This is a genomic window from Streptomyces sp. NPDC002133, from assembly GCF_040296405.1.
In the GTDB taxonomy this organism is placed as follows: domain Bacteria; phylum Actinomycetota; class Actinomycetes; order Streptomycetales; family Streptomycetaceae; genus Streptomyces.
This window is the reverse complement of record NZ_JBEOXF010000005.1, coordinates 55,235-168,642: the sequence shown is the minus strand read 5'-3', so window position 1 is coordinate 168,642 and position 113,408 is coordinate 55,235. Positions and strand designations below refer to the sequence as shown.

Annotated in this window: 106 protein-coding genes, 1 pseudogene and 1 riboswitch (2 of these 108 running past the window's edge); of the genes and pseudogenes, 63 read left to right on the top strand and 44 right to left on the bottom strand. The window is 71.2% G+C overall.

What is annotated here, in order from left to right; genetic code table 11:
• The 3 genes from ABT078_RS08915 to ABT078_RS08905 form a co-directional block, all read right to left on the bottom strand.
• Positions 1-739, bottom strand: partial view of an MFS transporter gene (locus ABT078_RS08915; protein WP_351225385.1) — the 5' portion only. 542 nt of this gene lie to the left of the window's left edge; 739 of the gene's 1,281 nt are visible here — the first part of the coding sequence; the start codon lies at positions 737-739; the stop codon falls past the left edge of the window.
• Positions 740-958: 219 nt separating this feature from the next.
• Positions 959-1,615, bottom strand: coding sequence for an MBL fold metallo-hydrolase (locus ABT078_RS08910; protein ID WP_351225383.1), 657 nt, complete (start codon positions 1,613-1,615; stop codon positions 959-961).
• 21 nt (positions 1,616-1,636) lie between these two features.
• Positions 1,637-2,326 carry a maleylpyruvate isomerase family mycothiol-dependent enzyme gene (locus ABT078_RS08905; protein WP_351225381.1) on the bottom strand — a complete coding sequence of 230 codons (690 nt, stop codon included), beginning with the start codon at positions 2,324-2,326 and terminating at the stop codon, positions 1,637-1,639.
• A gap of 229 nt (positions 2,327-2,555) precedes the next feature.
• On the opposite strand from ABT078_RS08905, the gene uvrA reads away from it, so the two are divergent.
• Positions 2,556-5,570, top strand: coding sequence for an excinuclease ABC subunit UvrA (uvrA, locus tag ABT078_RS08900; RefSeq protein ID WP_351225379.1), 3,015 nt, complete (start codon positions 2,556-2,558; stop codon positions 5,568-5,570).
• Between the two features lie 151 nt (positions 5,571-5,721).
• Here the strand turns inward: uvrA and ABT078_RS08895 are convergent, their stop codons facing one another.
• Positions 5,722-6,639: a carbohydrate kinase family protein gene (locus ABT078_RS08895; protein ID WP_351225377.1), complete on the bottom strand. Its 918-nt coding sequence runs from the start codon at positions 6,637-6,639 to the stop codon at positions 5,722-5,724.
• A gap of 210 nt (positions 6,640-6,849) precedes the next feature.
• Here ABT078_RS08895 and ABT078_RS08890 point away from each other — a divergent pair, with 210 nt between their 5' ends.
• From ABT078_RS08890 to ABT078_RS08840, 11 genes are all read left to right on the top strand, one after another.
• Positions 6,850-7,278, top strand: coding sequence for a Rieske (2Fe-2S) protein (locus ABT078_RS08890; RefSeq protein ID WP_351225375.1), 429 nt, complete (start codon positions 6,850-6,852; stop codon positions 7,276-7,278).
• Between the two features lie 122 nt (positions 7,279-7,400).
• Positions 7,401-9,446, top strand: coding sequence for an excinuclease ABC subunit UvrC (uvrC, locus tag ABT078_RS08885; protein WP_351225373.1), 2,046 nt, complete (start codon positions 7,401-7,403; stop codon positions 9,444-9,446).
• A 152-nt stretch (positions 9,447-9,598) separates the two neighbouring features.
• A complete protein-coding gene (gene rapZ / locus ABT078_RS08880) occupies positions 9,599-10,501 on the top strand; it encodes an RNase adapter RapZ (RefSeq protein WP_351225371.1) in 903 nt (300 codons plus the stop codon).
• A complete protein-coding gene (locus ABT078_RS08875) occupies positions 10,498-11,532 on the top strand; it encodes a gluconeogenesis factor YvcK family protein (RefSeq protein ID WP_351225369.1) in 1,035 nt (344 codons plus the stop codon). Before rapZ ends, ABT078_RS08875 begins: the two co-directional genes overlap by 4 nt.
• Complete coding sequence (whiA, locus tag ABT078_RS08870) at positions 11,523-12,512, top strand: DNA-binding protein WhiA (protein ID WP_093653140.1); 990 nt, start codon at positions 11,523-11,525, stop codon at positions 12,510-12,512. Before ABT078_RS08875 ends, whiA begins: the two co-directional genes overlap by 10 nt.
• 215 nt (positions 12,513-12,727) lie before the next feature.
• Positions 12,728-15,667 carry a M14 family metallopeptidase gene (locus ABT078_RS08865; protein ID WP_351225366.1) on the top strand — a complete coding sequence of 980 codons (2,940 nt, stop codon included), beginning with the start codon at positions 12,728-12,730 and terminating at the stop codon, positions 15,665-15,667.
• Between the two features lie 189 nt (positions 15,668-15,856).
• Positions 15,857-16,861 (top strand): type I glyceraldehyde-3-phosphate dehydrogenase, encoded by a 1,005-nt coding sequence (gene gap, locus ABT078_RS08860; RefSeq protein ID WP_351225364.1) that lies wholly within the window; start codon positions 15,857-15,859, stop codon positions 16,859-16,861.
• 106 nt (positions 16,862-16,967) lie between these two features.
• Complete coding sequence (locus tag ABT078_RS08855) at positions 16,968-18,179, top strand: phosphoglycerate kinase (protein ID WP_351225362.1); 1,212 nt, start codon at positions 16,968-16,970, stop codon at positions 18,177-18,179.
• A gap of 7 nt (positions 18,180-18,186) precedes the next feature.
• Positions 18,187-18,963 carry a triose-phosphate isomerase gene (gene tpiA / locus ABT078_RS08850; protein WP_351225360.1) on the top strand — a complete coding sequence of 259 codons (777 nt, stop codon included), beginning with the start codon at positions 18,187-18,189 and terminating at the stop codon, positions 18,961-18,963.
• 126 nt (positions 18,964-19,089) lie between these two features.
• Positions 19,090-19,326 (top strand): preprotein translocase subunit SecG, encoded by a 237-nt coding sequence (gene secG / locus ABT078_RS08845; protein ID WP_351225358.1) that lies wholly within the window; start codon positions 19,090-19,092, stop codon positions 19,324-19,326.
• Between the two features lie 110 nt (positions 19,327-19,436).
• Positions 19,437-19,772, top strand: a complete 336-nt coding sequence (locus tag ABT078_RS08840; RefSeq protein ID WP_351225356.1) for an RNA polymerase-binding protein RbpA — start codon at positions 19,437-19,439, stop codon at positions 19,770-19,772.
• A 93-nt stretch (positions 19,773-19,865) separates the two neighbouring features.
• On the opposite strand, the gene ABT078_RS08835 is transcribed toward ABT078_RS08840, so the two are convergent.
• A complete protein-coding gene (locus ABT078_RS08835; protein ID WP_351225354.1) occupies positions 19,866-20,726 on the bottom strand; it encodes a MurR/RpiR family transcriptional regulator in 861 nt (286 codons plus the stop codon).
• A 71-nt stretch (positions 20,727-20,797) separates the two neighbouring features.
• Here ABT078_RS08835 and ABT078_RS08830 point away from each other — a divergent pair, with 71 nt between their 5' ends.
• The 6 genes from ABT078_RS08830 to ABT078_RS08805 all read left to right on the top strand — a co-directional run bounded on the left by ABT078_RS08830 (position 20,798) and on the right by ABT078_RS08805 (position 27,788).
• Entirely contained in the window at positions 20,798-21,769 is a 972-nt protein-coding gene (locus ABT078_RS08830; protein WP_351225352.1) for an N-acetylglucosamine kinase, read from the top strand.
• Positions 21,770-21,926: 157 nt separating this feature from the next.
• Positions 21,927-22,709, top strand: coding sequence for a sugar isomerase domain-containing protein (locus ABT078_RS08825; RefSeq protein ID WP_351225350.1), 783 nt, complete (start codon positions 21,927-21,929; stop codon positions 22,707-22,709).
• Positions 22,710-22,781: 72 nt separating this feature from the next.
• Positions 22,782-23,999 (top strand): MFS transporter, encoded by a 1,218-nt coding sequence (locus ABT078_RS08820; RefSeq protein ID WP_351225348.1) that lies wholly within the window; start codon positions 22,782-22,784, stop codon positions 23,997-23,999.
• Positions 24,000-24,137: 138 nt separating this feature from the next.
• On the top strand, positions 24,138-25,790 hold the full coding sequence (gene pgi / locus ABT078_RS08815; protein WP_351225346.1) for a glucose-6-phosphate isomerase: 1,653 nt from the start codon (positions 24,138-24,140) through the stop codon (positions 25,788-25,790).
• A gap of 4 nt (positions 25,791-25,794) precedes the next feature.
• Positions 25,795-26,295, top strand: coding sequence for a PH domain-containing protein (locus ABT078_RS08810; protein WP_351225344.1), 501 nt, complete (start codon positions 25,795-25,797; stop codon positions 26,293-26,295).
• Positions 26,292-27,788: a PH domain-containing protein gene (locus tag ABT078_RS08805; protein WP_351225342.1), complete on the top strand. Its 1,497-nt coding sequence runs from the start codon at positions 26,292-26,294 to the stop codon at positions 27,786-27,788. The genes ABT078_RS08810 and ABT078_RS08805 overlap by 4 nt, the downstream gene beginning before the upstream one ends.
• A gap of 139 nt (positions 27,789-27,927) precedes the next feature.
• Here the strand turns inward: ABT078_RS08805 and pgl are convergent, their stop codons facing one another.
• From pgl to tkt, 5 genes are read right to left on the bottom strand one after another with little or no spacing between them, the layout of a single operon-like run.
• Positions 27,928-28,734, bottom strand: a complete 807-nt coding sequence (gene pgl, locus ABT078_RS08800; RefSeq protein WP_351225340.1) for a 6-phosphogluconolactonase — start codon at positions 28,732-28,734, stop codon at positions 27,928-27,930.
• Positions 28,731-29,753, bottom strand: a complete 1,023-nt coding sequence (gene opcA, locus ABT078_RS08795) for a glucose-6-phosphate dehydrogenase assembly protein OpcA (protein WP_351225338.1) — start codon at positions 29,751-29,753, stop codon at positions 28,731-28,733. The genes pgl and opcA overlap by 4 nt, the downstream gene beginning before the upstream one ends.
• Positions 29,750-31,282, bottom strand: a complete 1,533-nt coding sequence (zwf, locus tag ABT078_RS08790; RefSeq protein ID WP_351225336.1) for a glucose-6-phosphate dehydrogenase — start codon at positions 31,280-31,282, stop codon at positions 29,750-29,752. The genes opcA and zwf overlap by 4 nt, the downstream gene beginning before the upstream one ends.
• A 6-nt stretch (positions 31,283-31,288) precedes the next feature.
• The gene (tal, locus tag ABT078_RS08785; protein ID WP_351225334.1) at positions 31,289-32,407 is read right to left on the bottom strand and encodes a transaldolase; all 1,119 of its coding nucleotides are present in this window, start codon (positions 32,405-32,407) and stop codon (positions 31,289-31,291) included.
• A gap of 34 nt (positions 32,408-32,441) precedes the next feature.
• A complete protein-coding gene (gene tkt / locus ABT078_RS08780; protein WP_351225330.1) occupies positions 32,442-34,544 on the bottom strand; it encodes a transketolase in 2,103 nt (700 codons plus the stop codon).
• A gap of 364 nt (positions 34,545-34,908) precedes the next feature.
• Between tkt and ABT078_RS08775 the strand changes: the two genes are divergently transcribed.
• From ABT078_RS08775 to ABT078_RS08765, 3 genes are all read left to right on the top strand, one after another.
• Positions 34,909-35,856, top strand: coding sequence for a heme o synthase (locus ABT078_RS08775; protein WP_351225328.1), 948 nt, complete (start codon positions 34,909-34,911; stop codon positions 35,854-35,856).
• Between the two features lie 70 nt (positions 35,857-35,926).
• Complete coding sequence (locus ABT078_RS08770) at positions 35,927-36,289, top strand: hypothetical protein (protein WP_351225326.1); 363 nt, start codon at positions 35,927-35,929, stop codon at positions 36,287-36,289.
• Positions 36,290-36,598: 309 nt separating this feature from the next.
• The gene (locus ABT078_RS08765) at positions 36,599-37,681 is read left to right on the top strand and encodes an amidohydrolase family protein (protein WP_351225324.1); all 1,083 of its coding nucleotides are present in this window, start codon (positions 36,599-36,601) and stop codon (positions 37,679-37,681) included.
• A gap of 33 nt (positions 37,682-37,714) precedes the next feature.
• Here the strand turns inward: ABT078_RS08765 and ABT078_RS08760 are convergent, their stop codons facing one another.
• The 3 genes from ABT078_RS08760 to ABT078_RS08750 form a co-directional block, all read right to left on the bottom strand.
• The gene (locus tag ABT078_RS08760; protein WP_351225606.1) at positions 37,715-38,683 is read right to left on the bottom strand and encodes a COX15/CtaA family protein; all 969 of its coding nucleotides are present in this window, start codon (positions 38,681-38,683) and stop codon (positions 37,715-37,717) included.
• A gap of 277 nt (positions 38,684-38,960) precedes the next feature.
• Complete coding sequence (locus ABT078_RS08755) at positions 38,961-39,758, bottom strand: ABC transporter permease (protein WP_351225604.1); 798 nt, start codon at positions 39,756-39,758, stop codon at positions 38,961-38,963.
• 192 nt (positions 39,759-39,950) lie between these two features.
• A complete protein-coding gene (locus tag ABT078_RS08750; RefSeq protein WP_351225322.1) occupies positions 39,951-40,877 on the bottom strand; it encodes an ABC transporter ATP-binding protein in 927 nt (308 codons plus the stop codon).
• Between the two features lie 128 nt (positions 40,878-41,005).
• Here ABT078_RS08750 and ABT078_RS08745 point away from each other — a divergent pair, with 128 nt between their 5' ends.
• The 11 genes from ABT078_RS08745 (at position 41,006) to ABT078_RS08695 (ending at position 49,525) form a co-directional block, all read left to right on the top strand.
• Positions 41,006-41,800: a DUF72 domain-containing protein gene (locus ABT078_RS08745; RefSeq protein WP_351225320.1), complete on the top strand. Its 795-nt coding sequence runs from the start codon at positions 41,006-41,008 to the stop codon at positions 41,798-41,800.
• A 70-nt stretch (positions 41,801-41,870) separates the two neighbouring features.
• Complete coding sequence (locus ABT078_RS08740) at positions 41,871-42,236, top strand: YidB family protein (RefSeq protein WP_351225318.1); 366 nt, start codon at positions 41,871-41,873, stop codon at positions 42,234-42,236.
• A 268-nt stretch (positions 42,237-42,504) separates the two neighbouring features.
• On the top strand, positions 42,505-43,281 hold the full coding sequence (locus ABT078_RS08735) for a helix-turn-helix transcriptional regulator (RefSeq protein WP_351225316.1): 777 nt from the start codon (positions 42,505-42,507) through the stop codon (positions 43,279-43,281).
• Complete coding sequence (gene sufB / locus ABT078_RS08730) at positions 43,278-44,699, top strand: Fe-S cluster assembly protein SufB (protein WP_351225314.1); 1,422 nt, start codon at positions 43,278-43,280, stop codon at positions 44,697-44,699. The genes ABT078_RS08735 and sufB overlap by 4 nt, the downstream gene beginning before the upstream one ends.
• Positions 44,700-44,758: 59 nt before the next feature.
• Complete coding sequence (gene sufD / locus ABT078_RS08725) at positions 44,759-45,940, top strand: Fe-S cluster assembly protein SufD (RefSeq protein ID WP_351225312.1); 1,182 nt, start codon at positions 44,759-44,761, stop codon at positions 45,938-45,940.
• The gene (locus ABT078_RS08720; protein WP_351225310.1) at positions 45,940-46,257 is read left to right on the top strand and encodes a non-heme iron oxygenase ferredoxin subunit; all 318 of its coding nucleotides are present in this window, start codon (positions 45,940-45,942) and stop codon (positions 46,255-46,257) included. The genes sufD and ABT078_RS08720 overlap by 1 nt, the downstream gene beginning before the upstream one ends.
• Before the next feature lie 7 nt (positions 46,258-46,264).
• Positions 46,265-47,029 carry a Fe-S cluster assembly ATPase SufC gene (sufC, locus tag ABT078_RS08715; protein WP_351225308.1) on the top strand — a complete coding sequence of 255 codons (765 nt, stop codon included), beginning with the start codon at positions 46,265-46,267 and terminating at the stop codon, positions 47,027-47,029.
• Positions 47,026-48,282, top strand: coding sequence for a cysteine desulfurase (locus ABT078_RS08710; RefSeq protein ID WP_351225306.1), 1,257 nt, complete (start codon positions 47,026-47,028; stop codon positions 48,280-48,282). Before sufC ends, ABT078_RS08710 begins: the two co-directional genes overlap by 4 nt.
• 25 nt (positions 48,283-48,307) lie before the next feature.
• Positions 48,308-48,763 carry a Fe-S cluster assembly sulfur transfer protein SufU gene (sufU, locus tag ABT078_RS08705; RefSeq protein ID WP_351225304.1) on the top strand — a complete coding sequence of 152 codons (456 nt, stop codon included), beginning with the start codon at positions 48,308-48,310 and terminating at the stop codon, positions 48,761-48,763.
• On the top strand, positions 48,760-49,098 hold the full coding sequence (locus ABT078_RS08700) for a metal-sulfur cluster assembly factor (protein WP_351225302.1): 339 nt from the start codon (positions 48,760-48,762) through the stop codon (positions 49,096-49,098). Before sufU ends, ABT078_RS08700 begins: the two co-directional genes overlap by 4 nt.
• Before the next feature lie 61 nt (positions 49,099-49,159).
• Positions 49,160-49,525 carry a VOC family protein gene (locus ABT078_RS08695; RefSeq protein WP_351225300.1) on the top strand — a complete coding sequence of 122 codons (366 nt, stop codon included), beginning with the start codon at positions 49,160-49,162 and terminating at the stop codon, positions 49,523-49,525.
• On the opposite strand, the gene ABT078_RS08690 is transcribed toward ABT078_RS08695, so the two are convergent.
• The gene (locus ABT078_RS08690) at positions 49,515-50,747 is read right to left on the bottom strand and encodes a DUF7847 domain-containing protein (RefSeq protein WP_351225298.1); all 1,233 of its coding nucleotides are present in this window, start codon (positions 50,745-50,747) and stop codon (positions 49,515-49,517) included. The genes ABT078_RS08695 and ABT078_RS08690 overlap by 11 nt on opposite strands.
• Before the next feature lie 124 nt (positions 50,748-50,871).
• Here ABT078_RS08690 and ABT078_RS08685 point away from each other — a divergent pair, with 124 nt between their 5' ends.
• The 3 genes from ABT078_RS08685 to dapD all read left to right on the top strand — a co-directional run bounded on the left by ABT078_RS08685 (position 50,872) and on the right by dapD (position 52,866).
• The gene (locus ABT078_RS08685; protein WP_351225296.1) at positions 50,872-51,192 is read left to right on the top strand and encodes a DMT family transporter; all 321 of its coding nucleotides are present in this window, start codon (positions 50,872-50,874) and stop codon (positions 51,190-51,192) included.
• Positions 51,192-51,734: a TetR/AcrR family transcriptional regulator gene (locus tag ABT078_RS08680; protein WP_351225294.1), complete on the top strand. Its 543-nt coding sequence runs from the start codon at positions 51,192-51,194 to the stop codon at positions 51,732-51,734. Before ABT078_RS08685 ends, ABT078_RS08680 begins: the two co-directional genes overlap by 1 nt.
• A 142-nt stretch (positions 51,735-51,876) precedes the next feature.
• Entirely contained in the window at positions 51,877-52,866 is a 990-nt protein-coding gene (gene dapD, locus ABT078_RS08675) for a 2,3,4,5-tetrahydropyridine-2,6-dicarboxylate N-succinyltransferase (RefSeq protein WP_351225292.1), read from the top strand.
• Positions 52,867-53,593: 727 nt separating this feature from the next.
• Here dapD and ABT078_RS08670 read toward each other — a convergent pair.
• Positions 53,594-54,349: a GbsR/MarR family transcriptional regulator gene (locus ABT078_RS08670; RefSeq protein ID WP_351225290.1), complete on the bottom strand. Its 756-nt coding sequence runs from the start codon at positions 54,347-54,349 to the stop codon at positions 53,594-53,596.
• Positions 54,350-54,592: 243 nt separating this feature from the next.
• Between ABT078_RS08670 and ABT078_RS08665 the strand changes: the two are divergent.
• The 5 genes and pseudogenes from ABT078_RS08665 to ABT078_RS08645 all read left to right on the top strand — a co-directional run bounded on the left by ABT078_RS08665 (position 54,593) and on the right by ABT078_RS08645 (position 58,682).
• Positions 54,593-55,257 (top strand): annotated as a pseudogene (locus tag ABT078_RS08665) (DUF4097 family beta strand repeat-containing protein).
• A 27-nt stretch (positions 55,258-55,284) separates the two neighbouring features.
• Positions 55,285-56,253 (top strand): ATP-binding cassette domain-containing protein, encoded by a 969-nt coding sequence (locus ABT078_RS08660; RefSeq protein WP_351225288.1) that lies wholly within the window; start codon positions 55,285-55,287, stop codon positions 56,251-56,253.
• Positions 56,250-57,041, top strand: a complete 792-nt coding sequence (locus tag ABT078_RS08655) for an ABC transporter permease (protein WP_351225286.1) — start codon at positions 56,250-56,252, stop codon at positions 57,039-57,041. Before ABT078_RS08660 ends, ABT078_RS08655 begins: the two co-directional genes overlap by 4 nt.
• Before the next feature lie 411 nt (positions 57,042-57,452).
• On the top strand, positions 57,453-58,220 hold the full coding sequence (locus tag ABT078_RS08650; protein WP_351225284.1) for a hypothetical protein: 768 nt from the start codon (positions 57,453-57,455) through the stop codon (positions 58,218-58,220).
• A gap of 300 nt (positions 58,221-58,520) precedes the next feature.
• A complete protein-coding gene (locus tag ABT078_RS08645) occupies positions 58,521-58,682 on the top strand; it encodes a hypothetical protein (RefSeq protein WP_351225282.1) in 162 nt (53 codons plus the stop codon).
• Between the two features lie 18 nt (positions 58,683-58,700).
• Here the strand turns inward: ABT078_RS08645 and dapA are convergent, their stop codons facing one another.
• Both dapA and ABT078_RS08635 read right to left on the bottom strand, forming a co-directional pair.
• Positions 58,701-59,618: a 4-hydroxy-tetrahydrodipicolinate synthase gene (gene dapA / locus ABT078_RS08640; RefSeq protein ID WP_351225280.1), complete on the bottom strand. Its 918-nt coding sequence runs from the start codon at positions 59,616-59,618 to the stop codon at positions 58,701-58,703.
• Positions 59,619-59,742: 124 nt separating this feature from the next.
• The gene (locus ABT078_RS08635; RefSeq protein ID WP_502981177.1) at positions 59,743-59,934 is read right to left on the bottom strand and encodes a GNAT family N-acetyltransferase; all 192 of its coding nucleotides are present in this window, start codon (positions 59,932-59,934) and stop codon (positions 59,743-59,745) included.
• A gap of 46 nt (positions 59,935-59,980) precedes the next feature.
• Between ABT078_RS08635 and ABT078_RS08630 the strand changes: the two genes are divergently transcribed.
• Positions 59,981-60,610, top strand: coding sequence for an antibiotic biosynthesis monooxygenase (locus tag ABT078_RS08630; protein WP_351225278.1), 630 nt, complete (start codon positions 59,981-59,983; stop codon positions 60,608-60,610).
• A gap of 17 nt (positions 60,611-60,627) precedes the next feature.
• On the opposite strand, the gene ABT078_RS08625 is transcribed toward ABT078_RS08630, so the two are convergent.
• Complete coding sequence (locus ABT078_RS08625; protein ID WP_351225276.1) at positions 60,628-62,478, bottom strand: DUF8508 domain-containing protein; 1,851 nt, start codon at positions 62,476-62,478, stop codon at positions 60,628-60,630.
• Positions 62,479-62,674: 196 nt separating this feature from the next.
• Here ABT078_RS08625 and ABT078_RS08620 point away from each other — a divergent pair, with 196 nt between their 5' ends.
• From ABT078_RS08620 to ABT078_RS08605, 4 genes are all read left to right on the top strand, one after another.
• A complete protein-coding gene (locus ABT078_RS08620; RefSeq protein WP_351225274.1) occupies positions 62,675-64,168 on the top strand; it encodes a hypothetical protein in 1,494 nt (497 codons plus the stop codon).
• 642 nt (positions 64,169-64,810) lie between these two features.
• On the top strand, positions 64,811-66,286 hold the full coding sequence (locus ABT078_RS08615; RefSeq protein WP_351225272.1) for an alkaline phosphatase PhoX: 1,476 nt from the start codon (positions 64,811-64,813) through the stop codon (positions 66,284-66,286).
• 75 nt (positions 66,287-66,361) lie between these two features.
• Complete coding sequence (locus ABT078_RS08610) at positions 66,362-66,583, top strand: HNH endonuclease (protein WP_351225602.1); 222 nt, start codon at positions 66,362-66,364, stop codon at positions 66,581-66,583.
• A 111-nt stretch (positions 66,584-66,694) separates the two neighbouring features.
• A complete protein-coding gene (locus tag ABT078_RS08605) occupies positions 66,695-66,922 on the top strand; it encodes a hypothetical protein (RefSeq protein WP_351225270.1) in 228 nt (75 codons plus the stop codon).
• A gap of 90 nt (positions 66,923-67,012) precedes the next feature.
• Here ABT078_RS08605 and ABT078_RS08600 read toward each other — a convergent pair whose 3' ends face one another.
• From ABT078_RS08600 to ABT078_RS08590, 3 genes are read right to left on the bottom strand one after another with little or no spacing between them, the layout of a single operon-like run.
• Entirely contained in the window at positions 67,013-68,242 is a 1,230-nt protein-coding gene (locus tag ABT078_RS08600) for a TerD family protein (RefSeq protein ID WP_351225268.1), read from the bottom strand.
• A gap of 36 nt (positions 68,243-68,278) precedes the next feature.
• Positions 68,279-68,515: a hypothetical protein gene (locus ABT078_RS08595; RefSeq protein WP_351225266.1), complete on the bottom strand. Its 237-nt coding sequence runs from the start codon at positions 68,513-68,515 to the stop codon at positions 68,279-68,281.
• Between the two features lie 48 nt (positions 68,516-68,563).
• On the bottom strand, positions 68,564-69,388 hold the full coding sequence (locus tag ABT078_RS08590; protein WP_351225264.1) for an NAD-dependent epimerase/dehydratase family protein: 825 nt from the start codon (positions 69,386-69,388) through the stop codon (positions 68,564-68,566).
• Positions 69,389-69,674: 286 nt separating this feature from the next.
• On the opposite strand from ABT078_RS08590, the gene ABT078_RS08585 reads away from it, so the two are divergent.
• Together ABT078_RS08585 and ABT078_RS08580 are read left to right on the top strand one after the other, a co-directional pair.
• Complete coding sequence (locus ABT078_RS08585) at positions 69,675-70,640, top strand: 5-dehydro-4-deoxyglucarate dehydratase (protein ID WP_351225262.1); 966 nt, start codon at positions 69,675-69,677, stop codon at positions 70,638-70,640.
• Entirely contained in the window at positions 70,637-71,800 is a 1,164-nt protein-coding gene (locus ABT078_RS08580; protein WP_351225260.1) for a hypothetical protein, read from the top strand. The genes ABT078_RS08585 and ABT078_RS08580 overlap by 4 nt, the downstream gene beginning before the upstream one ends.
• Here ABT078_RS08580 and ABT078_RS08575 read toward each other — a convergent pair.
• Positions 71,772-72,962, bottom strand: a complete 1,191-nt coding sequence (locus tag ABT078_RS08575) for an MFS transporter (RefSeq protein WP_351225258.1) — start codon at positions 72,960-72,962, stop codon at positions 71,772-71,774. The genes ABT078_RS08580 and ABT078_RS08575 overlap by 29 nt on opposite strands.
• Before the next feature lie 237 nt (positions 72,963-73,199).
• Between ABT078_RS08575 and ABT078_RS08570 the strand changes: the two genes are divergently transcribed.
• Complete coding sequence (locus tag ABT078_RS08570) at positions 73,200-74,612, top strand: NCS2 family permease (RefSeq protein WP_351225256.1); 1,413 nt, start codon at positions 73,200-73,202, stop codon at positions 74,610-74,612.
• A gap of 205 nt (positions 74,613-74,817) precedes the next feature.
• Here ABT078_RS08570 and ABT078_RS08565 read toward each other — a convergent pair whose 3' ends face one another.
• From ABT078_RS08565 to ABT078_RS08555, 3 genes are all read right to left on the bottom strand, one after another.
• A complete protein-coding gene (locus tag ABT078_RS08565; protein WP_351225600.1) occupies positions 74,818-75,204 on the bottom strand; it encodes a hypothetical protein in 387 nt (128 codons plus the stop codon).
• A 129-nt stretch (positions 75,205-75,333) separates the two neighbouring features.
• A complete protein-coding gene (locus tag ABT078_RS08560; RefSeq protein ID WP_351225254.1) occupies positions 75,334-76,782 on the bottom strand; it encodes a peptidoglycan D,D-transpeptidase FtsI family protein in 1,449 nt (482 codons plus the stop codon).
• 186 nt (positions 76,783-76,968) lie between these two features.
• On the bottom strand, positions 76,969-77,739 hold the full coding sequence (locus ABT078_RS08555) for an IclR family transcriptional regulator (RefSeq protein ID WP_351225252.1): 771 nt from the start codon (positions 77,737-77,739) through the stop codon (positions 76,969-76,971).
• A gap of 109 nt (positions 77,740-77,848) precedes the next feature.
• Between ABT078_RS08555 and ABT078_RS08550 the strand changes: the two genes are divergently transcribed.
• The 4 genes from ABT078_RS08550 (at position 77,849) to ABT078_RS08535 (ending at position 82,012) form a co-directional block, all read left to right on the top strand.
• On the top strand, positions 77,849-79,375 hold the full coding sequence (locus ABT078_RS08550) for an aldehyde dehydrogenase (NADP(+)) (RefSeq protein WP_351225250.1): 1,527 nt from the start codon (positions 77,849-77,851) through the stop codon (positions 79,373-79,375).
• 4 nt (positions 79,376-79,379) lie between these two features.
• Positions 79,380-79,994 carry a DUF1349 domain-containing protein gene (locus tag ABT078_RS08545; RefSeq protein ID WP_351225248.1) on the top strand — a complete coding sequence of 205 codons (615 nt, stop codon included), beginning with the start codon at positions 79,380-79,382 and terminating at the stop codon, positions 79,992-79,994.
• 176 nt (positions 79,995-80,170) lie between these two features.
• Positions 80,171-80,896 (top strand): DsbA family oxidoreductase, encoded by a 726-nt coding sequence (locus ABT078_RS08540; RefSeq protein WP_351225246.1) that lies wholly within the window; start codon positions 80,171-80,173, stop codon positions 80,894-80,896.
• Between the two features lie 69 nt (positions 80,897-80,965).
• The gene (locus ABT078_RS08535; RefSeq protein ID WP_351225244.1) at positions 80,966-82,012 is read left to right on the top strand and encodes an aminotransferase class V-fold PLP-dependent enzyme; all 1,047 of its coding nucleotides are present in this window, start codon (positions 80,966-80,968) and stop codon (positions 82,010-82,012) included.
• On the opposite strand, the gene ABT078_RS08530 is transcribed toward ABT078_RS08535, so the two are convergent.
• Positions 81,961-82,521, bottom strand: coding sequence for a MarR family winged helix-turn-helix transcriptional regulator (locus ABT078_RS08530; RefSeq protein WP_351225242.1), 561 nt, complete (start codon positions 82,519-82,521; stop codon positions 81,961-81,963). The genes ABT078_RS08535 and ABT078_RS08530 overlap by 52 nt on opposite strands.
• Positions 82,522-82,674: 153 nt before the next feature.
• Here ABT078_RS08530 and ABT078_RS08525 point away from each other — a divergent pair, with 153 nt between their 5' ends.
• Positions 82,675-83,751 (top strand): alkene reductase, encoded by a 1,077-nt coding sequence (locus ABT078_RS08525; protein WP_351225240.1) that lies wholly within the window; start codon positions 82,675-82,677, stop codon positions 83,749-83,751.
• A gap of 221 nt (positions 83,752-83,972) precedes the next feature.
• Here ABT078_RS08525 and thpD read toward each other — a convergent pair whose 3' ends face one another.
• The 5 genes from thpD to ABT078_RS08500 all read right to left on the bottom strand — a co-directional run bounded on the left by thpD (position 83,973) and on the right by ABT078_RS08500 (position 88,629).
• A complete protein-coding gene (gene thpD / locus ABT078_RS08520; protein WP_351225239.1) occupies positions 83,973-84,863 on the bottom strand; it encodes an ectoine hydroxylase in 891 nt (296 codons plus the stop codon).
• Positions 84,864-84,865: 2 nt separating this feature from the next.
• The gene (locus ABT078_RS08515) at positions 84,866-85,264 is read right to left on the bottom strand and encodes an ectoine synthase (protein ID WP_351225237.1); all 399 of its coding nucleotides are present in this window, start codon (positions 85,262-85,264) and stop codon (positions 84,866-84,868) included.
• 34 nt (positions 85,265-85,298) lie between these two features.
• Positions 85,299-86,549: a diaminobutyrate--2-oxoglutarate transaminase gene (gene ectB, locus ABT078_RS08510; RefSeq protein ID WP_351225598.1), complete on the bottom strand. Its 1,251-nt coding sequence runs from the start codon at positions 86,547-86,549 to the stop codon at positions 85,299-85,301.
• 98 nt (positions 86,550-86,647) lie between these two features.
• A complete protein-coding gene (gene ectA, locus ABT078_RS08505; protein WP_351225235.1) occupies positions 86,648-87,160 on the bottom strand; it encodes a diaminobutyrate acetyltransferase in 513 nt (170 codons plus the stop codon).
• A gap of 344 nt (positions 87,161-87,504) precedes the next feature.
• Positions 87,505-88,629 (bottom strand): pyridoxal-phosphate-dependent aminotransferase family protein, encoded by a 1,125-nt coding sequence (locus tag ABT078_RS08500; RefSeq protein WP_351225233.1) that lies wholly within the window; start codon positions 88,627-88,629, stop codon positions 87,505-87,507.
• Positions 88,630-88,715: 86 nt separating this feature from the next.
• Here ABT078_RS08500 and ABT078_RS08495 point away from each other — a divergent pair, with 86 nt between their 5' ends.
• Together ABT078_RS08495 and ABT078_RS08490 are read left to right on the top strand one after the other, a co-directional pair.
• Positions 88,716-89,807, top strand: coding sequence for an amidohydrolase family protein (locus ABT078_RS08495; protein WP_351225231.1), 1,092 nt, complete (start codon positions 88,716-88,718; stop codon positions 89,805-89,807).
• 269 nt (positions 89,808-90,076) lie between these two features.
• Positions 90,077-91,012 carry an SCO1860 family LAETG-anchored protein gene (locus ABT078_RS08490; RefSeq protein WP_351225229.1) on the top strand — a complete coding sequence of 312 codons (936 nt, stop codon included), beginning with the start codon at positions 90,077-90,079 and terminating at the stop codon, positions 91,010-91,012.
• A gap of 672 nt (positions 91,013-91,684) precedes the next feature.
• Here ABT078_RS08490 and cobC read toward each other — a convergent pair.
• The 3 genes from cobC to ABT078_RS08475 form a co-directional block, all read right to left on the bottom strand.
• Positions 91,685-92,743 (bottom strand): Rv2231c family histidinol phosphate aminotransferase CobC, encoded by a 1,059-nt coding sequence (gene cobC, locus ABT078_RS08485; protein WP_351225227.1) that lies wholly within the window; start codon positions 92,741-92,743, stop codon positions 91,685-91,687.
• Entirely contained in the window at positions 92,727-93,563 is an 837-nt protein-coding gene (locus tag ABT078_RS08480; RefSeq protein ID WP_351225225.1) for a sirohydrochlorin chelatase, read from the bottom strand. Before ABT078_RS08480 ends, cobC begins: the two co-directional genes overlap by 17 nt.
• A gap of 113 nt (positions 93,564-93,676) precedes the next feature.
• The gene (locus ABT078_RS08475) at positions 93,677-94,117 is read right to left on the bottom strand and encodes a cobalamin biosynthesis protein (RefSeq protein WP_502981176.1); all 441 of its coding nucleotides are present in this window, start codon (positions 94,115-94,117) and stop codon (positions 93,677-93,679) included.
• Between the two features lie 47 nt (positions 94,118-94,164).
• Here ABT078_RS08475 and ABT078_RS08470 point away from each other — a divergent pair, with 47 nt between their 5' ends.
• Entirely contained in the window at positions 94,165-94,902 is a 738-nt protein-coding gene (locus ABT078_RS08470; RefSeq protein WP_351225223.1) for a ZIP family metal transporter, read from the top strand.
• Between the two features lie 14 nt (positions 94,903-94,916).
• Here the strand turns inward: ABT078_RS08470 and ABT078_RS08465 are convergent, their stop codons facing one another.
• The 7 genes from ABT078_RS08465 to ABT078_RS08435 all read right to left on the bottom strand — a co-directional run bounded on the left by ABT078_RS08465 (position 94,917) and on the right by ABT078_RS08435 (position 103,431).
• Positions 94,917-96,272 carry a cobyrinic acid a,c-diamide synthase CobB gene (locus ABT078_RS08465; RefSeq protein ID WP_351225221.1) on the bottom strand — a complete coding sequence of 452 codons (1,356 nt, stop codon included), beginning with the start codon at positions 96,270-96,272 and terminating at the stop codon, positions 94,917-94,919.
• 21 nt (positions 96,273-96,293) lie between these two features.
• On the bottom strand, positions 96,294-96,902 hold the full coding sequence (gene cobO / locus ABT078_RS08460) for a cob(I)yrinic acid a,c-diamide adenosyltransferase (protein ID WP_351225219.1): 609 nt from the start codon (positions 96,900-96,902) through the stop codon (positions 96,294-96,296).
• Positions 96,902-98,959, bottom strand: a complete 2,058-nt coding sequence (locus tag ABT078_RS08455) for a putative cobaltochelatase (RefSeq protein WP_351225217.1) — start codon at positions 98,957-98,959, stop codon at positions 96,902-96,904. The genes cobO and ABT078_RS08455 overlap by 1 nt, the downstream gene beginning before the upstream one ends.
• A 229-nt stretch (positions 98,960-99,188) precedes the next feature.
• The gene (locus ABT078_RS08450; protein WP_351225215.1) at positions 99,189-100,697 is read right to left on the bottom strand and encodes a cobyric acid synthase; all 1,509 of its coding nucleotides are present in this window, start codon (positions 100,695-100,697) and stop codon (positions 99,189-99,191) included.
• Positions 100,694-101,653, bottom strand: coding sequence for a cobalamin biosynthesis protein (locus ABT078_RS08445; protein ID WP_351225213.1), 960 nt, complete (start codon positions 101,651-101,653; stop codon positions 100,694-100,696). Before ABT078_RS08445 ends, ABT078_RS08450 begins: the two co-directional genes overlap by 4 nt.
• Before the next feature lie 31 nt (positions 101,654-101,684).
• A riboswitch (cobalamin riboswitch) is annotated at positions 101,685-101,824 on the bottom strand.
• Positions 101,825-101,960: 136 nt separating this feature from the next.
• Positions 101,961-102,191 (bottom strand): hypothetical protein, encoded by a 231-nt coding sequence (locus tag ABT078_RS08440; protein ID WP_351225211.1) that lies wholly within the window; start codon positions 102,189-102,191, stop codon positions 101,961-101,963.
• A gap of 16 nt (positions 102,192-102,207) precedes the next feature.
• On the bottom strand, positions 102,208-103,431 hold the full coding sequence (locus ABT078_RS08435) for an inorganic phosphate transporter (protein WP_351225209.1): 1,224 nt from the start codon (positions 103,429-103,431) through the stop codon (positions 102,208-102,210).
• Between the two features lie 266 nt (positions 103,432-103,697).
• Here ABT078_RS08435 and ABT078_RS08430 point away from each other — a divergent pair, with 266 nt between their 5' ends.
• The 3 genes from ABT078_RS08430 (at position 103,698) to ABT078_RS08420 (ending at position 107,254) form a co-directional block, all read left to right on the top strand.
• The gene (locus tag ABT078_RS08430) at positions 103,698-104,432 is read left to right on the top strand and encodes a class II aldolase/adducin family protein (protein ID WP_351225207.1); all 735 of its coding nucleotides are present in this window, start codon (positions 103,698-103,700) and stop codon (positions 104,430-104,432) included.
• Positions 104,433-104,618: 186 nt separating this feature from the next.
• Complete coding sequence (locus ABT078_RS08425) at positions 104,619-105,746, top strand: alpha/beta hydrolase (protein WP_351225205.1); 1,128 nt, start codon at positions 104,619-104,621, stop codon at positions 105,744-105,746.
• Positions 105,747-105,880: 134 nt separating this feature from the next.
• Positions 105,881-107,254, top strand: a complete 1,374-nt coding sequence (locus ABT078_RS08420; protein WP_351225203.1) for a hypothetical protein — start codon at positions 105,881-105,883, stop codon at positions 107,252-107,254.
• A 56-nt stretch (positions 107,255-107,310) separates the two neighbouring features.
• On the opposite strand, the gene ABT078_RS08415 is transcribed toward ABT078_RS08420, so the two are convergent.
• The gene (locus tag ABT078_RS08415; RefSeq protein WP_351225596.1) at positions 107,311-107,715 is read right to left on the bottom strand and encodes a VOC family protein; all 405 of its coding nucleotides are present in this window, start codon (positions 107,713-107,715) and stop codon (positions 107,311-107,313) included.
• Positions 107,716-107,814: 99 nt separating this feature from the next.
• Positions 107,815-108,705, bottom strand: coding sequence for a KPN_02809 family neutral zinc metallopeptidase (ypfJ, locus tag ABT078_RS08410; RefSeq protein WP_351225594.1), 891 nt, complete (start codon positions 108,703-108,705; stop codon positions 107,815-107,817).
• A gap of 217 nt (positions 108,706-108,922) precedes the next feature.
• Between ypfJ and ABT078_RS08405 the strand changes: the two genes are divergently transcribed.
• The 3 genes from ABT078_RS08405 (at position 108,923) to ABT078_RS08395 (ending at position 112,166) form a co-directional block, all read left to right on the top strand.
• Entirely contained in the window at positions 108,923-110,521 is a 1,599-nt protein-coding gene (locus ABT078_RS08405; protein WP_351225201.1) for an ABC-F family ATP-binding cassette domain-containing protein, read from the top strand.
• A 466-nt stretch (positions 110,522-110,987) separates the two neighbouring features.
• Entirely contained in the window at positions 110,988-111,209 is a 222-nt protein-coding gene (locus ABT078_RS08400; protein ID WP_006123601.1) for a helix-turn-helix domain-containing protein, read from the top strand.
• A 156-nt stretch (positions 111,210-111,365) separates the two neighbouring features.
• Positions 111,366-112,166, top strand: coding sequence for an enoyl-CoA hydratase/isomerase family protein (locus ABT078_RS08395; protein WP_351225199.1), 801 nt, complete (start codon positions 111,366-111,368; stop codon positions 112,164-112,166).
• 79 nt (positions 112,167-112,245) lie between these two features.
• Here ABT078_RS08395 and ABT078_RS08390 read toward each other — a convergent pair whose 3' ends face one another.
• Positions 112,246-112,932, bottom strand: coding sequence for a hypothetical protein (locus ABT078_RS08390; protein ID WP_351225197.1), 687 nt, complete (start codon positions 112,930-112,932; stop codon positions 112,246-112,248).
• A 146-nt stretch (positions 112,933-113,078) separates the two neighbouring features.
• On the opposite strand from ABT078_RS08390, the gene ABT078_RS08385 reads away from it, so the two are divergent.
• On the top strand, positions 113,079-113,408 hold the 5' portion of the coding sequence (locus ABT078_RS08385; protein WP_351225195.1) for an Asp23/Gls24 family envelope stress response protein. It continues 135 nt past the right edge of the window; the window shows 330 of its 465 coding nt (coding positions 1-330); its start codon is at positions 113,079-113,081; its stop codon lies beyond the right edge, outside the window.

Here is a 113,408-nt window from a genome sequence, read left to right as displayed (position 1 = left end):
TGGACACGGCGTAGAAGACGGCGTATCCCACGGCCAGCGCCCCGGCGGTCAGCAGCACCAGCCGCCAGTGCCCGCGCAGCACCTCGGCCAGCGGCAGCCGGGCGGGCTCGGTGATCCGCCGGAACTGCGGGGTCTCCGCCAGCGAACTGCGCAGCAGCAGTCCGCCCGCCGCCAGCAGCCCCGCCGCCCAGAACGGCACGCGCCAGCCCCACTCCCTGAACCGGTCGTCGCCGAGCCCCGCGGACAGTGCCAGCATCACCCCGTTGGCCAGCAGGAATCCGACCGCCGGCCCGATCTGCGGGAAGCTCGCCCACAGTCCGCGCCGTTCGGCCGGCGCGTGCTCGGCGGTGAGCAGTACGGCGCCGCCCCACTCGCCGCCGAGCCCGAGCCCCTGCAGAAAGCGCAGCACCAGCAGCAGTACGGGAGCGGTGGCGCCGAGGGTCGCGTACGACGGCACACAGCCGACCAGGACCGTGGCCAGCCCGGTCAGCAGCAGCGAGGCGAACATGACCGGCCGTCGCCCGTACCGGTCGCCGACGTGGCCGAAGAGCACGGAACCGAGCGGACGCGCGACAAAGCCGACCGCGAAGGTGCCGAAGGCGGCCAGCGTCCCCGCGAGCGGCGAGAACGTCGGAAAGAACAGCGGCCCGAGCACGAGCGCCGCAGCCGTGCCGTACACGAAGAAGTCGTAGAACTCCACGGCCGTCCCGACCAGGGAGGCCGCGGCGAGCCGCGTCATGGAAACAGTGGGAGCGGATGTGTCGGGACGGGAAGTGCCGGGATCAGAAGCGTCTGGCTCGGAGGCCGAGGAGGAGCCGGCGGAGGAACCAGAGGCCGAGCGATCAGTCGGCGACGGAGCGTGACCTTTGCGCATGTCGCGCCAACTACCCGTGATCGCCCCTGGTTACGGGGGCGTACGGGAGCGCGACATGGATCCGCATCAGCGCCCGGCGGGGACTCACCAGCCGCGAGTGCGCCACTCCGGAAGGTGGGGCCGCTCGGCGCCCAGGGTCGTGTCGTTGCCGTGCCCCGGGTAGACCCAGGTCTCGTCGGCGAGCTCGTCGAAGAGCTTCGTCTCCACGTCGTGGATCAGGCTCGCGAACGCCTTGGGGTCCTTGTGCGTGTTGCCGACGCCGCCGGGGAAGAGGCAGTCACCGGTGAAGACGTGAGGGTGGCCGTGCGGGTCGTCGTAGACCAGGGCGATGGAGCCCGGGGTGTGTCCGACGAGGTGGCGGGCGGTGAGCTCCACCCGGCCGACCCGGATCGTGTCGCCGTCGTCGACCAGCACGTCGGTGGGCACCGGGATGCCCTCGGCGTCGTGACGGCCCGCGTACGTACGGGCCCCGGTGGCGTCCACCACCTCGGCCAGCGCCTGCCAGTGGTCCCCGTGCCGGTGCGTGGTGACGACGGACGTGATGCCGTCGTCACCGATCAACGTGAGCAGGGTCTCGGGCTCGTTGGCCGCGTCGATCAGCAGCTGCTCGCCGGTCGTCCGGCAGCGCAGCAGATAGGCGTTGTTGTCCATCGGTCCGACCGCGACCTTGGAGATCATCAGGTCCGTGAGCTCGTGCACATCCGCCGGACCGCCGACCTTGACCGCTCCGCTGTATGTCATGGGGTCAGCGTACTCAGCCGACTACAGCGGCGGCAGCAGGGGAAGCAATCCGTCCGTGACTTCCAGGGCCGAGCCGTCGCGGCGGCCGGCCAGCCAGCCGAGCAGGTCGGGCGCCGGGCCCTCGACGGTGACCGGCCCGCCGTCGGCGCTGCCGCCCGTGCTCCACACCCGGCCGTCGTCGGCGACTACCGAGGTGGGCGGTACGTCCCTGTGGCCGGCGAACCGCTCGGTGAGGAAGTCGATCTCGCGCTCCACGAAATCCGCCGGGAGGTCCTCCAGCCCGTAGCCGACGCCGAGGTCGACGTGGTGCAGCTCGACCTCGACGAGGCGCCGGAAGGGGATGCGGGCCGCCGCGTCCTTCACCCCGTTGCGCAGCTCGACGGTGCGGGACCAGTCGGCGTCCGCGGCGCCTGCGGTCCGGAAGCGCTCGGCACTCTCGCGTACGTCGTCGAGCTGGACGGAGAGCGGTCTCGGCGCGTCCCGTTCGATGTCGGCGTCGCGGGCCTCGCCGCTGACGTACATGGGACGGCCTTCGAGAACGTTGACGAGCGCGTCCGCGTTACGGGCGAGATGGGCGAGGACATGGCCGCGGCTCCAGCCGGTGAGCCGTGACGGCGCGGCGACCGCCGCGTTGTCCAGTCCGGCGGCTGAGCGCAGCAACCGGTCGGTCGCCTCACGCACGGCGGTCAGGTCGCGCACAGGATCGATCATGGGGAAGACGATAGCCCCGCCACACGTTCGGGTGAAGGTGGCGGAGCCCGCCCGAAAATCGAATGCGCGTGCTATAGGCTCGGTAGAGGCATCCTTGGTAGTCAGGCATTCGTCCGTCCGGCCGTCATCGATCTGGCGGCGCCCCTAGCCTGGAGCAGTCCGGGACCGGGGGCGGTGCCCCCGCTTCTTCACGACCTCTCGCAAGACTCAAGAAAGGTGCGGACCCGGCGTGGCCGACCGTCTCATCGTCCGTGGCGCTCGCGAGCACAACCTCAAGAACGTCTCGCTCGACCTCCCGCGTGACTCACTCATCGTCTTCACCGGGCTCTCGGGGTCGGGCAAGTCGTCGCTCGCGTTCGACACGATCTTCGCCGAGGGACAGCGTCGGTACGTCGAGTCGCTGTCCTCGTACGCCCGTCAGTTCCTCGGGCAGATGGACAAGCCGGACGTCGACTTCATCGAGGGCCTCTCCCCGGCCGTCTCGATCGACCAGAAGTCCACCTCGCGCAACCCGCGCTCCACCGTCGGCACGATCACCGAGGTCTACGACTACCTCCGGCTGCTCTTCGCCCGGATCGGCAAGCCGCACTGCCCCGAGTGCGGCCGTCCCATCTCGCGCCAGTCGCCGCAGGCCATCGTGGACAAGGTGCTGGAGCTGCCCGAGGGCAGCCGCTTCCAGGTGCTCTCGCCGCTCGTGCGCGAGCGCAAGGGGGAGTTCGTCGACCTCTTCGCCGACCTCCAGACCAAGGGCTATGCGCGGGCCAGGGTCGACGGCGGGACCATCCAGCTCACCGAGCCGCCGAAGCTGAAGAAGCAGGAGAAGCACACCATCGAGGTGGTCGTCGACCGCCTCACCGTCAAGGAGAGCGCCAAGCGCCGGCTCACCGACTCGGTCGAGACCGCGCTCGGTCTGTCGGGCGGCATGGTCGTGCTCGACTTCGTCGACCTCCCCGAGGACGACCCCGAGCGCGAGCGGATGTACTCGGAGCATCTGTACTGCCCGTACGACGACCTGTCGTTCGAGGAGCTGGAGCCCCGCTCCTTCTCCTTCAACTCGCCCTTCGGCGCCTGCCCGGACTGCACCGGCATCGGTACGCGCATGGAGGTCGACCCCGACCTGCTCGTCCCCGACGAGGAGCGGTCGCTCGACGAGGGCGCGATCCACCCGTGGTCCCACGGCCACACCAGGGAGTACTTCGGACGGCTGATCGGCGGGCTCGCCCAGGCGCTCGGCTTCAGCACGGACATGCCGTGGGCCGGCCTGCCCCAGCGTGCCAAGAAGGCCCTGCTGTACGGGCACAAGACCCAGGTGGAGGTCCGCTACCGGAACCGGTACGGACGGGAGCGGGCGTACACCACCCCGGCCTTCGAGGGCGCGGTCGAGTTCGTCCGGCGGCGGCACAGCGAGGCCGAGAGCGACGCCAGCCGTGAGCGCTTCGAGGGCTACATGCGCGAGGTGCCCTGCCCCACCTGCCAGGGCACGCGGCTCAAGCCGATCGTCCTCGCGGTCACGGTCATGGAGAAGTCCATCGCCGAGGTCTCCGCGATGTCGATCAGCGAGTGCGCCGAGTTCCTCGGCGAGCTCAGGCTCAACGCCCGGGACAAGAAGATCGCCGAGCGGGTGCTGAAGGAGGTCAACGAGCGGCTGCGCTTTCTGGTCGACGTCGGCCTCGACTACCTCTCGCTGAACCGCGCGGCGGGCACGCTCTCCGGCGGCGAGGCGCAGCGCATCCGGCTCGCCACGCAGATCGGCTCGGGACTGGTGGGCGTGCTGTACGTGCTGGACGAGCCGTCCATCGGACTCCACCAGCGCGACAACCACCGGCTCATCGAGACCCTCGTCCGGCTGCGGGACATGGGCAACACGCTGATCGTCGTCGAGCACGACGAGGACACCATCAAGACCGCCGACTGGGTCGTCGACATCGGCCCGGGCGCCGGTGAGCACGGCGGCAAGGTCGTCCACTCCGGACCACTGAAGGCGCTCCTGGGCAACAAGGAGTCGTTGACCGGGCTGTATCTGTCGGGGAAGAAGTCCATCCCGACGCCGGACGTCCGGCGCCCCATGGACCCGACCCGCCGGCTGACGGTGCACGGCGCCCGGGAGAACAACCTCCGCGACATCGATGTGTCGTTCCCGCTCGGTGTCTTCACGGCTGTCACCGGAGTCTCCGGCTCCGGAAAGTCGACCCTGGTCAACGACATCCTGTACACCCACCTGGCGCGCGAGCTGAACGGGGCCAAGTCGGTGCCCGGGCGGCACACGCGCGTGGACGGCGACGATCTCGTCGACAAGGTCGTGCACGTCGACCAGTCGCCGATCGGCCGTACGCCCCGCTCCAACCCGGCGACGTACACCGGCGTCTTCGACCACGTCCGCAAGCTCTTCGCCGAGACGATGGAGGCGAAGGTGCGCGGCTATCTGCCCGGCCGCTTCTCCTTCAACGTCAAGGGCGGGCGGTGCGAGAACTGCTCGGGTGACGGCACCATCAAGATCGAGATGAACTTCCTGCCGGATGTGTACGTCCCGTGCGAGGTCTGCCACGGCGCGCGCTACAACCGGGAGACCCTGGAGGTCCACTACAAGGGCAAGTCGATCGCCGAGGTCCTGGACATGCCGATCGAGGAGGCCCTGCACTTCTTCGAGGCCGTCCCGACGATCGCCCGCCATCTCAAGACGCTGAACGAGGTGGGTCTCGGGTACGTCAGGCTCGGGCAGTCCGCACCGACGCTGTCGGGTGGTGAGGCGCAGCGCGTCAAGCTGGCGAGCGAGCTCCAGAAGCGGTCCACGGGTCGCACGGTCTACGTGCTCGACGAGCCGACCACCGGTCTGCACTTCGAGGACATCTCGAAGCTGATCAAGGTGCTGTCCAACCTGGTCGACAAGGGCAACACGGTGATCGTCATCGAGCACAACCTGGACGTCATCAAGACCGCGGACTGGGTCGTCGACATGGGCCCCGAGGGTGGCAGCGGCGGTGGCCTCGTCATCGCCGAGGGGACTCCGGAGGAGGTCGCGGGTGTCCCCGCGAGCCACACCGGCAAGTTCCTGCGCGACATCCTCAGCGCGGAGCGCATCAGTGACGCGGTGCCGCCGCAGTCCCGCAAGACGGCGGCGAAGAAGGCCGCGGTCAGGAAGACGGTCTCGGCCAACTCCACCGCGGTGAGCAAGAAGACGGTGACGGCGAACGCGACCCCGGTGAAGAAGCCGGCCACCTCGCGCGCCCGAGCGCGCAAGGCCTGACCTCCGGCCCGTCGCCGGACCTGTCCCTCACCCCGGGGTGGCAGGTCCGGTGACGGGCCGGCGGGGTCCGGGGGCGAGCCCGCGGGCCCCGTGGCTTCTGGGGCCCGTCAGGAAGCGGGCCGGCTCGGGCGTTCCTGGGCTCGCCCGAGGATCACCCCAGCTCCGACGCATAGGGGGGCTCCGCTCCCGTGCGGGAGCACGTCACCGCCGCGGCGCGGGCCGCGAAGGTGAGGACCGTGGACCAGGCGGCGGCGTCGAGGGCACGCACGGCCCCGGGGGAGAGAGCGTCGCGCCGCCCCAGGACATGCAGCAGAGCCGCGTTCACCGTGTCGCCCGCCCCTATCGTGTCGGCGACGGTCACCGCCGCCGCGGGGACGGAGGCTTCCACGCCGTCCCGGGTGAACACCGTGAGCCCTCGCTCACCGCGGGTGAGCACCACCGCGGCGGGGCCCTTCGCCAGCCACTCTTCCGGGGAGCCCCCCAGCCACTTCGCGTCGTCCTCGGAGAGCTTCAGCAGCGACACCGAGGGGAGCCAGCCGTCGAAGCGGGCCCGGTACGCGTCCGGATCGGCGATCAGCCCCGGGCGGATGTTCGGATCGAGCAGGGTGAAGACCCCGCGCGCCGCCTCGCGCCGCAGGAGCGCCTCGTACGCACTCGCGCCCGGCTCCAGCACCAGTGAGCACGTCCCCAGCGCCAACGCCCGCACCCCTGCCGGGAGTCCGGGTGGCAACTCGAAGAGCCGGTCCGCGCTCCCGGCGGCGTAGAAGCCGTACCCCGCGGAGCCGCCCGCCCCGATCGCCGCGACCGCGAGTGTCGTCGGCTCCGGCCCGCGCTGCACCAGCGACGTCCCGGCGCCCGCCGCACGCAGCCCGCCCAGCAGGGCTTCCCCGAAGCCGTCCGTGGAGATGCGGGAGCAGAAGGTGACGGGCGTGCCCAGCCGCGCGAGGGCCACGGCCGTGTTGTACGGGCCACCGCCGAGCCGTGGCAGCAACGGGGGCAACGGCCCACCGTCGACGGCTGCCCGCTGCGGGACCAGGTCGATCAGGGACTCACCGGCGACGACGATCACGGCTGAAAACGTAACCCATGGTTCCGGTCGGACGACAATGCGCCGAGGGCTCCCGGCCCGCCGGGACCGAGCCGGGACCGACCCTGCACGGCCCGACCTTCCGGGCCCCGCCCCGGGCACCCCGACCCGGCCGCAGGTGCCGTGATCTGCGCCGGTATCGTCGGGTCTGTCGCCGTCGCCGACGCACCCGCCCCGACCAGTGGAGACTTCATGTTTGGCCAGCCCGCAGCCCGCCGTACCGTGCTGAAAGGCGCTGCCCTCGCCGGGGCCGCCGGGCTGGGGGTTGCCGCCTGTTCCACCGAGTCCAAGCTCGGCCACGCCCAGGTCCCGACCCCGACCGCACCCGTCGACCTCGGGGCCGCGGACGCGGTCCCGGTCGGCGGCGCCAAGCTCTACCGCGAGCAGCGGCTCGTCGTGCACTGTCCGGCCAAGGGCGAGTACAAGGCGTTCAGCGCCCAGTGCACCCACGCCGGCTGCCTCCTGGACAAGGTCGAGGGCACCGAGGGCAACTGCCCCTGCCACGGCAGCCGCTTCGACGTCACCACCGGCGAGGCCCTCCGGGGCCCGGCGACCGTACCGCTGCCGGAGGTCCCGGTCGCCGTGCGGGACGGAAGGCTCGTCGCGGGCCCGGACGCGTAACCAGCCGTACACGATCACCGGCGCGAAGCGCGCTCCGCCTGCTCCCGCACCGCCTTCCCCGGCGGGTCACGGCCTCCCACGGCGGGCCCCGGTTGTCGTTGGCCGCCAGTAGGGTGGGCGGCATGGCAGACCCCTCCAGCTACCGTCCCCAGCCGGGGCAGATCCCCGACACGCCAGGGGTCTACAAGTTCCGTGACGAGCACCGCCGGGTGATCTACGTCGGCAAGGCGAAGAGTCTGCGGCAGCGTCTCGCCAACTACTTCCAGGACCTGGCGGGTCTGCACCCGCGCACGCGCACGATGGTCACGACCGCCGCCTCCGTGGAGTGGACGGTCGTCTCCACCGAGGTGGAGGCGCTGCAGCTGGAGTACTCCTGGATCAAGGAGTTCGACCCCCGCTTCAACGTCAAGTACCGCGACGACAAGAGCTATCCCTATCTCGCGGTGACGATGAACGAGAAGTTCCCGCGCGTCCAGGTCATGCGCGGGGCCAAGCGGAAGGGCGTTCGCTACTTCGGTCCGTACGGGCATGCGTGGGCGATCCGCGAGACCGTCGACCTGATGCTCCGGGTGTTTCCCGTGCGGACCTGCTCCGCCGGGGTCTTCAAGAACGCCACCCGGACCGGCCGCCCCTGCCTGCTCGGGTACATCGGCAAGTGCTCGGCGCCCTGTGTGGAACGGGTCACCCCGGAGGAGCACCGCGAACTGGCCGAGCAGTTCTGCGACTTCATGGCCGGCCGCACCGGCACGTACATCCGCCGCCTCGAGAAGGACATGATGGCGGCGGCCGAGGAGATGGAGTACGAACGGGCGGCCCGGCTCCGCGACGACATAGAGGCCCTGAAGCGGGCCATGGAGAAGAACGCCGTCGTGCTGGCCGACGCCACCGACGCCGACCTGATCGCGGTCGCCGAGGACGAGCTGGAGGCCGCCGTCCAGATCTTCCACGTCCGCGGCGGGCGCGTGCGCGGCCAGCGCGGCTGGGTCACCGACAAGGTCGAGGCGGTCGACACCGCGGGGCTGGTCGAGCACGCACTGCAGCAGCTCTACGGGGAGGAGAGCGGCGACTCCGTCCCCAAGGAGGTCCTCGTCCCGGCCCTCCCCGAGGATTTCGACGCGGTCACCCAGTGGCTGAGCGGCCGGCGCGGGGCGAACGTCTCGCTGCGCATCCCGCAGCGCGGCGACAAGAAGGACCTGATGGCGACGGTCGAGCGCAACGCGCAGCAGGCCCTCGTCCTGCACAAGACCAAGCGTGCCAGCGATCTGACCACCCGCTCCCGCGCCCTGGAGGAGATCGCGGAGGCGCTGGACCTGGACTCGGCGCCGCTGCGGATCGAGTGCTTCGACATCTCGCACCTGCAGGGCGAGGACGTCGTCGCGTCCATGGTCGTCTTCGAGGACGGGCTTCCCCGCAAGAGCGAGTACCGGCGCTTCCAGATCAAGGGCTTCGAGGGCCAGGACGACGTCCGCTCGATGCACGAGGTGATCAGCAGGCGCTTCAAGCGCTATCTGGCCGAGAAGGAGAAGACGGGGGAATGGGGTCTCCCCGCCGAAGGCAGGGGACGGTCGGCCGAGGACGGCGAGGTGGCGGCGGACGAGGGCAACGGCAAGCCGAAGCGGTTCGCCTACCCTCCCCAGCTCGTGCTCGTCGACGGCGGCCGGCCGCAGGTCGCGGCGGCTCAGCGGGCCCTGGACGAGCTGGGCATCGACGATGTCGCCGTGTGCGGCATCGCGAAGCGGATGGAGGAGGTCTGGCTGCCGGACGAGAGCGACCCGGTCGTGCTCCCGCGCTCCAGCGAGGGGCTCTACCTCATCCAGCGCGTCCGTGACACGGCTCACGACTTCGCGATCCGCTACCAGCGCTCCAAGCGCACCAAGCGGCTGCGCACCAGCCCGCTGGACGCCGTGCCCGGCCTCGGTGAGACCCGCAAGCAGGCTCTGATCAAGCACTTCGGCTCGGTGAAGCGGCTGCGGCAGGCGACAATCGAGCAGATCTGCGAGGTGCCGGGCATGGGCAGGAAGACGGCCGAGTCCCTCGTCGTGGCCCTCTCCCGGGCGGCCCCGGCCGCGCCCGCCGTGAACACGGCGACAGGAGAGATCATTGAAGAGGAAGCGGACGACGGGATTCCGGCAGCACGCACGACCGAGGACGGGGGAAGCACGGAATGACCGCTCAGGACAGAACCGGGCAGCAGGACGGTGCTGAGCAGCAGGACGGCACCGGATCGCCAGGCGGTGCCGAGCAGCACAAGCGCGCCGACCAGCAGGGAGTCGCCGGTCGGCACGGCCGCGCAGACCGAGAAGAACACGGAGCAGGAGACGTGAGTACGGCAACGACCGAGGCCGGGCAGGCCGCCGAGGCGGCCATCCCCGAGCTGGTCATCATCTCCGGTATGTCGGGCGCGGGTCGCAGCACTGCGGCCAAGTGTCTGGAGGACCTCGGCTGGTTCGTCGTCGACAACCTGCCGCCCGCCCTGATCCCCACCATGGTGGAGCTCGGCGCACGGTCCCAGGGCAACGTGGCCCGTATCGCCGTCGTCGTGGACGTCCGCGGCCGGCGGTTCTTCGACAACCTCCGCGAGTCGCTCGCGGACCTCGACGCCAAGCAGGTCACCCGCAGGATCGTCTTCCTGGAGTCGTCCGACGAGGCCCTCGTGCGCCGCTTCGAGTCCGTGCGCCGCCCGCACCCGCTGCAGGGCGACGGCCGGATCGTCGACGGCATCGCCGCCGAGCGGGATCTCCTGCGGGAGCTGCGCGGCGACGCCGATCTCGTGATCGACACCTCCAGCCTCAACGTCCACGAACTGCGCGCGAAGATGGACGCCCAGTTCGCCGGCGACGAGGAGCCGGAGCTGCGGGCCACGGTCATGTCGTTCGGCTACAAGTACGGCCTGCCGGTCGACGCCGACCTCGTGGTGGACTGCCGCTTCCTGCCGAACCCGCACTGGGTCCCGGAGCTGCGCCCCTTCACCGGCCTCAACGAGGAGGTGTCGGCCTACGTCTTCGACCAGCCCGGCGCCAAGGAGTTCCTCAACCAGTACACCGAGCTGCTGCAGCTGATCGCCGCGGGCTACCGGCGCGAGGGCAAGCGGTACGTGACGATCGCCGTCGGCTGCACCGGCGGCAAGCACCGCTCGGTCGCCATGTCCGAGAAGCTCGCCGCCCGCCTCGGCTCCGAGGGGATCGAGACCGTCGTCGTCCACCGGGACATGGGGCGCGAGTGACCGGACGTACTCTCCGTCTGCGCCGGCTGCGGGGCAGCGATGCTCTCCGCGCGGGCCGCAGACGCGGCGCACAGCCCAAGGTCGTCGCACTCGGCGGCGGGATGGGGCTGTCCGCGTCACTCGCGGCACTGCGCCGGATCACCGGCGACCTCACCGCGGTCGTCACCGTCGCCGACGACGGCGGCTCCAGCGGGCGGCTCCGGGAGGAGCTCGGTGTGCTGCCCCCCGGCGACCTCCGCAAGGCACTCGCGGCGCTGTGCGGCGACGACGACTGGGGGCAGACCTGGTCGAGGGTCATCCAGCACCGCTTCCAGTCGCACGGCGAGCTGCACGAGCACGCGGTCGGCAATCTGCTGATCGTGGCCCTGTGGGAGCAGCTCGGCGACCATGTGCAGGCCCTGGACCTGGTCGGCAGGCTGCTCGGCGCGCACGGCAGGGTGCTGCCCATGTCGGCCGTCCCGCTGGAGCTGCAGGCGCTGGTCAAGGGCCATGATCCGGCACAGCCCGACGAGGTGGGGACGGTCCGGGGGCAGGCGACCGTGGCGCTCACGCCCGGCGAGGTGCAGTCCGTGCACCTCGTGCCGAACGACCCGCCGGCGGTCCCGGAGGCCGTCGCGGCCGTCCTCGACGCCGACTGGGTCGTGCTCGGTCCCGGCTCCTGGTTCTCCTCGGTGATCCCGCATCTTCTGGTCCCCGAACTGCTGGACGCGTTGGTCGAGACGAAGGCCCGACGCGTGCTGTCCCTCAACCTGGCGCCGCAGCCCGGAGAAACGGAAGGCTTCTCCCCGCAGCGTCATTTGGAGGTTTTGGGACGACACGCCCCTAAACTCGCCCTGGACGTGGTGCTGGCCGACGAGGCCGCCGTGCCCGACCGCGAGTCCCTCGCCGTCGCCGCCGAGCGGTTCGGTGCCGCGGTCGAGCTGGCGCCGGTGGCCCGGCCCGACGGAGCTCCGAAGCACGATCCGGAGCTCCTGGCCGCCGCGTACGACCGTATTTTTCGGATGCATGGAAGGATCGGCCCATGGCGATGACGGCAGCGGTGAAGGACGAAATCTCCCGGCTCCCCGTCACCCGGACCTGCTGCAGAAAGGCGGAGGTCTCGGCGATCCTTCGGTTCGCGGGCGGGCTGCACCTGGTCAGCGGCCGCATTGTGATCGAGGCGGAGCTGGACACGGGGATCGCGGCGCGCAGGCTCCGCAAGGACATCCTGGAGATCTTCGGGCACTCCTCGGACCTCGTGGTGATGGCTCCCGGCGGACTGCGGCGCGGCTCGCGCTACGTCGTACGGGTCGTGGCGGGCGGTGACCAGCTGGCCCGGCAGACCGGGCTCGTCGACGGCAGGGGCCGCCCCATCCGCGGGCTGCCCCCGCAGGTCGTCTCGGGCGCCACGTGCGACGCCGAGGCGGCCTGGCGCGGGGCCTTCCTGGCGCACGGCTCGCTCACCGAGCCCGGCCGCTCCTCCTCGCTGGAGGTGACCTGCCCCGGCCCGGAGGCGGCACTGGCGCTGGTGGGGGCCGCTCGCCGGCTCTCCATCGCCGCGAAGGCACGTGAGGTACGCGGGGTCGACCGGGTCGTGGTCCGTGACGGCGACGCCATCGGCGCGCTGCTCACCAGGCTGGGCGCCCACGAGTCGGTGCTGGCCTGGGAGGAGCGGCGGATGCGCCGCGAGGTCCGCGCCACCGCCAACCGCCTCGCCAACTTCGACGACGCCAACCTCCGCCGCTCGGCCCGCGCCGCGGTGGCCGCCGGTGCCCGGGTGCAGCGCGCTCTGGAGATCCTCGGAGAGGAGGTGCCCGAGCACCTCGCCGCCGCGGGCCGGCTGCGCATGGAGCACAAGCAGGCGTCGCTGGAGGAGCTGGGCGCCCTCGCGGACCCGCCGCTGACGAAGGACGCGGTCGCGGGCCGCATCCGCCGCCTCCTGGCGATGGCCGACAAGCGAGCCCAGGACCTCGGCATCCCGGGCACGGAGTCCAACCTCACCGAGGAGATGGCCGACGGGCTCGTCGGATGACGGCCGGCCCGCGTCCGTGACGGCCGGGCCACCTGGGTCCCTCCGCGACAACGGTCACCGTTGTCCCCCCGAAGAGTGAATTTCGCCGCTGCCGGCGTCCATTGGGGCGTCGGTAGCGGCGTGTCGTCGGCTCCCCGGGCATCTTGACATGATCATGAACAGTCATGAGCCTGGCATCTGTTTTCTTTCGCGACAGACGAAAGCAAGGGGGGCCAATGAGACGAAGAGCGAGATCGATCCTCGCCGCGACCTCACTCCTGATTGCCGGCCTGGCGGCTGCACCGCTCGCCCAGGCCGATCAGGGCGGAGAGGACGAAGGACTCTCCGTATGGCATGCGGAAGTCACCGAGGCGCAAGTGCCGCTGCTCCTCGCGGCCGGTGCCGACGGGCATGAACTGACCGAGCAGGTGCCCGACGGGGGCACCGCCACCATCGAGATGTATCTCACCGACGACCAGGCCGGTCAGCTGCGCGGCCAGGGCGTGGACATCAGCGAGCACACGGTCCCCGCCACGGCGCAGAAGCGCGTCGCGGCCGCCGGGGACGGCGTCTTCCGCCCGTACGGCGGCAAGGGCGGCCTCAAGGAGGAGATTCTTGCCGCCGCCGCGGCCAACCCCTCCATCACCAAAGTCGTCAGCATCGGCAAGAGCCTCAAGGGCCAGGACATCCTCGCCCTCAAGCTCACCAAGGGCGCCAAGAAGTACCGCGACGGAGCCAAGCCGGCCACCCTCTACCTCTCCAACCAGCACGCCCGCGAGTGGATCACCCCGGAGATGACCCGCCGGCTGCTCCACCACTACCTGGCCAACTACGGCAAGGATCCGCGCGTCACCGGCATCGTGGACTCCAGCGAGCTGTGGTTCGTGCTCTCCGCCAACCCCGACGGCTACGACTACACGCACGCGCCCGACGGCGACCGCCAGTGGCGCAAGAACCTCCGCGACAACAACCGCGACGGGAAGATCGCCCCCGGCGACGGCGTCGACCTCAACCGCAACTTCTCCTACAAGTGGGGCTACGACAACGAGGGTTCGTCCCCCGACCCCGCCGACGAGACCTACCGGGGCACGGTCCCCGCCTCCGAGCCCGAGACCAGGGCCGTCGACGCCTTCCAGAAGCGGATCGGCTTCGAGTACGGCATCAACTACCACTCCGCCGCCCAGCTGCTGCTCTACGGAGTGGGCTGGCAGGTCGGCACCCCGACCCCCGACGACGTCCTCTACGAGTCCCTCGCCGGTACGCCGCAGAATTCCGCCGTGCCCGGCTACCGACCGCAGCTCTCCTCGGAGCTCTACACCACCAACGGCGAGGCCGACGGCCACGCGGCCAACGTCAACGGGATGATGATGTTCACCCCCGAGATGTCGACGTGCGCGACCGCGTCCAGGATCGACCCGAACGACCCCTGGGAGCCTGCCGACTGCGCCTCCGTCTTCACCTTCCCCGACGACGAGAAGCTGATCCAGCAGGAGTTCGCCAAGAACATCCCGTTCGCGCTCGCCGTCGCCGAGACCGCCGCCCACCCCGACCAGCCCTCGTCCCCGGTCGGCATCGAGGCCCCGGACTTCACCCCGGACGCCTTCTCGGTCTCGTACGCACGCGGCGACCAGGAAGTCTCCGTCACCGCCCGGAAGTCGCTGCGCGACAAGGAGCTCAACTACCGCGTCAACGGCGGCCGTACGCACGACGAGGACCTGAAGCCGTGGAAGGGCGGCGACATCTACGGCGGCGAGGACAACATCCGCTTCGACCAGTACCGCGCCGAGGTCGAGGACACCGGGCCGGGCGACAAGGTCGAGGTCTGGTTCACCGGCCGCACGCGCGACGGCAAACGGGTCTCCAGCACCCCGTTCACGTACACCGTCGCCGAACGGCCGCGCGGCGCCGACACCCTCGTCCTGGCGGAGGAGGGGGCCCCGGCCGCGCACCTGGCCACGTACACCCGGGCGCTCGCCGACAACGGCCGCAAGGCCGCCGTCTGGGACGTCGCCACCCAGGGCACCCCGCACGCACTCGGCGTGCTGTCCCACTTCAGGACCGTCGTCTGGTACACCGGCTCCGGCAAGCCGTCCGGCCCGGTGATGTTCGCCGTCCGCGACCACGTCAACGAGGGCGGCAAGCTGATCAACGCCGGTGAGGAGAACGGCGGCAGCGTCGACATCGGCCGCGCCGAGTCGAACGACTTCGCCCAGTACTACCTCGGGGCGTACCACCGCGCCGGTCTGAAGAGCCCGCCCGGATTCGCCGGCACGGGACCCTTCGCCGGTACGAAGGCGGTCCTCGGCGACGCCGCGGACAACCCGTTGAACGCGGCGGGCGCCTACACCGTCACCTCCGACACCCTGAAGCCCGACCGGTTCCCGCAGTTCCGCAGCAGCTCCGCCGGTGACTACCCGGGCGTGCGGACCCCCTTCGAGCCGTACGAGGGCACAAGCTTCGCCGCGGCCATGCACAGCGACGACGCGTGGATGCGGCTCAGCCGGACCGTCGACCTGACCGGAACGGCGGCCTCGGCCGAGCCCAGCCTCCAGTTCCAGCTCAGCTACGACACGGAGGAGCACTACGACAACGTGGTCGTCGAGGCCCGCACCGTCGGCCAGGACGACTGGACGACCCTGCCCGACGCCAACGGCGGCACCACCACCGAGACCCCCGCGGAATGCGACGCGGGCTTCTACATCGGCGGCCACCCCTTCCTGGCCCACTACCTCACAATCGGCACCGACAGTTGCGCGCCGACCGGCACCACCGGCGCCTGGAACCGCTTCACCGGCAGCTCCAACGGCTGGCAGCCGGTCTCCGTCGACCTCAGCGCCTACGCGGGCAAGCAGGTCGAGCTGTCCATCTCCTACATCTCCGACCCGGGCACCAGCGGCCTCGGTGTCTTCGCCGACGACACGAGCCTCGTCGTCGGCGGTACTCCGCAGGGCGCCGAGGGCTTCGAGACATCCCTCGGCCCGTGGAGCGTGACCGGACCGCCGGCGGGCAGCCCGGGCAACGGCTCCGACTGGGCGCGCTCACCCGCCCTCTTCCACTCGTACGCGTCCGTCACGACGCAGGACACCGTGCTCCTCGGCTTCGGCCTGGAGCACGTGAGGACCGCGGCCGAGCGCAGGCAGATCATCGGTAAGGCGCTCAGCGCGCTCCGGCGCTGACGTTGTGTAGTTGCACGGGCACCGATGGCCCGTACTTGTCGGTAGGTACGGGCCATCGGCGGGCACCGTGAATACGGCGCGCTCGATGTCACTCCGGCTGCCCGAGGGAGGTAGGGTCATAAGCGGTCGGGGACATCCCATACAGCTCGCCGGCGTCAAAAACCGGCGTACCAACGAGGAGATCGGTTCGTGACGATCCGCGTAGGCATCAACGGCTTTGGCCGCATCGGTCGTAACTACTTCCGCGCGCTGCTGGAGCAGGGTGCTGACATCGAGATCGTGGCTGTCAACGACCTGGGTGACACCGCGACCACTGCTCATCTGCTGAAGTACGACACCATCATGGGCCGCCTCAAGGCTGAGGTCAGCCACACCGCCGACACCATCACGGTCGACGGCCACACCATCAAGGTGTTCTCCGAGCGCAACCCGGCCGACATCCCCTGGGGCGAGCTGGGCGTCGACATCGTCGTCGAGTCGACCGGCATCTTCACGAAGAAGGCCGACGCCGAGAAGCACATCGCCGGTGGCGCGAAGAAGGTCCTCATCTCGGCTCCGGCCAGCGACGAGGACATCACCATCGTCATGGGCGTCAACCATGACAAGTACGACACGGCCAAGCACCACGTCATCTCCAACGCCTCCTGCACCACCAACTGTGTGGCGCCGATGGCCAAGGTCCTCGACGAGAGCTTCGGCATCGTCAAGGGCATGATGACCACGGTCCACGCGTACACGAACGACCAGCGCATCCTGGACTTCCCGCACAAGGACCTGCGCCGCGCCCGTGCCGCCGCGGAGAACATCATCCCGACCTCCACCGGTGCCGCCAAGGCCACCGCGCTGGTCCTGCCGCAGCTCAAGGGCAAGCTGGACGGCATCGCCATGCGTGTCCCGGTCCCGACCGGCTCCGTGACCGACCTGGTCCTGGAGCTCGACCGCGAGGTCACCAAGGACGAGATCAACTCCGCCTTCCAGAAGGCCGCCGAAGGCCAGCTGAAGGGCATCCTGGATTACACCGAGGACCCGATCGTCTCCTCGGACATCGTCAACTGGCCGGCTTCCTGCACCTTCGACTCGAAGCTGACCATGGTCCAGGGCAAGCAGGTCAAGGTCGTCGGCTGGTACGACAACGAGTGGGGCTACTCCAACCGCCTCGTCGACCTGACCGTCTTCGTCGGCAACCAGCTCTGATCACGGGCCGGTAGGCACCTCGATGTGAGCACAGGGCTCGGGCAGCGCAACGATGCGCTGTACGAGCCCTGTGGCTTGTCCTCGACCCCTCTAGGAGTCATCACACATGAAGACGATCGACGAACTTCTCGCCGAAGGCGTCACCGGCAAGCGGGTCTTCGTCCGCGCAGACCTCAACGTGCCGCTCGACGGCACCACCATCACCGACGACGGCCGTATCCGCGCCGTGGTGCCCACCGTGAAGGCCCTCGCCGACGCGGGCGCCCGGGTCGTCGTCGCCTCGCACCTGGGCCGCCCGAAGGGCGCCCCGGACCCGGTCTTCTCCCTCGCCCCGGCCGCCGCGCGCCTCGGTGAACTGCTCGGCACCGACGTGGCGTTCGCGACCGACACGGTCGGCGAGTCCGCCCGAACGACCGTCGACGGCCTCACCGACGGCCGGATCGCCGTCATCGAGAACCTCCGCTTCAACGCCGGCGAGACGTCCAAGGACGACGCCGAGCGGGGCGCCTTCGCCGACCGGCTCGCCTCCCTCGCCGACCTGTACGTCGGCGACGGCTTCGGGGCCGTCCACCGCAAGCACGCCTCGGTGTACGACCTCCCGGCCCGGCTGCCGCACGCCGCCGGTCATCTCATCGCCACCGAGGTCGGCGTCCTGAAGAAGCTCACCGAGGACGTCAAGCGGCCGTACGTGGTCGTCCTCGGCGGCGCCAAGGTCTCCGACAAGCTCGCCGTCATCGACGAGCTCCTCGGCAAGGCCGACCGTCTGCTCATCGGCGGCGGCATGGCGTACACCTTCCTCAAGGCCCAGGGGCACGAGGTCGGCATCTCCCTCCTCCAGGAGGACCAGGTCCCGACCGTGACGGAGTACATGGAGCGCGCCGAGAAGCACGGCGTCGAGCTGGTGCTGCCGGTCGACATCCTGGCCGCGTCGGACTTCCCCGACCTGAAGACCAAGGCCCCGGCCGAGTTCATCACGGTCGACGCCGACAAGATCCCCTCCGACAAGGAGGGTCTGGACATCGGCCCGCGCACCAGCGAGCTGTACGCGTCCAAGATCGCCGACGCCGAGACCGTCTTCTGGAACGGACCGCTGGGCGTCTTCGAGCACCCCGACTACGCGGGCGGCACCCGCGAGATCGCCCAGGCGCTCGTGGACGGCAAGGCCTTCACCGTCGTCGGCGGTGGCGACTCGGCCGCCGCCGTCCGCACGCTCGGCTTCGACGAGAACGCATTCGGCCACATTTCGACCGGTGGCGGCGCAAGCCTCGAGTATCTCGAGGGCAAGACGCTGCCGGGCCTTGCCGCACTGGAGGACTGACCTACCGATGACCACCCGCACCCCGCTGATGGCGGGCAACTGGAAGATGAACCTCAACCACCTCGAGGCCATCGCCCACGTCCAGAAGCTCGCCTTCGCCCTCGCCGACAAGGACTACGACGGCGTCGAGGTCGCCGTCCTGCCCCCCTTCACCGATCTGCGCTCCGTGCAGACCCTGGTGGACGGCGACAAGCTCAAGATCAAGTACGGCGCCCAGGACATCTCGACGCACGACTCCGGCGCGTACACCGGTGAGATCTCGGGCCTGATGCTCGCCAAGCTGAAGTGCACCTACGTCGCCGTCGGTCACTCCGAGCGACGCCAGTACCACGGCGAGTCGGACGAACTCTGCAACGCCAAGGTGAAGGCCGCGTTCAAGCACGGTCTGACCCCGATCCTCTGCGTCGGCGAGGGCCTGGACGTCCGCAAGGCCGGCCAGCAGGTCCAGTACACGCTGAACCAGATCGACGGCGGCCTGAAGGACGTCCCGGCCGACCAGGCCGAGACCGTCGTCATCGCGTACGAGCCCGTCTGGGCCATCGGCACCGGTGAGGTCGCCACCCCCGAGGACGCCCAGGAGGTCTGCGGGGCGATCCGCGGCCGGCTCGCCGAGCTGTACAGCCAGGAGCTGGCCGACAAGGTCCGGATCCAGTACGGCGGCTCCGTGAAGGCCGGGAACATCGCGGCGATCATGGCGCAGCCCGATGTGGACGGCGCCCTGATCGGCGGGGCCTCTCTGGACACGGACGAATTCGTCAAGATCGTCCGGTTCCGTAACCAGTGAGTAGGCCGTAGCGCCGATCCGTCGTACCCTTGCGGGGGCCGGGGCTTTCAGGCCCGGCCCCCGTCTCCTTGATCAGTTGTTCCGTTGTTGTCCAGTCCTGTCCCGTCCGAGGAAGTTGGTCCAGCCGTGGTTATGGGGTTCTCGATCGCCCTGATCGTCTTCAGCCTGCTGCTGATGCTGCTGGTGCTGATGCACAAGGGGAAGGGCGGCGGCCTCTCCGACATGTTCGGTGGCGGAATGCAGTCGTCCGTCGGCGGTTCCTCGGTCGCCGAGCGCAACCTCGACCGCATCACCATCGTCGTCGCTCTGGTGTGGTTCGCGTGCATTGTCGTACTTGGTCTGCTGCTGAAGATGGGCAGCTGACGCACTTCGGGCGTCCCGGGGGTGGGGGTGTAACTCCAATCACTGGACGCGCGTTGGGCCTTACGTAGACTGGGGCATCTTCGAGCACCATCACGCAGGGAGTTACAACCGTGGCAAGTGGCAACGCGATCCGGGGAAGCCGGGTCGGAGCGGGGCCGATGGGGGAGGCCGAGCGGGGCGAGTCCGCACCGCGTCTCCGCATCTCCTTCTGGTGCTCGAACGGGCACGAGACACAGCCCAGCTTCGCCAGTGACGCACAGGTTCCGGAGAGCTGGGACTGCCCGCGCTGCGGGTTCCCGGCCGGTCAGGACCGGGACAACCCGCCGGACCCGCCGCGCACCGAGCCGTACAAGACGCATCTGGCGTATGTGCGGGAGCGGCGCAGCGACGCGGACGGCGAGGCGATCCTCGCCGAGGCGCTGGCCAAACTCCGGGGCGAGATCTGAGCACTCGAGGCTCGGCCGACCTCCAGCCGCTGACAACGGGCCCGGCCCGCTGAGGAATCCAGAATTCCTGAGCGGGCCGGGTCCGGACGCGTTTCAGCGGTGCCGTGTGCGTACGGCGTGAGCGTCGCCGATGTGTGCGGTCAGGGCGAGCGAGGCGGTGGCCCGCTCGTAGGTCAGCTGGGCCACCCGCGCGAAGAGGCAGTCGAGAATCAGCAGCACCGAGTGGCGGGTGCCGAAGCCGCCGCGCCGGAAGCTGGTCTCCGCCGAGGTCGAGGTGAGATGGACCGATGCCGCGGCGGCGATGGGCGAGCGAGGGTCGCCGGTGACGGCCACGGTCGTGGCGCCCCGCTCGGCAGCGAGTTGCAGAGGGCTGAGGACCTCGCGGGTTGCCCCGGAGTGCGACAGGGCCACGACCGTGTCGGCGGGCGTCAGAAGAGCGGCTGAGGTCTCCGCCGCGTGCACCTCGGTCCAGCCCCGGGCGGTGCAGCCGATGCCGAAGAGCCGGGCCTCCGTCTCCCGCGCCACGATGCCGGACGCGCCCACTCCGTACACATCGACGCGACGGGCGCGGGCGACGGCCTGCGCGGCGCGTTCCAGCGCGTCCCGGTCGAGGCTCTCCACGGTCTGCCGCAGGGCCTGCTGATCGGCCTGGGCGACGACCGCGACGACATGGTCCAGCGGGTCGTCCGGACCGATTCCGGGGCCGAGAGGACGTTCGTCGACGGCCTGGCCCCCCTGCTCCTTGGCCAGTTCGAGCAGGAGGTGCTGGTACGAGTCGAGACCGAGTGCCCGGCAGAAACGGGTCACGGAGGCCTGGGACGTGCCGGTCCGGCGGCCGAGTTCGGCGGCGGAGGCGAGGGTCACGCCCTGCGGGTCGGCCAGGACGTGCTCGCCGATCTTGCGCAGCGAGCCCGTCATCCGTGGCAGCGCGGAACGGATCAGTGCGGTGATCATGGCGGCTCTTCTCCGTCGTCCGGCGCTCGAGGGATTGTTTCCGGTGAATCTATCAACCACGATGCGGACCCATGAGCGATTCCATCAGCCGGACCCTGGTCATCGGCATCGACGCGGGCGGTACCCGAGTCCGCGCGCGGCTGGCCGACGCGCGCGGCGGCACCGTCATCGGAGAGGGCACGGGCGGGCCGGGCAACGCGATGAGCGTCGGGCGTGACGCCCTCACCCGCCATCTCGCCGCCGCGCTCACCGGGGCCGTTCCGCCCGGACTGGGCGGCTCGGTCGCCGCTGTCGTGGGCGGATTCGCCGGCGGATCGACCGGCGGCGGTCCCGGCAAGGGACGCGACCTCGCTCTGAGCTGCCTCGCCGACGCGCTCGGGGCGGTGGGTGCCGCTCCCGCGGCCCTGGAGGTGGTCGGGGACGCGGACGTCGCATTCGCCTCGGGGCCGGGGGCGCCTGCCGACGGGATCGTCGTCATCGCCGGCACCGGCGCGACCGGGGCGCGGATGGCGGGCCGCCGGACGGTGCGCACGGCCGATGGGGACGGCTGGCTGCTGGGTGACGCCGGGAGCGGTTTCTGGCTGGGCCGCGAGGCGCTGACCGCGGTGCTGAGGGCGCTCGACGGGCGTGGCCCGCGGACAGGGCTGGTGGAGCCGCTGCTCGCGCACTGCCTGGGGTACGAGGAAGGCCCGCCGGAGTCCTGGGAGGGGCGCAGGACGCTCCGGGAACGCATCATCGGATACGCCTTCAAGGGGCACCCGGTGCAGCTCGCGGCGCTGAGCCCCTTCGTGGTGGCGGCGGCGGAGGCGGACGACGAGGTGGCCCGGGCGCTGCTCGACCGCGCCGCGGACGAACTGGCCGCCACGGTGGGCGCGTTGGCTCCTCGTCCCGGAGAGCCGCTGGTCACGACCGGTGGCCTGCTCGGGCCGCAAGGGCCGCTGCTGGAGCGGATGGCCGTGCGTACGGCGGAGTTGGGGCTGAGGCCCGAGCCCGTGGCGGACGGCGCTGCCGGAGCGGTGGCGCTCGCGCGGCTCTTGACGTGAGTCCGCACTGCTGATTCATTGAACCAGGTGGCCGCACCTGCGTGAATCGTTGAATCATGGGTCGGCGATCGGCTGACGCACGCAGGGAACCGGCCCATGCAATGAACCAGCCCATGCAATGAACCGGCAGTCGCCGGTGACCTCAGGGAGTCCTGTCATGCCGCAGTCGCAGCACGGTCCGCACGCACAGCTCGGCGCCGCCCTCTTCGCCGAGCAGGGACGCGCGGCCTTCGAGCGGGCGGTCGAGGCCAACAAGCACTCGGTGATGGCGGCGGCCCGGCTCGTCGCGGACTGCGTCGCCGCGGACGGCGTCGTCCACGCCTTCGGCACCGGCCACTCGCAGGCCGCCGCGCTGGAGGTCGCGGGCCGGGCCGGCGGGCTCGTCCCCACCAGCCGGATCTCCCTCGCCGACCTCGTGCTCCGCGGTGGCGAGGACCGCTCCGTGCTCGAGGACCCGCTCCTGGAGCGCTCCCCGGGCCTGGCCGCGCGGCTCTACGCCCTGGCCACGCCACGCCCGCAGGACTTGTTCGTGATCATCTCCAACTCGGGCGTCAACAACTCGATCGTCGACATGGCGCTTCATGTGAAGAGCGCCGGCCATCCACTGGTCGCCCTCACCTCGCTGGAGCACACCAACTCCGTACCTGCACTGCACAGCAGCGGCAAGCGGCTCGCCGACCTCGCCGACGCCGTGCTCGACAACTGCGCGCCCACCGGCGACGCCCTCCTCCCGCTGCCCGACGGCAACGCCCTGTGCGGGGTCTCCACGCTCACCTCCTCGCTCCTGATCCAGATGACCGTCGCCGAGGCCGTCGCCCTGCTCACCGCCGAGGGCCACGAGGCCCCCGTGTACGTCTCCGCCAACGTGCCCGGCGGGTACGAGCGGAACGACGTGCTCGAAGCCCGCTACGAGGGGCGGCTGCACCGCGGCGGACACTGATCCGGGGGCGTTGTCAGTGCCCTCCTCTACGGTCGTGCGCAGTGGACGATCAACGACCTTAGGGGGGGCACCGTGACGACAGCGGAGGCAGTGGGCGCTGCCCGGACGACGCCGGCCTGGCGCGGCGGATTCGGGCGGCTGTGGACGGCAGCGGTCGTGTCGAAGTTCGGCGACGCGCTGCGTACGGCCGCGATGCCGCTGCTGGCCGCCTCGCTCACCGACGACCCGTTGCTCATCGCCTCGGTGACGGCCTGCGGTTATCTGCCGTGGCTGCTGTTCGGGCTGCTCGGCGGGGCCGTCGCCGACAGAGTCGACCAGCGGCGGGCCATGTGGGCCGTGGATCTGCTGCGGGGCGGGCTGATGGCCGCGTTCGCGGTCGCCGTGGCCCTCGGCCACGCCTCGATCGCCGTGCTGATCGCGGTGGCCTTCGCCCTCACCGCGCTCCAGACCCTGTTCGACAACGCGGCGACGGCCCTGCTGCCGTCCCTGGTGCCGGGCGAGGCGCTCGGCAGCGCCAACGCCCGGCTGCAGACCGGGCAGCAGATGGCGGGCACCTTCCTGGCGGGGCCACTGGTGCCGGTGCTGCTCATCGCGGGCGCGGCCGTGCCGTACGCGGCGGACGCGGCGACCTACCTGCTGGCAGCACTCCTCGTGGCCTCGCTGCGGGGCGCGGGTCCCGAGCGGCAGCCCCGCAAAGCGGGTTCCACGCTGCGGGCCGAGATCTCCGAGGGCATACGCGCGCTGTGGCGTGACCGGGCACTGCGTTCGCTGTGCACCGCCACCACGCTCTGCAACATCGGGATGGGCGCGCTGATCGCCACGCTCGTCCTGCACGTCACCGGCTGGCTCGACGCGGGCAACGGCGGCTATGCCGCGGTCGTCACGGCGTACGGCGCGGGAAGCGTCGTCGGCGGCCTCCTCGCCCGGCGGATATCCGAACGGTTCGGCAGGCTGCGCGGCGTGCTCCTGGCCGGGGCCGTGCAGACCGGCTGCCTCGTCGCCATGGGAACGGTCCGCGAGCTGTGGGTGACGGCCGTGGCGATGGCGCTCTTCGGCCTCATGGGACTGGTGTGGAACGCCAATCAGGTGACGCTGATGCAGGAGCGCAGCCCCGACGGCATGCTGGGCCGCATCAGCTCCGCCTTCCGCACGCTCGCGATCGCCGGGGCGCCGCTCGGGGCGCTGCTCGGCGGTGCGTCGGCGGCGGCCTGGGGACTGAACACGCCCGTACTGCTGGCGGCCGGACTGTTCACCCTCGCCGTCACGTCTTTGGCCACCCAGATCAATTAGGTTGGTGGGGCAGCGGGGCACGCAGGCAGGCACGAGAAGAAGTGGGCTGCTGTGCCTCCCCGGGGGACACCCCCCGGACCCCCGGCCGGAAAGCAGGCCGAAGGGGCTGAGCGGATCGTCCTGGCGAGGTGGATAGCAGTGAATGCACAAGGCCGTACCCGGCTCAACCGGATGCCCGAATGGGCTGCTCTCGGCAAGCATCACGAGCAGCTGGCAGGTACGCATCTGCGGGAGCTGTTCGCCGCTGACGCCGACCGGGGCAGCCGGTACACCCTCCAGGTCGGCGACCTCCACCTCGACTACTCCAAGCATCTGGTGACCGACGAGACGCTGGCGCTCCTGCGCGAGCTGGCCGCGGCCACCGATGTCGCAGGGCTGCGGGACGCCATGTTCCGCGGCGAGAAGATCAACATCACCGAGCAGCGGGCCGTGCTGCACACGGCGCTGCGCGCCCCCCGCGACGCCGTCATCGAGGTCGACGGTGAGAACGTGGTCCCCGCCGTGCACGCCGTGCTCGACAAGATGGGCGCCTTCTCCGAGCGGATCCGCTCGGGCAACTGGACCGGTCACACCGGAAAGCCCATCAAGAACGTCGTCAACATCGGCATCGGCGGCTCCGACCTCGGCCCGGCCATGGCGTACGAGGTGCTGCGCTCCTACACCGCACGGGACGTGACGTTCCGTTTCGTCTCGAACGTGGACGGTGCCGATCTGCACGAGGCGGTGCACGACCTCGACGCGGCGGAGACGCTGTTCGTCATCGCGTCCAAGACGTTCACCACGATCGAGACCATCACGAACGCGACGTCCGCCCGCGACTGGCTGCTCACCGAGCTGAAGGCCGGCCAGGAGGCCGTCGCCAAGCACTTCGTGGCCCTGTCGACGAACGCCGAGAAGGTCGACGAGTTCGGCATCGACACGGCGAACATGTTCGAGTTCTGGGACTGGGTCGGCGGGCGGTACTCGTACGACTCGGCCATCGGGCTCTCGCTGATGATCGCCATCGGCCCGGACCGCTTCCGCGAGATGCTCGACGGCTTCCACCTCGTGGACGAGCACTTCCGCACGGCCCCGCCGGAGGAGAACGCGCCGCTGCTCCTCGGCCTGCTCGGCGTCTGGTACGGCAACTTCTTCGACGCCCAGTCGCATGCGGTGCTCCCGTACTCGCACTACCTGAGCAAGTTCACCGCGTATCTGCAGCAGCTGGACATGGAGTCGAACGGCAAGTCCGTCGACCGCGAGGGCAATCGTGTCGACTGGCAGACCGGACCCGTCGTCTGGGGCACGCCCGGCACCAACGGGCAGCACGCGTACTACCAGTTGATCCACCAGGGGACGAAGCTCATCCCGGCCGACTTCATCGGCTTCGCACAGCCCGTCCCGGACCTGCTGCCCGGGCTCGTCGCCCAGCACGACCTGCTGATGGCCAACTTCTTCGCCCAGACGCAGGCGCTGGCCTTCGGCAAGACCCCCGACGAGGTACGGGCGGAGGGCGTCGCGGAGGAGCTGGTGCCGCACAAGACGTTCGTGGGCAACCACCCGACCACCACGATCCTGGCGAAGGAGCTGACCCCGTCCGTCCTCGGCCAGCTCGTCGGACTCTACGAGCACAAGGTGTTCGTCCAGGGCGCCGTCTGGAACATCGACTCGTTCGACCAGTGGGGCGTCGAGCTCGGCAAGGTGCTGGCCAAGAGGATCGAGCCCGTCCTCACCGAGGGCCGTGGCGGAGAGGACCTCGACAGCTCGACCGCGGCGCTCGTGAACACGTACCGCACGCTGCGCGGACGCTGATCCGATGACGGGGGAGGGGACGGTGCGGCTGCGGCCGCCGAACAACAAGCTGAACGAACGGGCCGTCGGCTGGTGGCGGTCGCAGTGCCTGCTGACGACGGCCGTGCCGGTGGCGGTGCTCGCCGTCCTCGGCGCGCTCATCGAGCCCGCCAGGGTCTGGCTGCTGGCCGCGGCCGGTGCCCTGGCGGTCCTCGGGCTCGCCGGCACGGCCTTCTTCCCGGCCTGGTGGTACCGGGTGCACCGCTGGGAGGTCACGGACGAGGCGGTGTACGTACGCACCGGCGCGCTCTGGCAGGAGTGGCGGATCGCGCCCATGTCCCGGATCCAGACCGTGGACACCGTGCGCGGACCACTGGAGCAGGCGTTCCGGCTCGCCACGGTCACCGTCACCACCGCCTCCTCCAGAGGCGCGATCCGGATCGCGGGCCTGGACCATGAGCTGGCGGCGGAGCTGGCCGCGCAGTTGACCAGGATCACGCAGACCACGCCCGGGGACGCCACATGAGCGACGGCTGGCTCAGGCTCGACCCGCGTACCGTCCTCGTCACCGCCGCCGTCATGGCCGGCGTCGCGGGCGGCGCCGGACTGCCGGTCCTGTTCGGCCTGGCCGGCGGTATGCCGTGGTGGCAGGCGCTCGGCTGGGTCGTGGCAGGAGCCGTCGTCCTCGTCGCGGGCGGCGCGGGCGCGGACTATGTGCGGTGGCGGCGCACGCGGTACCGGATCGGACCCGAGCGCGCCGAACTCCACACCGGGCTGCTGCTCGTCAAACGTCGCTCCCTGGCCCTGGAGCGCATCCGCAGCGTCGATCTGACCGCCAATCCGCTGCTGCGCATACTCGGCCTGGTCAAGGTGCGGATCGGCACCGGCGAGCACAGCGGCGGCGGTGAGTCCACGCTGGAGCTCGACCCCGTCAGCAGGGCGGAGGGCGAGCGACTGCGGCGCGAGCTGCTGGCCCGCGCCGCGGCCGAAGCCCCCGGGACCCATCGGGAGGGCGAGCTGGCGGCCCTCGACCCCGGCTGGATCCGCTACGCACCGGTGTCGTTCGTCGCCCCACTGCTCGGCGGCGCGGCGGCGGGTGCGGTCATGCAGGTCAGCGAGTGGTTCGGCGTACAGGGCGAGGTGATCGACTGGATCGCCGACCGCTTCCGGGACACCCCGGTCTTCTGGGTCGTCGTGGTGCTGGCCACCGGTGCCCTGGTCGCAGGGGCGGTGGGGGCGCTCGGCCTCTGGGTCGAGATGTGGTTCAACTACCGGCTGGAGCGCGAGCCGGGCGGCACCCTGCGGGTCCGCCGCGGGCTCTTCACGTCGCGGTCGATATCGATCGAGGAGCGGCGGCTGCGCGGGGTCGAGCTCGTCGAACCGCTGGGCGTGAGGCTGTTCGGCGCCGCGCGAGTCGATGCCGTCGCGACCGGCCTGGCGGACGAAGAGGAGGACGAGCACACCGACCGCAAGACGCTGCTGCCCCCCGCTCCACGGGCCGTCGCCGACGAGGTGGCGGCGCTGGTGCTCCGCGAGTCCGGTGCGCCGACGAGCGCGCCGCTGACCCCGCATCCGCCCGCGGCCCGCAGACGCAGGCTGCGCTGGGCGTTCACCGCGGCGCTGCCGGCGCCCGCGATCCTGGCCGTGCTGGGGCTGCTGCTCAGCGAGGTCCTGCTCTATGTCGCGGCGGCGTGCGCGGCGGTGTTCCTGCCGCTCGCGGTGCTGCTCGCCCTCGACGCGTACCGGAGCCTCGGCCACGGTATCGACGGCGACTATCTGCTGGCCCGCTCCGGGACGGTCCGGCGCGGGACGGTCGCACTCCAGCGGTGCGGAGTGATCGGCTGGACGGTCAAACAGTCCTGGTTCCAGCGTCGGGCCGGCCTCGTCACGCTGACGGTGACGACAGCCGCCGGAGACGGGGCGTACTCGGTGTACGACGCCGACGGGCAAGAGGGCCTCGACTTCGCCTCGCGGGCGGTCCCGGGCCTGCTGGAACCGTTCCTCGAGCGCGACGCCTGAGCGGCGAGGGGCACCCTGGCCTCACACCCCGCTGCGCCTCCGCGGGCACCCGCACCGGTGGTCGGACCGAACCAAGCGCCGGACGGGCCCCGATGGAGCCCGTCCGGCGGGTCGGCGCACCCCGCAGGGCCCTACGTATTCAGGCCGACGCCGGCGGATACAGGTCGCGCGGGAGCTGGGACGCCGCAGCCGAGTCGAGGAGCCACAGGGTCCTCGACCGGCCGTACGCGCCCGCAGCCGGCGCCTGGATCTCCCCGGCACCCGACAGCGCGATCGCCGCCGCGTTCGCCTTGTCCTCGCCCGCCGCGAGCAGCCAGACCTCGCGGGCCGCACGGATCGCGGGCAGCGTGAGGGAGATCCGCGTCGGCGGGGGCTTGGGGGCCCCGTGGACACCGACGACCGTCCGCTCCGTCTCCCGGACTCCCGGAAGCTCCGGGAACAGGGACGCGACATGCGTGTCCGGGCCCACCCCGAGCATCAGGACGTCGAACGTCGGCACGTCACCGCCCGCGGCGGTAGTCGCTGATCGATAATGCTCGGGGCCCGACGCCGCGGCGAGCTCCGCGGCGTAGGCGGCGGCCGCCGCATCCGCGTCCGAGCCGTTCGGACCGTCGGACGCCGGCATCGCGTGGACCCGGGACGGGTTCAGCGGCACCGAGTCCAGCAGGGCCTCGCGGGCCTGGGTGACATTGCGCTCAGGGTCGCCCTCGGGCAGGAAGCGCTCGTCCCCCCACCACAGGTCGAGCCGCGACCAGTCGATCGCGTCCCGCGCGGGCGCCGCGGCGAGCGCGGCCAGCAGGCCGTTGCCGTTGCGTCCGCCGGTGAGGACCACCGACGCGTAGCCGCGCGCGGCCTGGGCGTCCACGACCTTCGTGATCAGCCGGGCCGCCGCGGCCTGCGCCATCAGTTCCTTGTCGTGGTGGACGACGAGCTGAGGAGCACTCACTTCCCTGCCGCCTTCTTGGCCGGGGCCTTCGCCGAGGTCTTCTTCGCTGCCGCCGCGGGCGCGGCCTCGTCGGCGCCCGCCGCCACGTGCGCATCCTCGCCGAGCCGGTCGACCCCGTACCGCAGCGCCGACGCGTAGGTGTCGTCCGGGTCCAGCCGCCGCAGCTCCTCCGCGATCAGCTCCGCCGTCTCACGCCGCTTCAGCGCCACCGCACGGTCCGGCTGGCCCTGGATGGACAGCGTCGCCAGCGACCCGTCCGCCCGGTCCAGCACGATCGGGCCGCAGTTCGTCTCCAGCCGCACGGCCGTGAGCCCGGGACCCGACGACACCGAACGCTTGACCGGCACCCCCAGCCGGTCCGCGAGCCACATGCCGAGCAGTTCGCAGCTCGGGTTGAACTCCTCGCCCTCCACTTCGGCGGCCGTGACCTCGCAGTCCACCTGGTCCAGCGCCGCCGCCAGCATCGAGCGCCATGGAGTGATCCGGGTCCACGACAGATCCGTGTCGCCGGGGGTGTAGGCATCGGCGCGGGCCGTCAGTTCCCGGATCGGCTGCTCGCAGGCGTAGGTGTCGGTCACCCGGCGCTGCGCCAGCGCGCCCAGCGGGTCGGAGGCAGGGTCCTGCGGCGCTGCCACCGGCCACCACACCACGACCGGAGCATCCGGCAGCAGCAGCGGCAGGACCACCGACTGAGCGTGGTCGATGATCTCGCCGTACAGCCGCAGCACGACCGTCTCGCCGGTGCCGGCCTCGGCGCCGACGCGCACCTCCGCGTCCAGGCGCGCCTTCGCGCGGTCGCGCGGCGACCGTGAGATCCGCTTGATGACGACGAGCGTGCGCGAAGGGTGCTCGCGGGACGCGTCGTTGGCCGCCTTCAGCGCGTCGTACGCGTTCTCCTCGTCCGTGACGATGACGAGCGTGAGGACCATGCCGACGGCCGGCGTGCCGATGGCCCGCCGACCCTTCACCAGGGCCTTGTTGATCTTGCTGGCGGTGGTGTCCGTAAGGTCGATCTTCATGGCCGACGCCAGCTCCGTCCGTCTCGTGCGAGCATTTCGTCCGCCTCGACCGGACCCCACGTCCCGGCCGGATACTGCGCGGGCTTGCCGTGCTTGTCCCAGAACTGCTCGATCGGGTCGAGGATCTTCCAGGACAGCTCGACCTCCGCCAGCCTCGGGAAGAGGTTCGAGTCGCCGAGCAGGACGTCCAGGATCAGCCGCTCGTACGCCTCGGGGCTGGACTCCGTGAAGGACTCGCCGTACGCGAAGTCCATCGACACGTCGCGGACCTCCATCGACGTGCCCGGCACCTTCGAGCCGAACCGCATCGTCACGCCCTCGTCCGGCTGGACCCGGATCACCAGGGCGTTGTGCCCCAGCTCCTCGGTGGCCGTGCGGTCGAAGGGGGAGTGCGGGGCGCGCTGGAAGACGACGGCGATCTCGGTGACCCGGCGGCCGAGCCGCTTGCCGGTACGGAGGTAGAACGGCACGCCCGCCCAGCGGCGGTTGTCGATCTCCAGCTTGACGGCGGCGTACGTGTCGGTCTTCGACTTGGGGTCGATGCCCTCTTCCTGGACATAGCCGACGGCCTTCTCGCCGCCCTGCCAGCCTGCCGCGTACTGCGCACGCACGGTGGTGGCGCCCAGGTCCTTGGGCAGCTTCACCGCGCCCAGCACCTTGGTCTTCTCCGCGGCCAGCGCGTCGGCGTCGAAGGAGGCAGGCTCCTCCATGGCGGTCAGCGCGAGCAGTTGGAGCAGGTGGTTCTGGATGACGTCACGGGCGGCGCCGATGCCGTCGTAGTAGCCGGCTCGGCCACCGATGCCGATGTCCTCGGCCATGGTGATCTGCACGTGGTCGACGTACGACCGGTTCCAGAGCGGCTCGAAGAGGGTGTTGGCGAAACGGAGCGCCAGGATGTTCTGGACGGTCTCCTTGCCCAGGTAGTGATCGATGCGGAACACCTGGTCCGGCGCGAAGACCTCGTGGACGATCGAGTTGAGCTCGATCGCGGAGGCGAGGTCGTGGCCGAAGGGCTTCTCGATGACGGCGCGCCGCCAGGAGCCGTTCTTCTGGTCGGCCAGTCCGTGCTTCTTGAGCTGCTGGACGACCTTGGGGAAGAACTTCGGCGGGACGGAGAGATAGAAGGCGAAGTTGCCGCCGGTGCCCTGCGCCTGGTCGAGCTCGTCGATCGTCTTCTTCAGCGTGTCGAACGCGTTGTCGTCGTCGAAGTTGCCCTGGACGAAACGCATCCCCTGGATGAGCTGCTGCCACACCTCCTCACGGAAGGGGGTGCGGGCGTGCTCCTTGACGGCCTCATGGACCTCGTGGGCGAAGTCCTGGTCGTCCCACTCGCGGCGGGCGAAGCCGACGAGCGAGAAGCCCGGCGGCAGCAGCCCGCGGTTGGCGAGGTCATAGACGGCAGGCATCAGCTTCTTGCGGGACAAATCGCCGGTGACGCCAAAGATCACCAGGCCCGACGGCCCCGCGATACGCGGGAGCCGTCGGTCCGCGGCGTCACGAAGCGGATTCGCTCCGTGTGCGGGAGTCAAGGTGTTTCAGCCTTCCGAGGGAGCGAGGCGCTCGAGCTCCGCCTCCGTCGACTTGAGCAGGTCGTTCCAGGACGCCTCGAACTTCTCGACGCCCTCGTCTTCCAGCAGCTGCACCACGTCGGCGTACGCGATCCCGAGCTTCTCGACGGCGTCGAGCTCGGCGCGCGCCTGCTCGTATGTACCGCGCACCGTGTCGCCCGTGATCTGCCCGTGGTCGGCGGTCGCGTCGAGCGTGGCCTCCGGCATGGTGTTCACCGTGCCCGGGGCGACCAGGTCGTCCACGTACAGCGTGTCCTTGTAGGCCGGGTCCTTGACGCCGGTCGAGGCCCACAGCGGACGCTGCTTGTTGGCCTGCGCCTTGTCCAGCGCGAGCCAGCGGTCGCTCGAGAAGACCTCTTCGTACGCCTGGTACGCGAGGCGGGCGTTGGCCAGAGCCGCCTTGCCGCGCAGCCCCTTCGCCTCGTCCGTGCCCAGCGCGTCCAGCCGCTTGTCGATCTCGGTGTCCACCCGGGACACGAAGAAGGACGCCACCGAACGGATCTTCGACAGGTCCAGGCCTGCGGCCTTCGCCTTCTCCAGGCCCGCCAGGTAGGCGTCCATGACCTCGCGGTAGCGCTCCAGCGAGAAGATCAGCGTGACGTTGACGCTGATGCCGAGGCCGATGACCTCGGTGATCGCCGGCAGGCCCGCCTTGGTCGCCGGGATCTTGATGAACGTGTTCGGCCGGTCCACCAGCCAGGCCAGCTGCTTGGCCTCGGCGATCGTCGCCCTGGTGTTGTGCGCGAGGCGCGGGTCGACCTCGATCGACACCCGGCCGTCCTGCCCGCCCGTCGAGTCGAAGACCGGGCGGAGGACGTCCGCCGCGTCCCGCACGTCCGCGGTCGTGATCATGCGGAGAGCTTCCTCGACGGTCACCTTGCGGGCGGCCAGGTCGGCGAGCTGCTGCTCGTAACCGTCGCCGGACGAGATGGCCTTCTGGAAGATCGACGGGTTGGTGGTGACTCCGACGACGTGCTGCTGGTCGATCAGCTCGGCGAGATTGCCGGAGGTGATCCGCTTGCGCGACAGGTCGTCGAGCCAGATCGCCACGCCTTCGTCGGAGAGGCGCTTGAGTGCGTCTGTCATGAGAATTGCATCTCCTACTAGTCGTATACCGGCGTCAGCGTGCGGAGGCGGCGATGGATTCCCGGGCGGCGGCAGCCACCGCTTCGGGGGTGAACCCGAACTCGCGGAAGAGCACCTTGCCGTCGGCCGACGCACCGAAGTGCTCCAGCGAGACGATCCGGCCGGCGTCGCCGACGTACCGGTACCAGGTCAGACCGATGCCGGCCTCGACCGCCACACGCGCCTTCAGCGACGGCGGCAGGACGCTGTCCTTGTAGGCCTGGTCCTGCTCCTCGAACCACTCGACCGACGGCATCGAGACGACCCGCGCCGGGATACCCGCAGCCTGCAGCTGCTCGCGCGCCTCGACGGCCACGTGCACCTCGGAGCCCGTGCCGATCAGCACGACCTGCGGCGCGGCGCTCTGCCCGTCGGGTCCCTCGGCGTCGAACAGGACGTAACCGCCCTTCGCCGCGTCCTCGTTGGGCTCGTACGTCGGCACGCCCTGGCGGGTCAGCGCCAGACCGTGCGGGGCGCCCACGCCGAACTTCTTCGTCCAGCGGCGGAGGATCTCGGCCCACGCGATCGCGGTCTCGTTGGCGTCGGCCGGACGCACGATGTTCAGACCCGGGATGGCGCGCAGCGAGGCCAGGTGCTCCACCGGCTGGTGGGTCGGGCCGTCCTCGCCGAGACCGATCGAGTCGTGCGTCCAGACGTACGTCACCGGCAGGTGCATCAGCGCGGACAGCCGCACCGCGTTGCGCATGTAGTCGGAGAACACCAGGAAGGTGCCGCCGTAGACGCGGGTGTTGCCGTGCAGCGTGATGCCGTTCAGCGCGGCGGCCATCGCGTGCTCGCGGATGCCGAAGTGGATCGTGCGGCCGTACGGGTCGGCCTCCGGAAGCGGGTTGCCCTTCGGGAGGAACGACGACGTCTTGTCGATCGTCGTGTTGTTCGACCCGGCGAGGTCGGCGGAGCCGCCCCACAGTTCGGGGATGACCTCACCGAGTGCCTGCAGGACCTTGCCGGACGCGGCACGGGTGGCCACACCCTTGCCCGCCTCGAAGACCGGGAGCTTCTCCTCCCAGCCGGTCGGCAGCTCGGTCGAGCGGATCCGGTCGAACTCGGCGGCGCGCTCCGGGTTGGCGCTGCGCCACGCGGCGAAGGACTTCTCCCACTCGCCACGGACCTCACGGCCGCGGTCCAGGGCCTTGCGGGTGTGCGCGATGACCTCGTCGGAGACCTCGAAGGCCTTCTCCGGGTCGAAGCCGAGGACGCGCTTGGTGGCCGCGACCTCGTCGTCACCGAGCGCCGAGCCGTGCGCGGCCTCGGTGTTCTGTGCGTGCGGGGCGGGCCAGGCGATGATCGAGCGGGCCGCGATGAAGGACGGACGCTCGGTCTCCTCCTGGGCCGCCTTCAGCGCGCGGTGGAGACCGGCCGGGTCCAGGTCGCCGTTCGGCAGCTGCTCCACGCGCTGGACGTGCCAGCCGTACGCCTCGTACCGCTGCAGCGTGTCCTCGGAGACGGCGGCCGCGGTGTCGCCCTCGATCGAGATGTGGTTGTCGTCCCACAGCAGGACCAGGTTGCCGAGCTTCTGGTGGCCGGCCAGCGAGGACGCCTCGTGGGAGATGCCCTCCTGGAGGCAGCCGTCACCGGCGATGGCCCAGATGGTGTGGTCGAACGGGGAGGTGCCGGGCGCGGCGTCCGGGTCGAACAGACCGCGCTCGTAGCGGGCGGCCATCGCCATGCCCACGGCGTTGGCGACACCCTGGCCCAGCGGACCGGTCGTCGTCTCGACGCCCACCGTGTGCCCGTACTCCGGGTGACCCGGGGTCTTGGAGCCCCAGGTGCGGAAGGACTCGAGGTCCTCCAGCTCCAGGCCGTAACCGGCGAGGTAGAGCTGGATGTAGAGAGTCAGGCTGGAGTGACCCGCGGAGAGCACGAACCGGTCACGGCCGGTCCAGTCCGCGTCCGCGGGGTCGTGCCGCATCAGCTTCTGGAAGAGGACGTACGCCGCGGGGGCCAGGCTCATGGCCGTTCCCGGATGGCCGTTCCCGACCTTCTGTACGGCGTCGGCGGCCAGGACGCGAACGGTGTCCACGGCCCGCTGGTCCAATGCGGTCCACTCGAGGTCTGTGGTGGTCGGCTTGGTGCTCACCCTGGGTCAGGGCTCCTCTCCACATGTTCGGTCCCGGTGACTGGGGGTGTACCGGGCGTTGTCGAGCCTACCCTCGCAGCAGCGTGCGTCCTTGTCGGAGCGCGTCTCTCCCCTCGGACACAGCCGGCACTGCCAGGGTGCGCTCAGCGGCCCGACTTCGCCTCTTGTCGGCGACCCCACCGGTCAGTACGCAGCGCGGCCCGGCAGCGCTCAACACGACCCCACCCCCGCGAAGATCGGCATGCGGCCAACGTCTAGAGTGGCGTGGTACGCGCAAGTCTTCACGGATGTTCACTCCCCCATAGCCCTACGGGCGCGGGAGGTGCCCCGGAAGCTTGCTGGGAATTCTCTGTCAGGGGTGTGCGTGACGGCCGTCGAGTCCCGACCCGCGGGGGTCGTCTTGACAACCGGCTCAGGGGGCCATCGGCCATTCGGGGCCCGCGTCAAGGCATTCGTGGCGCTCACCAAGCCGCGGATCATCGAACTGCTGCTGATCACCACGGTCCCCGTGATGTTCCTGGCCGCACAGGGTGTGCCGGACCTCTGGCTCGTCGTCGCCACGTGCGTCGGCGGATACCTCTCCGCGGGCGGCGCGAACGCCCTCAACATGTACATCGACCGCGACATCGACGCCCTGATGGACCGCACGTCGCAGCGCCCGCTGGTCACCGGTGTGGTCTCGCCGCGCGAGGGCCTGGTCTTCGGCATCACCCTCGCGGTGGTCTCGACGCTCTGGTTCGGACTGCTCGTCAACTGGCTGTCCGCGGCGCTCGCGCTGGGTGCGCTCCTCTTCTATGTCGTCGTCTACACGATGCTGCTGAAGCGACGCACCGCGCAGAACATCGTCTGGGGCGGCATCGCCGGCTGCATGCCGGTGCTGATCGGCTGGTCCGCCGTCACGAACTCGATGTCGTGGGCAGCGGTCATTCTCTTCCTTGTCATCTTCTTCTGGACGCCGCCGCACTACTGGCCGCTGTCGATGAAGGTCAAGGAGGACTACGCACGCGTCGGCGTGCCGATGCTCCCGGTCGTCGCATCGAACAGGGTCGTCGCTCGCCAGATCGTCCTCTACAGCTGGGTGATGGTCGCCGTCTCACTGCTGCTTACGCCGCTCGGCTACACCGGCTGGTTCTACACGGCGGTGGCGCTGGTGACGGGCGGCTGGTGGCTGTGGGAGGCGCACGCGCTGCAGAGCCGTGCGAAGGCCGGGGTGACGGGCGGCAAGCTCAAGGAGATGCGGCTCTTCCACTGGTCGATCACCTATGTCTCGCTGCTGTTCGTGGCGGTGGCGGTGGACCCGTTCCTGCGCTGACGTGCGGCGTGGCCCAGGCCACGTGACCTGGCTGTCGCCAGTCGATCTACCCGCGAGTAGCATCTTGTTCATGGCAGACACCAAGGTTGACGCGCCGGCTGACGAGAAGCGGGCGAAGCAGGCCGCGAAGGCCGAGCGGAAGGCGGCGAAGCTCGCCAAGCAGATCGGCGCCTTCGCCAGGGCGCACGGCGGCGCCGAGGGCCAGCTCGCGTACATCGGGCAGATGGGCACCCGCATCGTCCTCGTCGGCGACGACGGTGGATGGGGCGACCTCGTCGCGCCGAGCCATGAGATCGCGGTCAGCGCTGCGGAGAAGTCCGGCATCACGATGCACGAGTCCTTCGACGGCGAGTTCGCGGCGAAGGTCCGCACGGGCCGGTACGAGTGGACGCGCATGGCCGGCATCCAGCTCGGCGGACCCTCGAACGACTGACGCGCGGCGCCGACGCCTGCCTGGCGGGTGACTCGGCGTTCTTGTCGCGCGCCTGCGGCGGACCTTGTTCCCCGCGCCTTCCCGAACCGGGCTCCCGGGGCTCCGCCCCTCCGCCCCGGCCGAGCGGGTTGCCCGGTACCGCAGGGTGCGCCCGCGTGTCCGGCCGCAGTCGCCGGAACGGGCTCCGAGCGACCGGGGGGAGCCGCAGGTCGGGGAGGGGAGGGGAGGGGAAAGGAATGCCGGGCAACACCTAGCCCGGGGCTCACCCGTTAGGACGTGTGGAAGAACGTCCACCGCTGGGAGCCCCGGATGATCGATACGCCGTCCATGGTGGATCAGTACTGTCACGGCGTCCTCCGTACCGAGCTCGGACTCGGTACCTTCGAGGCCCATCTCGGCAGGACCACAGGGCCACCCGCGCCCGGGACCACCTTCTTCGACACGCAGACCGGGTTCGCCGTACGGCGCTGGTGTCCGCCGCTGCTCGGGCTGGAGCCGCACTGCCCGCCCGCCAGCTATCTCGCCCGCCGCAGAGAGCTCGGCGTCCTGGAATCCGGCAGGCGGCTGCTGCGGGCCACCGGAATCGCCACGTACCTGGTGGACACCGGGCTGCCCGGCGACCTCACCGGACTCCCCGAGATCGCCGCGGCGGGCGACGCCGAGGCCCATGAGATCGTCCGGCTCGAGCAGCTCGCCGAGCAGGTCGCCGACACCTCGGGCACCGTCGACGGCTTCCTCGCCAACCTCGCCGAGGCCGTGCACGGCGCCGCCGACTCGGCCGTCGCCTTCACCTCCGTCGCTGGTGTACGACACGGACTCACCCTTGCCCCCGAGCCGCCGGGACCCGGCGAGGTGCGCGGCGCGACGGGACGATGGCTGGCCGGGCGGCAGGTCGGCGGCCGGCTCACCGACCCGGTACTGGTGCGGCATCTCCTCTGGGTCGCCATCGCCTCCGGGCGCCCGCTGCAGCTCCACGTCGGGGTCGACGACCCCCTGCTTCTCACGGACTTCGCCGCCGCCACGACGGGCCTCGGCACCGATCTCGTACTGCTGCACGGCTATCCCTACCACCGGCACGCCGCCCATCTGACGAGCGTCTTCCCACACGTGTACGCGGATGTCGGGCCCGCGCTCGTCCACACGGGGGCCGGGGCCGCGGCCGTACTCGCGGAGATCCTGGAGCTGGCGCCCTTCGGGAAGCTGCTGTTCTCCAGCGGCGCGCGGGGACTGCCCGAGCTGCATGTGGTCGGGGCGCGGATCTTCCGGGAGGCGCTCGGGCGGGTGCTCAACGGCTGGGTGACGGACGGCGCGTGGTGCCGTGCGGATGCCCAGCGGGTCGCCGAGATGATCGCGGCAGGCAACGCCCGCCGCCTCTACGGACTCGCCCGCTGAGCAGACCGCCCGGCCGGCCGATCCGTCCGCCGGTCAGGCCGTCGTGAGCGCGTGGTCCTGCTGCGCAGGGATCGCTGCCGTGTCCAGCGGCCGCTCCCGCAGGCACAGCGCCAGGCGGAGCACCGCGATCCACATCAGCGAGGAGCCGAGCATATGGAGGCCGACCAGCACCTCGGGCACGTCGGTGAAGAACTGCACATAGCCGATGGCGCCCTGCGCCAGCAGCACGAACAGCAGCTCCCGGGCGCGCGCCCGGGTGTCGTCGGGCGCGTCCACGACCCGCAGCACCAGCCACATCGCCACGGCGAGCGCGCACACCACCCACGCCAGCGCGGCATGCACATGCGCCGCGTCCACCCAGTCGAACGGCATCCGGGGCACATCGCTGCTGTCGCCCGCGTGCTTGCCGGAGCCGGTCACGCCCGTACCCACGGCGATCAGCAGCGCCGCGGTGACCGTCAGTACCCAGGACAACTTCCGCACCGGGCGCGGCACCCGGGGCCGCGGCGTGCCGTCGCCCTCGCCCGCCCGGATCCAGGTGACCGTCGCGACCGTGAGGAGTGCGTTCGCCGCGAGGAAGTGCCCGGCCACCGTCCACGGGTTGAGGCCGGCCCACACCGTGATGCCGCCGAGGACGGCGTTGCTCATCACGACCCAGAACTGCGCCCAGCCGAGGCGGGAGAGCCCGCGCCGCCACGGCTTCGTGGCGCGCGCCGCGATGATCGCCCAGCCGACGGCGGCGGACAGGACATACGTCAGCATGCGGTTGCCGAACTCGATCGCGCCGTGGATGCCCTGCTCGGGCGTCGCGAACAGGCTGTCGTCCGTGCACTTGGGCCACGTGTCGCAGCCGAGGCCGGAGCCGGTCAGCCGGACCGCGCCGCCGGTGACGATGATGACCACGCTCATCACGACTGCGGAGAGCGCGGCGCGCCGGACGGTCCGGGGGGACGGCGTCCAGCGCCGGGCGATGTAGGCGAGGGGGGTCTGCACGGCGTCTATCGTAGGGCGCCGCTTGTGCACGGATTCACGTGGGTGGGCATGTCCGGACAGACCCCACCGGCACGGACCGCGCGCACTGGGCTGCGACTCCGGCTTCGGGCCCGGCGGGCGATCGCCGTGCCGCCGCTCGGCGGCTGGATCCCGTGGCGGCCCCGGGCCGGCCACGGTCTTCCGCGTGTTCGCGGCCGACGCGAACACGTGCGCGTGGCACTGCTCTGAGTGCCGCCCGCCGCCGCCCACGCAGGCCCCGGTTCACCGGGACCGGGGCCCCCTCGGATCACTCCCAGCGGAAGAGCGTCGCCGCCGCACCCAGTCCCAGCACCGCCCACCCCGCCAGGATCCCCAGGTCCCCCCACGGCATCGCGGCGCCGTGCTGCAGCACGTCCCGCAGCCCGTCCGAGAGCGCCGAGATCGGCAGCAGGCCGAGCACGGACTGCGCCGCGTCCGGGAACTTCTCCAGCGGAACGATCACCCCGCCGCCCACGAGCAGGAGCAGGAACACCAGATTCGCGGCGGCGAGCGTGGCCTCGGCCTTCAGCGTCCCGGCCATGAGCAGACCGAGGCCGGAGAAGGCCGCGGTGCCGAGCAGGAGGAGCAGGAGCACCGAGACGGGGTCGCCCTGCGGGGACCAGCCCAGCGCCAAGGCGATCACCGTCAGCAGAACGATCTGCAGCACCTCGGTGACCAGGACCGACAGCGTCTTGGCCGTCATCAGCGCCCACCGGGGCAGCGGTGAGGCGGCGAGCCGCTTGAGCACGCCGTAGCGGCGCTCGAAGCCGGTGGCGATGGCCTGGCCGGTGAAGGCGGTGGACATCACGGCCAGCGCGAGGACGCCGGGGGCCAGGAAGTCGACCGCGCTGCCCGCGCCCGTGTCGACGATGTCGACCGTGGAGAAGAGGACGAGCAGCAGCGACGGGATGATCACGGTCAGCAACAGCTGCTCACCGTTGCGCAGGAGCATCTTCGTCTCCAGCGCCGCCTGCGTCGCGATCATCCGCCCGACGGGTGCGGCACCCGGCTTCGGCACGTAGGTACCAGGCGCCTCCGCAGGCCCCGACGCCACGTCCGTGGTCATCTCAGCGGTCACGACCGCAGCTCCTTCCCGGTGTGCTCCAGGCTGTGCTCACCGGGGGGACGTCGCCCGGATCTCCGGCGGTTTGCGGTGTCGTCCCGCGTCACGACCGCAGCTCCTTCCCGGTGTGCTCCAGGCTGTGCTCACCCGGGGGACGTCCCCCGGACCCCCGGCGGTTTGCGGTGTCGTCCCGCGTCACGACCGCAGCTCCTTCCCGGTCAGTTCCAGAAACACGTCCTCCAGGGTGTGCCGCTCCACCGAGATGCCGTCCGGCATCACCCCGTGCTGCGCGCACCAGGAGGTGACGGTGGCGAGCAGCTGCGGATCGACCGTGCCCGCGATCCGGTACGAGCCCGGCGTCAGCTCCGCCGCGGACGTACCGTCCGGCAGCGCCTTCAGCAGTGAGCCGACATCGAGGCCCGGTCGGCCCGTGAAGCGCAGGGTGTTCTCGGCGCCGCCGCGGCAGAGCTGCTCCGGGCTGCCCTGGGCGACGACACGGCCCCCGTCGATGATCGCGACGTCGTCGGAGAGCTCCTCGGCCTCGTCCATGAAGTGCGTGGTGAGCACGACGGTGACGCCGTCCGTGCGCAGTTCGCGTACCAGGTCCCAGGTGGAACGGCGGGCCTGCGGGTCGAGCCCCGCGGTCGGCTCGTCGAGGAAGACCAGCTCGGGGCGGCCGACGACGGCCATGGCCAGCGCGAGCCGCTGCTGCTGTCCGCCGGAGAGCCGCCGGAACGTCGTACGGCCGCAGGAGCCGAGCCCCAGGCGCTCGATCAGGGCGTCCACGTCGAGCGGGTGCGCGTGCAGCCCGGCCATGTGGCGGAGCATCTCGTCGGCGCGGGCGCCCGAGTAGACCCCGCCGGACTGGAGCATCACACCGATGCGGGGCCGCAGGCGTCCGGCGTCGGCCACCGGGTCGAGGCCGAGGACGCGGACCGTGCCGGAGTCGGCGCGGCGGTAGCCCTCGCAGGTCTCGACCGTGGTGGTCTTCCCGGCCCCGTTCGGGCCCAGGACGGCCGTCACCGTGCCGGCGCGGACGTCCAGGTCGAGCCCGTCGACGGCGGTCTTGGTTCCGTACCGCTTGACCAGGCCGCGCACCTGGACGACGGACTCGTTCTTCATGCGGGGAAGTCTAAGGAGCCCGTGGAGGTGCCCCAGCCGCGGGTCTCGGGTGCAAGGGCGCGAACCGGCCGATTTCTCCGTGTCTCCCGAAGGGTGGGCGATGCGGGCCCGCGGGGAAGGCTCACCGTATGACCGTGCTCATCGGCACGTCCGGGTGGCAGTACCGGGACTGGCGAGGCGTGCTCTACCCCGAGGACCGGCCCCAGCGACTGTGGCTGGAGGAGTACGCACGGCACTTTTCGACCGTCGAGAACAACAACGCCTTCTACCGGCTCCCCGAGCGGAAGACCTTCGCCGACTGGCGCGAGCGCACCCCCGCGGGATTCGTCATGGCGGTGAAGGCCAGTCGCTATCTCACGCACATCAAGCGACTGCACGATCCCGAGGAGCCCGTGCACCGCCTCATGGAGCATGCGGAAGGGCTGGGCGAGCGGCTGGGGCCCGTGCTGCTCCAGCTCCCGCCCACCCTGCGGTGCGACCCCGGGGTCCTGGACGCGGCACTCGCCTGCTTCCCCCGCCGGGTCAGGGTGGCCGTCGAACCCAGGCACGACTCGTGGTGGACGGACGAGGTCCGGGACGTGCTGCAGGGCCGCGGCGCCGCGCTGTGCTGGGCGGACAGCGGTTCGCGGCCGGTGTCGCCGCTGTGGCGGACGGCCGACTGGGGGTACGTGCGGTTCCACGGAGGCCTGGCGGAGCCGCGTCCGCGCTACGGACGCCAGGCACTCACGAGCTGGGCCGGGCGCATCGCCGACGCCTGGCCGGACCGCGCCGACGTCCACGCGTACTTCAACAACGACACCGGCGGGGCGGCCGTGCACGACGCGGTCGCCTTCGCACGCGCCGCGGCCGCTCGCGGGCGCACGGTGACCCGTACGCCGGGCGAGGAGACCCAGGACGGGCGGGACCCGGGCCATGGCGGGTGAACCTGCGAGTGGACCCGTGGAATGGAACGCTGTGAGGGAAGACTCCGCGGACACCGGAAAGGCGACAGCCATGGCGGACAACGACCTTGAACGTCTGTTCGGCGGCGCGGACACGGAGGCGGGCGAACTGCTCTCCTCGCTGTTCAGTGAGGTCGGCGACAGCGGACAGAGCGGAGGCAACCCGCTCCAGGGGCTGGTGAGGGAGCTGAACGAGGGCGGTCTGGCCCCGAAGGTGGAGTCCTGGATCGGCACCGGCGAGAACCAGCCCGTCAGCGGCCCGGAGATCGCGCAGGCCCTTCCGTACCAGGTCCTCGACAGCGTCGCACAGCGCGCGGGTGTCACCCCCGAGCAGGCCGCCGACCGGCTCGCCGACGCGCTCCCGCAGGCAGTCGACAACCTCACCCCCCAGGGCGAGGTACCGCAGGGCCTGCTGTGAGCCGGGACGCGCCCGGATGAAGGGCGTCACCTGCACGGACGGTTGGCGGGCAACGGTCGGCCGCGGGGGGACACCCGGGGCACAAGGGGCTGGTCACAGGGCCTGCGGTCGGCCGCAGGCCGCGCAGGACGGTGTCACGGTCAGCCCTCGGGATTCGTCCCACGAATGATCATTCCCGCAGGTCAGGTTTCCCTAAGTGATGCACTGCACCGTCCGGTGATCGGGACGCGGCTTGTCAGTCTCTCGGGAATTACGCAACAATGGCGTTGTGAAAAACGTCGGCGAGGCTCCGCAGGAGGAACTCGCGACCGGGGAGCGCTCCACGCGCAACCGGGTCGCGCGGTCGATCCTGGACCACGGGCCGTCCACCGTCGCCGACCTCGCGGGGCGCCTCGGGCTCACCCAGGCCGCCGTCCGCCGTCACCTCGACGCACTCGTCTCCGACGATGTCGTCGCCGCCCGCGAGCAGCGTGTCTACGGCGCGCGCACGCGCGGCCGGCCCGCCAAGGTGTTCGCGCTCACCGACTGCGGCCGGGACGCCTTCGACCAGTCCTACGACAAGCTCGCCGTCGACGCCCTGCGCTGGATCGAGCAGGCCGCCGGCGGAGGGGCTGCCGGAGAGGCCGCCGTCGCCGCGTTCGCCCGGGACCGGATGGAGGCCCAGGCCGAGGCGTACCGCACGGCCGTCGAGGCCGCGGAGCCCGAGGAGCGCACCGAGGCCCTGGCCAGGGCGTTGACCGCCGACGGGTACGCTGCTACGGCGCGTAACGCACCGGTGGGCGAGCAGCTGTGCCAGCACCACTGCCCCGTCGCCCATGTCGCCGAGCGGTACCCGCAGCTGTGCGAGGCGGAGACCGAGGTCATCTCCCGCCTGCTCGGCACGCATGTGCAGCGTCTGGCCACCATCGCCCACGGCGACGGGGTGTGCACGACCTTCATCCCGAAGGCCGGACACAGGCCCGACGAACGGGCCGGTGAGACCAGCAAGACCGACAAGACCACTTCGCAAGCATCTGCAAGCACGGCCGGGAGGAACCCCGCATGACTCTCCCCATGGAGACTGCTCACCCCGAACTCGAGGGCCTGGGCAAGTACGAATACGGCTGGGCCGACTCCGACGCCGCAGGCGCCGCTGCCAAGCGCGGTCTTTCGGAGGACGTCGTCCGCGACATCTCCGGTAAGAAGAACGAGCCGGAGTGGATGCTGAAGCTGCGGCTGAAGGGTCTGCGGCTGTTCGACAAGAAGCCCATGCCGACCTGGGGCTCCGACCTCTCCGGCATCGACTTCGACAACATCAAGTACTTCGTGCGCTCCACGGAGAAGCAGGCGGAGTCCTGGGAGGACCTCCCCGAGGACATCAAGAACACGTACGACAAGCTCGGCATCCCCGAGGCGGAGAAGCAGCGCCTCGTCGCCGGTGTCGCGGCCCAGTACGAGTCCGAGGTCGTCTACCACCAGATCCGTGAGGACCTGGAGGAGCAGGGCGTCATCTTCCTGGACACCGACACCGCGCTGAAGGAGCACCCGGAGCTCTTCAAGGAGTACTTCGGCACCGTCATCCCGGTCGGCGACAACAAGTTTGCGTCGCTGAACACCGCGGTGTGGTCCGGCGGATCGTTCATCTACGTCCCGAAGGGCGTCCACGTCGAGATCCCGCTGCAGGCCTACTTCCGTATCAACACGGAGAACATGGGCCAGTTCGAGCGGACGCTGATCATCGTCGACGAGGACGCGTACGTCCACTACGTGGAGGGCTGCACGGCCCCGATCTACTCCTCGGACTCGCTGCACAGCGCCGTGGTCGAGATCATCGTCAAGAAGGGCGGCCGCTGCCGCTACACGACGATCCAGAACTGGTCGAACAACGTCTACAACCTGGTCACCAAGCGTGCCGTGGCCTACGAGGGCGCGACCATGGAGTGGGTCGACGGCAACATCGGCTCCAAGGTCACGATGAAGTACCCGGCCGTCTACCTGATGGGCGAGCACGCCAAGGGCGAGACCCTGTCCATCGCCTTCGCGGGCGAGGGGCAGCACCAGGACGCCGGCGCCAAGATGGTCCACATGGCCCCGAACACCTCGTCGAGCATCACCTCCAAGTCGGTGGCCCGAGGCGGCGGCCGGACCTCCTACCGCGGCCTGATCGAGATCGGTGAGGGCGCGGCCGGATCCAAGTCGAACGTGCTGTGCGACGCCCTGCTGGTGGACACCATCTCCCGTTCCGACACCTACCCGTACGTCGACGTCCGCGAGGACGACGTGACCATGGGCCACGAGGCGACCGTCTCCAAGGTCTCCGACGACCAGCTCTTCTACCTGATGCAGCGCGGTATGTCCGAGGACGAGGCGATGGCGATGATCGTGCGCGGCTTCGTCGAGCCGATCGCCAAGGAGCTGCCCATGGAGTACGCCCTGGAGCTCAACCGGCTGATCGAGCTGCAGATGGAGGGCGCGGTCGGCTGACGCCGCCGTACTCCACAGCGCCAGACTCTTTGACTGAGAAAGCGAGCACAACGACAGCCATGGCTGAGGCTCAGAACATTCCGGCGGGTTCCACCACCGCCGGGTCGATCGCGGTGGCCGCCGAGTCCACCGTCGCCACCCGCATGAGCGCCCCACCGTCCTTCGACGTGGCGGACTTCCCGGTCCCGCACGGACGCGAGGAGGAGTGGCGGTTCACGCCGCTGGAGCGGCTGCGCGGGCTGCACGACGGCACCGCGGTCGCGACCGGTGAGGGTGTCCGCGTCGAGGTGAACGCTCCCGAGGGCGTGACCGTGGAGACCGTCGGCCGTGACGACGCGCGGCTCGGCAAGGCCGGCACGCCCGTCGACCGGGTCGCGGCCCAGGCCTACACCTCCTTCGAGAAGGCCTCGGTCGTCTCCGTCCCGAAGGAGACCGTGCTCACCGAGCCGATCCGGATCGCCGTGCACGGCGAGGGCGGGACCGCCTTCGGCCACCAGCTGGTCGAGCTGGGTGCCTTCGCCGAGGCCGTCGTCGTCATCGACCACACGGGTGACGCGGTGCTCGCCGCCAACGTCGACTACGTGCTCGGCGACGGCGCGAAGCTGACCGTCGTGTCCGTGCAGGACTGGGACGACAAGGCCGTCCACGTGGCCCAGCACAACGCGCTGGTGGGCCGGGACGCCTCGTTCAAGTCGGTCGTCGTCACCTTCGGCGGCGACGTGATCCGTCTCCACCCGCGCGTGGAGTACGCGGGCACCGGTGGCGAGGCCGAGCTCTTGGGTCTGTACTTCACCGACGCCGGCCAGCACCAGGAGCACCGCCTCCTGGTCGACCACAACATGCCGCACTGCCGCTCCAACGTCGCCTACAAGGGCGCGCTCCAGGGCGACGCGGCACACGCCGTGTGGATCGGTGACGTGCTGATCGAGGCCGCGGCCGAGGGCACCGACACCTACGAGCTCAACCGCAACCTGGTCCTGACGGACGGCGCCCGCGTCGACTCCGTGCCGAACCTGGAGATCGAGACCGGTGAGATCGTCGGCGCCGGCCACGCCTCCGCCACCGGCCGCTTCGACGACGAGCAGCTCTTCTACCTGATGGCCCGCGGTCTCCCGGAGAAGGAGGCGCGCCGCCTGGTCGTGCGCGGCTTCTTCGCCGAGCTGGTCCAGCAGATCGGCCTGCCGGACCTCGAGGAGCGCCTCATCGCCAAGATCGAGGCCGAGCTGGAGGCATCCGTCTGATGGCCTTCGTCCGAGCCTGTGGGCTGAGCGAGCTGGAGGAGGACACCCCGAAACGGGTGGAACTCGACGGCACGCCCGTCTCCATCGTCCAGACCGAGGGCGAGGTGTTCGCGATCCACGACATCTGCTCGCACGCGAACGTCTCCCTCTCCGAGGGCGAGGTCGAGGACTGTCAGATCGAGTGCTGGCTGCACGGCTCCAGCTTCGACCTCCGTACCGGCAAGCCGTCCGGCCTTCCCGCGACGCGCCCCGTCCCCGTGTACCCCGTAAAGATCGAAGGGGACGATGTGCTCGTCTCCGTCACCCAGGAGAACTGAAGTCCCCATGGCAACGCTTGAAATCCGCGACCTGCGCGTCTCCGTCGAGGCCGACCACGCCACCAAGGAGATCCTCAAGGGCGTCGACCTGACCGTGAAGCAGGGCGAGACCCACGCCATCATGGGCCCCAACGGCTCCGGCAAGTCGACCCTCGCCTACTCCCTCGCGGGCCACCCCAAGTACACGATCACCAGTGGCACCGTGACCCTGGACGGCGAGGACGTCCTGGAGATGTCCGTCGACGAGCGCGCCCGCGCCGGCCTCTTCCTCGCCATGCAGTACCCGGTCGAGGTCCCCGGTGTCTCGGTCTCCAACTTCCTGCGCACCTCCGCCACCGCCATCCGCGGCGAGGCCCCCAAGCTGCGCACCTGGGTGAAGGAGGTCAAGGAGACCATGGAGCGTCTGTCCATGGACCCGTCCTTCGCCGAGCGCAACGTCAACGAGGGCTTCTCCGGCGGTGAGAAGAAGCGCCACGAGATCCTCCAGCTGGAGCTGCTCAAGCCGAAGATCGCAATCCTCGACGAGACCGACTCCGGCCTCGACGTCGACGCGCTGCGCGTCGTCTCCGAGGGCGTCAACCGGGTCCGCGAGAGCGGCGAGGTCGGCACCATGCTGATCACGCACTACACGCGGATCCTCCGCTACATCAAGCCCGACTTCGTCCACGTCTTCGCGAACGGACGGATCGCCGAGTCCGGCGGCCCGGAGCTCGCCGACAAGCTCGAGGCCGAGGGCTACGAGGCGTACACGAAGGGTGGCGTATCCGCGTGACACAGCTGCCGGGCCTCCTCGACACCGAGGCGATCCGCAAGGACTTCCCCATCCTGGACCGTCTGGTCCACGACGGTAAGAAGCTCGTGTACCTGGACAATGCGGCGACCTCGCAGAAACCGCGTCAGGTCCTCGATGTCCTCAACACCTACTACGAGCGGTACAACGCCAACGTCCACCGCGGCGTGCACGTGCTTGCCGAGGAGGCCACGGCGGAGTACGAAGGCGCCCGTGACAAGGTTGCCGCCTTCATCAACGCGCCGAGCCGCGACGAGGTGATCTTCACCAAGAACGCGTCGGAGTCGCTCAATCTCGTCGCCAACATGCTGGGCTGGGCCGACGAGCCCTACCGCGTGGACCGTGAGACCGAGATAGTCATCACGGAGATGGAGCACCACTCCAACATCGTTCCGTGGCAGCTGCTGGCGCAGCGCACCGGCGCGAAGCTGAAGTGGTTCGGTCTCACCGACGACGGCCGTCTCGACCTCTCCAACATCGAAGAGATCATCACCGAGAAGACGAAGATCGTCTCCTTCACGCTGGTCTCCAACATCCTGGGCACGATCAACCCGGTCGACCAGATCGTCCGCCGGGCGCAGGACGTCGGTGCGCTCGTCCTCGTCGACGCCTCGCAGGCCGCCCCGCACATGCCGCTCGACGTCCAGGCCCTGGGCGCCGACTTCGTGGCCTTCACCGGTCACAAGATGTGCGGCCCGACCGGTATCGGCGTTCTGTGGGGCCGCCAGGAGCTGCTGGAGGACCTCCCGCCGTTCCTGGGCGGCGGCGAGATGATCGAGACCGTCTCGATGCACTCGTCGACGTACGCCCCGGCCCCGCACAAGTTCGAGGCGGGTACGCCCCCGATCGCCCAGGCCGTCGGCCTCGGTGCGGCCGTGGACTACCTCACCGCGATCGGCATGGACAAGATCGCGCAGCATGAGCACGCGATCACCGAGTACGCGGTCCGCCGCCTCCAGGAAGTCCCCGACCTTCGCATCATCGGCCCGGTCACGGCCGAGGACCGCGGCGCGGCGATCTCCTTCGTGCTCGGCGACATCCACCCGCACGACGTGGGCCAGGTCCTCGACGAGCAGGGCATCGCGGTCCGCGTCGGCCACCACTGCGCGCGGCCCGTGTGCCTCCGGTACGGAATTCCTGCGACCACGCGGGCGTCGTTCTATCTGTACTCCACGCCGGCCGAGGTGGACGCCCTGGTCGACGGACTGGAGCATGTTCGCAACTTCTTCGGATGAGGGCGCCTACCGTGAGGACTGACGCGTGAAGCTGGATTCGATGTACCAGGACGTCATCCTGGACCACTACAAGCACCCCCACGGGCGGGGCTTGCGTGACGGTGACGCCGAGGTGCACCACGTCAACCCCACCTGTGGCGACGAGATCACCCTGCGCGTGAGGTACGACGGCACGCTCATCTCGGACGTCTCGTACGAGGGCCAGGGCTGCTCCATCAGCCAGGCCTCCGCCTCCGTGCTGAACGAGCTGCTCGTCGGCAAGGAGCTCGCCGAGGCGCAGAAGATCCAGGCAACGTTCCTTGAACTGATGCAGTCCAAGGGCCAGATCGAGCCGGACGACGCGATGGAGGAGGTGCTGGAGGACGCGGTCGCGTTCGCCGGTGTCTCGAAGTACCCGGCGCGCGTGAAGTGCGCCCTCCTGAGCTGGATGGCATGGAAGGACGCGACGGCCCAGGCGCTGTCCGAAGGGAAGACCGCATGAGTGAGAACGCCGAAGTCACGACGAAGCCGGCCTCCGAGGAGGAGATCCGCGAGGCGCTGTACGACGTCGTCGATCCCGAGCTGGGCATCGACGTGGTCAACCTCGGGCTGATCTACGGCATCCACATCGACGACTCCAACGTCGCCACGCTGGACATGACGCTGACGTCCGCGGCCTGCCCGCTGACCGATGTGATCGAGGACCAGGCGAAGTCGGCGACGGACGGCATCGTCAATGAGCTGAAGATCAACTGGGTCTGGATGCCGCCGTGGGGTCCGGACAAGATCACTGACGACGGGCGTGAGCAGCTGCGCGCGCTCGGCTTCAACGTCTGACTCGCGTCCGACACGCGTCGGGTTGCGTCAACGGCCATGCCCGCCAGGCAGACTGGCGGGCATGGCCGTTCGCATGTACCACCTCGTCGTCGACGCCCACGATCTGTCCGCCCTGGCCCGGTTCTGGTGTCAGGTGCTGGACTGGCAGGTGCTCTTCGAGGACGAGGACGAAGTCGTCATCGGTGCCGATGAGTTTGCGATGCCGGGCATGTGCTTCGTACCCGTGCACGAGAAGAAGACGGTCAAGAACCGGCTGCACATCGATCTCACGCCCGACGATCAGGCCGCCGAGGTCGAGAGGATCCTCGCGCTCGGGGCCCGGCGGGCCGATGTCGGGCAGGAGGACGAGGTCAGCTGGGTGGTGCTCGCCGATCCCGAGGGCAACGAGTTCTGCGTGCTGCGGCCGAAGAAATCGCTCACGGACTGACGGGCGGCACCGGGCCACCGGGTGCGGGCGGGACAGGGCCACCGGCGTCGTCCGGGATCGGACCACCCGGCGGTGCGGGCGGGACCGGGCCACCGGGCGGACCCGGCGGTGCGGGCATACCCGCCGCCTCGGCCAGGACCGGGGCCAGGTTCTCCTTGCGGATGCGCTGGTCGACGTAGAGCAGGCCGGTCGCCAGGGGCGGGAAGGTGGTCTGGATGACGTACCCGATCAGCTGGGCCACGAGGGCGGCCACGATGTAGAGGGCGAAGGCCGACAGCAGCTCCGACAGCTCCGGCTCGGAACCGAGGCTCGCCGCGCCCGCTATGGCGGGGATGAACCCGATCATGGTGATCGCCTGCTGGATGACGTAGGCGATGACCCCGGCGATCACATAGACCAGCAGAGAGATGCCGAAGACCGGCCACCATCGGCCGCGCACCAGCTCCGAGGAGCGGCGCATCGCCTGGATGGGGCCCTGCTTCTCGAACACCACGGCCGCGGGGGCGAGGCTGAACTTCACCCAGAGCCAGACCGCCGGCACGGCGGTCACCAGGGCGCCGAGCACGCCGAACCCCACGAGGGCGCCCGCCTCCGCGTCGCCGTACTCGCCGGAGGCGAGCAGCGACGCACCGATCATCGCGGTCGCGAAGCCGGCCGTGGCCAGGGCGACCGGGACCATGGCGATCAGCCCGCTGAGCAGGGTGGTGCCGATCACGGCAGGCACTCGGGGCATGGCCTGCCGCCAGACGGAGCCGAAGCCGGCCGGGCGCCCCAGGACCGCGTCCTGGAGGACGGCGAGCATGCTCGCCTGCACGAGCGCGATGGCCAGGAGGTAGCCGATCATGGCGACGAGCCCGATGGACCCGAAGGCGACGACGAGCGGCTGTATCCGGTCCCAGTCAGGGTCCTGGCCGTCGGGGAGATCGATCAGCTCGTAGAACGTGTCGCTGACGGCGGAGAAGGCGATGAGGAGGGCGCCGACCATGACCAGTGTGTAGGCCCCGAAGACGGCTGCCGGTATGCCGATGACGACCTTCTTGTAGCCCCCGACCGTTGCGAAAGCGCCGCTCAGGATGTCTCCGACGGTGAGCGGTCGCAGCGGGATCACTCCCGGCTTCGGCGACGGTGGCGGCCCCCAGCCACCCCAGCCCGGTGCTGCGGGCCCTCCGGGCACGCCCCCGTACGGACTGCCGTACGGTCCCCACCCCACGTTGTCCGACATTTCCCGCTCCCCGCCTGTCCTGTTCTCGTCCCCGTCTGACCGGAACACGGTAGCGGGCAGGGGCATGCCCACGACATGCAGGTGCTGTGTACGGTCGTACACATCGTTGTGTACACTCGTACGCATGGGATACGGACTGCTGGCCGCTGCGATCGCGGCGGAGGTGGCCGGCACCACGGCCATGAAGTACAGCGAGGGCTTCACCAGGCTGTGGCCTTCACTGATCACGGTGGTGGGCTATGTGCTGGCCTTCAGCCTGCTCGCGCAGACGCTGAAGACGCTCTCGGTCGGCACGGCCTACGCGATCTGGGCCGGCGTCGGCACCGCCGCCGTGGCCGCGATCGGCATGGTCTTCATGAACGAGTCCACGAGCCTCGTGAAGGTCGCGGGCATCGCACTCGTCATCCTGGGAGTCGTCGTTCTCAACCTCGGCGGGGCGCACTGATGGGGCGCGCACGCAGGTACGACCCCGAGCGGCGCCAGCGCATCATCGACGCCGCGATCCGCGTGGTCGGCCGCACCGGCATCGCAGGGCTCAGCCATCGGTCCGTCGCTGCCGAGGCCGATGTGCCGCTCGGCTCGACGACGTACCACTTCGCCTCCCTGGACGAGCTGCTCGTCGCCGCGCTCCGGCAGGCGAACGAGGGCCTGGGCAGGACCCTTCGGGAGAGCGGCGCCCTCGGCGACCCGGACGCCGATCTCGCCGAGGAGCTCGCCCGGCTGATGGGGGAGTGGCTCGGCGGCGAACGCACAGGTGTGGAGCTCGAGTACGAGCTCTATCTGGCAGCCCTGCGCCGTCCCGCCCTGCGTCCGGTCGCGGCGGAGTGGACCGACGGCGTCGTCGAGGCCCTCTCCCGCAGGGCGGACCCGGTCACGGCACGGGCGGTGGTCGCGCTGATGGACGGCATCTGCCTGCAGGTACTGCTGACGGACGCGGCGTACGACGAGGAGTACGCGCGCGAGATGCTGCGGCGGGTGCTGAGCTGACGGAGGCGGTCCCGGTGTGGGGCCGGTGGTCGGCGGTCCGGGGCCCGGGGGGTGGGTGTCCGGGGGCGGGGGTCCGGCGGTCCGCGGCCCTGCACATGAGACCGGTTCGCCCGTGCGCGTCCTCGCCGGTTAGGTTCTCCTCATGACCGACACCACTGCTCCTCGCACCACCGGCGCCGTCGCCGCCGGCCTTGCCACCATCGCCGGCGACGGCACCGTGCTCGACACCTGGTTCCCCGCCCCCGGGCTCTCCGCCGAGCCCGGTCCCGCCGGCACCGAGCGCCTCACCCCCGACCAGGCCGTGAACCTGCTCGGTGAGGGCGCCGCCAAGGCCGTCGGTGTGGACGCCCGGCGCAGGGTCGAGGTCGTCGCCGTCCGTACGGTCATCGCCTCGCTCGACGACAAGCCGCTGGACGCGCACGACGCCTACCTGCGCCTGCACCTGCTCTCGCACCGCCTGGTCAGGCCCCACGGCCAGAGCCTCGACGGTCTCTTCGGGCTGCTCTCCAACGTCGCCTGGACCTCGCTCGGCCCGGTCGCGGTCGACGACGTCGAGACGGTGCGCCTGAATGCCCGTGCCGAGGGCCTGCACCTGCAGGTGACCTCGATCGACAAGTTCCCGCGGATGACGGACTACGTCGCCCCCAAGGGCGTCCGGATCGCCGACGCGGACCGCGTCCGGCTCGGCGCGCACCTCGCCGAGGGCACCACCGTGATGCACGAGGGCTTCGTCAACTTCAACGCCGGCACGCTGGGCACCTCCATGGTCGAGGGCCGCATCTCCGCGGGCGTCGTCGTCGGCAACGGCTCCGACATCGGCGGGGGCGCCTCCACCATGGGCACGCTCTCCGGCGGCGGCAACGTCGTCATCTCCATCGGCGAGCGCTGCCTGGTCGGCGCCGAGGCGGGCGTCGGCATCGCACTCGGCGACGAGTGCGTCGTCGAGGCCGGTCTGTACGTCACCGCAGGCACCCGCGTCACGCTGCCCGACGGCCAGATCGTCAAGGCCCGTGAACTCTCCGGCGCGTCCAACATCCTCTTCCGCCGCAACTCGGTGACCGGCGCCGTCGAGGCCCGCCCGAACAACGCGGTGTGGGGTGGGCTGAACGAGGTTCTGCACAGCCACAACTGACCACCCCGGCGGCCGCGACCTGCGGCCGCCTCATCGAGCAGTGCTGTGACCTGCTGCTGCACCGACGGCAGTTGTCGGCGCCGGTCATCGTCGAGCGCCCTTCCACGGCCCCGGGCCGGCCGGAAGGGCGCTCGTGCATTGGGGGAGACGCCTGCCTTGTCAGCCCGGCAGCGATTTCCGAGGCGTTCGTGGGCTCATCGGGCCTGGGCCCGGCCGGCCACGGTACGCATACCGGCCCCGCCACGTCCTTCAGCGACCGCCGCTGACCGGTCGTTCTGGCGCGGTAGTGGCACGACAGTCAGTCATTGGGCTTCAGCAGCGCGTCCGCTCTCGGACCGCCGCGGCAAGGCCTGTTGGCGTCATCCTGTACGGCGCTGCGGGGGAACCGGACCTGGGATCACGTCCTTGCCGAGATGCTCCTCGATCAGATACTTGAGTTCTGGTCCCTCGATCAGCTGCAGACGGCCATGCTGACGGGGGAGTCGTGGCTCGCCCTCCCGCACCAGGAAGCAGTGCCGGCGGGAGCTGAGATCTCCCACAGCCTGTCCGGTACCAGCCGCTCAACCGTCCCCGTGCCCGGACAACAAGCTACGGCCGATCAAGACACCGGCTTGAGCCCCATCTCCGCCTGCCTGGTCTGCGCAGGAGCCGTCGAGCAAACCCATGGGTTTCCCCGAGAACACAGCCGGCCTCGTCCCATGGCTGTGACCATCAAGACGGCTGTCCATCAGCGATCTGAACGTGGCTCGCCAGTGCTGCCCGAGGTCGTTTCGGGTTTCGTGTGGAGGACTTCGCGGGCCTGGTCCGCGGCGCGGGTGATGCTCTCGGAGACGAAGTCGAGGAAGCGGGCGATGTTCTCGAGGCGGGCGGCGGCCGGGGTGCCGGGGCCGAGGATGCCGACGCCCTGCCGTGCGGTCTCGACGATCTGGGCGGTGGACCGGGCGCTGGCGATCATCGATTGGTACCAGACGTCTTCGTCGGCGAAGTAGCGCTCGCGGCGGTGTTCATCGCGTTCCCGGCGGACGAGGCCCTGACTCTCGAGGAACGCGATCGCTTTGGAGATGGACGCGGGGCTGACCTGGAGGCGCTGGACGAGTTCGGACGCGGTGAGGCTGCCGGCGTCGGTGGTGTAGAGGCAGGCCAGCACCCGGGACATCATCTTGGGCGCGCCTGATTGCATGAGGACGGTGGTGAACGTCTCCTCGTACTCGCGCACGGCCTCGGCGTCGCGTCCGTGGGCCTGCGGGGGCGCCTCCTGCGGCCCTCGGGGCGCGGCCTGCCTGCGCCGGTGGGCGCGGCGTTCGGTGGCGCGGTGGGCGAGGTCGGCGCGGTAGGTGGTGGGGCCGCCGTTGCGCATGACCTCGCGCGTGATGGTCGAGGTCGGGCGGTCGAGGCGTCGGGCGATCTCCGCGTAGGCGAGGCCGTCGGCCAGTCCCAGCGCGATCTGCTGGCGTTCCTGCTGGGTGAGCCTGCCTCCCGGCATCGCGGCCTCCTTCATGGTTCGTGGCGTCTCCAGTATAGCGTTCACCCCGAATCCATTGCAACGCGCAGGGGCAGGGGTGTTGCGTTAGATTGAAAATCATTGCAACGATTTCCCGGTCTTTACCTGCAACGATGCCAATCATGCGCAACGAGTCTGTTGCCGGATCTGTGAATGCAACGTAGCTTTTCCGTCATCGGAAACAACGTGCCGAAGGAGCGCACGATGCAGAAGAAGGAGAGCACGATGCAGAAGTTCGACACCCCCGCCCCGGTCTCGGCCGTCCTCGACATCCCCGCGGGACGCGTGCAGTTCATCGCCGCCGACCGGGCCGACACCACGGTCGAGGTCCTGCCCGCGGACCCCTCGAAGAGCCGCGATGTGAAGGCGGCGGAGCAGACCACGGTCGAATACGGCGACGGAGTCCTGCGGATCGAGGCCCGAGCGGCGAAGAACCAGCTTTTCGGCCCCTCGGATCCGTGGAGGTGACCGTCCGGCTGCCCGCCGGCTCCCGCATCGAGGGCAAGGCGGCCAGCGCCGAATTCCGGGGCGTCGGACGGCTCGGCGACGTCGCCTTCGAAGGCGCGTACCGCCGGATCAAGATCGACGAGGCCGCGAGCGTCCGCCTCACTGCGATCGACGGCGACGTCGAGGTCGGCCGCCTCGGCGGCCCCGCGGAGATCAGCACCGCAAGGGGCGACATCCGGATCGCCGAGGCCGTGCGCGGCACGGTCGTGCTCCGCACCCAGTCCGGCGACATTTCCATCGCCGCCGCCGCCGGTGTCTCGGCCGCTCTGGACGCGGGCACCGACTACGGCCGCGTCAGCAACGCCCTCAAGAACGATGGCACCGCCGAACTCGACATCCGCGCCACCACCTCCCACGGCGACATCACTGCCCGCAGCCTCTGACCCGCAGCCTCCAAAGGAGCACCCCTCATGACCAGCTTGGCCATCGCGGCGAACGGGCTGCGCAAGTCCTACGGCGACAAGGTCGTGCTCGACGGCGTCGACCTGGCCGTCCCGGAAGGAACGGTCTTCTCCCTGCTCGGCCCGAACGGCGCCGGCAAGACCACCGCCGTGAAGATCCTCTCCACCCTCATTTCCCCCGACCCCGCCTCCGGCGGGATCCGCATCGGCGGACACGACCTGGCCACCGACCCCCAGGCGGTGCGCGCCGCGATCGGCGTCACCGGACAGTTCTCCGCCGTCGACAACCTGATCACCGGCGAGGAGAACATGCTCCTCATGGCGGACCTGCACCACCTCTCCCGCAGCGAGGGCCACCGCACCGCCGCCGAACTCCTCGAGCGCTTCGACCTGGTGGAGGCGGCATCGAGGCCCGCCTCCACCTACTCCGGCGGCATGAAGCGCCGCCTCGACATCGCCATGACCCTGGTCGGCAACCCCCGCATCATCTTCCTCGACGAGCCGACCACCGGCCTCGACCCGCGCTCCCGCCACAACATGTGGCAGATCATCCGCGAGCTCGTCACGGGCGGCGTCACCGTCTTCCTCACCACCCAGTACCTGGAGGAGGCCGACCAACTCGCGGACCGTATCGCCGTGCTCCACGACGGCAAGATCGCCGCCGAGGGGAGCGCCGAGGAGCTCAAGCGGCTCATCCCCGGCGGACACGTCCGGCTCCGTTTCTCCGACCCGGCCGCGTACCAGTCCGCCGCCGTCGCCCTGCACGAGGTCGCCCGGGACGACGAATCCCTCGCCCTGCAGATCCCCTCGGGCGGCAGCCAGCGCGAGCTGCGCTCCATCCTCAACCGGCTGGACTCGGCCGGCATCGAGGCCGACGAACTGACCGTGCACACCCCCGACCTCGACGACGTCTTCTTCGCCCTGACCACCTCCAGCGTGCCCAACCAGCCCACCCAGTCCCAGGAGGCTGTCCGATGAGCGCCCTCTCCCTCGCCGTACGCGACTCGAACACGATGCTGCGCCGCAACCTCCTGCACGCCCGGCGCTACCCGTCCCTCACCCTGAACCTGCTGCTCACCCCGATCATGCTGCTGCTGCTCTTCGTCTACATCTTCGGCGACACGATGAGTTCGGGCATCGGCGGCGGTGGTCCGGACCGCTCCGCATACATCGCGTATGTCGTCCCGGGCTTGCTGCTGATGACCATCGGCAGCACCGTGGTCGGCACCGCGGTCTCCGTCTCCAACGACATGACCGAGGGCATCATCGCCCGCTTCCGCACGATGGCGATCCACCGCCCTTCGGTGCTCGTCGGGCACGTCGTCGGCAGCGTGCTGCAGTCGATCATGAGCGTGGTCCTCGTCGGCGCCGTCGCCGTGGCCATCGGCTTCCGCTCCACCGATGCCACCATCCTGGAGTGGCTCGCGGCGTTCGGACTGCTCGTGCTCTTCGCCCTGGCGCTCACCTGGATCGCGGTCGGTATGGGCCTGATCAGCCCGAACGCCGAGGCCGCCAGCAACAATGCAATGCCCCTGATCCTGCTGCCACTTCTCTCCAGCGCCTTCACCCCGGTCGACTCCATGCCCGGCTGGTTCCAGCCGATCGCCGAGTACCAGCCGTTCACGCCCGCCATCGAAACCCTGCGCGGCCTGCTGCTCGGCAGCGAGATCGGCCACAACGGATGGCTCGCCATCGTCTGGTGCCTGGGCCTCGCGGTGCTCGGCTACCTCTGGTCGACCTCGAAGTTCAACCACGACCCGAAATAACCGCCATGACAACGCGGGCCACCTCCCGCAACTCGTCCCACCCCAGAGCGGCGTACACCGACACCCCGTCGGTGTACGCCGCCCGTTCGTGTGCAAGGAACGAGCACAAAGCCGAGCACTCCCTCGCCTTCGTCGGCATCGGCGGCGCACTCACCGCTACCGCCGCTGCACCGACCAGGACGACGTCTCAGCCGACACCGCTTCCTCGGCTTGGCCGTACGTGCCCGGCAAGCAGAATGACCTCTCGCGCTGAACGCCACCCGAGCCCCTCGGAGTGATCTCCGTCCCGTGATTGAGGGTGTTCACCGTGACGCCCTCGACCGGCCGAGGTGGCGTCACGCGGCTTGCGTGCATCCATTGGGCCTGATCGACCGTCCTACAAGAAGGCGAGCAGAACCCGAGGGAGCATGGATGGACACGTCCACGCGTGACCCCGATCGCGGACGCGACCGGAACGACAACTCTCCCGCACTTGGGACACAACCGTCGGCCGGGTTCGTTCTTGCGGTGAGGGCCGCCGGCTGCCTGGCCCTCATCGCCGGCGTGCTGGCACTGTGCGGGGCCGGCCACTTCGCTCACGAGTTCTCGGACTCGCTCACCGACCAACGTGCCCTCCGTTGCGCTCACGAATGTGGCTTCGGGGAGACCAGCCGAAATTGCCTGCGTCGCATCGACGCCACCGTCGCGGACGGGCACCCGGAGGGGTTGGTGTTCACTCTCGACGGACCGGACGCCGTCGCCGGGGAGTACCGCCTGAGCAACCCGCCCAGCACTTTGGAGGACCTGAGGTCCGGGGAACACGTCACCGTCACCGTCTGGCAGGGCCGCCGCACCGCCATAACCAGGGAGAGCACGGGTGGGACCCGCTTCCTCCCAGACGCCCCGCAAGGCAGAGTGCCTCTGCACCTGGCGCTGGTTCTGACATTGCTCAACGTGGCCGGCTGCGCCCTGTCCGCCACCTGGTGGTGCCTGTGGCGGACCCACGAGCTCATCAGGCCCCGCGGTGTACGGAAGCTGTGGATCGTCGCTCGGACAACGTTGGGTCTGGCCCTGGGGGCAGCTGTGATCGGCTACATCGCCGGCGAATTCGGGAGTCTCGTACCCCTCTTGATGTTCTGGCCGGTCGCGGCGATCTTCTTCGTGTCCTGGAATCGCCGGCGCTCTCTCGACAGCGGCTGAGTGGCCGTCGACTGGTTGTCCTCGGTGCCGTTGCCGTCGTCCCGAAGCAACTCGGGCGGGGTTCGATCAGCGGCCGGTGTGCCCCTCACCGGCCGGGTCGAGCCACACGTCCCGCTGCTACGACGGATTGGCCAGAGCCAGGACCACGGGCACGACGTGGACGCGCTGGTTCGCCATGAGTTGGGCGTCTTCGCTCACGGGTCCGAGCCCAGCGACGCCGGCATGAGGAGGCGCCGGCGCTCTCGGGAGCATCTGACCGGCGTGAGGACAAGGCCGGCCGCGCCCGGAACGTTGACGCTCATGGCCGTGGGGCAGCCGTCCGGGGCCGCCTTCGCGGACGAGACCAACACCGCTTCCCGCGACGGGCCGACGGTGTCGCTGGTCTCGACCGGTCAGGTCGACGACCCGCTCGAGGACGTCCTGGAGCACGCCTCGGCCGTCGGATCCCCGGGCGGGCCCTGACCAGGGTCCGGGGCGGTGCTACTGCCCCGCCCGCATCGCCTCGTACGCCGCCACCAGCGCGCCGACCCTTTCCGGGCCGGCGGACTGCAGCGGTTCCCGGACCGGGCCGGCGGGCAGACCCAGTGCGTCGAGCAGCGCCTTCGTCGTCACCGTCCCCGGCAGCCCGGACGCCATCATCAGCTCGGCGAGCGGGAGCGTCACACCGTTGAGCCGGGCGGCCTCCGCCGTACTGCCCGCGTCGAACGCATCGAGCACGGCACGCAGCGTGCGCGGCGCGACGTTGGCGACCGTGCTGACGAAGCCGGCACCGCCGACCGCGTACAGCGGTAGGTTCAGCTCCTCGCAGCCCGAGTAGTACGCGAGCGAGGTCCCGGCGATCACCTTCGTGCTGCCGAGCAGGTCGTACGCGCAGTCCTTCACGGCCACGATCCGCGGGTGCCCGGCGAGGCGCAGCATGGTCTCCGGTTCGATGCGGGTGCCGGTGCGCCCCGGGATGTCGTACAGCATCAGCGGAACGCCCACCGCGTCGGCGACGCCGAGGAAGTGCGCCTCGACGGCGGCCTGCGGCGGCCGGCTGTAGTACGGCGTGACGACGAGCAGCCCGTCTGCGCCCGCGGCCTCGGCGGCCCGGGCCAGCGCGACGGTGTGCCGGGTGCTCGCACTGCCGACCCCGGCGACGACGCTCGCTCGGTCGCCCACCGCCTCCCGTACCGCCCTGACGAGCGTGGTCTTCTCCGCGTCGGTGGTCGTCGGGGACTCGCCCGTCGTGCCGTTCAGCACGAGCCCGTCACAGCCCTCGGTGACGAGATGAGCGGCGAGCTTCTGCGCTCCGGCCAGGTCCACGTCGCCCGTGGCCGTGAAGGGCGTGATCATCGCGCAGAGGGCACGGCCGAAGGGACGTGGGCGCCGGGTGGGTTGCGGGCGTTGTGTGGTCATGGTCGCAGTGTCGGTCGCCCGGCCGTGAAGTTCCACTTAGTTCTGCTCGGGGTGAAGGGCAAGAAATACTGAAGAGTGGGCCGGCGGCCCGGCGCCCCTCAAGCCGGTCCGGCGCTCCTGATGCTCAGAGCGGCAGCTTGAACCCGTCGTGGCTGGGCACGAAGCCGAGGGGCGCATAGAAGCGGTGCGCCTCTGCGCGCCGCTTGTTGCTCGTCAACTGGACCAGTGCGCAGCCGCGTTGGCGGGCCCGCTCCACCGCACGGGACACCAGCTTCCGGCCGAGACCGGCGCCGCGCCGGTCGGCCCGGATCCGCACGGCCTCGATCAGGGCCCGCTCGGCGCCGTTTCCGCCGAGGCCCGGGATGTATGCGAAGGCCGCCGTCGAGGCGATGGCCGCCGCCTGGCAGCGCCGCGGCCGGCCGGATCCGGGACTGCTGTCCTACAGCGTGTACGCGAGTGACGACGGAGAGGCCCTGCTGCACTACATGCAGTGGGCGGGCGACGACGCCTTCCAGGAGTTCCAGCGCACCCGAAGCGCCGTCGAGGAGGAGTGGAACGCCGAGGTCGACGCCGCCGTGCCCGGCATCGAGCGGCTCGGGCCGCACGCCTACGAGCTCTACCGCAGCGGCCGGCGCGCCCCGGGTGACCAGCGGGTACCGGGCTGTGTCGTCATCGTCGAGGTCGACTTCGACGGCCCGGACGCGGCGCGTCTGCGCGACTGGGTCGACGCCGTGTTCGCCGCGCTGGAGAACGATCCGTACACGCACCCCGGCGGCATGGCCGCGCACTTCCACATCCGTACGGACGGCACCCGGGTCGTCAACTACGCCGAGTGGGAGAGCGCCCGGGTCCATCAGGAGGCGCTCGAGGCCCCCGGCGACGGCATCGGTTCGCGCACCGAGCAGTGGGAGCGCGTCCAGCACTACCCGGGGCTCACGGGCAGCCGCGTGACGCGCTACACGCCCGCACTCGGTATGAGCGCGGGCGTGTAGCGCACGGTGCGCGACGCCTACGGGCGGAAGCGCAGCACCTGCGGGTCGTGGTCGCTGTTCTGGTCGGCGAACTCCGCGTTGATGTGCACGCTGTCGTAGCTGAAGTCGTCGATCGACGGGCTGGTCAGGATCTGGTCGAGGACCTGACTGTTGCCCTGGTAGACGTAGGAGTAACGCTCCCCGCGCGGCAGCGACTTGATCGCCGGGTACAGCACCCCGCCGTCGGTGAGCGCCTTCGTCGTCTCCGAGAACTCGAAGTCGTTGATGTCGCCGAGGACCACGACATCGGCACTCCGCTGCGCCTTCAGGATGTCCTTGACGAAGGTGTTGACAGCCTGCGCCTGCTGGAGTCGCTTGGCCTCGGAGGAGCGGACCGGCGGCTGGTGGTGCGAGGTCAGACCCTCGTCGCCGCCCTTCGAGCCGAAGTGGTTGGCGATGACGAAGACCGTGCGGCCGCGGAAGACGAACTCGCCGGCGAGCGGCTTGCGGCTGCTCTCCCAAGCGGTGTTCGCCGGGTCGATCCGGCCGGGGGAGAGGGTCAGGGCTGCGCGGCCCCGCTCCTGGACGACACGGGTCGCGGCGGTCGCGGTCCCGCCCGTGCGGTCGGTGAAGGAGACCCGCTCGGGGTTGAAGAGGAACACCTGGCGGATGTTGCCGCCTGGCTCGCCGCCGTCCTTGTTGTTCTCCGGGTCGACCGTGCGCCACTCGTACGCCGGGCCGCCGGCGGCCGCGATCGCGTCCGTGAACTTCTCGACCGTCTGGTCGGCGGCGACCGTCCCGTCGTTGGTGGCGCCGTTGTTGTCCTGGATCTCCTCCAGGGCGAGGATGTCCGGCGAGGCGAGATTGTCGACGACCGCCTTCGCCAGCGCGTCGAACTTCTCCTGCGGGTCGGACGGGTCCAGGTTCTCCACGTTGTACGTGGCGATCGCCAGCTCGCCATGGCGCTGCGGGCGCGTCGACTCGCGCTCCAGCTCGCGGTCCACGACCGTGCCGAGGGTGCGGGCGGTGATCGTGTAGCCGCCGAACTGGTTGAAGTCCAGCGGTCCTTCTGTCGTCCCGGACAGCACGTCTCCGACGTTCGCCTTCGGGAACGGCTGCTGGGCGAGCGGGACCAGCGACTGGATCTGCAGCCGGCCGGTGTTCTGGGACTCGTACGAGCCGTAGCGCGTGCCGCCGCGCCAGGTCGGGTTCTCCCAGGGCTTCACCGTGACCCACAGCTCGGCGAACGGGTCCGTGGCGCCGACGACGCGGGAGGTGCCGATGCGCACGTTGCTGCCCTCGAGCGACTCGTAGTAGTCCAGGGCGTACGAACGGGGCGCGAGCGCGAGCGCGTTGATGCTGTTCGCGGCGGCCGGGTCGCCGGCGGGCGCGTACGCCGACGGGACGGTCCGGCCGGTGACGGTCACGGCCTGGGGCAGGGCGTTGCCGGAGGACACCACGGTGACGGTCGGCTTGGAGATCTGGGTCAGCGACTGGTTGCCGGAGCTCAGACCGCCCGGGACGAACTCGCCGACGGTGCCCGAGACCTTCACCGCGTCGCCGGCGGCGACGGTCGGGGTCGATCCGGTGAAGACGAAGATGCCCTCGCTGGTGGCCGGGTTCGCGTCCGCCTGGGTGTCCTGGATCCAGAACCCGCGCGAGGAGCCGTACGTACGGACGCCGATGACGATGCCCTCGACGTCCGTGACCTGCTGCCCGACGAGCGGGCTGACGCGGGTGGTGCCCTGGATGTCGTGAATGCGTACGCCGGCCGTGGCGGTGGCGGTGTCGGCGTCGGCGGCGGCCGAGGAGGAACCGGCGAGCAGGCCGGTGGCCAGGGCGATGGCCACGACGGATGCGACGGCGGCAGATCTCGGTATCGAAGGCATCGGAGAACTCCGGAGTGAGGGTGAGGGGTGGTTCGCATGTCTACGCGCGTCAATCTCTTGGCAGAGCGTGCCACTTGTCAAGAGCTGTCAGATATACGGGGGTTGACGCGTTCATGAACCGGAAGGCTTCGGGTGAAATGCGTCTACGCTGGGTGCCGCCCCGAGCCGGTACGCGCAAGCCGAGGAGAGCCGCCAGATGCCAGGAGACCGCCCCGCCGGACGCCCCGCCCTGCCGCCGGTGCGACTGCACTCGGAGGCGGAGTTGGCGCGCGACGCGCTGGGCACGCCGCTGTTGGCCCGGGCCGTACGCCTCGCGCGCTGGGCCGGGCAGGAGACGAGGGTCGGTGTGGGCGGGGAACTCGTGGACGAGCAACTTCCCGCAGCTGCCGAGGCATTGGGGATCCCGGCGGACGAGGACGGAGCGGCGGACGCCAGCGAGGCGTGGCGGGTCGCCGTGGACACGGGCCTCGTCGAGGTCAGCGACCCCGACGAGGCGGGAGAGAGCAGGGACGGGGACAAGGACGCCGGGCTCGGCACCGTCACCCCGGGCGGCAATCTGTCACTGATCACCGGCGGCAGCCCGCAGGATGTGCTCGCGCTCTGGCAGGACGCCTTCGACGTGGTCTTCGCCGACGCCATCGCACCCGCCCTGGACGACCTGTCCGAACTCGTCGGCGAGGACGGCGGGATCGACTTCGAGGCCCTCGGCTGGAACCCCGACGCGGAGGCCGAGTTCCTCGAGAGCGTGCTCGCCACCCTCTACCTGCTCACCGCCACGAAGGGCGGGGCCGGGGAAGGCCCGGTGCCGCTCCCGGTCCTCGCCGCATCGGCGGTCGTGCCCGACGACATGGGGGAGCCCACCGACGACGTCCTCGAGCAGGTGTCCGACGCGATGATGCGGCTGGACGACCAGTTCCGGCTGCTGGAGCCGATCGGGCTGGTGGAGTACCGGCCGGTCGACGAGGCCCTGATGGTGGAGGAGGGCGCGGAGGGCGCGGAAGGCGCGCCGCGGGGGGACGACGAGGACGTCTCGCGGTACGGGCTCGTGAAGCTGACGCCGCTCGGGCTGTACGGGGTACGGGCCCGGATGCTGGAGGCCGGAGCGGTCGCGCCGGCGGTGGGTGACCTCGTCGGCAGGGGCGCCGACACGCTGCTCGACGGGGTGGCCCACTACCCGGAGGCGGCCGCGCGCGCGGAGACCGTGGCGTGGCTCGCCAGGCGCGAGCCCGCTGACGCGGCCAGGGACCTGCTCAGCGCCGCCCGCGGTGCGGACCGCGGCGCTCCGCTGCGGCGGCTGCACTGCCAGCAGGCGCTGTCGCTCCTCGGCGCGCACGCCGAGCCCGCGGTGCGTGACGTCCTCGACGACCGGGAACTCGGCGGACTCGCGCGTGTGTGGCTCGCGGAGCGGGGCGCAAAGGACGTGCCGGCGCCGCCGGAATCCATGATCTTCTGGCTCGCCATCGACACGATCGCTGCGCAGCTGGACGCCGAGGGTGACTTGGAGGAGCTGCAGGACCTCGTGGAAGGGCTCGTCGGACGGCACAGCGGGTTCTTCGAGGCCGCGTGGCGGGTGGAGCATCCGGCGACGGCGGACGTGCTGGAGGCGATGGGGCGGCTGCACCGCGACAGGACGACCGCGAAGGACGCGCGCAAGGCGGCGTTCAAGGCGCGCTCGCGGCCGGAGGCATAGCGCCGGCACCGCTGCGCGGAGCCTTTCCCCTCCGTGCCCGTCCCGATCGTGTCGATACGCGGCTGTGTCGATGCGCGGCTCCGCCGCGCGCGGGGCGAGCTCTGGGCCCCCGGTCCGGGGCCGGGTCCCGGACCCCCGTTGCGGACTTCCCCAGGCCCTGCGGCGCGCCGCCCCGGTCGTGTGGGGACTTCCTGCGGCCTGCGGCGCGAGGCCCGCCGGTGAGGCTTTGTCTTGCCGCACTCGCCCCGGACCCCGTGGCGGGCGGGAGCTCCTCCCGGTCCGCGCTTCCATCGGGCGCCTGGCACGGCCGGCGCAGGTGGTCGCCTGCTCACGGAATGAGGGCAAGACCCCACACACCCGGTCGCTCACCGGTAGCGTCCGGTCGGCCCGGATGCCCGTCCTCCAACGCCGGACGGGCTCGCAAGGAGCCCGGGTGGGCGGGTTCATGGAAGCGGGTCTGTGGGTGCTGTGTGATGTCTCGCGGTGTTCAACCGGCGTTCAGGCGTGAGCGGGAGCGTTGCCCCGCAGACCGCAGACCGCAGACCGCAGACCGCAGACCGCAGACCGCAGACCGCAGGACCCGCACCGCCGCACCGCCCGACCTCCAGGCACCATGCCACCACCTTCCCGCAGGAGACCGCGATGCCGCTCAGCCGCAGGGAATTCACCCGACAGTCCGCGCTCACCGGCGCGGGAGTCGCCCTCACCGGTGCCGTCGGCGCACTCGCCACCGCACCCGGCGCACTCGCCGCCGAGGACAACGCCGAGGGGACGGCCGCGGAGGTGACCCGCGGCGACGGCCACGGCGACGGCCACGGCGACACCCACGGCCCGGGCTACGGCCCCCTGATTTCCGACCCGAAGGGCATCCTCGCCCTCCCCGCCGGGTTCTCGTACCGCATCGTCACCCACAGCGGTGTCACCAAGCTGGAGTCGGGCGAGTTCACCCCCGCCAAGCACGACGGCACGGCCACCTTCGAGGGCCCCCGCGGCGTCACCCTCCTCGTCAACAACCACGAGCTCAAGGGCCCGCGCACGAACTACGAGTACCCCGTCCCGCTCGCCGACGGCCTCGTCTACGACCCGACCGCGGCCGGAGGCTGCACCGTCGTCGAGGTCCACCGCGACGGCCGCACGGCCGAGTGGGTCGGCATCTCCGGCACCTCGCAGAACTGCGCGGGCGGCCGTACCCCGTGGGGGACCTGGCTCACCTGCGAGGAGACCGCCGACCGCGCCGGCGAGAACGGCATGACCAAGGACCACGGCTACGTCTTCGAGGTCGACCCCTACGACCGCCGTGCCAACCGCCACCCGCTGCCGATCAAGGCCTTCGGCCGCTACGAGCACGAGGCCGTCGTCATCGACACCAAGCGCGGCCACGCCTACCTCACCGAGGACGCCTCAGGGCCCAACGGCCTCTTCTACCGCTGGGTCCCGCCGACCGGCTTCCAGCACGGCCGTGGCCGGCTGCGCCACATTCCCGAGGACGCCGGCAGGCTCCAGGCGCCCAAGTGCTACGACGCGGGCGGCCGTTTCGTCGACGATCTGTCGCGCGCCACGAAGACCGGCACGGTGTACGGCGTGGACTGGGTCGACGTCCCGGACCGTGACGCGAAGACCGTGCCGGTGCGCAAGCAGTTCGGCGATGCCGGGGTCACCCGGGCCCGCAAGCTCGAAGGCATGTGGTGGGCGGACGGCGGCGCGTACCTCGTCTCCTCGTACGCCCGCGAGGAGAGTCCGGGGCAGGCGCACGACGGCCAGGTCTGGTTCTACGACCCGCGGCGCCGGACCCTGACCCTCAAGGTGCTGCTCGGTGTCAACGCGGACCCGTCGAAGGACGGCGCGTACGACGGCCCCGACAACATCACCGTCTCGCCCTACGGCGGCCTGATCATCGCCGAGGACGGGGAGGGCGTCCAGCACCTCTTCGGCGCGACCGAGCGCGGGCGTACGTACCCGATCGCCCGCAACGAGCTGAATCTCGGCACCGAGGAGGAGCCGGAATACAGCGAGTTCGCCGGAGTCGTCTTCTCGCCCGACGGCCGGACGCTGTTCGCCAGCATCCAGACTCCTGGGATCATGCTCGCCATCACGGGCCCGTGGAAGCGGGCCCGCTGAAAAACCCTCGAAGGCTTCGAGGCACGCGGCACGTTGCAGAACGGGTACCGGATCTTCTGGCGGAACGGCAAACGCGTGCCTGAGCACCGCCTTGTGAGGGAGCAGATCCTGGGGCGTCCGCTTGCGTCAAGAACCGAGAGTGTCCCTCACAAGAACGGCATCCGGGACGACGATCGGCCTGAGAATCTCGAGCTCTGGACATCGATGCAGCCCAGTGGCCAGAGGGCGAGTGATCTGCTGGAGTTCGCACGAGCGGTCCTCGAGCGTTGCGGGGACATTTCTGACGAAGCACTGTGAGGCACGTCGCAGTCCTGGTGCCGCCGTACCGACGACGGCACCAGGACGAAGTCAGAGCGCCTGGGCCGCGGGCTTGGACCGGTGGCGGCCGGAGGGCGCATACTTCGGGTAATGACAAAGTCAGCCGGATCCCGGCGCCATCTGCCCTCCAGTCCCTTCAACCGCCCCACCCCGGTCAGCCCTCCGATCGAGCAGTTCGAGGTCGGAGACCGGGTTTCGCATGATCAGTTCGGACTCGGAAGAGTCATCGCAGTCGAGGGCGCAGACGCCGTCCTCATCGACTTCGCCGGGCGACAGGGAAGGATCCTGAGCCCCTTCACCAAACTGGCCAAACTCTGACAGGGCCGGTCCTGGGGCCGCCGCACATGCGCGACGACCCCAGGGCCCGGTCCGGACGGCCAGACCGGTCAGGGCACCGTTGGTGGCGCCTCAGAGCGCCTTGGCCGCGGGCTTGACCATGCCGCGGACCGTGCGGGACTTCACGAACTCGCCCATCGCGGTCATCTCCCACTCGCCGGAGAACTGGCGGATGAGCTTGGCCATCATGACGCCGGTCTGCGGCTCCGCGCCGGTCAGGTCGAAGCGCACCAGCTCCTCGCCCGTCGCGGCGTCCATCAGCCGGCAGTACGCCTTCGCGACCTCGGTGAACTTCTGGCCGGTGAAGGAGTTGACCGTGAAGACCAGGCCCGTCGCGTCGGCCGGGATACGGCCCAGGTCCACGACGATCACCTCGTCGTCGCCCGCGCCCTCGCCGGTGAGGTTGTCGCCGGAGTGCTTGATCGCACCGTTCAGGATGGACAGCTTGCCGAAGTAGCAGCTGTCCAGGTGGTTGCGCTGCGGACCGTACGCGATCACGGACGCGTCCAGGTCGATGTCCTTGCCGCGGAACGCGGGCTCCCAGCCGAGGCCCATCTTGACCTGGGAGAGCAGCGGGCGGCCGCCCTTGACCAGGGAGACGGTCTGGTTCTTCTGGAGGCTGACGCGGCCCTTGTCCAGGTTGATCTTTCCGGCGCCGGGCGCGGGGGCGGGTGCCGGTGCAGCTGCCGGTGCGGCGGGGGCTGCGGGTGCCTGGGCGGCGGGTGCCGGTGCGGCGGGGGCTGCGGGTGCCTGGGCGGCGGGTGCCGGAGCGACCGCCGGTGCGGGGGCCGCGGCCGGCTCCTCCTCGACCGAGACGCCGAAGTCGGTGGCGATGCCCGCCAGCCCGTTCGCGTACCCCTGGCCGACCGCGCGGGCCTTCCACGCGCCGTTGCGCAGATAGATCTCCACGATCACCAGCGCCGTCTCCGCGCCCAGCCGGGGCGGGGTGAAGGTCGCCAGCACCGAGCTGTCGTCGGCGTTGCGGATCGTGGCCGTGGGCTCGATGCCCTGGAAGGTCTGGCCTGCGGCATCCGGGCTCGCCGTGACCACGATCTTCTCGATCCCGGGCGGGACGGACGCGGTGTCCACGATGATCGCGTCGGGCGCCGCGCCACCGCCGGAGCGGTGGGTCACGCCGGGGCCCGCCGGCTGGTTGTAGAAGATGAAATCGTCGTCGGAGCGCACTTTGCCGTCGGCCGTGAGCAGCAGGCCCGATACGTCGAGCCGCACCGGAGCGGCGACGTCCACCGCCACGCGTGCGGTGGTCAGGGGGATGTTCGAGCCGGGGGTCATAGCTGTCATGCCAGAGGTAACGAGCGACACCGCTTTGCCGTTCCCTTACCTTCGGCCGAATCGGTCCTGGTTCCTCGGGTGCCGACGGGCCGTCCGCTCGTTCCCGAAGCGGTAGGCACCGGTCCAGCGGGCCATCACCAGCTGCTCGTCCCCCGACTCCACCTCGGCAAGGAACTTCTCCGCGCGGGCGGCGCGCAGGGTGCCCGCGGCCCGGCCGTGGTGGGTGAGGACGACGCTGCCGTCGCCGTGACGGACGTAGCGGAAACCTGAAGGTCCTGGCATGGCCCGCATACTGCCCCGTCTGCCGGTGCGCGGCACCCGAATATCGCCTCAGTGAGGCCAGCGAGGCGGGTTCGTCACGAAGTGCCCGCCCAGATATGTGTGGTCCGGGTTGTCCGGGTCGAGCTCACCCTGTTCGGCGACGAGCTTCTCCGTGAACTGCTCGGAGTCGTCCTGCGGCTCGTACCCGAGCGCACGCGCCGTCGAGAGGTCCCACCACAGCCGTGTGTTGGCGGAGGAGCCGTAGACCACCGTGTGGCCGACGCCCTCCGCCGTGAGCGCCGCGTGGAAGAGGCGGGCGCCGTCGCCCGGGCTCAGCCAGACGGACAGCATCCGCACACTGCTGGGCTCGAGGAAGCAGGAGCCGATCCGGACCGAGACGGTCTCGATGCCGTGCTGGTCCCAGTAGAGCTGGGCGAGGTCCTCGCCGAAGCACTTGGACAGGCCGTAGTACGTGTCCGGGCGGTGGGGCGTGTCGACCGGGATCAGCGCGCCCGCATCAAGGGGTGTGTCTCCGCGCGGGCGCGGAGTGAAGCCGACGGCGTGGTTGCTGGAGGCGAACACGACGCGCCTGACGCCCGCCTCGCGTGCCGCCTCGTACAGGTTGTACGTGCCTTCGATGTTGGTGCGGAGGATCTTCTCGAAGGGGGCTTCCAGCGAGATGCCTGCCAGATGGATGATCGCGTCGACGCCCCGTACGGCCTCGCGCAGCGCGTCCCGGTCGGCAAGGTCGGCGGTGACCGCGTCCCGTTCCCCCTCGATGGGGGTCATGTCGAAGAGCCGGAGCTCGTAGCCGTATGCGGGCAGCAGACCCCGCATCAGGGTGCCGAGGCCCCCGGCTGCGCCGGTGAGCAGGACGGTGCGGGGTGCGGGCATGGGTGGTTCCCCTCGACGCGATGCGGGTCTGGCGTGCGACACGGTCTGATCCGTAGACGGCATTCACATGCGTGGACAAGCTAGGGACGTGCTCCACGCACCGTCAAGTGTTCCGTCCGGGACGGGACTCCGTCTCTCAGTTGCGTTTTTCCGTCATTCGAGTTGCGGTCGTCCGGCTTGACCTCCCCCTTGCGGCTGCCATAGCGTGGCGACGTTCAGAAATATAGACATCAATCAGATTGATGCACGAGCCCCGATCGCTCGGTGCACGGCCCAGGGAGCGCCCGTGTCCTCAGCCCCGCTCGCCGCCCGACTGACCCGTGCCAACGGGCCGCTGTTCTTCCCCGTCACCGCGTACGGACCTGACGGCGCCCTCGACCTCGACGCCTTCCGCGCCCATGTGCGTTCCGGCGTCGAGGCCGGTGCCGCCGCCGTCTTCGCCTGCTGCGGCACCGGCGAGTTCCATGCGCTCACCCCGGAGGAGTTCCGCGACTGCGTCGCCGCGGCCGTCCAGGAGACCGCCGGCCGGGTCCCCGTCGTCGCGGGCGCCGGATACGGCACGGCCCTCGCGATCCGGTACGCGAAGCTCGCCGAGGACGCGGGCGCCGACGGGATCCTCGCCATGCCGCCCTACCTCGTCGTCGCCGACCAGGAAGGGCTGCTGCGCCACTACACCGCGCTCGCCGCCGCCACCGCGCTCGACGTCATCGTCTATCAGCGCGACAACGCCGTGTTCACACCCGAGACCGTCGTCGAGCTCGCCGCCGTCGACGGCATCATCGGCCTCAAGGACGGGTACGGCGATCTCGATCTGATGCAGCGCATCGTCAGCGCCGTCCGCACCACGGCAGCCGGGTCCGAAGCCCCGGGGCGCGACTTCCTCTACTTCAACGGGCTGCCCACCGCCGAACTCACCGGCCTCGCCTACCGCGGCATCGGCATCACCCTCTACTCCTCCGCCGTCTTCTGCTTCGCCCCCGAGATCGCGCTCGCCTTCCACCGTGCCCTGACGACCGGCGACGACGCGACGGTCGAACGCCTCCTCGACGGCTTCTACCGCCCGCTCGTCGAGCTCCGCGCCCGGCGCAACGGATACGCCGTCTCGCTCGTCAAGGCCGCGGTGCGGCTGCGCGGACAGGACGTCGGAGAGGTGCGGCCCCCGCTCAGCGAGCCGACCGCCGACCACATCAAGGAGCTCGCCGACATCGTCGAACGCGGCTACGCCCTCCTCGCGGACGGAGCGGCCGAGTGAGGGCGAGCGCCTTCGCCTACCCCTGGGACATCGTCGGCGACCCCGACGCCCCAGCCCGGATCGCCGGCCTCGGCGTCCGGCAGGTCACCCTCGCCTCCGCCTACCACTCCACGCGCGCCCTGACCCCGCGCCACCCCCGCCACCGCATCGTCACCGCCGAGCACGCCTCGGTGCTCTACCCGCCTGACGAGGAGCGCTGGGAGGGGCGCCCGCTGCGTCCGTACGCGGCGGGTGCCTGGGCGCCGGGCGACGCGTACGGGCAGGCCGCCGAGGCCCTCGCGGCCGCCGGGCTCGACGTGCACACCTGGGTCGTCCTCGCCCACAACTCCCGCCTGGGCGCCGAGCATCCGGGCACCTGCGTCGTCAACGCCTACGGCGACCGATACCCCTGGGCGCCCTGCATCGCCCAGCCCGCCGTCCGCGCGTATCTGCTCGACCTCGCGGCCGAGGCGGCGGTACGGCCGGGGGCGCGCGGCACCGAGTTCGAGTCCTGCGGCTGGTACGGGCTCGCCCATCTGCACGCCCACGACAAGACCGCCGGAGTCGGGCTCGGCGAAGCCGCCCAGTACGCCATGTCGCTGTGCTTCTGCCCCGCTTGCCGGGACGGGTACGCCGCGCAGGGCGTGGACCCGGACGAGCTGAGTGCGGGCGTGCGCGAGGCGCTGGAACCGGTGTGGCGGGGGAGCGCGCCCGCCGACATCCCCGTCGAGAAGCTGCTGGGCGCCGAACCGACCGCCGTCACCCTGGAGTTCCGTACGCGGACCGCGCGGACCCTCCAGGAGGCGGTCGTCGCGGCGGTACGGGCCGCCGCGCCCGAGGGATTCCAGGTGCTGCTGCACGCGGACCCTGTGGCGTACCACTGCGGGGCGAACGCCGGGGTCGACCCCGCGCACGTCCTCGGCCTCGCCGACGGCGTGGTCGTGCCGTGTACAGGCGGGGCGCAGCTGGTGCCGCCCTTCGCCCGGCACGCCTCGGAGACGTCCGTCGTCGCCGCCAACTTCACGGTCGTCGGCGGCATGGGCGGCAGCCCGGGCACGCTCGCCGCCGACGCCGCCCGCGCCGCATCCCTCGGGGCGACCGAACTGCGGCTGTACCACGCGGGGCTGGCCGGTGACCAGGACCTGGCGGCCGTCAAGGACGCGCTGGCACAGCTCGCCTGACCGTCACGAGCGCCACGGCCGTCGCCACGCCCAGCGCTCCGACGACCGTCAGCATGACCCGGACGTCCACCACCGCGACCAGCCCCGCGCCCAGTGCCAGCGCGACCGCGTTCGGGAGGAACACGAGCGTCTGGGCGGTCGCGGCGGTACGTCCGAGCACCGTGTCCGGTGTCTCCCGCTGCACCGCCGTCATCGCCGCGACCAGCACACACGGCAGCCCGAACCCGACCGCCCCGCTGCACACCAGCGCCACCGCGTCGTACGGCATCGACCGCCCCGCCACCGCCACGGCGAACAGTGCGATGCCGCCCGCCGCGTACACCCGTTCCGGCAGCCGCCGCAGCAGGGCCCCGGAGAGCAGCCCGGTCAGTACGGACCCGGCGCCCTGCACCCCGTACAGCACCCCCACGAACGTGGGCGCATGCCCCAGCACCTCGTCGACGACCGCGAACAGCAGCGCGCCGTTCAGCCCGGCGAGCAGCATGGTGGCGCCGCCGGCCAGCACCAACGGCCGCAGCACCGGCGAGCGCCACAGGAAGCGCGCCCCCTCCGCCGTGCCCGCCCACGCGCGCCCGGGCCGGGCCGGCTTCTCCTCCCGTACCCGCAGCAGCGCGAAGATCCCGGCTGCCAGTGCGAACGTCGCCGCGTCGAGCAACGCCACCGACGCCCCGCCGTAACGGGCGAAGAGCCCGGCCGCGACCGGCGGCGCGATGAGCTTCATGCTCTCGTTCGCCGTCATCCGCAGCCCGTTGAAGTCCCCGAGCAGCCGCTGGTCGACCGCGCCCGCGAGCAGGGCGGCCTCCGCCGCGTCCTGGACGACGCCGCACGTTCCGTAGACCGCGAGGACGCAGAACAGCAGCCACACCCGGTCCGCGGAGTCGAGCAGCAGCAGCGACGGGAGCAACAGCGCCAGGGTGACGTTCACCGCGACCAGCAGCGGCCGCCTGCGGACCCGGTCGGCGACCGTTCCGAGCAGCGGCCCGGCGAGCGAGGGCGCCCACATGGCGAAGACCGTCAGCGCCGCGAGACTGTCCGAGCCGGTCAGCGACTTGACCCAGATGCCGGAGACCAGCCACATCGCGGTCGTCCCGAAGCCGGACGCGACGATGCCGGCGAGACAGAGCCCCGCGGTGCGGTCCCTGATGACCATGACCTTGCCCATCCGGGCATCGTGGCAGCGGGTGCGGTCCGGCCGGATGGGGCAGGTGACCTACTTTCCGGCGCGCCGGATCCTTAGCGGCGGCCGATCTGACGTAACACGACTGACGTTGTACAGCCGACGTAGCACGGCTGACGTTGCACAGCCGACGTAACGCGGAGAAGACCTGAAGGGCCTCATCGGTGGGAACAATGCAGCCACCACCAGAACCCGCCGCACCGTCACCCGCGAGGAGAGCCCATGCCGCTGCCCCCTGCCGTCGACCGCTACTTCAAGATCAGCGCACGCGGGTCGACCCTCGCTCGTGAGGTACGAGGCGGCTTCGCCACGTTCTTCACGATGGCCTACATTCTCGTGCTCAACCCGATCATCCTGGGCGGAGCCCAGGACAAGTTCGGCGCACAACTCTCCACCCACCAACTCGTGACGGTCACCGCGCTCGTGGCCGCCGTGATGACCGCGATCATGGGCCTCGGTGGCAACCTCCCGCTCGCCATCGCGGCCGGGCTCGGCCTCAACGCCGTCGTCGCGTACCAGATCGCGCCGCTGATGAGCTGGCCCGACGCGATGGGCCTCGTGGTCATCGAGGGCATCGTCATCTGCGTCCTGGTGGTCACCGGGCTGCGCGAGGCCATCATGCACGCCATCCCACAGCAGCTGAAGCAGGCGATCAGCGTCGGCATCGGACTCTTCATCGCCTTCATCGGCTTCATCGACGCGGGCTTCGTGACCCGCATCCCCGGCGAGACCGGGACCGTTCCCGTGCAACTCGGCGCCGAGGGGCACCTGTCCGGCTGGCCGGTGCTCGTCTTCTGCCTGGGCGTCCTGCTCACCATCTCGCTGATGGTGCGCAAGGTGCGTGGCGCGATCCTCATCTCGATCGTCACGATGACGGTCGTCGCGATCGTCATCGACGCGATCGCCGAGATCGCCCCGCTCGCCTGGGGACTGACCGTTCCCAGCGTCCCCAGCGACATCGTGGCCGCACCGGACTTCGGTCTCGTCGGCTCCTTCAGCCTCTTCGGCGCCTTCGAGCAGGTCAGCGTCATCACGATCGTCCTGCTCGTCTTCACCCTCGTCCTCAGCGACTTCTTCGACACCATGGGCACGGTCGTCGGCGTCTCCAACGAGGCCGGGCTGCTCGACGAGAACGGCGATGTCCCGAACCTGGGCCGGGTGCTGCTCATCGACGGCGCGGCCGCGGCCGTGGGCGGCGCGGCCTCCGCCTCCTCGGCCACGTCCTACATCGAGTCGGCCGCCGGCGTCGGCGAGGGCGCCCGCACGGGCGTCGCCAACGTGGTCACCGGCGCGCTCTTCGGCCTCGCCCTGTTCCTCACCCCCCTCGCCACGGTCGTTCCCGCCCAGGCCGCGGCCCCCGCGCTGGTCGTGGTCGGCTTCCTGCTGATGACACAGGTCCGGCACATCGAATGGGAGCGGTACGAGATCGCCATTCCGGCGTTCCTGACGATCGTCGTGATGCCGTTCACGTACTCCATCACCAACGGCATCGGCGCCGGGTTCCTCGCCTACGTCGTCCTGAAGACGGTGCAGGGCAAGGCGCGCGAGGTGCACTGGCTGCTGTGGGGCACGGCGGCGCTGTTCGTCGTGTACTTCGCGATCGGCCCGATCGAGCAGCTGCTGGGTATCGGCTAGCGGTATCCGGAAATGAGGCCCCGGCCATCGGCCGGGGAGCATCCGCGGGGCTGGGGCCGCCTCAGCTCCGCAGGTGCCCCAGCTCGGACCGCACCGCGCGGTCCACGGCGTCGCGTGCCTGATCGGTGTGGTCGATCGTCTCGAACCCGTGGTGGCCGAGCGGGACGTCGACCACCTCGACGTCGTGGGGCCCTGGCCGACGGCGTCACGCGGGCCGCCGGGCACCCCTGCCCTCGTACCGGAGCGCCACGCCCGTCACCAGCGCGCCCACGCCCTCCCACAGGCCCACGCCCAGGAAGCCGGACGGGGCGCGTCCGCCGATCACGGCGAGGGTGAAGACCGTGCAGGTCAGCAGGCGGAAGGGGACCGTCCAGCGGAAGAAGGGCTTCCAGTCGGCAAGGGACGCCAGGATGTAGTAGACGCCCATATTGACCGCCGCCATCGAGGACGCGGTGAGAAAGACCAGGGTGTGGTCGCCATCCGCGCGGCCGGAGTCGGGTGTGGGCTTGAACCCCATGAGGCTGAGCAGGGCGTCGGGGGCGATGAGTCCCACCACGCCGAGGGCGGCGGCGAGGATGCCGAACACCGCCATGGTCCAGCCGGACAGGGATCGGGGCAGGGCTTGCACAGAAGTCCTCCGCAGGCAAAAGGAGTTGACGGGTGAACACCCGTGAAGGACCTCTGCATACCGTGCGCCCCGCCCCGGCCCGCGACCGGGGGGCTACTTGAGCGCCGCCCTCATCATCCGCTCCGCGATCGGCGCCGCCAGCCCGTTGCCGCTGACCTCCGAGCGCGCCGCGCCCGAGTCCTCGACGATCACCGCGACCGCCACCTCCTTGCCCGTCTCCGCGTCCTTGGCGTACGACGTGAACCAGGCGTACGGCGTCTTGCTGTTGTTCTCGCCGTGCTGGGCCGTGCCCGTCTTGCCGCCCACCTCGGCGCCGTCGATCCGCGCGTTGCCGCCCGTGCCGTCCTCCACGACCGTGACCATGGCGCTGCGCAGCTGCTCCGCCGTGGCGGAGGACACGATCCGCTCGGAGCCGGCGTCCTCGTAGCTCTGCAGAGTGTCGCCGTCCGCGTCGACCACGTTCGAGACCATATGGGGCGACGCCAGCAGACCGTCGTTGGCCAGGGTGGCGGACACCATTGCCATCTGCAGCGGAGTCGCCGTCACATCGAACTGGCCGATACCGGTCAGCGCGGTCTGCGCGCTGTCCATGTCCGCCGGATACACGCTCTTCGTGGCGCGCACCGGTACGTCCTGCTCGCTGTCGTTGAAGCCGAACTTCTCCGCCATCGCCCGGACCTTGTCCTGCCCGAGGTCGGCGGCCATCTTCCCGAAGACGTTGTTGCAGGAGTACTGCAGCGCCGTGCGGATCGTCGCGTTCTGGCACGGCGCGGACTTGTTCTCGTTCTCCAGCACGGTCCGGGTGTCCGGCAGCGTGTACGGGGACGGGCTGTCCGTCCGCTCGTCCACCGAGGAGTGGAGCCCGTCCTCGAGCGCCGCCGCCGCGACCACCAGCTTGAACGTCGAGCCCGGCGGCAGTGGCTGCCGCAGCGCCCGGTTCAGCATCGGCCGGTCCTTGTCGCCGGTGAGCTCCTGCCAGGCGTCGCCGTCCGTCGTGCCGCTGATCGTCGAGGGGTCGTACGACGGCGTGCTCACCAGCCCCAGGATCCGCCCGGTCTTCGGGTCGATCGCGACCGCGGCACCCTTCTTGTCGCCGAGCGCCTCGAAACCGGCCTTCTGCACGGCCGGGTCGATCGTGGTGAGGACGTCACCGGGCTGGGCCTGCTTGTCGGTGAGCACGTCGAGCGGGCTCTTCAGACGGTTGTCGGTGCCGTCGAGCACGTCGCCGTAGATGCCCTCGAGCTGGGTGGCGCCGTAGGCCTGCGAGCTGAAGCCGGTGACGGGTGCGTACAGCTCGCCGTTCGTGTAGGTCCGCTTGTACGCGAGATCGCTGCCTTCCGTTCTCTTCGAGCCCGTGACCGGCGACCCGGCCACGACGATGTCGCCGAGCGGCTGTGCGTACTGCGCGATGGTGTTCCGCCGGTTGTGTTTGTCGTCCGCGAGGGCCTCGGCCCTGTACGCCTGCAGCCAGGTGGCCCGCACCAGCAGGGCGAGCACCAGGAGCAGACTGAGGACCGCGGCGCGCCTGATTGTCCTGTTCATCCCACGAAGGGACGAGCGGCCTGGACGGTTCCGTTCCGGTCTGCCGGGTTTCTCAGGAAATCCTCATCCGAGCGCCCGGAGCCCGGAGCCCGGAGCCCCGAGCCCGGAGCGGCCGTGCGGCCGGGCTGCGGCCCGGTGCGCCTCCTGCCTGGTGATGAAGCTCCGCCGCCGTAGGGCGGAGGGCGGTCACAGCCGCCGCGTCGCCAGCGTGAGCCGGTCCCGGGCGTCGAACAGCGCATCCTTGATCATCTGCTCGTGCGCCGGGGTCAGCCGGGCCACCGGCACCGAGCAGCTGATGGCGTCGCGCGCCGGGGTGCGGTACGGGATCGCGACGCCGAAGCAGCGCAGGCCCAGCGTGTTCTCCTCGCGGTCCACGGCGTAGCCCTGCTCGCGGATCTGCCGCAGCTCCTCGATGAGCTGCTCCCGGTCCGTGATGGTGTGCTCGGTGAGCGCCGGCAGCGTCTCAGGAAGCATCTTGCGGACCTGCTCGTCGCTGTGGGTGGCGAGCAGCGCCTTGCCGAGCGAGGTCGAGTGGGCGGGCAGCCGGCGGCCGACGCGGGTGAAGGGGCGCAGATAGTGCTGGGACTGGCGGGTGGCGAGGTAGACGACGTTCGTCCCGTCGAGGCGCGCCAGGTGGATCGTCTCGGTGGTGTCGTCCGACAGCCGGTCCAGGGTGGGCCGGGCGGCCGCGACGACCTCGTCGCCGTCGATGTACGACGTGCCGACGAGCAGGGCGCGTACGCCGATGCCGTACCGCGTGCCCGTGGCGTCCGTCTCGACCCAGCCCAGCTCCACGAGCGTGCGCAGCAGCATGTAGAGGCTGGACTTGGGATAGCCGACGGCCTCCTGGACGGCGGCGAGCGAGTGCATACCGGGACGACCCGCGAAGTATTCGAGCAATTCCACGGTCCGCACCGCGGACTTGACCTGTGCCCCACCCTGCTCGACAGCTGCCATGGCCCTTCGTCCTCCTTGACCGCGCAGAACGCCCGGAAATAGAGTCCCCGTACATTCAGTATCAGGAACTCCGTTCAGAATACCGAACGATTCCGGGAAGGAAGCCGTGGTGGAAGCAGCACCAGTCTGGAGCGTGGACCCCCGAACCGGGAAGCCGCGTGAGCAGGTTGCGGTGGAGGCCACGGCCGACGAGGTCGACAGTGCGGTACGGGCCGCGGACGCCGCACGCCCCGCGCTCGCCGACCGCACTGTACGGGCCGCCCTCCTGCGCACCGCGGCCAGCCTCCTCGACGAGGCGGGCGAGCACGTCATCGAGGCCGCCGACGCCGAGACCGCCCTGGGCCCTGCACGGCTGACCGGCGAACTGGCGAGGACCACCGCCCAGTTGCGGGCGTTCGCCGACGTCGTCGACGAGGGTGCCTTCCTCGACATCCGGATCGACCACGCGGACGCGGACCGCACGCCGCCGTGGCCCGATCTGCGCCGCTGGAAGATCCCCCTCGGGGTCGTGGCCGTCTACTCCGCGAGCAACTTCCCGCTCGCCTTCTCCGTGCCGGGCGGCGACACCGCGAGCGCCCTCGCCGCCGGCTGCCCCGTCGTCGTCAAGGCCCACCCGGACCACCCGGCCACCTCCGAGCTGTGCGCGGCGCTGCTGCGCAGGGCAGCCCGCCAGGTCGGGCTCCCGGAGGACGTCGTGGTCCTGGTGCACGGCTTCGACGCTGGCGTGGAACTCGTACGCCACCCGCTGGTCGCCGCCGCCGGTTTCACCGGTTCCGTACGCGGCGGGCGCGCCCTCTTCGACGCGGCGGCCGCCCGACCCGCACCCATCCCGTTCCACGGCGAGCTCGGCTCCCTCAACCCGGTCGTGATCACCGAGGCCGCCGCCGCCGAGCGCGCGGAGGCGATCGGCAGCGGTTTGGCCGGGTCGGTGACCCTGGGCGAGGGCCAGTTCTGCACCAAGCCCGGCTTCGTCCTGGCCCCGGCGGGCGACGCGGGCGACCGGCTGCTCAAGGCCCTCGGCGCCGCCGTGAGCGAGACCGAGCCCGGGATCATGCTCGACCACCGCATGCGCGACGCCTTCGTCGCGGGCGTCGCCGAGCGCACCGCGCTGGACGGCGTCGAGGCGCCCGTCACGCCCGGCGCCGGGGGAGCGCACACCGTGAGCGCGGGCTTCCTGACCGTACCGGCGCAGCGGCTGACCGCCGACGGCCCGCACGACCTCCTGCTGGAGGAGTGCTTCGGGCCGGTCACCGTCGTCGCCCGCTACGCGGCGCAGGACGAGATCGCCGGCGTACTGTCGCGGCTGTCCGGCAATCTCACCGCCACCCTGCACGCCGTCGACGACGACCCCGAGGCAGCCGGGCTCCTCGCGGCGCTCACCCCCCTCGCGGGCCGCGTCCTCGTCAACGGCTGGCCGACCGGAGTCGCCGTAGCCCCCGCCCAGCACCACGGCGGCCCGTACCCGGCCACCACCTCCACGTCCACATCGGTCGGTGCCACGGCGATCGAGCGCTGGCTGCGCCCGGTCACCTACCAGTCGGCGCCGCCCTCGCTGCTCCCCCCCGAGCTCCGCGACGACAACCCGCTCGGCCTCCCGCGCCGGGTCGACGGGCGCCCGGAGGGTCTGGAAAGCTGACCGGGTGACCGACGAGATCACTCTGCCCGAACTCCCCTTCCCGCTACGTCCGTACGGACCGGACGCCGACTGGTCGTACGAGACCGGCATGCTCACCGGCTGGGCGGGCGCACGTCAGGACCGCTTCGTGCCGCCCACCGGTGACGCCCTGGACCCGGCCTCCGACGCGCCCCGCCTCCTCGGCGCGCCGGAGGGGGACTTCCAGCTGATCGCCCGAGTGAAGGTGGGCTTCGGTGCCGCCTTCGACGCAGGCGCGCTCTACCTCCACGTCGCCGAGCGCGAATGGGCCAAGCTCTGCCTGGAGCTGTCCCCGGACAGGCCGACCGTCTGCACGGTCGTCACCCGGGGGCACTCCGACGACGCCAACTCCTTCGTCGTGGACGGCGACAGCGCCTGGCTGCGGATCAGCCGCACCGGGGCCGCGTTCGCCTTCCACGCATCGCTGGACGGCGAGCACTGGACCTTCGTCCGCATCTTCACCTTCGGTACGAAGGAGCAGGCCGGGGCGGCGCTCGTCGGCTTCATGGCGCAGTCCCCGGTGGGCGAGGGGTGCGTCGTCGGCTTCGACCGGATCGAGTACCGGAAGTCCTGGCCGGAGGGCCTGCGGGACGGCTCCTGATCACGAGCGGCTCGGGGTGCCGTCGCCTCGCCGAGCGGCACCGCGATCCGAGGCCGGATCCGCGTGGCCGCGGAATGAGCAGGCTCCCGCGCGCGTTGAGGGCGTGAGCGGAGGGTCCCTCCGTGCCCGTACGCCGTCCGGACAGGCCGTCCGGACCGACTGGAGAGAGCGGAGACATGCGCGTCGAGATCTGGAGCGACATCGCCTGCCCCTGGTGCTACATCGGCAAGGCCCGCTTCGAGAAGGGCCTCGCGGCCTTCGACCACCGCGACGAGATCGAGGTGGTGCACCGCTCCTTCGAGCTCGACCCCCAGCTCGCCAAGGGCGACACCGGGCCCGTGATCGACATGATCACGCGCAAGTACCGCCGCACCGTCGACGAGGCCCGCGCCATGGAGGAGCACGTCGCCTCCACCGCGCGCGCCGAGGGGCTTCCATACCGCACCGAGGGCCGGGACACCGGCAACACCTTCGACATCCACCGCCTCCTGCACCTGGCCAGGGCCCGTGGCCGCCATGACGAGCTGCTCGACCTTGCCTACCGGGCGAACTTCGGCGACGAGCGGTCCGTCTTCGACCTCGAGGTGCTGGCCGAACTCGCCGTGGAGGCCGGCCTGGACGCCGACGAGGCCCGCGCGGTCCTCGCCGATGACGACGCGTACGCCGACGAGGTACGGGCGGACGAGCGCGAGGCGGCCGAACTCGGTGCCAGCGCCGTGCCGTTCTTCGTCATCGACCGCCGCTACGGGGTCTCCGGCGGACAGCCCGCCGAGGTCTTCACCCAGGCGCTGGAGCAGGCCTGGCAGGGCCGGGCCATCGTCCCGCTCGGCGCGGACGCGGATGCCGCGGCCTGCGGCCCCGACGGTGCCTGCGAGGTTCCGCAGCCCGGAGCCCATTCATAAGAAATGCTTGGAGATATTCGGCAGAATCTCGCAATTGACTGATGGTTCGCGAGGTTCCAGGGTGGTCGTATGGACACTCCGGGAGGCGCAGAGTTCGCGCCGAAGTCGACGTATCTGAACACCTCCAGCTGCGGCGTGCTGCCCCGCCGCACGGTCGAGGCGATCAAGGAACTCGCCGAGGAGAACGGCGACGGGCGGCCGGACGGTGCGGGCGACTTCGAGACCATCGAGGCCGCCCGCGCCTCCTTCGCCCGTCTGGCCGGTGTGCCGGCGGAGCGCGTCGCCGTCGGCGGCTCGGTCGCCGTGCATGTCGCGCTGATCGCCGGCTCGCTGCCGCCGGGCGCGGAAGTCCTCTTCCCCGAAGGCGAGTTCAGCTCCGTCATCACCCCCTTCACGGTCCGCGGCGATCTGAAGGTGCGGTACGCGCCGCTCGACGCGCTCGCCGGCGCCGTACGTCCCGGCACCACGCTGATCGGGCTGTCCGCCGTCCAGTCGGCCGACGGCCGCATCGTGGATCTCGCGGCGGTCCGGGCCGCGGCGGCGGCGCACGGCGCCCGCGTCCTCCTCGATGCCAGCCAGTCGGCGGGCTGGCTCCCGCTCGACGCGGGAGCGTACGACTACACCGTGACCGGCGCCTTCAAGTACCTGCTCTGCCCGCGCGGTACGTCATTCCTCACCGTCACCGAGGAGGCGCAGGAATCGCTGACTCCGGCGCATGCGGGCTGGTTCGCGGCAGCGGACCGCTGGGGGAGCACCTACGGGCCGGTCGAGGAGTTCGCCACGTCCGCGCGGCGCTACGACGAGCCGCCGTCCTTCCTGGCGTACCACGGGGCCGAGCAGTCCCTGGCCCTGCTGGAGGAGATCGGCGTCGAGGCCATCCACGCCCACAACACCGCCCTCGCGGCCCGCTTCAGGTCGGGACTGACGGAGCTCGGTCACGCTCCCGTTCCCGGGGACTCCGGCATCGTCGCCATTCCCGGTCTCGGCGGCCGGCAGCCGGAACTGGCGCGAGCCGGGATCGTCGTCTCGGCCCGCGCGGGCAATCTGCGGGCCTCCTTCCACCTCTACAACGACGAGGCGGACGTCGACAGGGCGCTCGACGCGCTCTCGGGCTGAGGCTCCTGCGCCGTGGGCCGTTCGGGGCAGGCCGCCGTCTCGGTGCAGAGGTTCCGCTCGACCTTGGTCAGCAGCCGAGCCAGCTCGGCGCGCTCGGCCGGGTCGAGACCGGCGAGCGTGTGCTCCTCCAGCGCGCTCCAGGCGCTGCTCACCTCGGTGAGCAGCGCGCAGCTGCCCTCCGTCGCCTCGACGAGGACGGCTCGCCGGTCCGCCGGGTCGGGGCAGCGCCGGACGTGCCCGGACTGTTCGAGGCGCTGGAGCATCTTGGTGACGGTCGACGGGTCGAGCTCACAGGTCTTGATGAGTTCCGACTGCCGGACCGGCCCGGCCTCCCAGAGGTACATCATCACCAACTCCTGGCCCGGGTAGAGCCCCGCCTGCTTGAGCAGCCTGGCCGCCGCGGTGCGGTGGAGCCTGGCGACCCGGGAGACGGCGTGGCTGACCGGGCCGCCACGGGCCGCGGCAGGCAGGCGGTCGTCGGTACAGACGGGATCGGCCTCTGGTCTCATCGGGCCTCCTCGGGAATCCTCCGGCGGGTTCGCGGACAACTCCGACGCTCCCACATCTCCGTGCAACCAGATTATCTTGGTCGGCCAAGGAATGGGCTAGAGTGGTCCCGCGTTTTACTTGGCCGACCAATCTTATGTGTTCCGGGAGCCTTCATGACCATCGCCTTCGACCCGATCGACCTGTCCGGCACGCGGCTCGCCAACCGCATCGCCATGGCGCCCATGACCCGCAGCCGCGCCTTCGGCCCGGGCCTGACCCCGACCGACTCCACCGTGGAGTACTACGCCCAGCGCGCCTCGGCCGGCCTGATCGTCACCGAGGGCATCCAGCCCTCGGTGATCGGCCAGGGCTACCCCGACACCCCGGGCCTGCACAGCGCCGAGCAGGTCGCCGCCTGGCGCAGGGTCACCGACGCCGTGCACGCCAACGGCGGCAGGATCTTCGCCCAGATCATGCACGCCGGCCGGATCGGCCACCCGGCGCTCTGGCCGGACCAGGAACTGCTCAGCGTCGCGCCGTCCGCTGTGGCCCCCCAGGGCCAGCTGTACACCCACGAAGGTCCCAAGGACTTCCTCACCCCGCGCGAGCTGACCGGCGCCGAGGTGCGTGCCACCATCGGCGACTTCGCCTCGGCCGCCCGGAACGCCATCGAGGCCGGTTTCGACGGCGTCGAGCTGCACGGCGCCAACGGCTACCTCATCCACCAGTTCCTCACCGCCGGCACCAACCGGCGCACCGACGAGTGGGGCGGCCCCGTCGAGAACCGCATCCGCTTCGCCGCCGAGGTCACCAAGGCCGTCGCGGCGGAGATCGGCGCCTCCCGCACCGGTCTGCGCCTCTCGCCCGGGAACGCGCACAACGACATGGCCGAGACCGACACCGAGGCCACGTACCTCGCGCTGGTCGAGCAGCTGGAGCCGCTGGGCCTGGGCTACCTGCACATCACCGAGAACGTCCCCGGCCTCCGGGACGTGACGCTGGCGCTGCGCAAGCAGTTCAGCGGCACGTTCGTGCTCAACCCGTCCACCGAGGGCTTCACGGACCACGGCGCGCTGCCGCTGATCGAGGACGGCACGGCGGACATCCTCGCCTTCGGCGCGCTGTTCCTGGCCAACCCCGACCTGCCGGCCCGGCTGAAGACCGCGGGCCCGTACAACACCCCGGACACCGCCACCTTCTTCGGCGGCGACGACAAGGGCTACATCGACTACCCGACGCTCGCCGGCTGACGCACCGGAAGCGGACGATCAGGGGCCGGCCGCGCACCCCGCGACCGGCCCCTGGCTTTCGTCACCGCACGGGCGTGAAGTCCCGGGCCCCGATGCTGTGTTTTCCGGGGGACGACCCCCGGGCCCCCGGCAGGAGTCGGGTCACCGCACGGGCGTGAAGTCCCGAGCCCCGATGCTGTGTTTTCCGGGGGACGACCCCCGGGCCCCCGGCAGGAGTCGGGTCACCGCACCGGCGTGAAGTCCCGCGCCCCGATGAACGACGGCCGCGGAACCGGCGCGGCGAACGGTTCCTGCGCCGCGTTCTCCACGCTGTTGAAGACGATGAAGACGTTGCTGCGCGGGTACGGGGTGATGTTGTCCCCGGAGCCGTGCATCGCGTTGCAGTCGAACCAGGTCGCGGACCCGGCCTTGCCCGTGAAGAGCCGGATGCCGTGCCGGTCCGCGAGCGCGGTCAGCGCCTCGTCCGAGGGCGTGCCGGCGTCCTGCATCTGCAGCGACTTCTTGTAGTTGTCCTCGGGCGTCTCACCCGCGCATCCCAGGAACGTCCGGTGCGACCCGGGCATGATCATCAGCCCGCCGTTGGTGTCGAGGTTCTCCGTCAGCGCGATGGACACCGACACCGTCCGCATCCGCGGCAGCCCGTCCTCCGCGTGCCAGGTCTCGAAGTCCGAGTGCCAGTAGAAGCCCGACGCGCCGAAGCCCGGCTTGACGTTGATCCGTGACTGGTGGACGTACACGTCCGAGCCGAGGATCTGGCGTGCCCGGCCCACGACCCGCTCGTCGCGCACCAGAGTCTCGAAGACCTCGCTGATCCGGTGCACCTCGAACACCGAGCGCACGTCCTGGGACTTCGGCTCGACGATCGAGCGCTCGTCGGCCCGGATCAAGGGGTCGTCGACGAGCCGGTCGAGCTCGGCGCGGTAGACCTCCACCTCGGCCGGAGTGATCAGCTCCTCCATGGCCAGGAAGCCGTCGCGCTCGTACGACTGGAGCGCGGACGGGGCGAGCGGGCCCGGCGCCCCGGGCGGGGACCACACCACCGGGTCCTGGCGGGGGACGGCCACCTCCGCGGCGCCGCGGGTCGGGTAGAGATCGGTGAGTGCGGTGGTCATGATCAGCCCTCCTCGGTCAGGAGCGGGTAGACGCCGTTCTCGTCGTGGTCCTCCCGCCCGGTGACGGGCGGGTTGAAGACGCACACACAGCGGAAATCGGTCTTCGGGCGCAGGGTGTGACGCTCATGGCCGTCCAGCAGGTACATCGTGCCGGGCTCGATCCAGTGCGCCTCGCCGGTCTCGTCGTTCGTCAGCTCGGCCTCGCCCTCCACGCAGAGCACGGCCTCGATGTGGTTCGCGTACCACATCGACGTCTCCGTACCCGCGTACAGCACGGTCTCGTGCAGGGAGAATCCGGCCCTCTCCTTGGCGAGCACGATGCGCTTGCTCTCCCAGGTGCCCGACGTCGACCTGACGTGCCGGTCGGTGTTCTCGATGTCCTTGAACGATCGGACGATCACGGTGGTGCGCTTCCTTTCGTACGTACGGGATGGATCAGGCGGTCTCGCGGACGGCGCGGGCGAGCGTGCGCAGCCCCTCGTCAAGTTCGTCGGGCGTCACGGTGAGCGGCGGCAGCAGCTTCACGACCTCGCTCTCCGGGCCCGACGTCTCCAGCAGCAGACCGAGCTCGAAGGCGCGGGCGCAGACGGCGGCCGCCCGGTGCCTGTCGGTGAACTCCAGGCCCCAGACCAGGCCCCGGCCCCGGAAATGGGCCCCGTGCGCGGAGTTCTCGTCGGCGATCGCGAGCAGCGCCTGCTCCACCTGCTCGCCGCGGGTGAGGGTCTGCTTCTCCATCTGGCCGTCGGACCAGTACGCGTCCAGAGCGGCGGTCGCGGTGACGAAGGCCGGGTTGTTGCCGCGGAACGTGCCGTTGTGCTCGCCCGGCTCCCAGATGTCGAGCTCCGGGGTGAACAGGCAGAGGGACATGGGAAGTCCGTAGCCGCTGATGGACTTCGACAGGGTGACGATGTCCGGGGTGATGCCCGCCTCCTCGAACGAGAAGAACGCGCCGGTGCGGCCGCAGCCCATCTGGATGTCGTCGACGATGAGCAGCATGTCCTGGCGGTGGCACAGGTCGGCCAGCGCCCGCAGCCATTCCGCGCGGGCCACGTTGATGCCTCCCTCGCCCTGCACGGTCTCGACGATCACCGCGGCGGGCTTGTTGAGGCCGGAGCCCCGGTCGTCGAGCAGCCGCTCGAACCAGAGGAAGTCCTGGACCTGCCCGTCGAGGTAGTTGTCGAACGGCATCGGTGTGCCGTGCACCAGGGGGATGCCCGCTCCGGCCCGCTTGAAGGCGTTGCCGGTGACGGCGAGCGAGCCCAGTGACATGCCGTGGAAGGCGTTGGTGAAGGACACGATCGACTCGCGGCCCTTCACCTTGCGGGCCAGCTTCAGCGCCGCCTCGACCGCGTTGGTGCCGGTCGGGCCGGGGAACATCACCTTGTACGGCAGGTCGCGCGGCCGCAGCACGATGTTCTGGAAGGACTCCAGGAAGGCGCGCTTCGCGGTCGTCGCCATGTCCAGGCCGTGCGTGATGCCGTCGCGCTCCAGGTAGTCCAGCAGCGCGCGTTTCAGCACCGGGTTGTTGTGGCCGTAGTTGAGTGATCCCGCGCCGGCGAAGAAGTCGAGATAGGTGTGGCCGTCCTCGTCGGTCAGGCGGGCGCCCTGCGCGCGGTCGAACACGGCGGGCCACCCACGGCAGTAGCTGCGCACCTCCGACTCCAGGGTCTCGAAGACGCCATGAATTCCAGCTGCGGGGCCGTAGGTCGCTCCGCTGAGGGTGGTGGCGGGAGACGGGCGGGAGGGCGGGGTGATGGTCACAGCGGTCTCTCCTGTTGTGGGGGTCAGACGGTGACGGTGAGCGGGGTGATCGGGCCGATGCGGTAGAGCACTTCGGGCTGATGGGCCCCGTCGGGGAACATCCCGCCGTCGAAGAGGACTTCACGCTCCAGGGACGCGCCGCGACGGGCGGCGTACGACGTGAACAGCCGGTCGGAGGCGGTGTTGTCCGGGGTGACGGTGGTCTCGACCGCGCGGACGCCGCGCTCGGAGGCGACGCGGTGGGTCAGCGCATCGAGGAGCGTCCCGGCCAGTCCTCCGCCGCGGTGCGCCGCGTCGACGGCGACCTGCCAGACGACCAGCGTCTGCGGGCGCTCCGGCCTGATGTAGCCGGTGACGAACGCGACGGGTTCACCGTCCGTGCCGCGGGCCACCACGGAGGTCGCGGCGAAGTCGCGGCACCACAGCAAATAGCTGTACGAGGAGTTGAGGTCCAGGACCTCGGAGTCGCGGGCGATACGCCAGATTGCGGCTCCGTCCTCCACGCGTGGGCTGTCGATGCTCAGTGCGGTGGTCATGCGGATTGAATTTACCGAGTGAAATCGCAAATTGCATGGAGCGACAGGGTTGGGAGAAAGGGGGTTATGTGTTATCGCGCAGACGCGCGCACCGCGCGAGGTTGTAGTGAACTCTCCCCCTTTGACCGGGAGTTACCGGGTCAAAGAGATCCCTGGTGTTGGGTCCGTCACATGCTGGAAAGGCTGGCGGAATCCGTCCGGAATGAGGTAGTCCGTCCTGTCGAAACTTTTGCGTTTAGGGACGGGGAAACCGGGCAGAAGAATGCGGGGAGCTGCTCTCGATAAAGCAGCTCCCCGCATTCTGTCATTCATGCGCTATTTATTTGCCGATGAGTTTCCCGACATTACTTCCGCGACGCGTCGGCCGTGGTCCTCCACGCCTCGGCCGCGGCGCGCCGGGCGCCCTCCGGGTCCACCTCGCGGCCGTACTCGCGCAGCGCCGCGCCGAGGGTCGCCAGCGAGGACTCGACGGCTGCCGGTGCCGCGTCCACGCCGTAGTGGTTCACCCGGATCATCTCCGCTGACAGCGCCCCTCCGCCCGCGATCAGCGGCAGCGACGGGTCGGCTGCCAGCGCCTTCGCCACCAGGTCGGAGGCGTCGACCCCGGCCGGGGCACGCAGCGTGGTCGCGACGGGCGCCGCGTACCGCGCCTCGTGGACGTACGGGGTCAGCCCGCCGCCCAGCGCCATCGCACCGGCGCGCGTCGCCGCCGCGGCTGCGGCGTGCCGGGTCGTCAGCGTGTCCAGACCCTCCGCCTCGATCTGCTCCAGACACGCCTCCAGCGCCAGCATCTCCAGCTGCGCCGGCGCGTGCAGCAGCGCCCTGCGGCCGCCGTCGATCCAGCGCTCCTTCCAGTCGAGGAGTGAGAGGTACGAGCGGCGGGGCGCGGCAGGGTTCGCCGCGAACCGCTCCCAGGCACGCTCGCTCACCGAGACGGCCGACACTCCGGCCGGTCCTCCCATGGCCTTCTGCGCGCCGATCACACACAGGTCCACGCCCCACGCATCCGGCAGCAGCGGCTCGGCGCCCACCGAGGCGACGGCGTCCAGCATGAACAGGGCGCCATGGGCCCGTACGACCTCGCCGATCTCCGCGACCGGGTTGGTGTTGCCGGTGGCCGCCTCCGCGTGGACGAGCGACACGAAGTCGATCTCCGGGTGCCGCTCCAGGGCCCGGGCGATCTGCTCGGCGGTCACGGCGGTGTGGAAGGGGACCTCCAGGTCGACGACGGCCGCCCCGCAGTCCCGCAGCCAGTTCCCGAAGGTCTGGCCGTACGGGCCCGTCACCACGTTCAGCGCGGCCGAACCGGGCCGGGCGCCGCTGCGGATGCAGCCCTCCAGCGGGAGAAGCGCCTCGCCCTGTGTGATCACGACGTCCTGCCCGGTGGAGAGCAGGGCGGCCACGCGCCGCTCGATCGCGGCGAAGTGCGAGGCGGTCAGGGGGGCCAGGTTCAGAAACGGGTGTGTCACGGCGGTGCTCTCTTCGAAGCGGAGGTTCAAACGGGGTTCTCGGCTGCCCTCGGTCGAGGGTAGAGCAGGCTCGTAGAGTGCTGGCCATGAGCGATCGCGTGGTGCTGCATGTCAAGGGCCGGGTGCTGGTCGGGCCCGAGGAGGTCCGGGACGAGCTGTGGGTGGTCGGCGGCCGGATCACGTACCGGCGCCCGGCGGACACCCGTGATGTGCGGACCGTCGAGGGATGGGCCCTGCCGGGCCTCGTCGACGCCCACTGCCATGTCGGGCTCGACCAGCACGGCGCGGTGGACGAGGCGACCAGCGAGAAGCAGGCGCTGACCGACCGGGACGCGGGCACGCTCCTCGTCCGGGACGCGGGCTCGCCCGCCGACACCCGCTGGATCGACGACCGCGAGGACCTGCCGAAGATCATCAGGGCCGGCCGGCACATCGCCCGCACCCGCCGCTACATCCGCAACTTCGCCCACGAGATCGAGCCCGACGACCTCGTCGCGTACGTGGCCGATGAGGCGGTGCGCGGCGACGGCTGGGTCAAGCTCGTCGGCGACTGGCTCGACCGGGAGTCGGGCGATCTGGGCGCCTGCTGGCCGCGCGGCGCGGTCGAGGCGGCCATCGCAGAGGCGCACCGGCTGGGCGCGCGCGTCACCGCGCACTGCTTCGCCGAGGACTCCCTGCGGGATCTCGTCGAGGCGGGCATCGACTGCATCGAGCACGCGACCGGACTGACGGACGAGACCATCCCGCTCTTCGCCGAGCGGGGCGTCGCGATCGTCCCGACCCTCGTCAACATCGCGACGTTCCCGCAGCTCGCGGTGGGCGGCGAGAAGAAGTTCCCGCGCTGGTCGGACCGTATGCGGGGACTGTACGAGCGCCGCTACGACACCGTGCGCTCGGCGTACGACGCGGGCATTCCCGTCTACGTCGGCACCGACGCGGGCGGCTCCCTGCCGCACGGGCTCGTCGCGGCCGAGGTCGCCGAGCTGATGAAGGCCGGCATCCCGGCGGTGGAGGCGCTCTCGGCGACGACCTGGGGTGCCCGCAGCTGGCTGGGCAGGCCGGGGCTCGAGGAGGGCGCGGCGGCGGACCTCGTCGTGTACGAGGCGGATCCGCGGGCGGACGTACGGGTGCTGGGGGCACCGCGGAGGGTGATCCTGCGAGGGCGCGTCCTCGGTTGACGGGAGCGTGTCGGCCGGACGCCGGGCTCGTTGATATATCCGGCGTGCGCCCCGTACGTCCGCCTCAGGGGGCAATCACGGGAACGTCCGTGCCGACTTAATCGAATACGGGCACGGAAACGCCACTTTGGAGTGAACTCACCACAGGTGTCGGCCGGTTCACTCTCAGTGCGTAAAGATTCCGGTGTTCTCAGTCGCCGCCGTCGCGCACGAGTCCCCGTGGCGGGCGGGCCTGGCGACGTCATGTCTCCTGTGGGGGTTCCACCACCTTGAACAGCAACACCTTCCGCATGCCCGTACGCCGCTCCGCAGCCGCGGCGGCCGCCGTCGCGCTGGCGGCCGGGCCGGTGGCGCTCGCCGCCGCCCCGGCCGCCCACGCGACGGGCGGCGGCAACGGACGGGCGAGCGCGGTCGTGCTCCGTACCGGCCTCGACGTTTCCCTGCTGAACAAGACCGTCAACGTGCCGCTGAAGACCTCCCTGAACGAGGTGCAGGCCCCCGCGAGCGCGGAGAAGACCGCGCTCACCGTCCAGTTGGAGGGCGTCGACCAGGGACGGCCGTTCAGCGTGCTGCGCGCGGACGTGGCGAGCGCGAAGGCGACCGCCGACAGGGACAAGGCCGAGGGGACCACGACCCTCGCCCATGCGAAGGTGCACGTTCCCGGACTGCCGCTGCTCTCCCTGATCGAGGTCGAGAAGGTCACCGCCCGGGCGGTCTGCGAGGCGGGCGAGAAGCCCGTGGCCCAGGCGAACCTGCTCGGCACGGTCCGGGTGCTGGGGAAGAAGGTCACGCTGACGACGGGCGGAACGACGCGGGTCGAGCTGCCCGGCATCGGCGATGTCACGCTCGACCTCTCCCGTACGGAGACCACGTCGCGTACGGCCGCGGCGACGGCGCTCGAACTGAAGGTGTCCGTCAACCCGCTGAAGCTGAACGTCGCGGAGGTGGAGGGGGTCGTGACGCTGGCGGAGGCGACGTGCGAGGCGCCGGCGCCGGCCGGTGCGGCGGATGTGAAGCCGCAGACGGGGGTCGAGCCGGCGGAACCGGCCGCGGCGGAGTCGGAGGCGGCGTCCTCCGACTCCGGGGAGAACCTCGCGGCGACCGGCGGCAGCGCGGCGACCCCGTACTTCGCGGCCGGCGCGTTCGCCCTTCTGGCCGCGGGCGCGGGCGCGGTTGTGCTGGCCCGCCGACGGGCCCGGGAATAGCGTCCTCGGGCGGGGTGCGGGGTGCCTGCGGCGGTGTGGGGTGTGCGGTGGGCGGTGCGGCCGGTGCTCCCGGGCGTCCGGTGTGTCCGTCCTCAAGTGCCCCCCTACGCCCTGCGGCGTGGGGGGACCCCCGGACGGGCCGGGTGCGGCTGCTGTCGGTGGGTGGTGGTGCGGGGCCCCTCCGGGCTCGCCTCTACGAAATCGGTGGGCAGGGCGTCGTCCGGCACCACCGCGCGATTTCTGCGGGGGCGACCCTGCACGGCCCCGCCCCGGCCGTTCCCCCGACCGCGGCCCGGTGGGTGGCCACACACCACCGGCGAGAGCCCGCCCGGTTCTCCACGTAAGAGACGCACAGGGGCCGTGTTCTGGACGTAAAGGCGCCCGCAGCTCGCGAAGCGCGGTGAGCACCGACAGTCCAGGACACGAGCCCGTCGCGGCCCCCGACGGCAACCGCCCGGCACCGGGCAACTCCACACACCCAGCACGCATGGCGGTGGCGCACACATCCGGCCCGCATGGCGGTGCCGTACACATCCGGCCCGCACGGCGGTGCCGTACACATCCGGCCCGCACGGCGGTGCCGTACACATCCGGCCCGCACGGCGGTGCCGTACACATCCGGCCCGCACGGCGGTGCCGCACACACCCGGTCTGTCCGGCGCGACCCGAGCGTCAGGTACCGCCCACCGCCGTCAGCGCCTGGTCCAGGGCCTGGAGGAAGCGGTTCGTCGTCGTACGGTCGCGGACCGCCACGCGGATCCAGTGGCGGTCCAGACCGGGGAACGTGTCGCCGCGCCGCGCCGCGAAGCCCAGACCGCGCAGGCGTTTCCGTACCTCGTCCGCACGCGCCATGCGGAGCAGGACGAAGGGCCCCTCCGCCCCCGCCACCGCCCGCACCTCGTCGAACTCCGCCAGCCCGGCCACGAGATGCGCCCGGTCCTTGGCGACGACCTCGGCCGCCTCGGCGGCCTCCGCCAGCGCCCGGGGAGACATGCACGCCTCGGCCGCCACCAGCGCCGGAGTCGACACCGGCCACAGCGGCTGAGCCCGTTCCAGCGAGGCGATCGTCTCCGGCGGGGCGAGTGCGTACCCGATCCGCAGACCCGCGAGGCCCCAGGTCTTCGTGAGGCTGCGCAGCACCACGAGTCCGGGGACGTCGGTCCGCGACGCGAGTTCCTCCGGCTCGCCCGGCACCGCGTCCATGAACGCCTCGTCGACCACCACGATCCGCCCGGGCCGGGCCAGCCCGGCGATCGCCGCGGCCGGGTGGAGGACCGACGTCGGGTTCGTCGGGTTGCCGATGACGACGAGATCCGCCGAATCGGGCACGGCCCCGGGGTCCAGCCGGAAGCCGTCCTCCGCACGCAGCAGAACCCGCTCCACCGTGTGCCCCGTGTCCCGCAGGGCCGCCTCGGGCTCGGTGAACTGCGGGTGCACGACCACCGGCCTGCGCACCCGCAGGGCCCGCGCGAGCAGCACGAACGCCTCCGCCGCTCCCGCCGTCAGCAGCACCCGCTCCATCGGCAGCCCGTGCCGCGCCGCGACGGCCGCCCGTGCCGCGCGCCCGTCCGGATAGGCGGCGAGCGACAGCAGCGAATCGGCGATGTGCTCGCGCAACCACGCCGGGGGAGTGCCGGTCCGGACGTTGACCGCGAGATCGGTCAGCCGTCCGTCACGTACCTCCGCGTCGCCGTGGTGGTGAAGGTCGTGGCTGTCAGTGTGCGCCGGCATGAGCGTCCTGCCGCTGTACGGACGGTGGTCGGTGCTCAGGGAGCACGGGAGCGGACACGGCCTCCCGGAAGCGCTCCACTACCAGGTCGGCCAACTCCCCAATGGCGCCGATCACTTCCGCGAACCGTACGTCCGTCTCCGGATGCACCGCGGCCCAGCCCTCCGTGTGGAGCCGCGCCCGCTCCACCGGACCGCCGTCGAACAGGACGTAGGGCAGGACGACGATCCGCCGCGCCCCGAGCCGTACGCAGCGGTCGAGCCCGGCCGGCACGTCGGGCGCGGCCGACGACACGAACGCCGTCTCGACCCCCGCGTACCCCCGCCCCTCCCAGAGCAGCCGCGCCGCCCGGTGCACCTCGGCGTTGGCCCCGGGTTCGGTCGAGCCGGGGGCCACCAGGAGGACCGTCACCTCGGCACGGTCCCGCGGCGAACGGCCGGCCGCGCCCGCGCCCAGTGCCTCGTCCAGCCGCTGCTCCAGCACGGCGAGCAGCGCAGGATCCGGGCCGAGCGCACGAGCCTGGGTGACGGACAGCTCCGGGTGCTCCTCGCCCACGCCCGCGAGCGCATCGGCGATACCGTCCGTCGTACGCGCCTCGGGCACGAGCGCCAGCGAGACCGCGACGATCCGGTTCGCGCCCGCCGTGACGAGCTCGTCCACGGCCTCGGCGACCGGCCACCGGTCGGCGCCGACGAGCCCACCCGCGACGGGAATCCCGGGGTGGCGTCGGCCCAGCAGCGCCACGAGGTCCTGGAACGCCACCGCGGCGGCGTCGTGCCGGGCGCCGGGCGCGGCGATGAGCAGTGCGGGCGGGGAAGTCACGCGTTCTCCTCGGAGACGGGGCTGTGGTGCCGGTGCTACGGGTGGTGCGGGTGCTGCCGCTTCGATCATGTCCAACGCGGCGGGATCCACGCCGGACGGGTGCCGTCGGTTGCTCACGTGCCGGCGACGACTTCGCGCCGGAGCCCGCCGCCCGGGCGCGCGGCCGGTTCCGGAAGCCGTACGATCGCACAGGTCACTCTGCCAGGTCGCCCCTGCGTCCCCGACTTCCGTTTGGGTACGAGAAGTTCTCCGCCGCCCGCGAGCGCCGCGGCCTCCGCCACCGACGCAGTGCCCACCGCGTCCCGCGCCGTCCCGGACGGGTGCGGCACGGGCACCAGGGCCAGTTCCCCGGCCGAGTGCGTCCGCAGAGGGACGCCGAGCGCGGCCGCGGCCTCGACGATCCCCGCCTCGGCCGCCTTCGCCTCCACCGTAGCCAGGGCGACGACCGCCTCCGCCGGCTCTCCGGCCTCCCGCAGCACGCGGCGGACCAGCCCGAGCACCTCGTCGACGGGCGTGCCGCGGCACGCGCCGATGCCGACCACGAGGGCGCTCATGGCGTGGCACCCGGCGCAGGCGGGGGTGCATCCGCCAGCAAGAACGCATGGCGGTGTTCGTCGCGCTCGGCGCGTTCCTGATGACGCTGTTGGGCGCGTGGGCGGCGCAGCGTGTGACCGACCGGCGCCATCTCGTGCTGGGCCTCGCGGGCGGGCTCATGCTCGGCGCGGCCGGGCTCGATCTGCTGCCGGAGGCGGTGGCGGCGGCAGGCCACGAGATCTTCGGGGTGCCGCAGGCCATGCTGCTGTTCGTGGGCGGGTTTCTGTTCGCGCACCTCGTGGAGCGGCTGCTGGCAGTCCGTCAGGCGTCGCACGGCGCGTACGACGGCGGTCGCCACGACCACCGCGTACCTCAGGTCGGCATGACCGCGGCCGCGGCCATGGTCGGCCACAGCCTCATGGACGGCATCGCGATCGGCGCCGCCTTCCAGGCCGGCGGAGGCATGGGCGCGACCGTCGCGCTCGCCGTGATCACGCACGACTTCGCCGACGGCTTCAACACGTACACGATCACCAGCCTGTACGGGAACGAGCGCCGCAAGGCCCTCGCCATGCTCTTCGCCGCCGCGCTCGCCCCCGTGGCGGGCGCCGCGTCGACCCTGCTGTTCACCATGCCGGAGGAGCTGCTCGGCAGCTATCTCGGTTTCTTCGGTGGAGCGTTGCTCCACCTCGCCGCCGCGGAGATCCTGCCCGAGGCACACCACGAGCATCCGGCCCGCTCCACACTGCTGTGCACCGTTGCGGGCGTGGCGTTCATCTGGCTGGTGACGGGCGTGGCCGAGTGATGCCGTGCGGTGCCTCATGGCTGCCCTGACCTCTCCGCGCACCGCTCGACGAGGCGGCGGGCCGTGTCCGGCACCCCGGCCCAGTGCGTGTGCACGTAACTGGCGTGCACACCTTGCTGAACGAAGCCCTCGACCCGAGGCTCGGGCTGCCGCAGCCCCCAGGCCGCCTGCGGCCCGGCGCCCGGCTCCAGGACCGTGCGATGGAACTCGTGCCCGCGCATCCGCGTCCCCGCCGCGGCCAGAACGCTGTCGCTCACGGCGACCGCGTCCCGGTAGCCGAGGGTCAGCCGCTCGGACATCCGCGCATCGGCGTCGAGGACGCCGCACATGGGCTTCCCGTCCAGCGAACGCGCGAGGTAGAGCAGCCCGGCGCACTCGGCCACCACGGGCGCCCCGGCCTGGGTCAGCTCGGCGACCGCCTTGCGCAGCCGTGAGTTGGCGGACAACTCGGGGGTGTACACCTCGGGGAAACCGCCGCCGATGACGATGCCCGCGGTGCCGTCGGGGAGCTCCTCGTCGCGGAGGGGGTCGAAGGGGACGACCTCCGCACCGGCGGCGGTGAGCAGCTCTGCGTGCTCGGCGTACGAGAACGTGAACGCGGCGCCTCCCGCCACCGCGATCACGGGCCGGTGGGCGGTCGGGCGCCACTCGTACGGGTTCCATGCCTCGGTGCGGAGAGCCGGCGCACTCCGCGCCAACGCCAGCAGCGCCTCCAGGTCGCACCCCAGACGCACCTGCTCCGCCTGCGCCTCGACCGCGTCCAGCGCCTCCGCGTGCCGCTCGGCGACCGGCACCAGACCCAGATGCCGTGACGGCGTCGCGACCGCGGGCGCCCGCCGCAGCACGCCCAGCACCGGCACCCCGGACTCCTCCAGGGCTTCGCGCAGCAGCGTCTCGTGCCGGTCGGTGGCGACCTTGTTGAGGATCACCCCGCCGAGCCGTACCTCCGGGTCCCAGGACGCGAAGCCGTGCACGAGCGCCGCCACCGACCGCGACTGCGACGACGCGTCAACGACCAGCACGACAGGTGCCCGCAGCAGTTTCGCGACCTGGGCCGTCGAGGCCAGTTCACCGGCGCCCGCCGCGCCGTCGAACAGCCCCATCACGCCCTCGACCACCGCCACGTCGCAGCCGCGCGCGCCGTGCGCGAAGAGCGGCGCGACCAGCTTCGTGCCGCACATGTACGCGTCGAGGTTGCGGCCGGGGCGGCCGGTGGCGAGCGCATGGTAGCCCGGGTCGATGTAGTCGGGGCCGACCTTGTGCGGGGAGACGGCGAGACCGCTCGCCGCGAAGGCGGCCATCAGGCCCGTCGCGACGGTGGTCTTGCCGCTGCCCGACGCCGGGGCCGCGATGACGAGTCGTGCTACCACTCGGTGCCTACCATTCGCCGTCTACCATTCGATGCCCCGCTGGCCCTTCTGCCCCGCGTCCATCGGGTGCTTGACCTTGGACATGTCGGTGACGAGATCGGCGAAGTCGATCAGCGCCTGCGGGGCGTTGCGGCCCGTGATGACGACATGCTGGGTGCCGGGGCGGTCGCGCAGCACCTGGATCACCTCGTCCGTGTCCACCCACCCCCAGTGGAGCGGATACGCGAACTCGTCGAGCACATAGAATCCGTACGTCTCGGCGGCGAGGTCGCGCTTGACCTGCTCCCAGCCCTCGCGCGCCTTCTCCTCGTTGGACAGCGCTCCGTCCGCGGGGGCCCGCTGGATCCAGGACCAGCCCTCGCCCATCTTGTGCCAGTCCACGGCGCCGCCCTCGCCGGAGGCCCCGAGGACCTTCAGCGCGTTCTCCTCGCCGACCTTCCACTTCGCCGACTTGACGAACTGGAACACCCCGACCGGCCAGCCCTGGTTCCAGGCGCGCAGCGCCATCCCGAAGGCTGCGGTCGACTTCCCCTTGCCGACGCCCGTGTGCACCATCACCAGCGGGCGATTGCGGCGCTGGCGGGTGGTGAGTCCGTCGTCCGGTACGACGCTCGGCTGTCCCTGCGGCACTACGCGGCCCTCCTCGTTGTCGTTGCCTGTACGTCCCTGACCAGCCCGGCGATGCTGTCCGCGCGCAGTTCGTCCAAGGTGATGGCGGTGCCGCTCAGGTCGGCGGCGAGCCGTCCGGCGAGACCGAGCCGGACCGGACCGGTCTCGCAGTCGACGACCACCGAGGCGGTGCCGTCGGCGGCGTGCAGCCGCGCGGCCCGCCCGGCCAGTGCCACCGGGTCCGGGCCACCGGTCGCCCGGCCGTCCGTCACGACCACGAGCAGCGGCCGGCGCGACGGATCGCGCAGCCGCTCCACACGCAGCACGTCGTGCGCCTTGAGCAGGCCGGCGGACAGCGGCGTACGCCCGCCGGTCGGCAGCTGTTCCAGGCGCGTGGCGGCCGCGTCCACGGACGACGTCGGCGGCAGCGCCACCTCGGCGGCCGCACCGCGGAAGGTGACGAGGCCGACCTTGTCGCGGCGCTGGTACGCGTCCAGCAGCAGCGACAGCACCGCGCCCTTGACCGCGCCCATCCGCTGCCGGGCCGCCATCGACCCGGACGCGTCCACGACGAACAGCACGAGATTGCCCTCGCGGCCCTCGCGCGTGGCCTGGCGCAGGTCGTCGCGCCGGAGCACGAGGCCCGCGCCCGCCCGCCCGCGCACCCGCTGGTGCGGGGCCGCGGCCTGCACCGTCGCCGCCAGGTGGAGTTTGGTGAGCGCGCCTCGGGGCCGCCGGGCGCCGGTCGTCCTGCCGTGTTCGGTACGGGCGCGGGAGCGGCGCCCGGCCGCGCCCTCGCCGAGCCCGGGGACGCTCAGCATCTTCGTTCGGAACGGCTCGGCGGACCGTACGGCGGACTGCTCGCCCGCGCCGGGGGCCCGGGCGGGCTGCGACTCCGGCGGTCCGGTGGGCGACGCCGCATCCGCGTCGGGACCCTGGCCCTGCGGCGGAATGCCGCCATCGCCGTCCGGACCGCCGCCGGGCCCGCCGTCCGGGCCGTCGGGACCCGGACCCGGACCCGGACCCGGGTCCGGGTCCGGGTCGTGGTCGGGGTCCGGCTCGTCGTCCGCGCCGAACTGCTCCAGCGTCTGGTCGAGCCTGTCCTCGTCGAGGCCCGGCGCGTCGAACGGGTTCCGCCGCCGCCGGTGGGGGAGTGCCAGCAGCGCGGACTGCCGTACATCCTCCTCCAGCACGTTCGTACGCCCCGCCCACGCGGCAAGCGCCGTGGCGGCCCTGGCCATCACGATGTCGGCCCGCATGCCGTCCACCTCGAACGCCGCGCACGTCGCCGCGATCTGCCGCAGCGCCGCGTCACCCAGCTCCACCTGGGGCAGCAGCGCCCGGGCCGCGGCGATCCGTTCGCGCAGCGACGACTCCTCGTCCGCCCAGCGCGCCGCGAAGCCGTCCGCGTCGTCGTCGTACGCCAGCCGCCGCCGCACGACCTCGACCCGCTGCTCCGGCTCCCGCGACGCGGCCACCTCGACCGTCAGTCCGAACCGGTCCAGCAACTGCGGCCGCAGTTCGCCCTCTTCGGGATTCATCGTCCCGACGAGCAGGAAGCGGGCGGCATGCCGTACGGACACGCCCTCGCGCTCCACGTACGACGCACCCATGGCAGCGGCGTCCAGCAGGAGATCCACCAGGTGGTCGTGGAGCAGGTTGACCTCGTCGACGTACAGGATGCCCCGGTGCGCGTCCGCGAGCAGGCCGGGCTCGAACGCCTTTACGCCCTCCGCGAGCGCCCGTTCGATGTCGAGCGCTCCGACCAGCCGGTCCTCCGAGGCCCCGACGGGCAGCTCGACCATCCGCGCCGGCCGCGCCGTACCGGGCGCAGCCTCGTGCGGCCCGTCCGGACACCCGGGATCGGGCGCCCCCGGCGCACACGAGAACCGGCACCCGGCGACCACGTCCACATCCGGCATGAGCGCCGCGAGTGCCCGTACGGCAGTCGACTTGGCCGTGCCCTTCTCACCGCGCACGAGCACACCGCCGACCGCCGGACTCACCGCGTTGAGCAGCAGGGCCAGCCGCAGGTCGTCCATCCCGACGATCGCGGTGAACGGATAGGGGGAGGTCATCGCCCGATCACTCCTTCGCTGAAGCCGCGCCGACTGCGCGGCTCGCCGTTGCCCTGCCGAGGGCGATTGCCTTGCACGTACACGGGGCCTGCGCCCCCGCGACCCCGCTCATCGAGGGCCGGACGGGCTCCTTCGGATCCGGTCGGGCGGAACGGGCGGGGCGGGGAGATGAGCCCGTCGCAGGCGTCCGGGAGCGTCCCGCGCACTCGCGTCGCGCCCGTCCCGCGCCTCACGGCGCGCCCGGCGCGATGAAGGGGAGGTCCGCGGGCGCACCGCCCTCGATCAGGCGCAGGAGCGCGTCCGTGTCCGCGTGTTCCGCGATCAGATCGCCCAGCCGGTCCAGTTGCTCCTCGCGCAGCTCCCCGAAGCTCGTGTCCGGTGCCGGGACGAAGCGTCGTCCCGCCGCCGCAGCGACGACCCGCAGGAACGCCCGCCGGAAGCCGTCGCTCTCCAGCGACCCGTGCCAGTGCGTCCCCCACACCGCCCCGACCCTGCACCCGTCGAGGAAGGGTTCACCGTCCAGCACTTCGGCGACGCCGTGGTGGATCTCGTACCCGTCGACCCGTTCGCCCAGCGCCTGACCGACCGGCCGGGCGAGGGTCTTCTCGCGTGCGAACCGCACCCGCACCGGCAGCAGTCCGAGCCCCGCCACGGAGCCGGCACGCGACTCGACCTCGTCGTCGATGTGTTCGCCGAGCAGCTGGAAGCCGCCGCAGATGCCGAGCACGGGGCGGCCGTCCACCGCACGGCGCACCAGCGCGTCGGCGATGCCCCGCTCGCGCAGCCACTCCAGCGCGCGGACGGTACCGCGCGTTCCGGGCACGACCACCAGGTCGGCGTCCACCAACTCCTCGGCGCGGTCCACGAAGCGCACGACCACGCCGGGTTCGGCAGCCAGCGCGTCCACGTCGGTGAAGTTGGACATCAGAGGCACCGCGCACACCGCGACCCGCAGCACGTCCTCACCGGCCGGCGGGGCGACCACGGACTCCCTGACCGCGCCCCGCAGGGACACGCGCAGCCCGTCCTCCTCGTCGATGCCGAGGCCGTGCGCGTACGGCAGGACGCCGTACGTCCGCCGGCCGGTCAGCCCGTGCAGCATGTCCAACCCCGGTTCCAGCAGCGTCACATCGCCCCGGAACTTGTTGACGAGGTAGCCCGCGATCAGCTCCTGGTCCTCCCGGGCGAGCAGCGCCGTCGTACCGAAGAACTGCGCGAAGACCCCGCCCCGGTCGATGTCCCCGACCACCAGCACCGGGAAACGCGCGGCCCGTGCGATGCCCATGTTGACGATGTCGGTGCGGCGCAGGTTGATCTCGGCGGGGCTGCCCGCGCCCTCGCAGATGACGGCGTCGTACGTGCTCCGCAACTTCTCCAGGCACTCCATGACCGGCTCGAAGAGTGCCTGCTGCCTGCCCCCGTGGTAGCCGCGCGCGCTCAGTTCGCCCACCGGCCTGCCCATCAGGACGACCTGGCTGGAGCGGTCGCTGCCGGGTTTCAGCAGCACCGGGTTCATCAGCGCCGACGGCTCCACGCGCGCCGCCTGCGCCTGCATGGCCTGCGCCCGGCCGATCTCCGCACCCTCGCGGGTCACAAAGGAGTTGAGGGACATGTTCTGTCCCTTGAAAGGCGCGACCTTCACGCCCTGGCGCACCAGCCACCGGCAGATCCCGGCCGTGACGACGCTCTTGCCGGCGTCCGACGTGGTTCCGGCGACCAGCAGTCCGCGCCCGCTCATGCACGCCTCCCCTTCATCCCCTTCAGGGCCCCGGCGGCCGCCCGCGCGCCCGCGCACGCCACGAGTGCCAGCAGCCCCACGCGCCTCGACAGCCGCACCGCACGCTCGATGTCCGTGACCTCGACGGCCCGGCCGCCGCTGTTGAGCACGGGGCGGTGCTCGACCCGTCCGGCGTACGACAGCGTGCCGCCGAGCCGTACGCCGAGCGCCCCCGCGAACGACGCCTCCACCGGGCCCGCGTTGGGGCTCGGGTGCTTCGCGGCGTCGGCGCGCCAGGCCCGTACGGCACCGCGGGGGTCGCCGCCGGCGAGCACCGCGAGTGCGGCGGTGAGGCGGGCGCCAGGCCAGCCGGCGGCGTCGTCGAGCCGCGCCGAGGCCCAGCCGTACCGGCGGTGGCGTGGCGACTTGTGACCCACCATCGCGTCCAGCGTGTTCACGGCACGGAAGCCCACCAGCCCGGGAACTCCGCCGAGCGCACCCCACACGAGTGCGCCGACGACGGCGTCGGAGGTGTTCTCGGCGACGGACTCGACGACCGCGCGGGCGATCCCTGGGCCGTCCAGCGCTTGAGGGTCGCGCCCGCACAGATGCGGCAGCCGCTCCCGGGCGACCTCGATGTCGCCGGCCGCCAGCGCCCCGCCGATCGCCCGGGCCTCCCGCCCCAGCGACGTACCGCCGACGACGGCCCAGGTGGCCGCGGCGGTCAGCGCGATGGACGCCGTACGGGAACGGCGCACGGAAGCAGCGGCCAGCGCACCCGCCGCGATCGCGCCCCCGGCGCACACGACGGTGTGCACGGCGCCCCAGCCGCGGTGGTCGCGCCACAGCACCCGTTCGACGGCAGCGGCGGCCCGGCCGAACGCGGCGACCGGATGTCCTCGGCGCGGATCGCCGAAGAGCAGGTCGCCGGCGAGTCCGGCAGCTGCACCGCATGCAAAGGTCCGCTCTGCACGCATGTTCGTCCTCACTCAGGGTCCGCGCCCTGGCTCGACGTGACCGGCGGTGAGAGTTCCTGGCTCCGGGAGTGGAGTGCACCCGTGACAGTGGCGGGACCGCGCCGGATTCGCACCGGCTTCCTCTGCTGCCGCCGTAAATGGCTCCGGAAGTCCACCACGGCCGCGAACACCCGTCAACTCGCCCTTGACCTGCGGCGGGACAGTGTGCGCAGTCCCACAGCGGTGTCCTGCCGCGAGTCCGACGTACGACAGGGGCCGGACGCACTCGAAGGTGTGTCCGGCCCCTGTGACGAGAATGCGCCGGCTGTCAGACGACGATCAGATGGATCCCGTACGCCACGGCCCCGGCGCACAGCGCGAAGCAGGCGTAGGCGCCCGTGCGGGCGAGGGCCGCGGAACCGCCCGAACCACCCTGCGCGGAGGCGGCTTGCTGCTTGGCGAGGCCCACGATGCCCAGGGTGAACAGGCCCACCAGGGCGACGGTGACGACGAGGCTCACGCCGAAGACGGAGCCGAGAGCTGCCCAGTCGATCTTCATGCTGTTCGTTACTTCCTTACACCGTGGCGGCGGGTGCGGGGGCGGGCTCACCGCCGGCCGCGGGAGCGGCCGGCGCGGGGATGGTGACCTTGAGACCGTCCAGCGAACCGGCCCCGGCCTCGGTGCCGTTCGCGCCGGTCTCGTCGTCGGTGACATTGGTGTGGTCGACCGGCTTGCGGCGCGAGAGCGACCAGATCACACCCGAGCCCGCGATCAGCAGCAGCGCGACGGCGGCGATGCCCCAGGCGCCCTGGCCGGCCAGGAACTCGGCGGCGGCGCCCACGGCCGCGGCGGCCGGCAGTGTCAGACCCCAGGCGACGAACATCCGGGTGGCGGTGGACCAGCGGACCACGCCGCCCTTGCGGCCGAGGCCCGCGCCCATCACGGCGCCGGAGCAGGACTGGGTGGTGGAGAGCGAGAAGCCGAGGTGCGAGGAGGCCAGGATCACCGTCGCGGCGCTGGTCTGGGCGGCGAAGCCCTGCTGCGGCTGGAGATCGGTCAGGCCCTTGCCCATGGTGCGGATGATGCGCCAGCCGCCCAGGTACGTACCGAGGGCGATCGCCACACCGGCGGAAACGATGACCCACATCGGGGGGTTCGAGCCGGGGGCGAGGACGCCGCCGGTGACCAGGGCCAGGGTGATGACACCCATGGTCTTCTGCGCGTCGTTGGTGCCGTGGGCGAGGGAGACGAGTCCGGCCGAGGCGATCTGGCCGGCGCGGAAGCCCTTGGACGTGGCCTTGTCGTCGGCCTTGGCGCCGATCCTGTACGTCAGCTTCGTCGCGAAGAGCGCCGCGAGGCCCGCCACGAGCGGCGCGGCGACGGCCGGGATCAGGACCTTGGTGACGATGGTCCCGCCGTTGACGGCGGAGAAACCGGCGGACATCACGGCGGCGCCGATGAGACCGCCGAAGAGTGCGTGCGAGGAGCTGGACGGCAGGCCCAGCAGCCAGGTGAAGAGGTTCCACAGAATGGCGCCGACGAGCGCCGCGAAGATCACTTCGGTGCGTATGCCTTCTTCGTTGATGATCCCGCCGGAGATCGTCTTGGCGACCTCAACGGACAGGAATGCGCCGACAAGATTCAGCACGGCGGACATGGCCACCGCCGTCTTGGGCTTGAGCGCGCCTGTCGAGATGGTCGTCGCCATCGCGTTGGCTGTGTCGTGGAAACCGTTCGTGAAATCGAACACGAGAGCGGTGACGATCACGATCCCGAGCAGAAGCGTGATGTTTTCCATTTACCCAGGCTTCTTTTGGATGTCAGTGGCTCGCCGACCGTAGGCAACCTGGATGAACGGAAGGTGAACTGAGGCGGGCGGTGCGGTGTCCCAAGGGGATGTGCCCACTCCGCCTGCAAAGGGAAGGAGTGGAAGAAACCGGTCCATTGCAGCGTTTCGCGGGCGAGCAGCCGGGCCGCCGATCCGCCGAGGAGATCCTGGTCACTCCCGGCCGCTCGGAGGGCTCCTGCCGCTGCTCGCGTCGCATGCCCTGAAAGGATCACCGCATGACCAGGCAGCAGGGACAGGCACCGGGGCGGGACCAGCGGAACGACCAGCGACGCGAGCAGCGGCAGGACCAGCGGCAGGACGTGGTCGGGCACGCCTGGGCGGACCTCGTGGCCACCGCCCTCAGAACCGCGGTGGACGGACTCGTCGTCGGGACCTCGGGCAATGTCTCCGTACGGGTCTCCACGGACGACGGCGAGCTGGTCCTGGTCACCCCGAGCGGAGTGCCCTACGACCGGCTCGGCGCGCATGCCCCCGTCGCCGTCGGCCTCGACGGGCGGCAGCTGCTCGGCGAGCTCACCCCCACCAGCGAGCTGCCGCTGCATCTGGAGATCTACCGCGCCACGGACGCGACGGCCGTCGTGCACACCCATGCCGTGCACGCCACCGCCGTCTCCACCCTGGTCACCGAGCTGCCGCTGATCCACTACATGGCTGCGGCCCTCGGCGGCCCCGTCCGTGTCGCCCCGTACGCCCTCTACGGGACGGACGAGCTGGCCTCGAACATGCTCCGGGCCCTCACGGACCGCACGGGCTGTCTCCTCCGGAACCACGGGACCGTCACGTACGGAGCCTCGCTCGACCAGGCATACGACCGGACGGCCCAGCTGGAGTGGATGTGCCGGGTCTGGCTCACCGCGAGCTCCGTCCCCGGCCGGGAGCCGTCCCTGCTCTCGCCCGCCCAGCTCGACGAGGTGCGCGACAAGCTCCGGACCTACGGCCAGTCCCGCTGACAGCGCCGCGTACGCGGCTCCCTCCGGCCGCCTGGCCCCGCGCCGCGTCTCCGGCCGCGCCGCGTCTCCGGCGGCGCTGTGCACCCCGCTCCCGCCGAGTGCGCGGACCACGCTGATCGCACGGGAGCGTCACCCGTCGTGCCCTGTCCAGTGGCAGCACTGCGGTGACGTACCGACACTGGAGCAGTGCGCCCGGTTACAGCGACGGCAGCGGCCGTCACCACCCTCATAGGTCTCGGTGCGGCCACGTTCGCGGCCGGCCGTTACGCCAGCGACGCCGCACTCAAGGTGACGCCCGGACGGCCCTTGCCAGGTGAGCCCCGGCTCACCGTCCACGCCACGGGGCCGGGCCGTATCACCCTCACCCGCAGCCTCGTCTCGCTTCGGCCCGGTACGTACGGACTCACCGGCACGGATGTGCACGCGGTCGTCGGTCCCGTCCTCGAGGACGTACCGCACGCCGCGGACACCGTCGTGCGCCGGCTGGAGAGCGTCGGGCACGGCAGCCTCGACATCGGCACCAAGGTGCGGCTCACCCCGCAGGTGCACAGCGGCACCCCGAGCAGCGCCCTCGGCATCGACCACGAGGACGTGGACATTCCCGGTGAACTGGGCTCGCTGCCCGCCTGGTTCGTCCGCGGCCCCCGCAGCACCTGGGTCATCGCCGTGCACGGCCTGGGGGCCACGCGGCAGCACGCCCTGAACCTCGTGCCCTTCCTCGTCGGCCGGCAGCTGCCCGTGCTGGCCGTCGCCTACCGCGGCGACCCCGGCGCGCCAGACTCCCCGGACGGCCTCGGCCACCTCGGCGACTCCGAGTGGCGCGACCTCGACGCCGCCGTCCGGTACGCCGTGCGCAACGGCGCCGAGCGCGTGATCGTGCACGGCTGGTCCACCGGCGCCGCGATGGCTTTGCACGCCGCCGCCAACTCCTCCTACCGCGACCGCATCGCCGGGCTCGTCCTCGACTCCCCGGTGCTCGACTGGCAGGCCACCCTGCGCGCTCTCGCCACCGCCCGGCGCACCCCGTCCTTCCTGCTGCCGCTCGCCGTGCGCGCGGCCCAGGGCCGCACCGGGCTGCACGGCGACCGGCTGCGCGAGGCCGCCGACCCGGACGCCCTGCGCGTCCCCACGCAGATCTTCCACGGCCCCGACGACAGACTCGCGCCCTGGGGCCCTTCCCGGGAGCTCGCGGCCCGCCGCCCGGACCTGGTCAGCCTCCAGACCGTGCCCGACGCTCCGCACGGCGCCATGTGGAACGTGGACCCGGCCCGCTACGAGGAGGCCCTCCGCCGCTTCCTCACCCCCCTTGTCTAGCAACCATTCCCGCAGCCCCGCGGCACCTTCCGAGCAGCGGCGGAGCGACTCCGGAGCCGCCCCGCGGCAAGCCCGTTCCGCGCGATCACAGATTCCGTTTGGGCTTTCGGGCCGTCAACGGGAAGACTGCCCCCGTGACGTCCCGTAACCTGCGCGACTCCAGACTCCGTCTTGTCCGCCCTCGTCCCACCGTCACGGCCCGCCGCGCCGTGTCGAACCGGCGTACGCGCCCCGCTCCGCGCCCGCCCGAGGGCACCCCGCCCGCCGCGGAACTGGCCCGCCAGGCGCGCGAGGTCCTCGCCGACGCGGTCCGTGTCGCCCGCTGGGCGGCGGCTGTGCGCGACGCCGCCGTCGGCCCGGCCGCGCTGGAACGGGCCGCGGACGCGCTGGAGTTGACGCCGGACCAGGTGAGCGCCGGCTGGGACCGCGCCCGGCTCGCCGGACTCGTCGAGCTCCACGGCGCCACCGCGCGCCCCGGCTGGCGGCTGAATGCCTGGGACCGCGACGACACCGCCGTGCTGAGGGGCTGGGTCGCGCTCTTCGACGCCTGGTCCCTCGTCCACCCCGCGCCCGCCGACGTCGCCCCCGCGGCGGTCGCCGAGGTCGTCGAAGCCGTCCCCCAAGTGCTCTCCCTGCTTCAGCTCTCCGCCGGCCCCGTGCTCGTACCGGCCCTGCTCGACCTGCTGCAGCAGCGCGTCGTGGAACTCCGCGAGGAGCGCTGCGAAGTGCCCTACGGGGCCCAGCCCGACCCCGCCAAGACCGTGCCCGGGACGGTCCGCTCCGACGTGCCCCTCTCCGCTCTGCTCGACTGGGCACTGGAGGGCCTCGCCGCCGTGGGCGCGCTCACGCTCGGCCCCGGCCAGGCCACCCTCACCCCGCTCGGGAACTGGGCGGTCTGGGTCAAACTCGAACAGATCTGTGTCGCCGCCCAGAGCCCCGCAGGCCATATCGAGCACTCCGCCGAGGACATGCTCCGCGCCTGCGCCGGGCTCACCCCCGGGCCCGCCCGTGACGAGTACCGAGCCTGGCTCGCCGCCCGTACGGTCTCCAGCGCCGTCAGCGAACTCCTCGCCGCCGCCCGTGGGGAGGACGCCCTGCTCCGCGGCCTCGCCTTCGAGGCGCTCCGGGTCGTCGGCGCCCCCGCCGAGGCCGGAGTGCGCGCCGCGGCCGAAGAGTCCTCCCTGCGGCCGTACGCCCTGCTCTGGCTCGCCGAGTACGAGGGAGCGGACCCCGAGGACACCGCGGACGTGCTCACCCGCGAGGAGGCGACCTGGCTCTGGGTCGACACCGCGGCCGCCGTCGCCGACCACGGCGACACCGCGCTGCTCGTCCGCCACCTCGACTCGGCCGTCCAGGGCACCGTCCCCGCACTGCTGGACGAGGTAAGGGCCGTCGGTCACCCGCGCACCGTGCAGGTCCTGGTCGCCCTCGCGGCAGCCCACCCCGACCCCGCCCTCGCCAAAGCCGTCCGCCGGGCTGCCTTCCAGGTCCACACGGGAGGCGTGTAGGCCGGTCGGGCAGGGACGGAGTGCGGGCCGGTCCTCCGGATCCGGAGGGATGCCCCCTAGCTCTCCACCGCCCCCGGCCGGTACGTCCCGAAGCTCCAGAGATTGCCCTCGAGATCGCGTGTCGTGTAGTCCCGGGAGCCGTAGTCCTGGTCGGTGGGCGGCATCACGACCTCCGCACCGTGCTCCACGGCCCTGCTGTGGTGTGCGTCCACGTCGTCGACATGGACGAAGACCCCGGCCGGGCCGGCGCCCTCCATCAGTTTGTCGAACTGGCTCCCCGTGCCCCTGCTGCCGAGCATCACCATTCCGTTCCCGTACGACAGCTCGGCGTGGACGACCTTGCCGTCCTCGCCCTCGTACACGGCGCTCTCCGCGAAGCCGAAGGCCTCGGTGAGCTGCTTGATCGCGGCCTTGGCGTCCACATACAACAGCGTCGGACAGATGCTCGGTCCCTCCGCCATCTCGATCACCCCTAACTCCTCGCTCGACGACAGGAATGTGATCTGACTCTCAGTCTGGCAGGGGGTACTGACAATGCCCGGCACCCGAGCGGGAGCCGGTCACCGGAAGGTGTTGCACTGGGCCATGTCGCCTGTGCGGAAGCCCTGGTAGAACCACTCCTGGCGCTGCGCGGCCGAACCGTGCGTCCAGGACTCGGGGGTCACCCGGCCCTGGATCTTCTGCTGGATCCGGTCGTCACCCACCGCGGCGGCCGCGTTCAGGCCGTCCCGGATGTCCGCATCCGTCAGCCGGGTCAGCAGCGGCCTGCCGGTCTTCTCGTCCGGGGTGGTCGTGGCGTGGCGCGCCCACACTCCCGCGTAGCAGTCGGCCTGCAGCTCCACGCGCACCGCATTGCTGGCCGGGCCGGCCTGCCGGTCCTGCGCCCGGGCCAGCGTGCCCATCTGGTTCTGGATGTGGTGGCCGTACTCGTGCGCGACGACGTACGCCTGGGCGAAGGGGCCGCCGGACGCCCCGAACCTGGTCCGCAGATCGTGGAAGAAGTCGAGGTCCAGATAGACCTTGCGGTCCGCCGGGCAGTAGAACGGCCCGACCGCCGAGGTCGCCGAGCCGCAGGCCGTGCCGACCCGGCCCGTGAAGAGAACGGTCGGTGCATCCGTGTAGCGCCCTCCGCGCCTCGTGTACTCCGACCGCCAGAAGTCCTGCACGCTGTTGACCACCGCGACGGTCCGGCAGTCCTCCCGGATGTTCGCGTCCGCGCCCTTGCGGCAGGTCTGGCCCACCTCCGCAGCCGACGAGGCGCTCACGTCCGGTTGCGTTCCGCCCTCCGTGAGCCCGAGCTGGTCGGGGCCGACCCCGAAGAGCAGGCCCAGGATCAGCGCGATGAAGCCGACGATCCCGCCGCCGACTGTGGCCTTCCCGCCGGGGATGCGCCGACCGCGCACATCCTGGACCTCCGACGTGTCCAGGTCGGCGTTGTCGTCGAACTGCATTCCCCGAGTATCGATCAGCGCCGAGCGTTCCGCCTGTTTTGTCATGCTTCTTTCATTGCCGCGGAGGCCACTCCACCGTGGGGAGAACCACAGAAGACCGGTTGCATGCGCCCGGTAGACTGACCCGTATGGCAATTCTCCTCGTGGATTAGACGGCGTCGAAGCTGCCGCACGCCCCGTCGTCCTTCCGCCGTCCGTCCCGTTCTGGAGTCTTACCGTGATCACCGCTTCCGGCATCGAGCTGCGTGCCGGCGCCCGCATCCTCATCGAGTCCGCCAACTTCCGCATCGCCAAGGGCGACCGCATCGGCCTCGTCGGCCGCAACGGAGCGGGCAAGACCACCCTCACCAAATGCCTCGCGGGCGAAGGCGTTCCCGCCGCCGGCCAGATCGCCCGCTCCGGCGAGGTCGGCTACCTCCCGCAGGACCCGCGCACGGGCGACCTCGACATCCTCGCCCGCGACCGCGTCCTCTCCGCCCGCGGCCTCGACGTGCTGATCCGCAAGATGCGCGACAACGAGCAGCGCATCGCCACGGGGACGGGCGCGACGCGCGAGAAGGCCCTGAAGCAGTACGAGCGCCAGGAGACCGAGTTCCTGACGAAGGGCGGGTACGCCGCCGAGGCCGAGGCGGCCACCATCGCCGCCGCGCTCAACCTGCCCGACCGCGTTCTGGGCCAGCCGCTCCACACCCTCTCCGGTGGCCAGCGCCGCCGTGTCGAACTCGCCCGGATCCTCTTCTCGGACGCCGACACGCTGCTCCTGGACGAGCCGACGAACCACCTCGACGCCGACTCGATCGTGTGGCTGCGCGACTACCTGAGGACGTACCGCGGCGGCTTCATCGTCATCTCCCACGATGTCGACCTCGTCGAGACCGTCGTCAACAAGGTCTTCTACCTCGACGCCAACCGCTCGACGATCGACGTCTACAACATGGGCTGGAAGCTCTACCAGCAGCAGCGCGAGGCCGACGAGAAGCGCCGCAAGCGCGAGCGCCAGAATGCCGAGAAGAAGGCCGCCGCGCTCAACGCGCAGGCGGACAAGATGCGTGCCAAGGCGACCAAGACCGTCGCCGCGCAGAACATGGCGCGCCGCGCCGAGCGGCTGCTCGCCGGGCTGGACGAGGTGCGGGTCTCCGACAAGGTCGCCAAGCTCCGCTTCCCCGAGCCCGCGCCGTGCGGCAGGACCCCGCTGATGGCCGAGGGGCTGTCCAAGTCGTACGGCTCCCTCGAGATCTTCACCGACGTCGATCTCGCGATCGACAAGGGCTCCCGCGTCGTCATCCTCGGCCTGAACGGCGCCGGCAAGACCACGCTGCTGCGGCTCCTCGGCGGTGCGGAGACGCCGGACACCGGCCAGGTCGTCGAGGGCCACGGCCTGAAGCTCGGCTACTACGCCCAGGAGCACGAGACGCTCGACCCTGACCGCACGGTCCTGGAGAACATGCGCTCCGCCGCGCCCGACCTCGACCTGGTCGAGGTCCGCAAGGTACTGGGCTCCTTCCTGTTCTCCGGCGACGACGTCGACAAGCCGGCCGGGGTCCTCTCCGGCGGTGAGAAGACCCGGCTCGCCCTGGCCACGCTGGTGGTCTCGTCGGCGAACGTGCTGCTCCTCGACGAGCCGACCAACAACCTCGACCCGGCCAGCCGCGAGGAGATCCTGAGCGCGCTGCGCACGTACAAGGGCGCGGTCGTGCTGGTCACGCACGACGAGGGCGCGGTCGAGGCGCTGCAGCCCGAGCGGATCATCCTGCTGCCGGACGGCGTCGAGGACCTGTGGGGCGCCGACTACGCGGACCTCGTCGCGCTCGCCTGACCCGGACCGCCCGCCGCCCGGACGCGGCGCGTTGACCGGGCGGCCGCGGACCGGTCGACGCCGACCCGCCCGTGACCGGGCGGGCCTCGTGTCGCCACCCCGCGGCCGGCCCTGCTCCGAACGGGCGGGCCTGATCCACTTCGTATGGATCATTCGGCTCATGAGTGATCCTTCATCTGAGTGAGTGTGTCTCGTACCTCGGCGTGGCGATCTGCCGAAACGGTCCTCCATGGGCGGCCGGCACCCGGAACGGCCCCGTCCGCAGCACACCGGCCCTGACCTGGAATTTCACCCGGTGGGACGTCGAAATTTCTTGGCAGCCCACATCGGAATCCTGAATTCCGGTTGGAGTGGCGCCCTTGCGGCCGCCAAAGCTTGTCGTACGGACCTTGTCGAATGGGTGGCCATGGAGCCCTCGAGGGGTGATCATGAGAGTCCAGAGCGCACTTCCCATGAGGAGGCACGGGTGGCCGAGACTCTGAAGAAGGGCAGCCGGGTGACCGGCGCCGCGCGCGACAAGCTCGCGGCAGACCTGAAGAAGAAGTACGACTCCGGTGCAAGCATCCGGGCGCTGGCCGAAGAGACCGGCCGCTCCTACGGATTCGTCCACCGGATGCTCAGCGAGTCCGGAGTCACGCTGCGGGGACGCGGCGGAGCGACGCGCGGCAAGAAGGCCGCCTCGGCCTGACGGCCGGGAGTGGCAACTGTCGAGAGCGGCGTCTGAGGCCGACCGGCCGGATCCGGTGCCGGCCACCCGGTCGACCGTGTGGTCGGCCGGGTGGTTACTGTGCAGTCACTTAATTGTCGCTGCACCGACTGCACCGCCCGGAACCGGAGGCACCTCATGACTTCGCTCGACTCGCTGGACTCTGTGCTCGACAAGGACGGCGTACGGCTCACCGTCGAAGACGCGGTGGCCACGGTGACCCTCACCAACCCGGACAAGCGCAACGCCCAATCCCCCGCTCTCTGGCGGGCGTTGGCCGAGGCCGGGCGGTCACTGCCGGGTAACGTGCGGGTGGTCGTGCTGCGCGGTGAGGGCAAGTCCTTCTCCGCGGGGCTCGACCGGCAGGCGTTCACGCCCGAGGGCTTCGACGGCGAGCCGTCGTTCCTCGACCTCGCGCGCGGCTCGGACGAGGAGCTGGACGCGGTCATCGCCGAGTACCAGGAGGCGTTCACCTGGTGGCGCCGCAACGACGTCGTGTCGATCGCGGCGGTCCAGGGCCATGCGATCGGTGCCGGGTTCCAGCTCGCCCTCGCCTGCGATCTGCGGATCGTCGCGCAGGACGTGCAGTTCGCCATGCGCGAGACCAGCCTCGGTCTGGTTCCGGACCTCACCGGAACCCACCCGCTCGTCTCCCTCGTCGGCTACGCCCGGGCGCTCGAGATCTGCGCCACCGGGCGCTTCGTCCAGGCCGATGAGGCGGAGCGGATCGGCCTCGCCAACCTCGTCGTGCCTGCCGTGGAACTCGACGCGTCCGTACGCGACTTGGCGGCCGCGCTGCTTGCCGCGCCGCGGGACGCGGTGATCGAGACCAAGGCGCTGCTGCGCGGTGCGCAGGAGCGCACGTACGAGGAGCAGCGGACGGCCGAGCGGGCCGCCCAGGCCCGGCGCCTGCGGGACCTCGCGGGCCTCGCGGACTGACGGCGCGCCTCGCCCGCGCCCGGCCCCGCCCGCGCGGCGGGGCGTGCGCCTTGCCGCGGGGGCGCACGCCGCAGCGTCCTCAGGGCCCGGTCGGTACATCCGTGATCAGGACCGCCACGGGCACGGGTGACGGAAGCACCGGAATGACCGCCTCCCGGACGGCCAGTGCCACCGCCAGCGGGCGGTGGCCGGGTGACGTCGCGCATTCGACGCGTACGGAGGCCTCCTCGATACGGACCGGTACGCCCAGCGTGCCCGTGAGGTGGGCGACGCCCGGCACGGCGGCCGCCGTGGTGCCCACCTCGTCCTGCGGGGTCACCGCGGGTACTCCGGCCGGCGGATTCACCGGCTCCGGCTCCGCCACGGCGTCCAGCAGTGCCGTCACCCGCAGGTCGATCTCCGTGACCGCGAGGTCCAGCCGCTCCGCGGACGCGGCGTGAAGGGCCGCGCGGAGCCGCTGGGCCAGGGCCGGGATCGGTTCGTCGGGGGCCGCCTCGAATTCCGCTTCGATACGCAGCGGGCCCGGCGGCAGGGCGGCCGGTGGCGGCGGAACTGCCGGTTCCGCGGTCGTCTCCGTCCCGACGAGCCCGATCCGCAGCCGGCCGAGCACGGCGCCGCGCACCTCCCGTGCCGCCGCCGCACGCAGGACCCCTTCCGCTGCGCGCTCCGTCAGCCAGGCCCCGTCTCCTGCTCCGCCGAGCGGGAGGAGCCTGCCCAGCCCCATCCGGGCCCGCACCGTCGCGGCCCATCCGCCGGCCGTCGTCATCGCCCGAGCCCTGTCATCGCCTGCGCCCCGTCATGGCTCCCGCCTCGTCATTGCCCCAGCCTGCCGCATCCCCGGCGCGAGACCGGGCAAGCACACTTAGTGTGGTCATCGGAGTCAGGAGTTGACCACCGCCCGGAAAGGGACGAATGGCGATGACCGAGACCGACGTCAATGTCAAGAAGGAGCCGTCCCCTGTCCGGCGGGGCGGCGGAGATCCGGGCACGCGGGGGCGCACCACCATTGCCGACGGCGTGGTCGAGAAGATCGCCGGACTCGCGGCCCGGGACGTGCTGGGCGTCCACGCCATGGGCAGTGGAATCTCCCGTACGTTCGGCGCCGTGCGTGACCGTGTGCCCGGTGGCGGCGGTCGTTCGAGCAGCGCCACCCGTGGTGTGAAGGCCGAGGTCGGCGAGGTCCAGACGGCGCTCGATCTCGAGATCGTCGTCGACTACGGAGTATCGATCTCGGACGTGGCC

Bases quoted from the DNA above. Each gene is read 5' to 3' on its own strand.
- ABT078_RS08910 (WP_351225383.1), bottom strand. From the start codon at position 1,615: ATGACATACAGCGGAGCGGTCAAGGTCGGCGGTCCGGCGGATGTGCAC.
- ABT078_RS08905 (WP_351225381.1), bottom strand. From the start codon at position 2,326: ATGATCGATCCTGTGCGCGACCTGACCGCCGTGCGTGAGGCGACCGAC.
- ABT078_RS08890 (WP_351225375.1), top strand. From the start codon at position 6,850: ATGTTTGGCCAGCCCGCAGCCCGCCGTACCGTGCTGAAAGGCGCTGCC.
- uvrC (WP_351225373.1), top strand. From the start codon at position 7,401: ATGGCAGACCCCTCCAGCTACCGTCCCCAGCCGGGGCAGATCCCCGAC.
- whiA (WP_093653140.1), top strand. From the start codon at position 11,523: ATGGCGATGACGGCAGCGGTGAAGGACGAAATCTCCCGGCTCCCCGTC.
- ABT078_RS08865 (WP_351225366.1), top strand. From the start codon at position 12,728: ATGAGACGAAGAGCGAGATCGATCCTCGCCGCGACCTCACTCCTGATT.
- ABT078_RS08855 (WP_351225362.1), top strand. From the start codon at position 16,968: ATGAAGACGATCGACGAACTTCTCGCCGAAGGCGTCACCGGCAAGCGG.
- tpiA (WP_351225360.1), top strand. From the start codon at position 18,187: ATGACCACCCGCACCCCGCTGATGGCGGGCAACTGGAAGATGAACCTC.
- ABT078_RS08835 (WP_351225354.1), bottom strand. From the start codon at position 20,726: ATGATCACCGCACTGATCCGTTCCGCGCTGCCACGGATGACGGGCTCG.
- ABT078_RS08830 (WP_351225352.1), top strand. From the start codon at position 20,798: ATGAGCGATTCCATCAGCCGGACCCTGGTCATCGGCATCGACGCGGGC.
- ABT078_RS08825 (WP_351225350.1), top strand. From the start codon at position 21,927: ATGCCGCAGTCGCAGCACGGTCCGCACGCACAGCTCGGCGCCGCCCTC.
- ABT078_RS08810 (WP_351225344.1), top strand. From the start codon at position 25,795: ATGACGGGGGAGGGGACGGTGCGGCTGCGGCCGCCGAACAACAAGCTG.
- ABT078_RS08805 (WP_351225342.1), top strand. From the start codon at position 26,292: ATGAGCGACGGCTGGCTCAGGCTCGACCCGCGTACCGTCCTCGTCACC.
- opcA (WP_351225338.1), bottom strand. From the start codon at position 29,753: ATGAAGATCGACCTTACGGACACCACCGCCAGCAAGATCAACAAGGCC.
- tal (WP_351225334.1), bottom strand. From the start codon at position 32,407: ATGACAGACGCACTCAAGCGCCTCTCCGACGAAGGCGTGGCGATCTGG.
- ABT078_RS08770 (WP_351225326.1), top strand. From the start codon at position 35,927: ATGGCAGACACCAAGGTTGACGCGCCGGCTGACGAGAAGCGGGCGAAG.
- ABT078_RS08765 (WP_351225324.1), top strand. From the start codon at position 36,599: ATGATCGATACGCCGTCCATGGTGGATCAGTACTGTCACGGCGTCCTC.
- ABT078_RS08755 (WP_351225604.1), bottom strand. From the start codon at position 39,758: ATGACCACGGACGTGGCGTCGGGGCCTGCGGAGGCGCCTGGTACCTAC.
- ABT078_RS08750 (WP_351225322.1), bottom strand. From the start codon at position 40,877: ATGAAGAACGAGTCCGTCGTCCAGGTGCGCGGCCTGGTCAAGCGGTAC.
- ABT078_RS08745 (WP_351225320.1), top strand. From the start codon at position 41,006: ATGACCGTGCTCATCGGCACGTCCGGGTGGCAGTACCGGGACTGGCGA.
- ABT078_RS08740 (WP_351225318.1), top strand. From the start codon at position 41,871: ATGGCGGACAACGACCTTGAACGTCTGTTCGGCGGCGCGGACACGGAG.
- sufB (WP_351225314.1), top strand. From the start codon at position 43,278: ATGACTCTCCCCATGGAGACTGCTCACCCCGAACTCGAGGGCCTGGGC.
- sufD (WP_351225312.1), top strand. From the start codon at position 44,759: ATGGCTGAGGCTCAGAACATTCCGGCGGGTTCCACCACCGCCGGGTCG.
- ABT078_RS08720 (WP_351225310.1), top strand. From the start codon at position 45,940: ATGGCCTTCGTCCGAGCCTGTGGGCTGAGCGAGCTGGAGGAGGACACC.
- sufC (WP_351225308.1), top strand. From the start codon at position 46,265: ATGGCAACGCTTGAAATCCGCGACCTGCGCGTCTCCGTCGAGGCCGAC.
- ABT078_RS08700 (WP_351225302.1), top strand. From the start codon at position 48,760: ATGAGTGAGAACGCCGAAGTCACGACGAAGCCGGCCTCCGAGGAGGAG.
- ABT078_RS08695 (WP_351225300.1), top strand. From the start codon at position 49,160: ATGGCCGTTCGCATGTACCACCTCGTCGTCGACGCCCACGATCTGTCC.
- ABT078_RS08690 (WP_351225298.1), bottom strand. From the start codon at position 50,747: ATGTCGGACAACGTGGGGTGGGGACCGTACGGCAGTCCGTACGGGGGC.
- ABT078_RS08685 (WP_351225296.1), top strand. From the start codon at position 50,872: ATGGGATACGGACTGCTGGCCGCTGCGATCGCGGCGGAGGTGGCCGGC.
- ABT078_RS08680 (WP_351225294.1), top strand. From the start codon at position 51,192: ATGGGGCGCGCACGCAGGTACGACCCCGAGCGGCGCCAGCGCATCATC.
- dapD (WP_351225292.1), top strand. From the start codon at position 51,877: ATGACCGACACCACTGCTCCTCGCACCACCGGCGCCGTCGCCGCCGGC.
- ABT078_RS08670 (WP_351225290.1), bottom strand. From the start codon at position 54,349: ATGCCGGGAGGCAGGCTCACCCAGCAGGAACGCCAGCAGATCGCGCTG.
- ABT078_RS08660 (WP_351225288.1), top strand. From the start codon at position 55,285: ATGACCAGCTTGGCCATCGCGGCGAACGGGCTGCGCAAGTCCTACGGC.
- ABT078_RS08655 (WP_351225286.1), top strand. From the start codon at position 56,250: ATGAGCGCCCTCTCCCTCGCCGTACGCGACTCGAACACGATGCTGCGC.
- ABT078_RS08650 (WP_351225284.1), top strand. From the start codon at position 57,453: ATGGACACGTCCACGCGTGACCCCGATCGCGGACGCGACCGGAACGAC.
- ABT078_RS08645 (WP_351225282.1), top strand. From the start codon at position 58,521: ATGGCCGTGGGGCAGCCGTCCGGGGCCGCCTTCGCGGACGAGACCAAC.
- dapA (WP_351225280.1), bottom strand. From the start codon at position 59,618: ATGACCACACAACGCCCGCAACCCACCCGGCGCCCACGTCCCTTCGGC.
- ABT078_RS08630 (WP_351225278.1), top strand. From the start codon at position 59,981: ATGTATGCGAAGGCCGCCGTCGAGGCGATGGCCGCCGCCTGGCAGCGC.
- ABT078_RS08625 (WP_351225276.1), bottom strand. From the start codon at position 62,478: ATGCCTTCGATACCGAGATCTGCCGCCGTCGCATCCGTCGTGGCCATC.
- ABT078_RS08620 (WP_351225274.1), top strand. From the start codon at position 62,675: ATGCCAGGAGACCGCCCCGCCGGACGCCCCGCCCTGCCGCCGGTGCGA.
- ABT078_RS08615 (WP_351225272.1), top strand. From the start codon at position 64,811: ATGCCGCTCAGCCGCAGGGAATTCACCCGACAGTCCGCGCTCACCGGC.
- ABT078_RS08605 (WP_351225270.1), top strand. From the start codon at position 66,695: ATGACAAAGTCAGCCGGATCCCGGCGCCATCTGCCCTCCAGTCCCTTC.
- ABT078_RS08600 (WP_351225268.1), bottom strand. From the start codon at position 68,242: ATGACAGCTATGACCCCCGGCTCGAACATCCCCCTGACCACCGCACGC.
- ABT078_RS08595 (WP_351225266.1), bottom strand. From the start codon at position 68,515: ATGCCAGGACCTTCAGGTTTCCGCTACGTCCGTCACGGCGACGGCAGC.
- ABT078_RS08590 (WP_351225264.1), bottom strand. From the start codon at position 69,388: ATGCCCGCACCCCGCACCGTCCTGCTCACCGGCGCAGCCGGGGGCCTC.
- ABT078_RS08575 (WP_351225258.1), bottom strand. From the start codon at position 72,962: ATGGGCAAGGTCATGGTCATCAGGGACCGCACCGCGGGGCTCTGTCTC.
- ABT078_RS08570 (WP_351225256.1), top strand. From the start codon at position 73,200: ATGCCGCTGCCCCCTGCCGTCGACCGCTACTTCAAGATCAGCGCACGC.
- ABT078_RS08565 (WP_351225600.1), bottom strand. From the start codon at position 75,204: ATGGCGGTGTTCGGCATCCTCGCCGCCGCCCTCGGCGTGGTGGGACTC.
- ABT078_RS08560 (WP_351225254.1), bottom strand. From the start codon at position 76,782: ATGAACAGGACAATCAGGCGCGCCGCGGTCCTCAGTCTGCTCCTGGTG.
- ABT078_RS08555 (WP_351225252.1), bottom strand. From the start codon at position 77,739: ATGGCAGCTGTCGAGCAGGGTGGGGCACAGGTCAAGTCCGCGGTGCGG.
- ABT078_RS08540 (WP_351225246.1), top strand. From the start codon at position 80,171: ATGCGCGTCGAGATCTGGAGCGACATCGCCTGCCCCTGGTGCTACATC.
- ABT078_RS08535 (WP_351225244.1), top strand. From the start codon at position 80,966: ATGGACACTCCGGGAGGCGCAGAGTTCGCGCCGAAGTCGACGTATCTG.
- ABT078_RS08530 (WP_351225242.1), bottom strand. From the start codon at position 82,521: ATGAGACCAGAGGCCGATCCCGTCTGTACCGACGACCGCCTGCCTGCC.
- ABT078_RS08525 (WP_351225240.1), top strand. From the start codon at position 82,675: ATGACCATCGCCTTCGACCCGATCGACCTGTCCGGCACGCGGCTCGCC.
- thpD (WP_351225239.1), bottom strand. From the start codon at position 84,863: ATGACCACCGCACTCACCGATCTCTACCCGACCCGCGGCGCCGCGGAG.
- ectA (WP_351225235.1), bottom strand. From the start codon at position 87,160: ATGACCACCGCACTGAGCATCGACAGCCCACGCGTGGAGGACGGAGCC.
- ABT078_RS08495 (WP_351225231.1), top strand. From the start codon at position 88,716: ATGAGCGATCGCGTGGTGCTGCATGTCAAGGGCCGGGTGCTGGTCGGG.
- cobC (WP_351225227.1), bottom strand. From the start codon at position 92,743: ATGCCGGCGCACACTGACAGCCACGACCTTCACCACCACGGCGACGCG.
- ABT078_RS08475 (WP_502981176.1), bottom strand. From the start codon at position 94,117: ATGAGCGCCCTCGTGGTCGGCATCGGCGCGTGCCGCGGCACGCCCGTC.
- ABT078_RS08470 (WP_351225223.1), top strand. From the start codon at position 94,165: ATGGCGGTGTTCGTCGCGCTCGGCGCGTTCCTGATGACGCTGTTGGGC.
- ABT078_RS08455 (WP_351225217.1), bottom strand. From the start codon at position 98,959: ATGACCTCCCCCTATCCGTTCACCGCGATCGTCGGGATGGACGACCTG.
- ABT078_RS08450 (WP_351225215.1), bottom strand. From the start codon at position 100,697: ATGAGCGGGCGCGGACTGCTGGTCGCCGGAACCACGTCGGACGCCGGC.
- ABT078_RS08445 (WP_351225213.1), bottom strand. From the start codon at position 101,653: ATGCGTGCAGAGCGGACCTTTGCATGCGGTGCAGCTGCCGGACTCGCC.
- ABT078_RS08440 (WP_351225211.1), bottom strand. From the start codon at position 102,191: ATGAAGATCGACTGGGCAGCTCTCGGCTCCGTCTTCGGCGTGAGCCTC.
- ABT078_RS08435 (WP_351225209.1), bottom strand. From the start codon at position 103,431: ATGGAAAACATCACGCTTCTGCTCGGGATCGTGATCGTCACCGCTCTC.
- ABT078_RS08430 (WP_351225207.1), top strand. From the start codon at position 103,698: ATGACCAGGCAGCAGGGACAGGCACCGGGGCGGGACCAGCGGAACGAC.
- ABT078_RS08415 (WP_351225596.1), bottom strand. From the start codon at position 107,715: ATGGCGGAGGGACCGAGCATCTGTCCGACGCTGTTGTATGTGGACGCC.
- ypfJ (WP_351225594.1), bottom strand. From the start codon at position 108,705: ATGCAGTTCGACGACAACGCCGACCTGGACACGTCGGAGGTCCAGGAT.
- ABT078_RS08395 (WP_351225199.1), top strand. From the start codon at position 111,366: ATGACTTCGCTCGACTCGCTGGACTCTGTGCTCGACAAGGACGGCGTA.
- ABT078_RS08390 (WP_351225197.1), bottom strand. From the start codon at position 112,932: ATGACGACGGCCGGCGGATGGGCCGCGACGGTGCGGGCCCGGATGGGG.